This window comes from Alicycliphilus denitrificans K601, from assembly GCF_000204645.1.
Taxonomy (GTDB): Bacteria; Pseudomonadota; Gammaproteobacteria; order Burkholderiales; family Burkholderiaceae_C; genus Alicycliphilus; species Alicycliphilus denitrificans.
In genome coordinates this window covers 4111989-4223628 of the sequence record NC_015422.1, presented here as the reverse complement: position 1 = coordinate 4223628, position 111640 = coordinate 4111989, and the positions used below count along the sequence as shown (strand labels likewise).

Annotated in this window: 109 protein-coding genes, 2 tRNA genes, 1 pseudogene and 1 riboswitch (2 of these 113 only partly in view); of the genes and pseudogenes, 57 read left to right on the top strand and 55 right to left on the bottom strand. The window is 68.7% G+C overall.

Annotated features, from left to right (window positions below):
* The 6 genes from ALIDE2_RS20090 to ALIDE2_RS20065 form a co-directional block, all read right to left on the bottom strand.
* Window positions 1-119 carry the 5' portion of an acyl-CoA dehydrogenase family protein gene (locus tag ALIDE2_RS20090; protein ID WP_013722999.1) on the bottom strand. It extends 1081 nt beyond the left edge of the window, so 119 of the gene's 1200 nt are visible here — the first part of the coding sequence; it begins with the start codon at window positions 117-119; its stop codon lies beyond the left edge, outside the window.
* Window positions 120-122: 3 nt separating this feature from the next.
* Entirely contained in the window at window positions 123-1085 is a 963-nt protein-coding gene (locus ALIDE2_RS20085) for a tripartite tricarboxylate transporter substrate binding protein (RefSeq protein ID WP_013722998.1), read from the bottom strand.
* A 16-nt stretch (window positions 1086-1101) separates the two neighbouring features.
* Window positions 1102-2307, bottom strand: coding sequence for an ABC transporter substrate-binding protein (locus ALIDE2_RS20080; protein WP_013520493.1), 1206 nt, complete (start codon window positions 2305-2307; stop codon window positions 1102-1104).
* 73 nt (window positions 2308-2380) lie between these two features.
* A complete protein-coding gene (locus ALIDE2_RS20075; RefSeq protein WP_013520492.1) occupies window positions 2381-3124 on the bottom strand; it encodes an SDR family oxidoreductase in 744 nt (247 codons plus the stop codon).
* The gene (locus tag ALIDE2_RS20070; RefSeq protein WP_013722997.1) at window positions 3121-4839 is read right to left on the bottom strand and encodes an AMP-binding protein; all 1719 of its coding nucleotides are present in this window, start codon (window positions 4837-4839) and stop codon (window positions 3121-3123) included. The genes ALIDE2_RS20075 and ALIDE2_RS20070 overlap by 4 nt, the downstream gene beginning before the upstream one ends.
* Window positions 4840-4850: 11 nt before the next feature.
* Entirely contained in the window at window positions 4851-5933 is a 1083-nt protein-coding gene (locus ALIDE2_RS20065; RefSeq protein ID WP_013520490.1) for a cyclase family protein, read from the bottom strand.
* Between the two features lie 89 nt (window positions 5934-6022).
* Here ALIDE2_RS20065 and ALIDE2_RS20060 point away from each other — a divergent pair, with 89 nt between their 5' ends.
* From ALIDE2_RS20060 to thiC, 4 genes are all read left to right on the top strand, one after another.
* Window positions 6023-6787: an IclR family transcriptional regulator gene (locus tag ALIDE2_RS20060; RefSeq protein WP_013520489.1), complete on the top strand. Its 765-nt coding sequence runs from the start codon at window positions 6023-6025 to the stop codon at window positions 6785-6787.
* A gap of 39 nt (window positions 6788-6826) precedes the next feature.
* Window positions 6827-7750, top strand: a complete 924-nt coding sequence (gene lpxC, locus ALIDE2_RS20055; protein WP_013520488.1) for a UDP-3-O-acyl-N-acetylglucosamine deacetylase — start codon at window positions 6827-6829, stop codon at window positions 7748-7750.
* A 9-nt stretch (window positions 7751-7759) separates the two neighbouring features.
* The gene (locus ALIDE2_RS25310; protein ID WP_013520487.1) at window positions 7760-7936 is read left to right on the top strand and encodes a hypothetical protein; all 177 of its coding nucleotides are present in this window, start codon (window positions 7760-7762) and stop codon (window positions 7934-7936) included.
* A gap of 39 nt (window positions 7937-7975) precedes the next feature.
* Window positions 7976-8086: riboswitch (TPP riboswitch) on the top strand.
* Between the two features lie 86 nt (window positions 8087-8172).
* Window positions 8173-10020 carry a phosphomethylpyrimidine synthase ThiC gene (thiC, locus tag ALIDE2_RS20050; RefSeq protein ID WP_013520486.1) on the top strand — a complete coding sequence of 616 codons (1848 nt, stop codon included), beginning with the start codon at window positions 8173-8175 and terminating at the stop codon, window positions 10018-10020.
* 11 nt (window positions 10021-10031) lie between these two features.
* On the opposite strand, the gene ALIDE2_RS20045 is transcribed toward thiC, so the two are convergent.
* The 3 genes from ALIDE2_RS20045 to ALIDE2_RS20035 form a co-directional block, all read right to left on the bottom strand.
* Window positions 10032-10853, bottom strand: a complete 822-nt coding sequence (locus ALIDE2_RS20045; RefSeq protein ID WP_013520485.1) for a class I SAM-dependent methyltransferase — start codon at window positions 10851-10853, stop codon at window positions 10032-10034.
* Between the two features lie 296 nt (window positions 10854-11149).
* The gene (gene xerD, locus ALIDE2_RS20040; protein ID WP_013722996.1) at window positions 11150-12049 is read right to left on the bottom strand and encodes a site-specific tyrosine recombinase XerD; all 900 of its coding nucleotides are present in this window, start codon (window positions 12047-12049) and stop codon (window positions 11150-11152) included.
* Window positions 12050-12096: 47 nt separating this feature from the next.
* Window positions 12097-13062 carry a tripartite tricarboxylate transporter substrate binding protein BugE gene (locus tag ALIDE2_RS20035; protein ID WP_013517962.1) on the bottom strand — a complete coding sequence of 322 codons (966 nt, stop codon included), beginning with the start codon at window positions 13060-13062 and terminating at the stop codon, window positions 12097-12099.
* A 192-nt stretch (window positions 13063-13254) separates the two neighbouring features.
* Here ALIDE2_RS20035 and ALIDE2_RS20030 point away from each other — a divergent pair, with 192 nt between their 5' ends.
* Complete coding sequence (locus tag ALIDE2_RS20030; protein WP_013517961.1) at window positions 13255-14172, top strand: AEC family transporter; 918 nt, start codon at window positions 13255-13257, stop codon at window positions 14170-14172.
* A 58-nt stretch (window positions 14173-14230) separates the two neighbouring features.
* Here the strand turns inward: ALIDE2_RS20030 and queG are convergent, their stop codons facing one another.
* On the bottom strand, window positions 14231-15313 hold the full coding sequence (gene queG / locus ALIDE2_RS20025; RefSeq protein WP_041701117.1) for a tRNA epoxyqueuosine(34) reductase QueG: 1083 nt from the start codon (window positions 15311-15313) through the stop codon (window positions 14231-14233).
* On the opposite strand from queG, the gene tsaE reads away from it, so the two are divergent.
* The 8 genes from tsaE to guaD all read left to right on the top strand — a co-directional run bounded on the left by tsaE (window position 15296) and on the right by guaD (window position 25465).
* Window positions 15296-15805: a tRNA (adenosine(37)-N6)-threonylcarbamoyltransferase complex ATPase subunit type 1 TsaE gene (tsaE, locus tag ALIDE2_RS20020; RefSeq protein WP_013517960.1), complete on the top strand. Its 510-nt coding sequence runs from the start codon at window positions 15296-15298 to the stop codon at window positions 15803-15805. The two genes, queG and tsaE, sit on opposite strands and share 18 nt — an antisense overlap.
* Window positions 15802-17208 (top strand): N-acetylmuramoyl-L-alanine amidase, encoded by a 1407-nt coding sequence (locus tag ALIDE2_RS20015; RefSeq protein ID WP_013517959.1) that lies wholly within the window; start codon window positions 15802-15804, stop codon window positions 17206-17208. The genes tsaE and ALIDE2_RS20015 overlap by 4 nt, the downstream gene beginning before the upstream one ends.
* Before the next feature lie 24 nt (window positions 17209-17232).
* A complete protein-coding gene (locus ALIDE2_RS20010) occupies window positions 17233-17568 on the top strand; it encodes a cupin domain-containing protein (protein ID WP_013517958.1) in 336 nt (111 codons plus the stop codon).
* A gap of 209 nt (window positions 17569-17777) precedes the next feature.
* The gene (gene xdhA / locus ALIDE2_RS20005) at window positions 17778-19337 is read left to right on the top strand and encodes a xanthine dehydrogenase small subunit (protein WP_013722994.1); all 1560 of its coding nucleotides are present in this window, start codon (window positions 17778-17780) and stop codon (window positions 19335-19337) included.
* A 9-nt stretch (window positions 19338-19346) separates the two neighbouring features.
* Complete coding sequence (xdhB, locus tag ALIDE2_RS20000) at window positions 19347-21776, top strand: xanthine dehydrogenase molybdopterin binding subunit (RefSeq protein WP_013722993.1); 2430 nt, start codon at window positions 19347-19349, stop codon at window positions 21774-21776.
* Entirely contained in the window at window positions 21773-22828 is a 1056-nt protein-coding gene (locus ALIDE2_RS19995; protein ID WP_013722992.1) for a LysR family transcriptional regulator, read from the top strand. Before xdhB ends, ALIDE2_RS19995 begins: the two co-directional genes overlap by 4 nt.
* Window positions 22829-22926: 98 nt before the next feature.
* A complete protein-coding gene (locus tag ALIDE2_RS19990; protein WP_049787117.1) occupies window positions 22927-24180 on the top strand; it encodes an NCS2 family permease in 1254 nt (417 codons plus the stop codon).
* Window positions 24181-24184: 4 nt separating this feature from the next.
* Window positions 24185-25465: a guanine deaminase gene (guaD, locus tag ALIDE2_RS19985; RefSeq protein ID WP_013722990.1), complete on the top strand. Its 1281-nt coding sequence runs from the start codon at window positions 24185-24187 to the stop codon at window positions 25463-25465.
* 3 nt (window positions 25466-25468) lie between these two features.
* Here the strand turns inward: guaD and ALIDE2_RS19980 are convergent, their stop codons facing one another.
* Complete coding sequence (locus ALIDE2_RS19980; RefSeq protein WP_013517952.1) at window positions 25469-26116, bottom strand: DedA family protein; 648 nt, start codon at window positions 26114-26116, stop codon at window positions 25469-25471.
* A gap of 213 nt (window positions 26117-26329) precedes the next feature.
* Here ALIDE2_RS19980 and ALIDE2_RS19975 point away from each other — a divergent pair, with 213 nt between their 5' ends.
* The 4 genes from ALIDE2_RS19975 (at window position 26330) to ALIDE2_RS19960 (ending at window position 30619) form a co-directional block, all read left to right on the top strand.
* Window positions 26330-26584 carry a glycine zipper 2TM domain-containing protein gene (locus tag ALIDE2_RS19975; RefSeq protein WP_013517951.1) on the top strand — a complete coding sequence of 85 codons (255 nt, stop codon included), beginning with the start codon at window positions 26330-26332 and terminating at the stop codon, window positions 26582-26584.
* Window positions 26585-26591: 7 nt separating this feature from the next.
* Complete coding sequence (gene mutL, locus ALIDE2_RS19970; RefSeq protein WP_013722989.1) at window positions 26592-28556, top strand: DNA mismatch repair endonuclease MutL; 1965 nt, start codon at window positions 26592-26594, stop codon at window positions 28554-28556.
* A gap of 307 nt (window positions 28557-28863) precedes the next feature.
* On the top strand, window positions 28864-30207 hold the full coding sequence (gene gdhA, locus ALIDE2_RS19965; protein WP_041701678.1) for an NADP-specific glutamate dehydrogenase: 1344 nt from the start codon (window positions 28864-28866) through the stop codon (window positions 30205-30207).
* A 22-nt stretch (window positions 30208-30229) separates the two neighbouring features.
* Window positions 30230-30619, top strand: coding sequence for a hypothetical protein (locus ALIDE2_RS19960; protein WP_373279464.1), 390 nt, complete (start codon window positions 30230-30232; stop codon window positions 30617-30619).
* Between the two features lie 6 nt (window positions 30620-30625).
* Here the strand turns inward: ALIDE2_RS19960 and ALIDE2_RS19955 are convergent, their stop codons facing one another.
* From ALIDE2_RS19955 to rpsO, 22 genes are all read right to left on the bottom strand, one after another.
* Window positions 30626-31090: a DUF1178 family protein gene (locus tag ALIDE2_RS19955; RefSeq protein ID WP_013517947.1), complete on the bottom strand. Its 465-nt coding sequence runs from the start codon at window positions 31088-31090 to the stop codon at window positions 30626-30628.
* A gap of 10 nt (window positions 31091-31100) precedes the next feature.
* On the bottom strand, window positions 31101-31418 hold the full coding sequence (locus ALIDE2_RS19950) for a DUF2818 family protein (protein ID WP_013517946.1): 318 nt from the start codon (window positions 31416-31418) through the stop codon (window positions 31101-31103).
* Between the two features lie 19 nt (window positions 31419-31437).
* Window positions 31438-32931 carry an NADH-quinone oxidoreductase subunit NuoN gene (gene nuoN, locus ALIDE2_RS19945; protein WP_041701673.1) on the bottom strand — a complete coding sequence of 498 codons (1494 nt, stop codon included), beginning with the start codon at window positions 32929-32931 and terminating at the stop codon, window positions 31438-31440.
* A 24-nt stretch (window positions 32932-32955) separates the two neighbouring features.
* Window positions 32956-34431, bottom strand: a complete 1476-nt coding sequence (locus ALIDE2_RS19940; RefSeq protein WP_013517944.1) for an NADH-quinone oxidoreductase subunit M — start codon at window positions 34429-34431, stop codon at window positions 32956-32958.
* A gap of 13 nt (window positions 34432-34444) precedes the next feature.
* The gene (gene nuoL / locus ALIDE2_RS19935) at window positions 34445-36478 is read right to left on the bottom strand and encodes an NADH-quinone oxidoreductase subunit L (RefSeq protein WP_193353130.1); all 2034 of its coding nucleotides are present in this window, start codon (window positions 36476-36478) and stop codon (window positions 34445-34447) included.
* A gap of 32 nt (window positions 36479-36510) precedes the next feature.
* Window positions 36511-36819: an NADH-quinone oxidoreductase subunit NuoK gene (gene nuoK / locus ALIDE2_RS19930; protein WP_013517942.1), complete on the bottom strand. Its 309-nt coding sequence runs from the start codon at window positions 36817-36819 to the stop codon at window positions 36511-36513.
* Window positions 36816-37484, bottom strand: coding sequence for an NADH-quinone oxidoreductase subunit J (locus tag ALIDE2_RS19925; protein ID WP_013517941.1), 669 nt, complete (start codon window positions 37482-37484; stop codon window positions 36816-36818). The genes nuoK and ALIDE2_RS19925 overlap by 4 nt, the downstream gene beginning before the upstream one ends.
* A 41-nt stretch (window positions 37485-37525) precedes the next feature.
* On the bottom strand, window positions 37526-38038 hold the full coding sequence (gene nuoI, locus ALIDE2_RS19920; RefSeq protein ID WP_013517940.1) for an NADH-quinone oxidoreductase subunit NuoI: 513 nt from the start codon (window positions 38036-38038) through the stop codon (window positions 37526-37528).
* Window positions 38039-38054: 16 nt separating this feature from the next.
* A complete protein-coding gene (nuoH, locus tag ALIDE2_RS19915) occupies window positions 38055-39131 on the bottom strand; it encodes an NADH-quinone oxidoreductase subunit NuoH (protein WP_013517939.1) in 1077 nt (358 codons plus the stop codon).
* Window positions 39128-41248: an NADH-quinone oxidoreductase subunit NuoG gene (gene nuoG / locus ALIDE2_RS19910; protein WP_013517938.1), complete on the bottom strand. Its 2121-nt coding sequence runs from the start codon at window positions 41246-41248 to the stop codon at window positions 39128-39130. Before nuoG ends, nuoH begins: the two co-directional genes overlap by 4 nt.
* Window positions 41249-41263: 15 nt before the next feature.
* Entirely contained in the window at window positions 41264-42613 is a 1350-nt protein-coding gene (nuoF, locus tag ALIDE2_RS19905) for an NADH-quinone oxidoreductase subunit NuoF (protein ID WP_013722986.1), read from the bottom strand.
* On the bottom strand, window positions 42610-43101 hold the full coding sequence (gene nuoE / locus ALIDE2_RS19900) for an NADH-quinone oxidoreductase subunit NuoE (RefSeq protein ID WP_013517936.1): 492 nt from the start codon (window positions 43099-43101) through the stop codon (window positions 42610-42612). The genes nuoF and nuoE overlap by 4 nt, the downstream gene beginning before the upstream one ends.
* Window positions 43098-44351, bottom strand: a complete 1254-nt coding sequence (locus ALIDE2_RS19895) for an NADH-quinone oxidoreductase subunit D (protein ID WP_013517935.1) — start codon at window positions 44349-44351, stop codon at window positions 43098-43100. Before ALIDE2_RS19895 ends, nuoE begins: the two co-directional genes overlap by 4 nt.
* A 27-nt stretch (window positions 44352-44378) precedes the next feature.
* Entirely contained in the window at window positions 44379-44987 is a 609-nt protein-coding gene (locus tag ALIDE2_RS19890; protein WP_013517934.1) for an NADH-quinone oxidoreductase subunit C, read from the bottom strand.
* A gap of 9 nt (window positions 44988-44996) precedes the next feature.
* Window positions 44997-45476, bottom strand: coding sequence for a NuoB/complex I 20 kDa subunit family protein (locus ALIDE2_RS19885; RefSeq protein WP_013517933.1), 480 nt, complete (start codon window positions 45474-45476; stop codon window positions 44997-44999).
* A gap of 36 nt (window positions 45477-45512) precedes the next feature.
* A complete protein-coding gene (locus tag ALIDE2_RS19880; RefSeq protein WP_041701668.1) occupies window positions 45513-45872 on the bottom strand; it encodes an NADH-quinone oxidoreductase subunit A in 360 nt (119 codons plus the stop codon).
* Between the two features lie 74 nt (window positions 45873-45946).
* Window positions 45947-46031 (bottom strand) — tRNA-Leu (locus tag ALIDE2_RS19875).
* A 129-nt stretch (window positions 46032-46160) separates the two neighbouring features.
* On the bottom strand, window positions 46161-46526 hold the full coding sequence (gene secG, locus ALIDE2_RS19870) for a preprotein translocase subunit SecG (protein WP_013722985.1): 366 nt from the start codon (window positions 46524-46526) through the stop codon (window positions 46161-46163).
* Complete coding sequence (gene tpiA, locus ALIDE2_RS19865; protein ID WP_013517930.1) at window positions 46523-47326, bottom strand: triose-phosphate isomerase; 804 nt, start codon at window positions 47324-47326, stop codon at window positions 46523-46525. The genes secG and tpiA overlap by 4 nt, the downstream gene beginning before the upstream one ends.
* Window positions 47314-48306: an NAD(P)H-quinone oxidoreductase gene (locus tag ALIDE2_RS19860; RefSeq protein WP_238530058.1), complete on the bottom strand. Its 993-nt coding sequence runs from the start codon at window positions 48304-48306 to the stop codon at window positions 47314-47316. The genes tpiA and ALIDE2_RS19860 overlap by 13 nt, the downstream gene beginning before the upstream one ends.
* 122 nt (window positions 48307-48428) lie before the next feature.
* On the bottom strand, window positions 48429-50624 hold the full coding sequence (gene pnp, locus ALIDE2_RS19855) for a polyribonucleotide nucleotidyltransferase (protein ID WP_013517928.1): 2196 nt from the start codon (window positions 50622-50624) through the stop codon (window positions 48429-48431).
* 230 nt (window positions 50625-50854) lie between these two features.
* Window positions 50855-51121, bottom strand: coding sequence for a 30S ribosomal protein S15 (gene rpsO, locus ALIDE2_RS19850; RefSeq protein WP_041701110.1), 267 nt, complete (start codon window positions 51119-51121; stop codon window positions 50855-50857).
* A 214-nt stretch (window positions 51122-51335) separates the two neighbouring features.
* On the opposite strand from rpsO, the gene ALIDE2_RS19845 reads away from it, so the two are divergent.
* From ALIDE2_RS19845 to greB, 3 genes are all read left to right on the top strand, one after another.
* On the top strand, window positions 51336-51614 hold the full coding sequence (locus tag ALIDE2_RS19845; RefSeq protein WP_013517926.1) for a hypothetical protein: 279 nt from the start codon (window positions 51336-51338) through the stop codon (window positions 51612-51614).
* Window positions 51615-51767: 153 nt separating this feature from the next.
* Window positions 51768-51844, top strand: a tRNA-Arg gene (locus ALIDE2_RS19840).
* Window positions 51845-51942: 98 nt separating this feature from the next.
* Entirely contained in the window at window positions 51943-52509 is a 567-nt protein-coding gene (greB, locus tag ALIDE2_RS19835) for a transcription elongation factor GreB (RefSeq protein WP_013722984.1), read from the top strand.
* 6 nt (window positions 52510-52515) lie between these two features.
* Here the strand turns inward: greB and ALIDE2_RS19830 are convergent, their stop codons facing one another.
* The 3 genes from ALIDE2_RS19830 to gmk form a co-directional block, all read right to left on the bottom strand.
* Entirely contained in the window at window positions 52516-54780 is a 2265-nt protein-coding gene (locus ALIDE2_RS19830) for a RelA/SpoT family protein (protein ID WP_013517924.1), read from the bottom strand.
* A 100-nt stretch (window positions 54781-54880) separates the two neighbouring features.
* Window positions 54881-55084, bottom strand: a complete 204-nt coding sequence (gene rpoZ, locus ALIDE2_RS19825) for a DNA-directed RNA polymerase subunit omega (RefSeq protein WP_011804389.1) — start codon at window positions 55082-55084, stop codon at window positions 54881-54883.
* Between the two features lie 19 nt (window positions 55085-55103).
* On the bottom strand, window positions 55104-55724 hold the full coding sequence (gene gmk / locus ALIDE2_RS19820; protein WP_013517923.1) for a guanylate kinase: 621 nt from the start codon (window positions 55722-55724) through the stop codon (window positions 55104-55106).
* Window positions 55725-56115: 391 nt separating this feature from the next.
* On the opposite strand from gmk, the gene ALIDE2_RS19815 reads away from it, so the two are divergent.
* From ALIDE2_RS19815 to ALIDE2_RS19730, 19 genes are all read left to right on the top strand, one after another.
* A complete protein-coding gene (locus tag ALIDE2_RS19815) occupies window positions 56116-58008 on the top strand; it encodes a phage tail sheath subtilisin-like domain-containing protein (RefSeq protein WP_013517922.1) in 1893 nt (630 codons plus the stop codon).
* 15 nt (window positions 58009-58023) lie between these two features.
* Window positions 58024-58548, top strand: a complete 525-nt coding sequence (locus ALIDE2_RS19810) for a phage tail protein (protein WP_013517921.1) — start codon at window positions 58024-58026, stop codon at window positions 58546-58548.
* A gap of 16 nt (window positions 58549-58564) precedes the next feature.
* Entirely contained in the window at window positions 58565-59284 is a 720-nt protein-coding gene (locus ALIDE2_RS19805; protein ID WP_013517920.1) for a hypothetical protein, read from the top strand.
* Window positions 59281-60021 (top strand): hypothetical protein, encoded by a 741-nt coding sequence (locus ALIDE2_RS24700; protein WP_013722983.1) that lies wholly within the window; start codon window positions 59281-59283, stop codon window positions 60019-60021. Before ALIDE2_RS19805 ends, ALIDE2_RS24700 begins: the two co-directional genes overlap by 4 nt.
* A complete protein-coding gene (locus ALIDE2_RS19800; protein ID WP_013517918.1) occupies window positions 60018-61355 on the top strand; it encodes a Pvc16 family protein in 1338 nt (445 codons plus the stop codon). Before ALIDE2_RS24700 ends, ALIDE2_RS19800 begins: the two co-directional genes overlap by 4 nt.
* Entirely contained in the window at window positions 61352-63292 is a 1941-nt protein-coding gene (locus tag ALIDE2_RS19795) for an AAA family ATPase (RefSeq protein WP_013722982.1), read from the top strand. The genes ALIDE2_RS19800 and ALIDE2_RS19795 overlap by 4 nt, the downstream gene beginning before the upstream one ends.
* Window positions 63289-65826, top strand: a complete 2538-nt coding sequence (locus ALIDE2_RS19790) for an eCIS core domain-containing protein (protein WP_013722981.1) — start codon at window positions 63289-63291, stop codon at window positions 65824-65826. The genes ALIDE2_RS19795 and ALIDE2_RS19790 overlap by 4 nt, the downstream gene beginning before the upstream one ends.
* Window positions 65823-66089: a hypothetical protein gene (locus ALIDE2_RS19785; protein ID WP_013517915.1), complete on the top strand. Its 267-nt coding sequence runs from the start codon at window positions 65823-65825 to the stop codon at window positions 66087-66089. Before ALIDE2_RS19790 ends, ALIDE2_RS19785 begins: the two co-directional genes overlap by 4 nt.
* Window positions 66090-66264: 175 nt before the next feature.
* Window positions 66265-67620: an eCIS core domain-containing protein gene (locus tag ALIDE2_RS19780; RefSeq protein WP_013722980.1), complete on the top strand. Its 1356-nt coding sequence runs from the start codon at window positions 66265-66267 to the stop codon at window positions 67618-67620.
* Window positions 67621-67636: 16 nt separating this feature from the next.
* Entirely contained in the window at window positions 67637-68293 is a 657-nt protein-coding gene (locus ALIDE2_RS19775; RefSeq protein ID WP_013517913.1) for a hypothetical protein, read from the top strand.
* Window positions 68294-68295: 2 nt separating this feature from the next.
* Window positions 68296-68658, top strand: a complete 363-nt coding sequence (locus ALIDE2_RS19770; RefSeq protein WP_013517912.1) for a LysM peptidoglycan-binding domain-containing protein — start codon at window positions 68296-68298, stop codon at window positions 68656-68658.
* A 2-nt stretch (window positions 68659-68660) separates the two neighbouring features.
* Entirely contained in the window at window positions 68661-69803 is a 1143-nt protein-coding gene (locus ALIDE2_RS19765) for a hypothetical protein (RefSeq protein WP_013722979.1), read from the top strand.
* An 11-nt stretch (window positions 69804-69814) separates the two neighbouring features.
* Window positions 69815-70324 (top strand): phage baseplate assembly protein V, encoded by a 510-nt coding sequence (locus ALIDE2_RS19760; RefSeq protein ID WP_013517910.1) that lies wholly within the window; start codon window positions 69815-69817, stop codon window positions 70322-70324.
* 10 nt (window positions 70325-70334) lie between these two features.
* A complete protein-coding gene (locus ALIDE2_RS19755; protein ID WP_013517909.1) occupies window positions 70335-70655 on the top strand; it encodes a hypothetical protein in 321 nt (106 codons plus the stop codon).
* A 3-nt stretch (window positions 70656-70658) separates the two neighbouring features.
* On the top strand, window positions 70659-71027 hold the full coding sequence (locus tag ALIDE2_RS19750) for a GPW/gp25 family protein (RefSeq protein WP_013517908.1): 369 nt from the start codon (window positions 70659-70661) through the stop codon (window positions 71025-71027).
* Window positions 71024-73507: a putative baseplate assembly protein gene (locus tag ALIDE2_RS19745; RefSeq protein ID WP_013722978.1), complete on the top strand. Its 2484-nt coding sequence runs from the start codon at window positions 71024-71026 to the stop codon at window positions 73505-73507. Before ALIDE2_RS19750 ends, ALIDE2_RS19745 begins: the two co-directional genes overlap by 4 nt.
* A complete protein-coding gene (locus ALIDE2_RS19740) occupies window positions 73504-76419 on the top strand; it encodes a baseplate J/gp47 family protein (protein ID WP_013722977.1) in 2916 nt (971 codons plus the stop codon). Before ALIDE2_RS19745 ends, ALIDE2_RS19740 begins: the two co-directional genes overlap by 4 nt.
* On the top strand, window positions 76416-78713 hold the full coding sequence (locus ALIDE2_RS19735) for a hypothetical protein (protein WP_013517905.1): 2298 nt from the start codon (window positions 76416-76418) through the stop codon (window positions 78711-78713). The genes ALIDE2_RS19740 and ALIDE2_RS19735 overlap by 4 nt, the downstream gene beginning before the upstream one ends.
* 20 nt (window positions 78714-78733) lie before the next feature.
* Window positions 78734-82171, top strand: a complete 3438-nt coding sequence (locus ALIDE2_RS19730; RefSeq protein WP_013722976.1) for a DUF6519 domain-containing protein — start codon at window positions 78734-78736, stop codon at window positions 82169-82171.
* A 31-nt stretch (window positions 82172-82202) separates the two neighbouring features.
* Here the strand turns inward: ALIDE2_RS19730 and ALIDE2_RS19725 are convergent, their stop codons facing one another.
* Window positions 82203-83111 (bottom strand): YicC/YloC family endoribonuclease, encoded by a 909-nt coding sequence (locus tag ALIDE2_RS19725; RefSeq protein ID WP_174764497.1) that lies wholly within the window; start codon window positions 83109-83111, stop codon window positions 82203-82205.
* A gap of 80 nt (window positions 83112-83191) precedes the next feature.
* On the opposite strand from ALIDE2_RS19725, the gene ALIDE2_RS19720 reads away from it, so the two are divergent.
* The 5 genes from ALIDE2_RS19720 (at window position 83192) to hemW (ending at window position 87899) form a co-directional block, all read left to right on the top strand.
* Window positions 83192-84208 carry a serine/threonine protein kinase gene (locus ALIDE2_RS19720; RefSeq protein ID WP_013517902.1) on the top strand — a complete coding sequence of 339 codons (1017 nt, stop codon included), beginning with the start codon at window positions 83192-83194 and terminating at the stop codon, window positions 84206-84208.
* Window positions 84205-85107 (top strand): PP2C family protein-serine/threonine phosphatase, encoded by a 903-nt coding sequence (locus ALIDE2_RS19715; RefSeq protein WP_013517901.1) that lies wholly within the window; start codon window positions 84205-84207, stop codon window positions 85105-85107. Before ALIDE2_RS19720 ends, ALIDE2_RS19715 begins: the two co-directional genes overlap by 4 nt.
* A 67-nt stretch (window positions 85108-85174) precedes the next feature.
* A complete protein-coding gene (rph, locus tag ALIDE2_RS19710; protein ID WP_013722974.1) occupies window positions 85175-85912 on the top strand; it encodes a ribonuclease PH in 738 nt (245 codons plus the stop codon).
* A gap of 45 nt (window positions 85913-85957) precedes the next feature.
* A complete protein-coding gene (gene rdgB, locus ALIDE2_RS19705) occupies window positions 85958-86575 on the top strand; it encodes an RdgB/HAM1 family non-canonical purine NTP pyrophosphatase (protein ID WP_013722973.1) in 618 nt (205 codons plus the stop codon).
* Window positions 86576-86666: 91 nt separating this feature from the next.
* Window positions 86667-87899, top strand: a complete 1233-nt coding sequence (hemW, locus tag ALIDE2_RS19700) for a radical SAM family heme chaperone HemW (protein WP_013722972.1) — start codon at window positions 86667-86669, stop codon at window positions 87897-87899.
* A gap of 9 nt (window positions 87900-87908) precedes the next feature.
* Here the strand turns inward: hemW and ALIDE2_RS19695 are convergent, their stop codons facing one another.
* Both ALIDE2_RS19695 and ALIDE2_RS19690 read right to left on the bottom strand, forming a co-directional pair.
* Window positions 87909-88241 carry an I78 family peptidase inhibitor gene (locus ALIDE2_RS19695; RefSeq protein WP_013722971.1) on the bottom strand — a complete coding sequence of 111 codons (333 nt, stop codon included), beginning with the start codon at window positions 88239-88241 and terminating at the stop codon, window positions 87909-87911.
* Window positions 88242-88314: 73 nt separating this feature from the next.
* Complete coding sequence (locus ALIDE2_RS19690; RefSeq protein WP_238530057.1) at window positions 88315-89397, bottom strand: SPOR domain-containing protein; 1083 nt, start codon at window positions 89395-89397, stop codon at window positions 88315-88317.
* Between the two features lie 65 nt (window positions 89398-89462).
* Here ALIDE2_RS19690 and ALIDE2_RS19685 point away from each other — a divergent pair, with 65 nt between their 5' ends.
* Window positions 89463-89660, top strand: coding sequence for a site-specific integrase (locus ALIDE2_RS19685; protein ID WP_049791360.1), 198 nt, complete (start codon window positions 89463-89465; stop codon window positions 89658-89660).
* On the opposite strand, the gene ALIDE2_RS24695 is transcribed toward ALIDE2_RS19685, so the two are convergent.
* Window positions 89649-89813 (bottom strand): integrase core domain-containing protein, encoded by a 165-nt coding sequence (locus ALIDE2_RS24695; RefSeq protein ID WP_238530162.1) that lies wholly within the window; start codon window positions 89811-89813, stop codon window positions 89649-89651. The two genes, ALIDE2_RS19685 and ALIDE2_RS24695, sit on opposite strands and share 12 nt — an antisense overlap.
* Between ALIDE2_RS24695 and ALIDE2_RS25520 the strand changes: the two genes are divergently transcribed.
* The 7 genes and pseudogenes from ALIDE2_RS25520 (at window position 89754) to ALIDE2_RS19650 (ending at window position 95889) form a co-directional block, all read left to right on the top strand.
* Window positions 89754-89891 carry a hypothetical protein gene (locus ALIDE2_RS25520; protein ID WP_238530172.1) on the top strand — a complete coding sequence of 46 codons (138 nt, stop codon included), beginning with the start codon at window positions 89754-89756 and terminating at the stop codon, window positions 89889-89891. The two genes, ALIDE2_RS24695 and ALIDE2_RS25520, sit on opposite strands and share 60 nt — an antisense overlap.
* Window positions 89892-89956: 65 nt before the next feature.
* A pseudogene (locus ALIDE2_RS25515) lies at window positions 89957-90477 on the top strand (transposase); the annotation flags it as partial.
* 75 nt (window positions 90478-90552) lie between these two features.
* The gene (gene tnpA, locus ALIDE2_RS19670) at window positions 90553-90981 is read left to right on the top strand and encodes an IS66-like element accessory protein TnpA (RefSeq protein WP_013516301.1); all 429 of its coding nucleotides are present in this window, start codon (window positions 90553-90555) and stop codon (window positions 90979-90981) included.
* Complete coding sequence (gene tnpB / locus ALIDE2_RS19665; RefSeq protein ID WP_013516300.1) at window positions 90978-91310, top strand: IS66 family insertion sequence element accessory protein TnpB; 333 nt, start codon at window positions 90978-90980, stop codon at window positions 91308-91310. The genes tnpA and tnpB overlap by 4 nt, the downstream gene beginning before the upstream one ends.
* An 82-nt stretch (window positions 91311-91392) precedes the next feature.
* Window positions 91393-92907 carry an IS66 family transposase gene (gene tnpC, locus ALIDE2_RS19660; RefSeq protein WP_013516299.1) on the top strand — a complete coding sequence of 505 codons (1515 nt, stop codon included), beginning with the start codon at window positions 91393-91395 and terminating at the stop codon, window positions 92905-92907.
* A gap of 893 nt (window positions 92908-93800) precedes the next feature.
* Window positions 93801-94736, top strand: coding sequence for an RNA polymerase sigma factor RpoH (gene rpoH, locus ALIDE2_RS19655; protein ID WP_013520275.1), 936 nt, complete (start codon window positions 93801-93803; stop codon window positions 94734-94736).
* Between the two features lie 142 nt (window positions 94737-94878).
* Window positions 94879-95889 (top strand): Bug family tripartite tricarboxylate transporter substrate binding protein, encoded by a 1011-nt coding sequence (locus tag ALIDE2_RS19650; RefSeq protein ID WP_013520276.1) that lies wholly within the window; start codon window positions 94879-94881, stop codon window positions 95887-95889.
* 33 nt (window positions 95890-95922) lie between these two features.
* Here ALIDE2_RS19650 and ALIDE2_RS19645 read toward each other — a convergent pair whose 3' ends face one another.
* Genes ALIDE2_RS19645 through ALIDE2_RS19625 form a run of 5 tightly spaced genes read right to left on the bottom strand, consistent with a single transcriptional unit; the run spans window position 95923 to window position 100085 of the window.
* The gene (locus ALIDE2_RS19645) at window positions 95923-96486 is read right to left on the bottom strand and encodes an SCO family protein (protein ID WP_013520277.1); all 564 of its coding nucleotides are present in this window, start codon (window positions 96484-96486) and stop codon (window positions 95923-95925) included.
* Window positions 96487-96543: 57 nt separating this feature from the next.
* The gene (gene cyoE / locus ALIDE2_RS19640) at window positions 96544-97470 is read right to left on the bottom strand and encodes a heme o synthase (protein WP_013520278.1); all 927 of its coding nucleotides are present in this window, start codon (window positions 97468-97470) and stop codon (window positions 96544-96546) included.
* Entirely contained in the window at window positions 97467-98624 is a 1158-nt protein-coding gene (locus ALIDE2_RS19635) for a COX15/CtaA family protein (protein WP_013520279.1), read from the bottom strand. The genes cyoE and ALIDE2_RS19635 overlap by 4 nt, the downstream gene beginning before the upstream one ends.
* Entirely contained in the window at window positions 98621-99376 is a 756-nt protein-coding gene (locus ALIDE2_RS19630; RefSeq protein WP_013520280.1) for a hypothetical protein, read from the bottom strand. The genes ALIDE2_RS19635 and ALIDE2_RS19630 overlap by 4 nt, the downstream gene beginning before the upstream one ends.
* The gene (locus ALIDE2_RS19625; protein ID WP_013520281.1) at window positions 99318-100085 is read right to left on the bottom strand and encodes an SURF1 family protein; all 768 of its coding nucleotides are present in this window, start codon (window positions 100083-100085) and stop codon (window positions 99318-99320) included. Before ALIDE2_RS19625 ends, ALIDE2_RS19630 begins: the two co-directional genes overlap by 59 nt.
* A gap of 15 nt (window positions 100086-100100) precedes the next feature.
* Here ALIDE2_RS19625 and ALIDE2_RS19620 point away from each other — a divergent pair, with 15 nt between their 5' ends.
* Entirely contained in the window at window positions 100101-100325 is a 225-nt protein-coding gene (locus tag ALIDE2_RS19620) for a twin transmembrane helix small protein (RefSeq protein ID WP_174764525.1), read from the top strand.
* 73 nt (window positions 100326-100398) lie between these two features.
* Here ALIDE2_RS19620 and ALIDE2_RS19615 read toward each other — a convergent pair whose 3' ends face one another.
* From ALIDE2_RS19615 to ALIDE2_RS19590, 7 genes are all read right to left on the bottom strand, one after another.
* Window positions 100399-101283: a cytochrome c oxidase subunit 3 gene (locus ALIDE2_RS19615; protein ID WP_013520283.1), complete on the bottom strand. Its 885-nt coding sequence runs from the start codon at window positions 101281-101283 to the stop codon at window positions 100399-100401.
* Between the two features lie 59 nt (window positions 101284-101342).
* Window positions 101343-101555 (bottom strand): DUF2970 domain-containing protein, encoded by a 213-nt coding sequence (locus ALIDE2_RS19610; protein ID WP_013520284.1) that lies wholly within the window; start codon window positions 101553-101555, stop codon window positions 101343-101345.
* Window positions 101555-102178, bottom strand: coding sequence for a cytochrome c oxidase assembly protein (locus tag ALIDE2_RS19605; protein WP_013520285.1), 624 nt, complete (start codon window positions 102176-102178; stop codon window positions 101555-101557). Before ALIDE2_RS19605 ends, ALIDE2_RS19610 begins: the two co-directional genes overlap by 1 nt.
* Window positions 102179-102193: 15 nt before the next feature.
* Entirely contained in the window at window positions 102194-102310 is a 117-nt protein-coding gene (locus tag ALIDE2_RS25510) for a cytochrome oxidase small assembly protein (RefSeq protein ID WP_013520286.1), read from the bottom strand.
* Window positions 102311-102327: 17 nt separating this feature from the next.
* Window positions 102328-103959 (bottom strand): cytochrome c oxidase subunit I, encoded by a 1632-nt coding sequence (ctaD, locus tag ALIDE2_RS19600; protein WP_013520287.1) that lies wholly within the window; start codon window positions 103957-103959, stop codon window positions 102328-102330.
* Between the two features lie 37 nt (window positions 103960-103996).
* Window positions 103997-105160 carry a cytochrome c oxidase subunit II gene (gene coxB / locus ALIDE2_RS19595; protein ID WP_013520288.1) on the bottom strand — a complete coding sequence of 388 codons (1164 nt, stop codon included), beginning with the start codon at window positions 105158-105160 and terminating at the stop codon, window positions 103997-103999.
* A gap of 451 nt (window positions 105161-105611) precedes the next feature.
* A complete protein-coding gene (locus ALIDE2_RS19590; protein ID WP_013520289.1) occupies window positions 105612-106520 on the bottom strand; it encodes a class I SAM-dependent methyltransferase in 909 nt (302 codons plus the stop codon).
* 35 nt (window positions 106521-106555) lie between these two features.
* On the opposite strand from ALIDE2_RS19590, the gene ALIDE2_RS19585 reads away from it, so the two are divergent.
* Together ALIDE2_RS19585 and ALIDE2_RS19580 are read left to right on the top strand one after the other, a co-directional pair.
* Window positions 106556-107293: a ComF family protein gene (locus tag ALIDE2_RS19585; RefSeq protein WP_013520290.1), complete on the top strand. Its 738-nt coding sequence runs from the start codon at window positions 106556-106558 to the stop codon at window positions 107291-107293.
* A gap of 54 nt (window positions 107294-107347) precedes the next feature.
* Entirely contained in the window at window positions 107348-107824 is a 477-nt protein-coding gene (locus ALIDE2_RS19580) for a tRNA (cytidine(34)-2'-O)-methyltransferase (RefSeq protein WP_013520291.1), read from the top strand.
* Here the strand turns inward: ALIDE2_RS19580 and ALIDE2_RS19575 are convergent.
* Window positions 107821-108744 carry a LysR family transcriptional regulator gene (locus ALIDE2_RS19575; protein ID WP_013722969.1) on the bottom strand — a complete coding sequence of 308 codons (924 nt, stop codon included), beginning with the start codon at window positions 108742-108744 and terminating at the stop codon, window positions 107821-107823. The two genes, ALIDE2_RS19580 and ALIDE2_RS19575, sit on opposite strands and share 4 nt — an antisense overlap.
* Before the next feature lie 226 nt (window positions 108745-108970).
* Between ALIDE2_RS19575 and ALIDE2_RS19570 the strand changes: the two genes are divergently transcribed.
* Complete coding sequence (locus ALIDE2_RS19570) at window positions 108971-109294, top strand: DUF4148 domain-containing protein (protein ID WP_013520293.1); 324 nt, start codon at window positions 108971-108973, stop codon at window positions 109292-109294.
* 79 nt (window positions 109295-109373) lie between these two features.
* On the opposite strand, the gene ALIDE2_RS19565 is transcribed toward ALIDE2_RS19570, so the two are convergent.
* Complete coding sequence (locus ALIDE2_RS19565; RefSeq protein ID WP_013520294.1) at window positions 109374-109994, bottom strand: ParA family protein; 621 nt, start codon at window positions 109992-109994, stop codon at window positions 109374-109376.
* Window positions 109995-110073: 79 nt separating this feature from the next.
* Window positions 110074-110712 carry a LysE family transporter gene (locus ALIDE2_RS19560; RefSeq protein ID WP_013520295.1) on the bottom strand — a complete coding sequence of 213 codons (639 nt, stop codon included), beginning with the start codon at window positions 110710-110712 and terminating at the stop codon, window positions 110074-110076.
* Between the two features lie 118 nt (window positions 110713-110830).
* Between ALIDE2_RS19560 and kefC the strand changes: the two genes are divergently transcribed.
* Window positions 110831-111640: the beginning of a glutathione-regulated potassium-efflux system protein KefC gene (kefC, locus tag ALIDE2_RS19555; RefSeq protein ID WP_013520296.1), read on the top strand. 1041 nt of this gene lie beyond the right edge of the window; 810 of the gene's 1851 nt are visible here — the first part of the coding sequence; its start codon is at window positions 110831-110833; the stop codon falls past the right edge of the window.

Sequence of the window (111640 nt, the reverse complement as noted above, 5' to 3'; positions counted from 1 at the left end):
ATGTGCTGCAGGTGGTCCTGGCACCAGGCATCAAGCTCCACGGCGAGCCGGCGATGGCCATCGTCGAGAAATGGCCATTCGAGCCAGGCGGGGGAGCTCTGGGTGTGTTGGGTGGTCATCGTTCATTCCTTGCTTGCGAATTGCCTGAGCAGCGGCGTCCAGCCGGCCAGCGTGTCCTTCAGGAACGCCCCGAAGGCCGCAGAGTCCTTGAAGTCGGGCTTCAGGCCGAACTGGTCCGCGCAGCTTTGGAACTCGGCCGTCTGGATCGCCTTGTGGAAAGCGTCCTGCAGCTTCTTCACGATGGCCGCGTCCATTCTTGCGGGCCCCGCGATGCCCAGGATGCTGGGGGCGACGAGGTCGTACCCCAGCTCCTTGAGGGTCGGCGCATCGAAGCCCTTGATGCGCTCGCCGGTGAAGACCGACAGCAGGCGCAGGCGCCCGTCGCACACATACGGCACCCACTCCGCGGTCTGGGCCATGAAGTCGACGTCTCCGCGCATCAGCGCGGTGATCGCTTCCGGGCCGCTCTTGTAGGGGGCGTGGACCCACTGCGTGCCTGTCTTCTGCGCGAGCCGCTCCGTCGTCAGGTGCTGCGGCGTTCCAATGCCCGCCGTGCTGTAGGTCAGGGGCTTCTTGGCGCTCTGGGCCGCATTGATCAGATCGGCCATCGTCTTGTATGCCGAATCCGCCCGCACCAGGAGGCCGACCTGGTACTGCGCCACCATGGCGATGGGCGTGAGGTCTTTGGTGACGTCGTACTTGACGTTGGGCGAAAGCACCTGGTTGAGCACGCCCCCCGTGGAGAGCGACGCGATGCTGTAGCCGTCCGGCCGCTGCCGGGTGATGAAGCCGACCGAGAGCGACGAGCCGGCCCCGGGCTTGTTGTCCACCACCAGGGGCTGGCCCAGCTGCCTGCCGACGTCCAGTGCCAGGGCGCGGTTGCAGACGTCGGTGCCGCCGCCGGCTCCGTACCCTACGACGAGGGTGATGGGCGTCCTGGGATAGTCCTCCGCGGCGAAGGCCGGCAGAGCCAGTACGGTGGCGCACGCCAGTACGGCGGCGCGCTTGAGCATGGAGAGATGCATGGGGGCGTCTCCTGTTTCAGGGCTTCTTCGCCAGCGGGCAACTGGACTCGCTCAGCGGCACGAAGGCCTTGTCGGCAGGCACCGAGCCCATGACCTTGTAGTAGTCCCACGGGTATTTCGATTCGGCCGGCGTCTTGACCTGGAAGAGGTACATGTCGTGGACCATCATCCCGTCGGTGCGCAGCTTCCCGTTCTTGGCGAAGACGTCGTTCACGGGCAATTCACGCATCTTGGCCATGACCGCGCCGGCGTCCGTCGTGCCGGCCGCCTCGATGGCCTTGAGGTAATGCTTGACCGAGGAATAGACGCCCATCTGGCTCATGTTGGGCATGGCGTTCATCCTGGCGAAGTACTTCTTCGCGAATGCGCGCGTCTCGTCGTTCATGTCCCAGTAGAACGCTTCGGACAGCAGCATCCCTTGCGCGGTCTTCAGGCCCAGCGAGTGCACGTCGGTGATGTACATCAGCAGGCTGGCCAGCTTTTGCTTGCCGTCGGGCTTGATGCCGAACTCGCGCGCTGCCTTGATCGAGTTGACCAGGTCATTGCCGAAATTGGCGAGGCCCACGACGTCGGCCTTGCTGGACTGGGCCTGCACGACGGCGGACGAGAAGTCGGATGCGTTCAGCGGGTGCTTGGCCTCGCCGATGACCTTGCCGCCCACGGTTGCAATGGCCTGGGTCGTGGCCTTGACCACGTCCTGGCCGCCCGAGTAGTCGGCCGCGATGAAGAACCAGTTCTTGCCGAAGCGCTCGGCCGCCGCCTTGCCGACGGTGTTGGCCAGCGCATGGGAGTTGTATGCCCAATGGGCCACGGTGGGAGCGCACATGTCGCCCGTGATGCGGTCGCTGGCGGGGCCGCTCATCACCAGCACCTTGTTCTTTTCCTTGGCTACGTTGAGCACGGCCAGCGCGGCGGCGGAGCCGCTTGCCTCGTGGATGGCATCGACGCCGTTGTCGTACCACTCCCTGGCTTTCGATGCCGCCGAATCCGCCTTGCTCTGGTGGTCGAAATTCAGCAGCTCGATGGTGCGCCCGAGCACTTTGCCGCCATGCTCCTCGATCGCCATTTGCGCACCCGTGATGCTGCCCTTGCCCGTGACGGCGGAGTACACGCTGGACTGGTCCACGATGAGGCCGATGCGCACGGGCTGGCTGCCCTGCGCCTGGGCTGCCGTGCACAGCAGCGCGGCCGCGGCCGCGGCGCAATGGTGTCTGAATGACATGGTGTCGTCTCCTTCTCTCTTTGTGTGATGGATGGTTGGTTGGGGGGAAGCGATGGGCCGCTGCTGCCGGGCTTCACAGCCGGGCGGCGCTGATGGTCAGGCCGCCGTCGATGTGCAGCGTCTGCCCGGTCATGTAGCCCGCCAGCGGATGCAGCAGGAAGCCGATGGCATGGGCGATTTCCTCCGGTTCCGCTATGCGCTGCAGCGGCACCGCGGCCAGCAGGGCGCGGGTCTGCTCGGCGCCGGGCGGGCTGGCCTGCTTGAACAGCTCCGTGGCCACCGGGCCGGGCGCGATGACGTTGACGGTGATGTTGTGCGGGGCCAGCTCCAGCGCCCAGGTCCGGCTCATCCCGATCAGGGCCGCTTTGGTTGCGCTGTACGCGGTGCGATTGGGTTTGCCCAGGGCCGCGCGCGAAGAGATGTTCACCACGCGGCCCGCGCCGGCCTGCCGCATGCCGGGCATCAGGGCCTGCAGGCAGACCAGCGCGGCGTTGACGTTCAGGGCCATGGCCTCGTTCATGTCGGCGACCCGCGTGTCGGCGATGCTGGTGGTGTGGGCGATGGCGGCGTTGTTGACCAGGGCGTAGAAACCTCCCTCCCGGGCCAGGCCTTCGACGACCTGGCGCGCGGCTTCCAGGTCCGCCAGGTCGCATTGCACGAACCGCTCGTCCGGGCGCGCATCGCCAGGGGCATGGCGCGCCAGGCCGACGACCTGGTAGCCGGCATCGGCCAGATGGCGCATGGCGGCACGGCCAATGCCGCGGCTGGCGCCCGTGACGAGGACGCGCCGGGTGGTTTGCTGGGGTGTCGGACTCATTTCGATGCCTCCTGTGCGAGCAGCGATTGGGCGAGCTCACGGAGCTCGTTGCGTTTGACCTTCGTGCCGTTGGGCCCCGTGGTGCAGGGGAAGGCATCGACGGCGAAGATGCGGATCGGCACCTTGTAGCGGGCGATCTGCTGCTGCAGCAGGGCCTTGACGGCGCTTTCGTCCATGGTCTCCCCGGCGTCCGGAATCACGAAGGCGACGGGCCGGGAGCTGCCCGCCGCATTCACGGCGACGACCTGGCAGGCACTGGCGCCGCTGGCGTTGAGGACGGCCTCTTCGATCTCGGCAGGGTTGACCAGAAAACCACCGATGCGCAGCACGTCGCCCAGCCGCGACACATGGGTGAAGCCTCCGTCGCCGTTCACGTAGCCCAGGTCGCCCGAGCGCAGAAAACCATCGTCGGTGAATGCCTGTGCCGTCGCCTCCGGATTGCCCAGGTACTCCCGCATCATGTGGGGGCCGCGGAACTCCAGCTCGCCCGGCTCCATGGGCGCGGCCAGCGCCCCGGTCTCCACCAGGCGGGCGCGCACCTCGGCGCCCGCAGTGATGGGGAAGCCGCCCGCCTGGGAGCGCCGCTCCAGCGGCGCGGCCGGGTCCTGGTGGGCGAACAGCGCCAGGATTTCGCTCATGCCGAAGCAGCCCACCATGGGAATGCCCAGTTGCTGCGCCTTGGCGGGCAGATCATCGAGCCCGGGGACGAAGTTGGCGTGCCCGAAGAAGCGCAGCGCCCTGGGGCGCCAGTCCGCGGGCAGGGGCGCGATCATCTTGTCCACCATGTCGTTGGTACCGAACATGTGGGTGATGGCCTGCTGCCGCAGCGCGTCGGCGGCCTGCGCGGGATGGAAGGCCTCGTGCATCGCCAGCCTGGCCCCGGCCGCGAGCGTCGCCATGGTCGCGCAGTAGCCGAACGCGCCGCACATGGGCAGCGCCAGCAAGGTGGCGCTGCCGCCATCGACGGCAAAGCCGGCAGCTGCGTCCTGGGAGTGCAGCGCGACGTTGGATTGGCTGTGGACGATCAGCTTGGGCATGCTGGTCGTTCCCGACGAAGACAGGATGATGCAGGCGCTGCGGGCCAGCGTGGCTGGGTCGCCGTCCGAGGCCATGGGCGCCGCGGCCAGGGCTTCCCACCGGATCCAGCCGGGCGCGCGATGAGGGGCCGTCGGCATCTGCTGCGCCAGCGCAGGCCAGCCGGGGGCATCGGCATCCCCCGCATGCACCGACGCATCGATGATCAGCTGCAGGGAGCCGGCATGCTGCTGCCATACCCGGGCAAGGCTGTTGCCCTCCGGAAAGCCGGCGCCGTCGCCCGGCGGGGCGTTGCCGGCCAGCGCGTGGGCGTTGGCGATGCCGCGGTCGAATGCCAGGGCCTTGCATTTCGACCGGTCGATGAAACTGACCAGTTCCTTGACCCCCAGCTTGAGGTTGAGGCTCAGGGTCGCCACTCCCAGCGAGGCGCAGGCCAGATGCAGGATGAGCCAGCGCGGCGTGTTGGGCAGCCAGATGCCCAGCACGTCTCCCGCCCGCAGCCCCTGCCCGTGCAGGCCGCCGGCCATGTGCGCCACCTGTTCGCGCAGCTGGGCGTAGGTGAGCGTCTGGTGTTCGAAGGTCAGGGCGATCGCGTCGGCAGGAGCGAGCGCGAGCATGCCGCCCAGGGTGGCGGGGCGCGCGGCGGCGGTTTCTTGCGCACCCGGAATCATGGAGGCCATGGGGTCGGCCCTCACACCGTGGCAACCGGCGTCACCGGGGACCCTACCGCGCCGGGGAGCCGCAAGGCAGGGGCCGTCAGCATGAAGCGGTAGCGGCCGGCCTGCTCCAGCCATTGCGCCAGTTCGTGCAGGTACCACAGCTCGCCGAACGGCATGCCGAGCTTGAACAGGCACAGCTCATGCAGCGGCAGGAAGGCGCAGGAGCCGTCCACGGGGCGGCCCGGAACGGACTCGATGCCGTAGTTGTCCGCCACCAGGCTGGCGATGTGGCTGTCGATGATCCACTGCTGCAGTTCCGGGTCGCGTCCGTCGAGCACCGCGCAGACGGTCTCCGCCATGTCGGCGCGGGGCTGCCCGTTGCACCCGATGAGGGCGTCGGAAAAGCCGGTGTACAGCGCGACGATGTCGCCCTTTTCCACCTCGATGCCGTCCTGCTCCAGCACGCGCTTGAGCATGCTGCCGGACACGAGGGTGTGGCCGTCACCGAAATGCTTGCGCAGATTGACCAATACGCCCCGGCCCTGGATGGCCTGCTCGGCCAGGCGCTCCACGCCCAGTGCCTTGGCGCGCGACTGGCCATCCATGCCGGGCAGGTCCTTGGGGGCCAGGATGTCTATGCCCGCCTGGAAGCCGTTGTAGTAGACCAGTTCGTCGATGCCGTCGCCATTGACGTCGAAATGGCTGCCGACATGCGACAGGGCGTCCCACTGGGTCGAGTACTGCAGGTAGATTTGCGCGTAGTCGTCGCTGATCACGTCGGTGTAGTTCGGGTTCTCCTGGGAGAGCGCAAAATTCATCCCGGGGCCTTGCGGGCGCGTGGATGGCTTGATGACGGGAGGATGGCGGCGTGGGTTGAGGGCGTTGCCGCCGGGGAGGTTCAGCGGCAGGCTCAGGCAGAACCGCTGCCCGGTCTGGATTTCCAGCGCGGCTTGTTTCACCTTTTCGGCGTCCAGGTAGTTCAGGCGACCGTATTGGTCGTCCGGGCCGAAGTCTCCCCAGTTCGATTGGGGCGGGCGCCGTGTCCAGCGGGGCGTCCTTCCATCCCCGACGACGGGCGGTATGTGGGGTGCGTGTACGGGCCGGTAAGTGCTCATCTCATGTTCCTGTGGAAGCGGGCTGACGGGCGCACTATGGGCCGGGGGGGAGAGGGATGGCAAAGTTGGATGGGCAGGATGTTCACGATATGAACTCGGGGTTTCCCGGAGCGCAGAGTCCTGCCCGTCTGGTGGCCGTGCTGCGGTTGATCGCCGGCCACCATGTACAGGGCCTGGCCATCAACGAGCTGGCGCAGCTGGCCGGGCTCAACAGGACGACGGCACGGCGGCTGCTGATGGTGCTCACGCAATCGGGGTTTGCCGCGAAGGACGAGAGCAGCGGCCGCTACCGGCTGGGCGTGGAGGCCATGTTCACGGGCATGTCCGCCATGACGAAACCCCCCATCTTCGAGGCCTGCCGTCCCGTCATGGAGCGCATTGCCCGCCGCACCGGCCATTCGGTATTCCTCATCGTGCGCATTGGCGACTTTGCGCATTGCTTGCACGTGGAGGCGGGCGATCACCCGCTGCATGCACACAGCCTGATGACGGGCCAGATTCGCTTGCTGGGCCAGGGCACGGCCAGCCTGGCCCTTGCGGCCACCTTGCGCGACAGGGAGCTGAAGCAGATTTACGAGCGCCGCTGCCTCGACTACGAGGCCGCGGGCATCACGCAGGACCGCCTGTGGCAGATGGTGGCGTTCACGCGCAAGCTACAGCATTCGGAGAGCGAGAACCTTTTGACGACGGGCGCCGTGGGCATCGGCGTCGCCATCCGGGTCCAGGCCGACCACGTCGCCGCCATCAGCGTAGCGACCCATGCGTCGAGAATGACGGACGGGCACAAGGAAGCCGTCTTCCGGGTTCTGGAGGAAGAGCTGCAGACGCCGGCGATACGCTTATTCAGATACTGAGCAGCAGGCGTAGGACCTGCCAACTAAAATCTCTCTTCTATGCTCCAGCAACGCACCATCAAGACCCTGACCCGCGCCGTTGGCGTGGGGCTGCACAGCGGCCAGCGGGTCGAGTTGACGCTGCGCCCGGCCCAGCCGGACACGGGTATCGTGTTCCGCCGCGTGGACCTGCCCGAGCCGGTGGACATCCCCATCACCGCGACGGCCGTGGTCGATACGCGCATGGCCTCCACCATCGGCGCGGGCGGTGCCAAGGTGCACACGGTGGAGCACCTCATGTCGGCCTGCGCCGGCCTGGGGCTGGACAACCTGTATATCGACATCACGGCCGAGGAAGTGCCCATCCTTGACGGCTCCTCGGCGTCCTTCGTGTTCCTGCTGCAGAGCGCGGGCGTCGAGCTGCAGAACGTCCCCAAGCGCTTCATCCGCGTCACGCGCCCCGTCGAGGTGCGCGAGGGCGAAGGGCACAACCTCAAGTGGGCGCGCCTGGAGCCCTACCACGGCTTCAAGCTGCGCTTCGAGATCGACTTCGCTCACCCCGCCGTCGATTCCACGGGGCAGAGCGTGGAGTTCGACCTTGGGAGCGGCAACTACGCGCGCGACATCGCCCGCGCGCGTACCTTCGGCTTCACCAAGGACGTGGAGATGCTGCGCACCAGTGGCCTGGCGCTGGGCGGAGGGCTGGACAACGCCATCGTCATGGACGACTACAAGGTGCTCAACGCCGACGGCCTGCGCTACGACGACGAGTTTGCCAAGCACAAGATCCTGGACGCCATGGGCGACCTGTACCTCGTGGGCAAGCCGCTGCTGGCGGCCTACAGCGCCTTCCGCTCGGGCCACGGCATGAACAACCAGCTGCTGCGCGCGTTGCTGGCCCAGCCTGACGCCTGGGAGGTCGTGAGCTTCGACAACGAGCGCCAGGCGCCCACGGGCTTCGCCCAGCCGGCGCGCGCCTGGTAGCGGGCCGCCATGCTGCTCTTTCGCTGGGCCGTCATGCTGCTGCTGCTCGTGGCGGCCGTGTCGTTCGCCTTCTTCGCGGCCACGGGCCAGCAGCGCTACAAGCGCTTCGGGCTCGTGACCGTCAAGTGGACCGTCATCGCGGCGGCCATGTTCTTCCTGGTGCTGATCCTCGAACGCGTGCTCTAGGGCCTGATTGCCGCAGATCAAGTCAAGTCGCCTATACTTTGCCCTGCTCCGGGGTGCACGTAATGGCGTGCTGAGATGGCGGACCACGACCGCCAGAACCGCGAACTTGATCTGGTTAGTACCAGCGTAAGAAGAGCTGCAGTGGGATGGGGGGTCGCGCGTGCCGTGGTGCATGCGCGCCGGCCGTCCTGCCGATTGCGGAGCATTCCATCCAGAACCTTTGAGGAATGCCCGCCATGAACGCCCCCGATTCGTTTTCCCAGCTGCTGGCCCGCACGCGCGAGCCTTTTCCCGCCTCGGCCAAGTCCTTCATCACCGGCAGCCGCCCTGACCTGCGCGTGCCGGTGCGCGACATTCGCCTGACCAACGGCGAGGTGGTGAGCGTCTACGACACCTCGGGCCCCTACACCGATCCCGCCGCCACGATCGACGTGCGGCGCGGCCTGCAGAGCGTGCGCGGCGCCTGGATCGAGGAGCGCGGCGACAGCGAGGTTTACGAAGGCCGCAAGCCGGTGGCGCTCGACGATGGGCAAAGGAGCGAGGACGCCGCCCGACTGGCGGCCCTGCGCCTGGAGGCCGCCGCCCTGCAGCGCCAGCCGCGCCGCGCCAAGGCCGGGGCCAACGTCACGCAGATGCACTACGCGCGCCGCGGCATCGTCACGCCCGAGATGGAGTACGTGGCGCTGCGCGAGAATGGCAGGCGCGAGTGGATGGCGCAATACCTGCAGGACGCCGCCCGCGAGAAGCGCCTGGCCGGCAACCCGCTGGGCGCCAGCATCCCCCAGGTCATCACCCCCGAGTTCGTGCGCGACGAGGTGGCGCGCGGCCGCGCCATCATCCCGGCCAACATCAACCACCCCGAGGTGGAGCCCATGGCCATCGGGCGCAACTTCCTCGTGAAGATCAACGCCAACATCGGCAACTCGGCCGTCACCTCCAGCATCGAGGAAGAGGTGGAAAAGCTCGTCTGGGCCATCCGCTGGGGCGCCGACAACGTGATGGACCTGTCCACCGGCAAGAACATCCACACCACGCGCGACTGGATCGTGCGCAACTCGCCCGTGCCCATCGGCACCGTGCCGATCTACCAGGCGCTGGAAAAAGTGGGCGGCATCGCCGAGGACCTCACCTGGGAAATCTTCCGCGACACCCTGGTCGAGCAGGCCGAGCAGGGCGTGGACTACTTCACCATCCACGCGGGCGTGCGCCTGGCCTACATCCACCTCACGGCGGCGCGGCGCACCGGCATCGTCTCGCGCGGCGGCTCCATCATGGCCAAGTGGTGTATGGCGCACCACAAGGAGAGCTTCCTCTACGAGCACTTCGAGGACATCTGCGACATCATGAAGCAGTACGACGTGGCCTTCAGCCTGGGCGACGGCCTGCGCCCCGGCTGCGCGTCCGATGCCAACGACGAGGCCCAGTTCGCCGAGCTGCACACGCTGGGCGAACTGACCCAGGTGGCCTGGAAGCACGACGTGCAGACCATGATCGAAGGCCCCGGCCACGTGCCCATGCACATGATCCAGGCCAACATGACCGAGCAGCTCAAGACCTGCCACGAGGCGCCGTTCTACACCCTCGGCCCCCTGACCATCGACATCGCGCCCGGCTACGACCACATCGCCTCGGCCATCGGCGCCGCCATGATCGGCTGGATGGGCACGGCCATGCTGTGCTACGTGACGCCCAAGGAGCACCTGGGCCTGCCCGACCGCGACGATGTGAAGCAAGGCATCATCGCCTACAAGATCGCCGCGCACGCCGCCGACGTCGCCAAGGGCCACCCGGGCGCGCGCGCGCGCGACGACGCGCTCAGCCAGGCGCGCTTCGACTTCCGCTGGCAGGACCAGTTCAACCTGGGCCTGGACCCCGAGACCGCGCAGGAGTACCACGACGAGACCCTGCCCAAGGACGCGGCCAAGGTGGCGCATTTCTGCTCCATGTGCGGGCCGAAGTTCTGCTCCATGAAGATCACGCAGGAGGTGCGCGAATTCGCCCAGCAGGGCCTGCAGGAAAAAGCCGCGGAGTTCAACCGCGCGGGTGGCGAGCTCTACGTGCCCATCCATCCGGTCCGGGGCTGACATGACGGCGCTCAGGCGCCGCGCGTGATCACCACTTCCAGGTAGGCGCCGGGCACCAGCAGCGCCCGTGCGCTGCCGCGGTTGAAGCGCTCCAGCAGCGCGAGGATGTCGCGCGCCAGCAGTTCCTGCCGGTCCGGCGCCAGCGCCGTGAATGCGCGGTGCACCGGCCCGTAGCAGGCGCGGAACACCTCCAGCCAGTGGCGCGGCGACTCGTAGCGGAACATGAAGTCGCGCGGCGTGGCCCGCACCTGCTGGCCCGGGAACAGCTCGCGCAACCCCTGCGGCGTGCCCCAGCGCACCGGCGGCCGCAGGCCGGCCGGCGGCGGCATGTGCTGGCCGACGGTCTTCAGCAGCAGCCCGACGAAGCCGTCGGGCGTCCAGTTGGCCAGCCCTATGCGCCCGCCGGGGCGCACCACGCGGACCAGTTCGGCGGCGGCGCGCTCCTGGTCGGGCGCGAACATCACGCCGAAAGTGGACAGGGCGGCGTCGAAGCTGGCGTCGGCAAACGGCAGGGCCTCGGCGTCGGCCGCGCGGAACTCGATCGCAAGGCGCTCGGCGGCGGCGCGCTCGCGCCCGCGTTCGAGCAGGGCGGGAACGTAGTCGGTCGAGGTGACCCGCGCGAAGCGCCGGGCGGCGGCGAGCGTGGCGTTGCCATTGCCGGCGGCCACGTCCAGCACGGCGCTGCCGGCGCGCAGGTCCGCGGCCTCGCACAGGTTCTCGCCGACGATCTGCAGGGTGGCGCCGATGACGGCGTAGTCGCCCGAGGACCAGACGGCCTGCTGGCGCTGCTTGATGGCCGCATAGTCGATGGCGGGTGCTTCGAGAATGGTCATGAGAGTCTCCGGTAGTTGCCCTAGGGCGAATCGACATTCAAACACCCCCGTCGTTGCCCATAGCGGCCCGCCAGGCCAGGCGCGAGGAGGACGCTGGTGGCACCAGCAACCGAGGAGCAACGACGCATGGCGGGCCGCTATGGGCAACCCTTCGGGCCAAGGCCCTGGGCAGCCTCCGGCGTCGTTGCTCGCCGCTGGTGTATCCCGATACACGGCGCGTCTCGCGCCTAGCCGTTGGCTGCCCAGGACCTTGGCGACGGGGGTGTTTGAATGTCGATTCGCCCTAGCGCGCCGGTTCACCCGCGCGGGTGGTGCTGCGCATGCAGCTGCTTCAGGCGCTCGCGCGCCACGTGGGTATAGATGGTGGTGGTGGAGATGTCGGCATGCCCCAGCAGCAACTGCACCACGCGCAGGTCCGCCCCATGGTTGAGCAGGTGCGTGGCGAACGCATGGCGCAGCGTGTGCGGCGACAGCGGCGCGGTGATGCCCGCGAGCTGCGCGCATTTCTTGACGATGACCCAGAACATGACGCGCGACATGGCGCTGCCGCGCTGGGTGACGAACAGGTCGTCGGTCTGCCGGCCCGCCAGGATGGCGCCGCGCCCCTCGGCCAGGTAACGCTCCAGCCAGCGCCGCGCCTCCTCGCCGAAGGGCACGAGCCGCTCCTTGCCGCCCTTGCCGGTGATGCGCAGCACGCCCTCGGCCAGCCCCAGTTGGAAGGTCTTGAGCGTGACCAGCTCGCTCACGCGCAGGCCGCTGGCGTACATCAGTTCGAGCATGGTGCGGTCGCGCAGGCCCAGGGCGGTAGCCGTGTCCGGGGCGTGCAGCAGCGCCTCCACCTGCGCCTGCGTCAGCGTCTTGGGCACGCGCAGCGGCTGGCGCGCGGCCAGCAGGCGCACCGTGGGATCCTGCGCGATGCGCCGCTCGCGCAGCGCCCAGTGGAAGTAGCGGCGCAGCACCGTCAGGCGCCGGTTGGCGGAGGTGGCACGCGTCTGGGCATGGCGCGCGGCGAAGTAACCGCTCAGATGGTGCTCTGCCGTGGCGTCCAGCGCCAGAGGCGGCTGCTGCGCCGCCAGCCAGCCGGCATACAGCGAGAGGTCGCGGCGGTAGGCGGCCAGGGTGTTGCGCGACAGGCCATCCTCCAGCCACAGGGCGTCTAGGAACGAGTCGATGGCGTTCTGGCTTTCGGGCAGCATGTGAAAAAGCCGCCCGAGAGCGGCCTTGATCCATAGAAAGGAGCAGCTTACTCCAGCGTGAGTTTCTGCTTTTGCACCACCTGCTTGTAGATCTCGAACTCGGCCTTGATCTGCTCGGCGAACTGCTCGGGCGTGTTGGCGACGATGATGGAGTCGGTGTCCTCGATGCGCTTGCGCACGGCGGGGTCTTCCAGGGCCTTCTTGGTGCCGGCGCTGATCTTGTCCACCACGTCCTTGGGCAGGCCCTTGGGGCCCAGGATGCCGTAGTAGGCCATGCGATTGACGGGCTCCAGGCCCACCTCCTTGAAGGTGGGCACGTTGGGCAGGGCCGCCACGCGCTGCGGCGCGGACACCACGATGGGCACGAGCTTACCGCTCTTGATGAACGGCAGCGCCGAGGGCAGGTTGTCGAAGATGATGGGCACCTGGCCGGCCACCGTGTCGTTGAGGGCCGGGCCCGCGCCGCGGTAGGGGATGTGCGTGACGAAGGTGTTGGAGAGGCTCTTGTAGAGCTCCATCAGCAGGTGGCCGATGCCGCCCGTGCCCGACGAGGCGTACGAATACTTGCCCGGGTTCTTCTGGAGTTCCGCCAGGAAGGACTTGTAGTCCTTGGCCGGGAAGCTCGGATGCACCGCGATGATGTTGGGCGTGGCCGCGATGTTGATGATGGGGGTGAAGTCCGTCAGCGGGTTGTACGGCACCTTGGTGTTGATGGCCGGGTTGGCGGCCGTGGTGGACACGGTGGCGATGCCCAGGTTGTAGCCGTCGGGCGTGGCGCGCGCGGTTTCCTGCGCGCCGATGATGCCGCCGCCGCCGCCGCGGTTCTCGACCACTACCGACTGCCCCAGCGCGCGCGACAGCGGGTCGGCGATGACCCGCGCGATGATGTCCGTCGTGCCGCCGGCGGCAAACGGCACCAGCAGCTTGACGGGCTTGTTGGGGTAGGCCTGCGCGAAGGCCGTGCCGGCCGTCGCCGCCAGCAGGGCCAGGGCCAGGCAGTTGCGTCGTTGCATGTGAGATCTCCTCATCCCAATCGTGTTGGGTAAAAAATGCCAGAAAGGGGTAGGCGGCGATCCTAAGGCACCCGGGCGCCCGAGTGGGCCCTTCCGGCACCCCGATCTGCCAGTGATTTCCCGCGTTTTTCCGCCCGGACGCCCCATGGCCGCGTGCCGCCGCGTCGCCTGCGCGACACGCGTCGTCACGGTATGCTGCGCGCCGTGAATTACGCGCAGCTCCTTTTCCCCGACTTCTCCCTGATCCTGTGCGGCTACCTGATCTGCCGCTACACGCCCCTGAACCGCAGCGTCTGGCAGCCGGTGGAAAGCCTGGTGTACTACCTGCTGTTCCCAGTGCTGCTATTCCAGTCCATCGTCAAGAGCCCCATCGACGTGGGCGAGGCCGCGAGCCTGGTCGCCGCGGGCCTGGGCACCGGCCTGTGCGGCGTGGCGCTGGCCTACAGCCTGCCGCACCTGCCCTGGCTGGGCCGGCACATCGACCGGCGCGACCACGCGGCGGCGGCCCAGGTGGCGTTCCGCTTCAACTCCTTCATCGTGCTGGCCCTGGCCGACCGCCTGGCCGGCGCCCAGGGCCTGCTGATGGTGGCCGTGCTCATCGGCGTGTGCGTACCCGTGCTGAACGTGGCGGCCGTGTGGCCCATGGCGCGCGGCAGCCAGCAGGGCTTCGTGCGCGAGCTGCTGCGCAACCCGCTGATCATCGCCACGGTCACGGGCCTGGTGGCCAATCTGCTGGGCTTTCGCATACCGCCGTGGCTGGAGCCCTCGGTCAGCCGCATAGGCGCCGCCTCGCTGGCCCTGGGGCTCATGGCCGCGGGCGCGGGCATGCAGTTCGGCCTGCTCACGCGCAGCAAGCTGCTGTCGGCGTCGGTGCTGTTCATACGCCACCTGGCCCAGCCCCTGATCGCCTGGGCCTTTGCGCGGCTGCTGCGGCTCGACGCCACGCAGACCACCGTGCTGATGGCCTTTTGCGCCGTCTCCACGGCCTCCAGCTGCTACGTGCTGGCGGCGCGCATGGGCTACAACGGCGCCTACGTGGCGGGGCTGGTGACGCTGTCCACCGTGCTGGGGGTGGCGAGCCTGACGTTCGCGCTCGGCATGCTGCGCTGATGCTACCCTATTGATAGCTGCTTACGCCTGATACACGGGCGCTAGAGCCAATTTTCTTTCAAATTCCTTGCGCCAGCGCCCAGGCCACGTGCTCGCGCACCAGGGCGCTCGCGTCGTTGGCGCGCGTTGCCAGCGCGGCGCGCAGGGCACCGGCCTCGCCGGCATCGCGCGTGGCGCGCAGCGCATTGCCCAGCGCTACGGCGATGTTGCGCAGCCAGCGCTCGTGCCCTATGCGGCGTATGGGCCCGCCCTCGGTCATGCGCAGGAACATGGCCTCGTCCCATGCGAACAGCTGCGCCAGCTGCTGCCCCTCCAGGGGAGCGCGCGCGTCGAAGTCGGGCAGGCTGCTGGGCTGGGCGAACTTGTTCCAGGGGCAGATCAGCTGGCAGTCGTCGCAGCCATAGATGCGGTTGCCCATGAGGGGGCGCAGCGCCGGGGGGATGGGCCCCGCGTGCTCGATGGTCAGGTAGGAGATACAGCGGCGCGCGTCCACGCGGTGCGGCGCCACGATGGCCTGCGTGGGGCACACGTCCATGCAGGCCTGGCAGCTGCCGCAGTGCGCGGTGACGGGCTCCGTGGGCGCGAGCGCCATGTCCAGGTAGATCTCGCCGAGGAAGAACATGGAGCCCGCCTCGCGCGAGAGCACCAGCGTGTGCTTGCCGCGCCAGCCCTGGCCGCTGCGGCGCGCCAGCTCGGCCTCCAGCACGGGGGCCGAGTCGGTGAACACGCGGTGACCGAACGGGCCCACGGCCTCGGCGATGCGGTCGCTGAGCTTCTGCAGGCGCGCGCGCAGCACCTTGTGGTAATCGCGCCCCCGGGCATAGACGGAGACGATGGCCTCCTGCGGGCGCCGCAGCCGCTCGAACTCCACGGCCTGCCAGCCTTCGGGCGTGGTGCGCGGCAGGTAGTCCATGCGCGCGGTGATCACGCTCACCGTGCCCGGCACCAGCTCGGCCGGGCGCGCGCGCCTGAGGCCATGGGCGGCCATGTAATGCATCTCGCCATGGAAACCTTCGGCAAGCCATTGCATCAATCCAGGCTCGGCGGCGGACAGGTCCACGCCGGCCACGCCGATTTGGGAGAATCCCAGCTCGCGCGCCCAGCCCTGGATCCGAGGAACGAGTTGACTGCTGCACACCATCAACACCCGATTGTAGAAACGCCCCGCCGCCTGTCGCTGCGCTGGCAGGACGAGGACGACACGGCGCGCTTCGCCGCGCGGCTGGCCGCGCAGCCGGGCCTGGCCAACGCCTTCATTGCCCTGCACGGCGACCTGGGTGCGGGCAAGACCACCCTGGTGCGCCACCTGCTGCGCGCCCTGGGCGTGGCCGGGCGCATCAAAAGCCCGACCTATGCCGTGGTCGAACCGCACCAGGCGCCAGGGCTGTTCATATGGCATTTCGACTTCTACCGCTTCCACGACCCGCGCGAGTGGGAGGACGCCGGCTTTCGCGACATCTTCGCCAGCCCCGGCCTGAAGTTGGCCGAATGGCCGGACAATGCCGGTTCCCTTGCTCCGCCAGCGGATATTGCTCTTTACATTGAAGCAGAGGATGATCTGGCCCGGCATGTGACTCTGCAGGCGCACACGCCCCTGGGCAGCGCCATACTGCAAGGACTCGACACCCCATGAGCGACGCGCCCCTCCCCCACCCGCTCCACACCCGCCGCACGCTGCTGCAGGCGGGCAGCCTGGTACTGCTGCTGGGCCGGCAGCAGATCGCACGCGGCGCCACCATCGTGGCTGTGCGCGTGTGGCCCGCGCCCGAGTATTCGCGCGTGACCATCGAATCCGACCGCCAGCTCGTCGCCAAGCAGTTCTTCGTGCCCACGCCGCCGCGCCTGGCGGTGGACATCGAGGGACTGGACCTTGACCCCTCGCTGCGCGAACTGGTGGCCAAGGTGCGGCCCGACGACCCCAACATCGCCGGCATCCGCGTGGGCCAGTACGCGCCCGGCGTGGTGCGCCTGGTGGTGGATCTCAAGCAGGCGGCGCGTCCCCAGGTGTTCACGCTGCAGCCCGTCGCCGCCTACCAGCACCGGCTGGTGTTCGACCTCTACCCCGCAGTGCCGCCCGATCCGCTGGAGGCCCTGATCGCCGAGCGCCTGCGCGACGCCGGATCTTCCGCCGGCGCCCCGCAGCCGGCCGCGCCGGACATTGCCAAGGCGCCCGCCCCGGACCCGCTGGACGAGCTGATCGCGCAGCACAGCCTCAAGCCGGGCATGCCAACGCCGCCCGCGCCGGGGAACGCGCCTGCGCCGGCCGCGCCGCCCCGCACGCGCGGCGCGGCGCCCGCCACGGCGCGCGCCACCGACCGCCTCATCATCGTCGCCCTGGACCCCGGCCATGGCGGCGAGGACCCCGGCGCCATAGGCCCCGGCGGCACGCGCGAGAAGGACGTGGTGCTCAAGGTGGCGCACCAGCTGCGCGACCGCATCAACGCCACCCAGGTGGGCGGCAACCCCATGCGCGCCTTCCTCACGCGCGACGGCGACTACTTCGTGCCGCTGGGCACGCGCGTGGAGAAGGCGCGGCGCGTGCAGGCCGACCTATTCGTTTCCATCCATGCCGATGCCTTCACCACCCCGTCGGCGCGCGGCGCCAGCGTGTTCGCGCTGAGCCAGAGCGGGGCGTCGAGCTCCGCCGCGCGATGGCTCGCCAACAAGGAGAACGAGGCCGACCTGATCGGCGGCGTGAACGTGGGCAGCCAGGACCGGCACGTGCAGCGCGCGCTGCTGGACATGAGCACCACGGCGCAGATCAACGATAGCCTCAAGCTCGGCAGCGTGCTGCTGGGCGAGATCGGCGGCATGGCCCGGCTGCACAAGCCGCGCGTGGAGCAAGCCGGCTTCGCGGTCCTGAAGGCGCCGGACATCCCCAGCGTGCTGGTGGAGACGGCCTTCATCAGCAACCCCGAGGAGGAGGCCAAGCTGCGCTCGGCCGCCTATCAGGAGCAGCTGGCCGACGCGCTGATGCGCGGCATCATCCGCTACTTCGCCAAGAACCCGCCGCTGGCACGCAGCCGGTCGGTCTAGGCATGGGGCTCAGGAGGACTCGCCATGGCACTGCCCCACGTCGCCCCGGGAGAAATCACCCGCCTGGAGCCGCTCGGCGAGCGGCTGACCGACACCGTCTCCACCGCCCTGTTCAAGGCCGCCCAGCTGGAGGTGGTGCGCCTAGTGCTGCCGCGCGGCCACACCATGCGCGAGCATCGCGTACAGTGCGAGATTACGCTGCAATGCATGGAGGGCGCGCTTGACCTCACCGTCGATGGCCGCACCCAGCGTATGCAGGCCGGCGACTTGGTGTACCTGGCCGCGGGCCAGCCCCATGCGCTTGCCGCCGTGCAGGACACCTCCCTGCTGCTGACGATCTGCCTGCTGCCCGCCGCATAGGTCCGGCGGCAGCGCCCGGCGGCCCTTGGATGGCGGCCGCCCGCTCCGCGGCGCCCCGTTCCGGGGCGTTTTCATGCGGGTTAACCCAGGTCTTATAAGACTCATTGCATATCGAATATTGCGCGGCGGGAATGCTCGGGGGCGCCGCCTGCGTGCACCATAGAAGCAATGACCGCGCACTGCGCCCCGCTGCACGCCTGGACCGTCCCATGACACACGCCACACCTTCCTCCGCCGACGCCCGCCCCATCCGCTTCTACCACCGCGGCGCGGTGGTCAGCATCCAGGGGATGCACACCACGCGCACGGTGCTGGACTGGCTGCGCGAGGACGTCCGCTGCACGGGCACCAAGGAGGGCTGCAACGAGGGCGACTGCGGCGCCTGCACCGTGGTGCTGGGCGAGCTGGACGCGAATGGCCAGCTGCAGCTCGCCAGCGTCAACGCCTGCATACAGTTCCTGCCCACGCTCGACGGCAAGGCCCTGTTCACGGTAGAGGACCTGCAAGCCATGACCCCCGCACAGTCCTGCTGCGGCGGCGCGGCCCAGCCCCTGCACCCGGTGCAGCAAGCCCTGGTGGAGTGCCACGGCTCGCAGTGCGGCTTCTGCACGCCGGGCTTCGCGATGTCGCTGTGGAACACCTACGAGCAGCACCGGCAGGCAGGTACCCGGCCCACGCGCCAGCAGCTCGCGGACGACCTCTCGGGCAACCTGTGCCGTTGCACGGGCTACCGCCCCATCCTGGACGCGGGCCAGCGCATGTTCGACCTGCCCGCGGCCGCGTTCGACCGCGCCGCCGTGGCCAGGGCGCTGCAAGCCCTGGCGCAGGAACCCGCCCTGGCCTACGGCGCCGCCCACCACACGATCAGCGAGCGCACTGACCACTTCCACGCCCCGCGCACGCTGGAGGACCTGGCGCGGCTGCGCCTGGAGCAGCCCCAGGCGCGGCTGCTGGCGGGCTCCACCGACATCGGCCTGTGGGTGAACAAGCAGTTTCGCGACGTGGGCGACCTGATCTACCTGGGCGGCGTGCGGGAGCTGCGCGCCGTGGAGGAGCGAGACGGCGCGCTCTGGATAGGCGCTGGCGCCACGCTGGAGCAGGCCTGGGCCGCGCTCGCCGCGCGCGCCCCGGCGCTGACCGACGTATGGCTGCGCTTCGCCTCCACGCCCATACGCCACGCCGGCACCATGGGCGGCAACGTGGCCAACGGCTCGCCCATCGGCGACTCGGCCCCCATCCTGATGGCGCTGGACGCGCAGGTCGAGCTGCGCCGCGGAGCCGCCGTGCGCCGCCTGCCGCTGCCCGACTTCTACCTGGACTACATGAAGAACGCGCTGCAGGAGGGCGAGTTCGTGCAGGCCATCGTCGTGCCGCTCGCGGCCTTTGCGCGCCAGGTGCGCGGCTACAAGATCAGCAAGCGCTTCGACTGCGACATCTCGGCACTGTGCGCGGGCATGGCCATCGCGCTGGATGGCGAGACCGTCGCCAGCGTACGCCTGGCCTATGGCGGCATGGCGGCCACCGTGCAGCGCGCGGCCCGCGCCGAGTCCGCGCTGCTCGGCCAGCCCTGGACCGAGGACAGCGTGCGCGCCGCGCAGCAGGCGCTGGCGCAGGACTTCCAGCCCCTGACCGACATGCGCGCCAGCAGCGCCTACCGCCTGCAGGTGGCGCAGAACCTGCTGCAGCGCCTGTGGCTGGAAACGCGCCCCCAGGGGCCGCTGGACGCGGGCCGTACCAGCGTGTTCAGCGTGCTGCCGCACGGCGTGTAAGGAGCCATCATGAACAAACCCGTCCCCGGCCATGTGCTGAACCACCCCGCCGCCTTCGCGCCCTACCAGGACAACCAGCGGCTACGCCTGGACCCCGGCGCCGAGGCGCGCGCGCACCAGGCGGGCGCGCGCGTGGGCATCAGCCAGGCGCACGAATCGGCGGTGCTGCACGTCTCCGGCAGCGCCACCTATACCGACGACATTCCCGAGCTCGCCGGCACGCTGCACTGCGCGCTGGGCCTGGCGCCGGTGGCCGCGGGCCGGCTGCTGGGCATGGATCTGGATACCGTGCGCGCCATGCCCGGCGTGGTGCGCGTGTTCACGGCGGCGGACATCCCCGGCGCCAACGACTGGGGCTCCATCGTGCACGACGACCCCATCCTGTGCGACGGCGAGATCCGCTACCTGGGCCAGCCGGTGTTCGCCGTGGTCGCCCGCACGCGCGAGCAGGCGCGCCGCGCCGCCGCCCTGGCCAGGCAGGCGCTGCGCGTGGAAGCCGCGCCGCCCGTGCTCACACCCCGGGAGGCGCACGCGCGCGGCCAGTACGTGGTGCCGCCCATGCACCTGGTGCGCAGCAGCAGCGGCCTGGACGAAGCCGGCATACGCGCGCGCATCGCCGCGGCGCCGCACCGCCTGCAAGGCAGCCTGGACGTGGGCGGGCAGGAGCAGTTCTACCTGGAGGGCCAGATCAGCTACGCCATCCCGAAGGAGGGCAACGCCATCCACGTCCACTGCTCCACCCAGCACCCGAGCGAGATGCAGCACCTGGTGGCGCACGCCCTGGGCGTGCACGCGCACGCGGTGCAGGTGGAATGCCGGCGCATGGGCGGGGGCTTTGGCGGCAAGGAGTCGCAGTCGGCCCTGTTCGCCTGCATGGCCAGCGTGGCCGCGCGGCTGCTGGCGCGCCCGGTGAAGCTGCGCGTGGACCGCGACGACGACTTCCTCATCACCGGCCGGCGCCACTGCTTCTGGTACGAGTACGACGTAGGCTACGACGACGCGGGCCGCATCCTGGGCGCCGCCGTCACCATGGTCTCGCGCGCCGGGCATTCGGCCGACCTGTCGGCCCCGGTGATGACGCGCGCGCTGTGCCACTTCGACAACGCCTACTGGCTGCCCGAGGTGGCCATGCACGGCTTCTGCGGCAAGACCAACACGCAGAGCAACACGGCGTTCCGCGGCTTCGGCGGGCCGCAGGGGGCGATCGCCATCGAATACATCCTCGACGGCATCGCGCGCGCGCTCGGGCACGACCCGCTGGCCGTTCGCCGCGCCAACTTCTACGGGCGCGGCGAGCGCAACGTCACGCCCTACCTGCAGACAGTGCGCGACAACGTGATCCACGAACTGGTCGACCAACTGGAGGAGCGCAGCGGCTACCAGGCGCGCCGCACCGCCGTGGCCGCGTTCAACGCCACGAGCCCCGTGCTCAAGCGCGGGCTGGCGCTCACGCCGGTGAAGTTCGGCATCAGCTTCAACGTCAAGCACTTCAACCAGGCCGGGGCGCTGGTGCACGTCTACACCGACGGCTCCATCCTCGTGAACCATGGCGGCACCGAGATGGGCCAGGGCCTGAACACCAAGGTGGCGCAGGTCGTGGCGCACGAGCTGGGCGTGGCCTTCGAGCGCGTGCGCGTCACGGCCACGGACACCAGCAAGGTGGCCAACACCTCGGCCACCGCCGCGTCCACGGGCACGGACCTGAACGGCAAGGCCGCGCAGGACGCGGCGCGCCAGATCCGCGCGCGCCTGGCCGCCTGCGCCGCAGCGCGCCATGGCGGGAGCGCCGAGGACGTGCGCTTCGCCAACGACCAGGTGTGGGTGGGCGGCAGGCAGCTTGCCTTCGACGCCCTGGTGGGCGAGGCCTACCTGGACCGCGTGCAGCTGTGGTCCGACGGCTTCTACGCCACGCCGGGGCTGTCGTGGGACAAGGAGCGCATGCAGGGCCACCCGTTCTACTACTTCGCCTACGGCGCCGCCTGCTCCGAGGTGGTGGTGGACACGCTCACGGGCGAGTGGAAGCTGCTGCGCGCCGACGTGCTGCACGACGTGGGCCGCTCGCTAAACCCGGCGGTGGACATCGGCCAGGTCGAGGGTGCGTTCATCCAGGGCATGGGCTGGCTGACCATGGAGGAGCTGGTCTGGCACCCCACGAGCGGCCTGCTGCTGACGCACGCGCCCAGCACCTACAAGATCCCCACGGCCAACGACTGCCCGCCGGAATTCAACGTGCAGCTGTTCGAGGGCGAGAACGCCGAGGACTCCATCCACCGCAGCAAGGCCGTGGGCGAGCCGCCGCTGCTGCTGCCGTTCTCGGTGTTCTTCGCCATCCGCGATGCCGTGGCCGCCGCGGGCGCGCGCCGCAAGCTGCCGCCGCTGCAGGCGCCCGCGACCAGCGAGGCCATCTTGCGCGCCATCACGGCGGTGCAGGCGCCATGAAGCCGCACGCTGCGCCGCCCCACATCCCCGCCGACGCGCCCGCGGCGGCGGGGGCGGGGGCACCGTCCGAGCGCAACCTGTTCGACCGCATCGACCTGCACCTGATCCGCGTGCTGCACCAGGTGCTCAGCGAACGCAGCGTGTCGCGCGCGGCGCTGCGCCTGGGCATGCACCAGCCAGCGGTGTCCACGGCGCTCAAGCGCCTGCGCGAGCTCGCGGGCGATCCGCTGCTGGTCAGGAGCGGCGCCCACATGGTGCCCACCGAGGCCGGCGAGCGCATGCTGGAGCCCGCGGCCAGCGTGCTGCGCGCGGCCGAGACGCTGTTCACCGAGGCGCGCAGCTTCGACGCGCGCACCAGCTGCCAGACCTTCCGCATCGCGGCGAGCGACTACCTCGACCCGCTGTTCCTGCCGCGCCTGGTGGCCGACGTCAAGCGCCAGGCGCCGCTGGCCAGCGTGGAGATCCACGCCCTGACGCGCGAGGCCGACTACCGCGCCCAGCTGGCCCTGGGCGAGATCGACCTGGTCATAGGCAACTGGCTGCAGCCGCCCCAGGAGCTGCACATGGCGCGCCTGTTCAGCGACGAGGTGGTGTCGCTCGTCAGCCGCCACCACCCCGCCGTGCGCCGCGGCTGGGACGCGGCCGCCTGGCTCGCCGCCGAGCACATCGCCCCCATGCCCACGCACCCGGGCGCGCGCGGCATCATCGACCAGATGCTCGACGGCCTGGACCTGCGCCGCCGCATCGCCGTGCGCAGCGCGTATTTCGGCCTCATCCCGGACATGGTCGCCAACACCCAGCTGGTGCTGACCACCGGGCGCCGCTACTGCGAACGCGTGGCCGCCGGCCTGCCGGTGGTGATCCTGCCCTGCCCGATCACCCTGCCGCCGCTGCAGTACTACCAGCTGTGGCATGCGCGCAGCCAGCATTCCAGCGCCGCGCGCTGGCTGCGCGAGCGCACGCGCGAGGCCATCGCGGGCCTGCAGCAGCAGGCGGCAGCCTCCCCATCGCCCCGACCCCCGACCACGACCAACCAGGAGACAAGCACATGAGCGCAAAAGACCTTTCGGGCGTGCCGGCCACGCCGCCGCAGGCCGCATCCACGGGCCTGGCGGAGCGCCTGTTCCAGCTGCGTGCGCACGGCACCACCATGCGCACGGAGCTGATCGCGGGCCTGACGACCTTTCTGACGATGGCCTACATCATCTTCGTCAACCCCTCCATCCTGGGCGACGCTGGCATGCCCAAGGACGCGGTGTTCGTCGCCACCTGCCTCATCGCGGCGCTGGGCTCGGCCATCATGGGCCTGTACGCCAACTACCCCATCGCCATGGCCCCGGGCATGGGGCTGAACGCCTACTTCGCCTACGCCGTGGTGCTGCACATGGGCTTCACCTGGCAGGCCGCGCTGGGCGCGGTGTTCATCTCGGGCTGCCTGTTCCTGGTCGTCACGCTGTTCGGCCTGCGCGGGCTCATCATCAAGGGCATCCCGCAGTCGCTGCGCAACGCGATCACCGTGGGCATAGGCCTGTTCCTGGCGCTGATCGCGCTCAAGAGCGCGGGCATCGTCGTGGGCGACAAGGCCACGCTGGTGACGCTGGGCGACCTGCACTCGGCCCCCGTCATCCTCGCCGTGCTCGGCTTCATCGCCATCGTGGCGCTGGACAAGGCGCGCGTGCCGGGCGCCATCCTGATCGGCATCGTCGGCGTCACCGTCGCCTCTTTCTTCTTCGGCGGCAACCAGTTCCGCGGCCTGTTCTCGGCGCCGCCCTCGATCGCCCCGACCTTCCTGCAGCTGGACATCCACACCGCGCTCACCAAGGGCTTCCTCAACGTGGTGCTGGTGTTCTTCCTGGTCGAGCTGTTCGACGCCACCGGCACGCTGATGGGCGTGGCCAAGCGCGCCGGCCTGCTGGTGCCCGGGCGCATGGAGCGCCTGAACAAGTCGCTGCTGGCCGACAGCAGCGCGATCTTCGCCGGCGCCCTGCTGGGCACGTCCAGCACCACCGCCTATGTGGAGAGCGCCGCCGGCGTGCAGGCCGGCGGGCGCACCGGCATGACGGCGCTCACCGTCTCGGTGCTGTTCCTGGCCTGCCTGTTCATCGCCCCGCTGGCCGGCGTGGTTCCCGCCTACGCCACGGCGCCCGCGCTGTTCTTCGTCGCCTGCCTGATGCTGCGCGAGCTCACCGAGCTCGACTGGGACGACTCGACCGAGATCGTCCCCGCCGCGGTCACCGCGCTGATGATGCCATTCACCTACTCCATCGCCAACGGCCTGGCCTTCGGCTTCATCACCTACGCCGCGGTGAAGCTGTTCACCGGCCGCGTGCGCGAGGTGCACCCCATGGTGTGGATCATCGCCGGCGTGTTCCTGTTCAAGTTCTTCTATATCGGCGGACACTGACACCATGACCCTGCAAGCCTACCGCGCGCAACTGCTGCGCTTCGACGCCGACGGCCAACCCTTGTACGACAGCGACGGCCTGCTGGTGACCGGGCCGGGCGCCGACGGCGTGCGCCGCGTCGTGGACGCGGGCGCCCACGGCGCGGTGGCCGCGCACCATCCGGGTGTGCCGGTGGAGCGCCTGCCCGGCCGGCTGATCGCCCCGGGCTTCATCGACATGCACGTGCACTACCCGCAGACGGACATCATCGGCTCGCCCGCAGAGGGCCTGCTGCCCTGGCTGGAGAACTACACCTTTCCCGCCGAGGCGCGCTTTGCCGACCCGGCGCATGCGGCCGAAGTGGCGCGCTTCTTCTTCGACGAGCTCGCGCGCAACGGCGTGACCACGGCGCTGGCCTTCGCCACCTCGCACCCGGCCTCGGTGGATGCGTTCTTCAGCCAGGCTCGGCAGCGCGGCCTGCGCATGATCGGCGGCAAGGTGCTGCAGGACCGCCATTCGCCCGACGGCGTGCGCGACCAGACGGAGCAAAGCCTGCTCAACACCGAGGCGCTGATCACCCGCTGGCATGGCAAGGGCAGGCTGGGCTACGCCATCACGCCGCGCTTCGCCCCCTCGTGCTCCGACGCCCAGCTGCGCGGCGCGGGCGAGCTCGCGCGCCGCCACCCCGGCACCTGGATCCAGTCGCACGTGGCCGAGAACAAGGACGAGGTGCGCTGGGTGCGAGAGCTCTACCCGCAGGCGCGCTCCTACCTGGACGTGTACCGGCGCTTCGGCCTGCTGCGCAGCCGCGCCGTGTACGCCCACTGCATCTACCTGGACGACACCGACCGCGCGCTGATGCGCGAGACGGGGACCGCCGCCGCCGTCAGCCCCACGAGCAACCTGTTCCTGGGCAGCGGCTTCTTCGATTACGGCAGCGCCGCGCGCACCGGCATGCTGCACGGCCTGGCGAGCGACGTGGGCGGCGGCACCAGCTTCTGCCCGTTCCACACCATGCTCGCGGCCTACTACGTGGGCCGCGAGGGCCAGAGCAAGCCGGGCCTGAGCCTGGCGCCCTCGCAGCTGTGGTGGCGACACACCGGAGGCGCGGCGCGCGCGCTGGGGCTGGACGGGGTGATCGGCACGCTGCAGCCCGGCACCGAGGCGGACTTCGTCGTGCTCGACCCGCGGGCCACGCCGCTGCTGGCGCGCAAGATCGCGCAGGCCAATGGCCTGGAGGAGCTGCTGTTCGCCCTCATCGTGCTGGGCGACGACCGCGTGGTGGAGCGGACCGTCACGGCATGAGGATCACGCGGCCTGCTGCTTGCGCCCCGCGCGCCAGGCGCCGAAGATGGCGATGAGCCCGGGCACCAGGATCAGGCCCCAGATGATTTTCTCCAGGTGCTGGCGCACCCAGGGCAGGTTGCCGAAGAAGTAGCCCGCGGTGGCGATGCCCAGCACCCAGATCAGGGCCCCCGCCACGTTGTAGGCCGTGAACTTGGCCCGTCCCATGGCCGCCACGCCGGCCACGAAGGGCGCGAAGGTGCGGATGAAGGGCATGAAGCGCGCCAGCACGATGGTGATGCCGCCGTAGCGCTCGTAGAACGCGTGGGCCTGGTCGAAGGCCTTCTTGTTGAACCAGCGCGAGCCCTCCCACTGGAAGACCTTGGGGCCGAAGTAGCGCCCGATCTGGTAGTTGCACTGGTCGCCCAGCACGGCCGCCGCCAGCAGCAGCGCGCAGGCCAGCGGAAAGTTCAAGAGCCCCGCGCCGCAAAGCGCGCCGACGATGAACAGCAGCGAGTCGCCGGGCAGGAACGGCATGACCACCACGCCGGTCTCCACGAACACGATGATGAACAGCAGCGCGTACACCCAGGCGCCGTAGCTGGCGACGAAGGCCTCCAGGTGCTTGTCCACATGCAGGATGAAATCGATCAGAAACGCAATGATGTCCACGGGCCGGGCCTCTTCGTTGTCGGGTTGCGGCGCGTACTGTACCCGCGTACATGCCCGCGTGCCGCCCGCGGCGGGCACTGGCAATTGCTCACACTTGCTCGCAATCGGCAACCCAAACGCCACGCACACTTCACACCTTGCCGGCACAGTGCAGACATGCGCTCGTGCATCCTGCGCATATCACCGACCACTACATACGAAGGAAACCGTCTCATGACCCCGCAACGCACCCCAACCCTCCGTGCCCTGACCGTCGCCACCGCGCTGGCAGGCGCGCTGGCCCTGGGCGGCTGCGCACATCGCCCCACCAATGCCCAGGTCGGCACGGGCGTGGGCGCCGTGGCCGGCGGCCTGGTGGGCAACGCCGTGTTCGGCTCCACGCTGGGCACCGTGGGCGGCGCAGCCGCCGGCGCCCTGATCGGCAACGAAGTGGGCAAGAACAACGACCGCGGCTACCGCCGGCGCTGATCGAAAGATGGGCGGCACCTACAATCGCCGCGTGACCGCCCCGCCCCCCGACTCCGCCACGCCGTCCGTCCCCGCCCCGCGCCGCCCGATACGCGACCTGCCCGATGAGCTGATCAGCCAAATCGCCGCGGGCGAAGTGGTGGAGCGCCCCGCCTCCGCCGTGCGCGAGCTGGTGGACAACGCGCTGGACGCGGGCGCCACCCAGGTGACGGTGCGCCTGCTGGCCGGCGGCGTGCGCCTGATCGCCGTGGAGGACGACGGCATGGGCATCCCCCGGGACGAGCTGCCCATCGCGCTGCGCCGCCACGCCACCAGCAAGATCGGCAACCTGCACGACCTGGAATCGGTCGCCACCATGGGCTTTCGCGGCGAGGCGCTGGCGGCGATCGCCTCGGTGTCCGAGATGGCGCTGCTCTCGCGCACCGCGCAGCAGGCCAGCGCCTTCATGCTGGACGCGCGCAGCGGCGAGCTGCGCCCCGCGGCGCGCAGCCAGGGCACGACGGTGGAGGTCAAGGAGCTGTTCTTCTCCACCCCCGCGCGGCGCAAGTTCCTCAAGACCGACGCCACCGAGCTCGCCCACTGCGTGGAGGCCGTGCGCCGCCACGCGCTGGCCCGGCCCGACGTGGGCTTCGCCATCTGGCACGAGGGCAAGCTCGTCGAGCAGTGGCGCGCCACGCTCGCGCACGGCGAGCCGGCCGATGCACAGGCGCTGGAGCGGCGTCTCGCCGACGTGCTCGGCGAGGACTTCATCCGCGAATCCGTGCCCGTGCACCTGCGTTCCGGCGCCATCACCGTCACGGGCCGCGCCGGCCTGCCGGACGCCGCCCGCTCGCGCGCCGACCAGCAGTTCTGCTACGTCAACGGCCGCTTCGTGCGCGACAAGGTTCTCACGCACGCCGCGCGCAGCGCCTACGAGGACGTGCTGCACGGCCAGAAGCAGCCCGTGTACGCGCTGTACGTGCAGATGGACCCGCAGCGCGTGGACGTGAACGTGCACCCGACGAAGATCGAGGTGCGCTTCCGCGACAGCCGCGAAGTGCACCAGGCCGTGCGCCACGCCGTGGAGAACGCGCTGGCCGCGCCGCGCGCGCAGGCGCTTGCTTCGGTTCCTGTAGCTGCTGCCGCAGCACCTGCAAGCGATTCAGGTAGAAAACAGTTTCAACTACCCATCTGGCAAGCACAAGCAGCTATCAGGTTTGAAGAACGCGCAGGGCACAAGGTCTCCGACCTGCAGGCGCTGTGGGGCACGCCCGCGGCAGCGCCGCAACCCGCCATGCCGGCGGCCGCCACGCCGCCCGCGGCGATCGAAGCCCCGCCCCTCCCCGCCGCCGCCGCCGCCGCCGCCGCCGCCGCCGCCAGCGTGCCCGCAGCGCCCACCGAAAGCGCCTGGCCGCTGGGCCGCGCCGTGGCGCAGATCCATGGCGTGTACATCCTGGCCGAGAGCGCACAGGGCCTGGTGGTGGTGGACATGCACGCGGCGCACGAGCGCATCGTCTACGAGCGGCTCAAGGCGCAGGTGGACCAGGGCGCGCGCCTGGCCAGCCAGCCCCTGCTGATCCCCGCCACCTTCGCCGCCACCCCCGAAGAGGTGGCCACGGCCGAGTCCCATGCCGACACGCTGGCCCTGCTGGGGCTGGAGATCGTGCCGTTCTCGCCGCGCACCCTGGCCGTGCGCGCCGTGCCCAACACGCTGGCCCAGGGCAACCCCGTGGAGCTGGCGCGCAGCGTGCTGGCCGAGCTGGGCCAGCACGACGCCAGCACCGTGGTGCAGCGCGCGCGCAATGAGATCCTGGCCACCATGGCCTGCCACGGCGCGGTGCGGGCCAACCGCAAGCTCACCATCGACGAGATGAACGCCCTGCTGCGCCAGATGGAAGTCACGGAGCGCAGCGACCAGTGCAACCACGGCCGCCCGACCTGGCGCCAGCTCACGGTGAAGGAACTGGACGCGCTCTTCCTGCGCGGCAGGTAGAAGTACGACCGCCCCGCCCGGCGCCAGCCCGCGATGCAGGCGCTGGACGCGCCGCTGCGGGATGCATCCCCCGAATCCCGGCGCCTGCGCCACGCTGCAGGCCGGTGCCGGAACGCACCACGAACGCCCTCTGCACGTCCCATTCATGGGCATGAACCACCCTTTTCTGGTGCATGCGGCACCAGAACGTGGCAAACATGCCGCATTCCTCACCAGAACGGTGCAACTGGTTATGCATGAGGGCATACGCTTTTGGCATAATCTCTTGCTGCACTGCCACATAACTTTTTCCATCGAAAGCTTTTTTATGAAGTACGCGTCCGTAGGCCAATTCCTCGAATACGTTGCACAGCGCAACCCCGGCCAGCCCGAATTCCTGCAAGCCGTGACCGAGGTCATGGAAAGCCTGTGGCCCTTCATCGAAAAGCATCCCAAGTACGCCGAGAACAGCCTGCTGGAGCGCCTGGTCGAGCCCGAGCGCATCATCCAGTTCCGCGTGAGCTGGCAGGACGACCACGGCACCGTGCACGTCAACCGGGGCTTCCGCATCCAGCACAGCATGGCCATCGGCCCGTACAAGGGCGGGCTGCGCTTCCACCCCTCGGTCAATCTCTCGGTGCTGAAGTTCTTGGCATTCGAGCAGACCTTCAAGAACGCGCTGACCACACTGCCCATGGGCGGCGGCAAGGGCGGCTCTGACTTCGACCCCAAGGGAAAGAGCCCTTCCGAAGTCATGCGCTTCTGCCAGGCCTTCGTGACCGAACTGTTCCGCCACGTGGGCCCCGACACCGACGTGCCCGCCGGCGACATCGGCGTGGGCGGCCGCGAGGTCGGCTTCATGGCCGGCATGTACAAGAAGCTGGCCAACAACTCGGGCAGCGTGTTCACGGGTAAGGGTCTGAGCTTCGGCGGCTCGCTGATCCGCCCCGAGGCCACGGGCTATGGCTGCGTCTACTTCGCCCAGGAAATGCTCAAGACCCGCGGCCGCTCGTTCGACGGGCTGCGCGTCTCGGTGTCCGGCTCGGGCAACGTCGCGCAGTACTCGGTGGAGAAGGCCATGGAGCTGGGCGCCAAGGTCATCACCGTCTCCGACTCCAGCGGCACCATCATCGACGAGGAAGGCTTCACCCCTGAGAAGCTCGCCATCCTGATGGACGTCAAGAACCACCACTACGGCCGCGTCAGCGACTATGCCGAGCGCACCGGCGTCAAGTTCCAGGCCGGCATGCGCCCCTGGCATGTGCCGGTGGACGTCGCCCTGCCCAGCGCCACCCAGAATGAGCTGGATGAGAATGACGCCCGCACGCTGATCAAGAACGGCGTGCTCTGCGTGGCCGAGGGCGCCAACATGCCCTCGACCATCGAGGCCGCCAAGGCGTTCGAAGAAGCCGGCGTGCTCTACGCCCCCGGCAAGGCCAGCAACGCCGGCGGCGTGGCCACCTCTGGCCTGGAGATGAGCCAGAACGCCATCCGCCTGTCGTGGTCGCGCGACGAGGTCGATGCCCGCCTGCTCATGATCATGCAGGGCATCCACGCCGCCTGCGTCGAGTACGGCAAGCGCGCCGACGGCAGCGTCAGCTACATCAACGGCGCCAACGTGGCCGGTTTCGTCAAGGTCGCCGACGCCATGCTGGCGCAAGGCGTGATCTAACGACGACCACGCATACGGGCCCATGCCGCCATCCGGAAACAGCATGGGCCTGCACTTCCTGAGTTTCGACTACAGCGAAGACAGCGAGGGCACGGCCACCTGGGATGCCGTCGCCAGCGTGCCCACGGCCCGGCTGCCGGAACTGCAGCGCGAGATCGTCGCCCTGCTGGCCTGGGCCCATTCGGAGTTCGGTGCCGTGCGGGGGCCGGTCGAAGACGGCGGGCTGTGGGACTACGATCTGCAGTTCGAGCGCGATAGGCACCCTCTGCAAGCCCTGGGCTATGACGTCGATGCGCGGCAATTACAGCCAGCGCCGCATGCCCTGCCCGGCGAGCGCGTGACCCTGACCCTTTCGCTCAGCGGCGGCCTAAGCTTCGGCGAGGCCTTTGCCGCACGCTTCGGCGACCCATAGCCCGGCCTACTGCAGCGTCTCTTTGGCAGCCTCGGGGATCGGCAATGGGAGCACGACAATGCCTTCGTCCAGCAGTTCGGCCGTCTCCTGCGGCGTGGCCTGTCCGCGGATGGCGCGCTCCTCTATCTCACCGTAATGCATGCGCCGCGCCTCGGCGGCGAAGCGGCCGCCGACGTCCTCCGTGCGCGCCATGATCTGCCTTGCCGCATGCAGCCAGACTGTCTGCAGGGCTTGGAGCGCGTCCTCCCTGCTGGCGGGCGCAGGCCGTGCGGCGACCTGGGCGGGCGCAGGCGCGTCTGGAGACGCGCGCAGATTCAGGCGCGGGGCACTCAGGCCCTTGCGTATGTCGGTGCTGCCGCACATGGGGCATTGCACCAGTCCGCGTGACTGTTGCTGCTGGAAATCTTCCTCGCTCGCAAACCAGCCCTCGAAGACATGCTGATGGACGCAAAAGAGGTCAAGAACCTTCACGACGCCCCCTTCAGTGCCCCCGTCGCCCGCCGCGCCGCATGAGGTAGCGGTATACAAAGCCCGGGAATGCCAGGGTGATGAACAAGGCGGCGGTGACGGCGTAGAACTCCCAGCCCTGCGGCGCGGCCTGCCCCGCACGCTGCTCGATCAACCGCGCCAGCGCACCCACCGCGAAATAGAGCAGCAGCAGCTCCAGCGCCCGCGCCAGAAACGGCTTGCCGCCGGGCGCCTGCTTCCCGACGATCAGCCAACGGTCGTTGACGAAAGGCAGATTGGCCGCCACGAGGGCAGCCACGATCACGAGCCAAATGGCCGCTGTCTGGGTCATGGGGATGGCAGCCGGCCCATCAGGTGGCCAGCGCGCGCACGATGGCATCGGCGCACAAGGCCATCAGGCCTCCGGGCACCAGGCCCAGGATCAGCACCAGCGCCCCGTTGACGGTGAGCACGACACGGGCATCCAGCGGTGCGGACACGGTGGTCGCCGTCAGCGGCGTGTCGAAATACATCACCTTCACCACGCGCAGGTAGTAGAACGCGCCGATCAACGACATGAGAACGGCAAACACCGCCAGCGCGACATGCAGGCCATGGCCCGAAGCGACCAGCGCCTGCAGCACGGACAGCTTGGCATAGAAGCCCACCAGCGGCGGAATGCCGGCCAGCGAGAACATGCACACGGCCATCACGCCTGCGTACAGCGGGCTGCGCTGGTTCAGGCCGGCCAGGTCGGCGATCTCCTCGCTCTCGAAGCCCTCGCGTGCCAGCATCGCGATCAGGCCGAAGGCCGGCAGCACGGTCAGCACATAGGTGACGATGTAGAACATCGCGGAGCTGTAGGCGGCTTCCGCCGCGTTGGAGTCCACCGTGCCGTTGACCACGCCGGAGAGCAGGCCCAGGAACAGGAAGCCCATGTGCGAAATGGTCGAGTAGGCCAGCATGCGCTTCAGGTTGGTCTGCAGCACACCGGCGACGTTGCCCACGAGCAGCGACGCAATAGCCAGCACCGCCAGCATCTGCTGCCAATCGATCGCCAGGGGCAGCAGGCCATCGACCAGCAGGCGGATGGCCATGCCGAAAGCCGCGAACTTGGGCGCGCTGCCGATGATCAGCGTCACCACGGTGGGTGCACCCTGGTACACGTCGGGGATCCACATGTGGAAAGGCACGGCGCCGAACTTGAACGCCAGGCCGGCGACGATGAAGACCACGCCGAACACCAGCACCTGGTGGCGGATCTGGCCAGTGTTGATGGCCTTGAAGACCTGGCCGATGTCAAGCGAACCGGTGGCGCCATAGACCATCGACAGGCCGTAGAGCAGGAAGCCGCTGGCCATGGCGCCGAGCACGAAATACTTCATGGCCGCCTCGGTCGTCGTCGTATGGTCGCGGCGCAGCGCAACCAGCGCATAGCTCGACAGCGTGAGCAGTTCCAGGCCCAGGTAGATCACCAGGAAGTTGTTGGCCGAGATCAGCACGCAAATGCCCAGCAGGGCCAGCATGGTCAGCGTGAACAGTTCGCCGCCGCGCAGCATGTCGCGGTCGGCTGCATAGGGCCGGCCATAGACCAGCGTGACCATCAGGGACACGGTGGCGAAGCACTTGAGCCAGTTGCCCATGGCGTCGCTGACGACCATGTTGCTCCAGCCGTAGAAGGTGTTGCCGCTGCTCGCATACATGGCCTGCAGGATGGCCACCACGGCCAGCGTAAGCATGGTCAGGACATAGGTACCGGTGCGCCGCGCGCTGCTCACGCCCAGATCGACCAGGGCGATCACGCAGGCCATGACCAGCAGCACGATCTCGGGATAGATGGCCAGCCAGCTGATGTTGTCAATCATCATGTATCTCTCGGTTCAGTCTGGTCAGTTCAGCTTGGATTGCGCCACATGCCTGAGCAGTTCGGTCACGGACGCATCCATCACATCGGTAAACGGCTTGGGATAGATGCCCATGTACAGCACGGCGATCGCCAGCACGCCCAGCACCAGGAACTCGCGCGCGTTGATGTCGCTCATGCCGCGCACGTTGTCGTTGACCACGGGCCCCAGGTAGACGCGCTTGTACATCCACAGCGAATAGCTGGCGCCCAGAATCAGGGCCAGGGCGGCACCCAGGCCGATCCAGAAATTGAAACGCACCGAGGCGATGATCACCATCCACTCACCGATGAAGCCGGCCGTCGCGGGCAGGCCGCAGTTGGCCATGGAGAACAGCAACGCGAACGCTGCAAACTTGGGCATGGTGTTGACCACCCCGCCGTAGTCCGCGATCTGGCGCGAGTGCACGCGGTCATAGAGCACGCCGATGCACAGGAACATGGCGCCCGACACGAAACCGTGCGCGATCATCTGCGCCAGGCCGCCCGAGACACCCAGATCGTTGAAGATGAAGAAGCCCAGGGTCACGAAGCCCATGTGAGCCACCGACGAGTAGGCCACGAGCTTCTTCATGTCCTTCTGCACGATGGCGACTAGGCCCACGTAGATCACGGCGATCAGCGAGAGAGTGATCATCAGCCAAGCCCACTCGTGCGCGGCATCGGGAGCGATGGGCAGCGAGAAGCGCAGGAAGCCGTAGGCGCCCAGCTTGAGCATGATGGCGGCCAGCACGGCGGAACCGCCGGTCGGCGCCTCGACGTGCACGTCCGGCAGCCAGGTGTGCACCGGCCACATCGGCACCTTGACCGCGAAGGCGGCGAACAGCGCGAAGAACAGCAGTGTCTGCGCCGTGGAGCCCAGCGGCAGCCTGTGCCAGGCGGCGATGTCGAAGCTACCGCCCGACTGGTTGTAGAGATAGATGAAGGCGACCAGCGTCAGCAGCGAGCCCAGCAGCGTGTACAGGAAGAACTTGAACGCCGCGTAGATCTTGTTCGGTCCGCCCCACATGCCGATGATCAGGTACATCGGAATCAGCGTGGCTTCGAAGAACACGTAGAACAGCATGCCGTCCAGCGCCGAGAACACGCCGATCATCAGGCCCGACAGGATCAGGAACGCGGCCATGTACTGGTAGACGCGCTCGGTGATGGACTCCCAGGAGGCGATCACCACGATCACGGTGATGAAGGCCGTCAGCGGCACGAACCACATCGAGATGCCGTCCACGCCCAGGTGGTAATACATGTTGAAGCGTGCGACCCAGGGCGCCTTCTCGACGAATTGCATGGCCGCCGTACCGGTGTCGAAGCCGCCGATCAGCGGAATGGTCACGGCCAGGCCCAGCAAGGCTCCAATCAGCGCCAGCCAGCGCACGGCACCCGCGTGCCTATCGCTGCCGAACGCCAGAAGCAGGACGCCAAAAACGATGGGCGTCCAAATGGCAAGACTCAACAAACCCATTTGTTATTCGCTCCTATTTGTTGAGCCATACGAAATACGTCATGAGTGCAAACACACCCAGGATCATGAACAGCGCATAGTGGTACAGGAAACCGGACTGCACGCGCCGCACCACGGCCGAGATGCGCGCCACCAGCTTCCACGAGCCATTGACGATAGCGCCATCGATCACGCCCTGGTCGCCGCCCTTCCACAGCGCGACGCCCAGGCAGCGCGTGCCGGCGGCGATGATGTTCTCGTTGATCCAGTCCATGTAGTACTTGTTTTCGAGCAGGGCGTAGATGGGCTGCAGGCCGCGCTTGATCGCCGCCGGCAGCGCCGGATTGACGATGTACATGTAGTACGACAGCGCGACGCCCGCCAGCGCCAGCCAGAACGGTGCCGTCTGCAGCGCATGCACGGCCATGGCCACGGGGCCGTGGAATTCATGCGCCAGCTCCGCCATCGCGCCATGCCTGGCGACGTCGACGAAGATCACGTCCTTGAAGAAGTCGCCGAACAGCATCGGCTGGATGTACATGAAGCCGATCACCACCGAGGGAATGGCCAGCAACACCAGCGGCACCGTCACCACCCAGGGCGACTCGTGGGGCTTGGAATGATCGGCATGGTGGTGATGCGGATCAGGTTCATCGTGTTCGTCATGGTGCGTATCGGGGTTCTGGTCGTAGCGCTCCTTGCCGTGGAAGACGAGGAAGTACATACGGAACGAATAGAACGCCGTGACGAAAACGCCCGCCAGCACGGCGAAATGGGCGAAGCCCGCGGCCGGCAGCTGGCTGAAGCGCGCGGCCTCGATGATGTTTTCCTTGGAGTAGAAGCCCGAGAACAGCGGCGTGCCGATCAGCGCCAGGGAGCCCAGCAGCGAGGTGATCCAGGTGATGGGCATGTACTTGCGCAGGCCGCCCATCCAGCGGATGTCCTGGTTGTGGTGCACGCCCATGATGACCGATCCGGCGCCCAGGAACAGTAGCGCCTTGAAGAAGGCGTGTGTCATCAGGTGGAACACGGCAACCGAGTAGGCCGACACGCCCAGCGCCACCGTCATGTAGCCAAGCTGGGACAGCGTCGAGTACGCGATGACGCGCTTGATGTCGTTCTGGATGATGCCGAGGAAGCCCATGAACAGCGCGGTGATGGCGCCGATGACCAGCACGAAGTTCAGCGCCGTGTCGGACATCTCGAACAGCGGCGACATGCGCGAGACCATGAAAATGCCTGCCGTCACCATGGTGGCGGCGTGGATCAGCGCGGAAATAGGCGTCGGGCCTTCCATGGAGTCGGGCAGCCAGACATGCAGCGGCACTTGCGCGCTCTTGCCCATCGCGCCGATGAACAGGCAGATGCAGGCCACGGTGATCAGCTGCCAGTCGGTGCCGGGCAGCAGCAGGCCGCCCAGTTCCTGCCTCTTGGCGAAGATCTCGCCATAGTTGAAGCTGCCGGCATAGGCGGCGATTAGCCCGATGCCGAGAATGAAGCCGAAGTCGCCCACCCGGTTGACCAGGAAGGCCTTCAGGTTGGCGAAGATGGCCGACTGCTTGTTGAACCAGAAGCCGATCAGCAGATAGGACACCAGGCCCACCGCTTCCCAGCCGAAGAACAGCTGCAACATGTTGTTGCTCATGACCAGCATGAGCATGGAGAAGGTGAACAGCGAGATGTAGGAGAAGAAACGGTTGTAACCGTCGTCCTCCTCCATGTAGCCGATGGTGTAGATGTGCACCATCAGTGACACGAAGGTCACCACGCACATCATCATCGCCGTGAGGCTGTCGATCAGGAAGCCGACCTCCATCCTGAGGCCGCCCACCACCATCCAGGTGTAGATGGTTTCGTTGAAGCGTGCGCCGTCCAGCACCACGCTGCTGAGCGTCAACGCCGACAGCACGAAGGACACCAGCACGCCCAGAATTGTCAGCGAATGCGAGGCGCGCCGGCCCAACCAGTTGCCGCCGAACGCCGTGCCGAATATGCCGGCCAGCGCGGAACCCGCCAGTGGCGCCAGCGGCACCGCCAGCAGCATCGAAGCAGAAAGGGTTTGACTCATTCTTGAGAACCTTGCAAGTACCGGTTAGCCCGTCACCCCTTGAGGGTGTTGAGATCTTCCGCATTGATGCTGGTCTTGTTACGGAACAGCAGCACCAAGATGGCCAAGCCAATGGCTGCCTCGGCAGCCGCCACGGTAAGGATGAAGAACACGAACACCTGGCCGTGCATGTCGCCCAGGTAGTACGAGAACGCGACGAAGTTGATGTTGACGGCGAGCAACATCAGTTCGATCGCCATCAGCAGCACGATCAGGTTCTTGCGGTTGAGGAAGATACCCACCACCGCCAAGGCAAACAGCATCGCCCCCAGCGACAGGAAATGGCCCAGGGTCAACGTCATGCTTTCTTCTCCTGTGCGCCGGCATCGTCGTCGGCCGGGGGTTGGGGCGCTTGCGTGGTGGGCATCTTCAGCACCACCAGGCGGTCGCTGGCCCGCGCGCGAAGCTGCGCCGTGGCATCGCCGGCCTTGACGTCCTTGCGCTGGCGCAGCGTCAGGGCGATCGCCGAGATCATGGCCACCAGCAGGATCACCGCAGCGATCTCCACGGGGTACAGGTACTCGGTGTACATCAGCCTGCCCAGAGCCTGGGTGTTGGAGTACGGCAGGACCTGGCCCGCGGCGTTGACCAGGGCCGGCACGGCCTTGGGCTCTTCGACGCCACGGAAACCCGTCATCAGCACTGCGGCCATTTCGAACGCCACCAGGGCGCCGATGAAGGCCGCCAGAGGGAAATGCTTCCAGAAGCCCCGGCGCACGGTGTCGAAGCGGATGTCAAGCATCATCACCACGAACAGGAACAGCACCATCACCGCTCCCAGGTACACCAGCACCAGGGTAATGGCCAGGAACTCCGCCTTGAGCAGCAGCCACACGCCGGCAGCCTGGCTGAAGGCCAGAATCAGATGCAATACGGCATGCACGGGATTGCGCGCCGTGATCACCCGGAAGGCTGCGTAAAGCAGCACTACCGAGAACAGGTAGAAGAATCCGGTTTTGACGTCCATGAATCGGGTCTTTTCAAAAGTTCAGGTGATGCGGCACCCGATCAACGGTATTTGGCGTCCGCCGCCTTGGCGGCAGCGATCTCGGGCTCGTAACGGTCGCCCACGGCCAGCAGCATCTCCTTGGTGAAGTACAGGTCGCCGCGCTTTTCCCCGTGGTATTCGAGGATCTGCGTCTCCACGATCGAGTCCACCGGGCAGCTTTCCTCGCAGAAGCCACAGAAGATGCACTTGGTCAGGTCGATGTCGTAGCGCGTGGTACGGCGCGTACCGTCGGAACGCACGTCGGACTCGATGGTGATGGCCATCGCAGGGCACACGGCCTCGCACAGCTTGCAGGCGATGCAGCGCTCTTCGCCGTTGTCGTAACGGCGCAGCGCATGCAGGCCGCGAAAACGCGGCGACAGAGGTGTCTTCTCTTCGGGAAACTGAACCGTGACCTTGCCACGGAAGGCGTAGCGGCCAGTGAGCACCATGCCCTTGGCCAGTTCCCAGAGCATGAAGCTCTTGAAAAAATCCTTGATCGAAAAGGATGCAGGAGCAGCAACAGCAGCCATGAATGGAGGTCCCCGCTTATTTCCAAATATTCCAGGGCGACAACAGCCATGCGCCCACAACCAGCAACCACACCAGGGTCACCGGGATGAAGATCTTCCAGCCCAGACGCATGATCTGGTCGTAGCGGTAACGCGGGAAGGTGGCACGGATCCAGATGAACATGGATACGACCACGAAGGTCTTGATGCCCAGCCAGATCCAACCCGGAATGAAGCCCAACGCCTCGACCGGCGGCAGCCAGCCCCCGAGGAACATCAGCACCGCCAGGATGGACACCAGCCACATGGCCGCGTATTCGGCCAGGAAGAAGATGGCAAAGCCCATACCGGAGTACTCCACCATGTGCCCCGCCACGATTTCGGCTTCGCCTTCGACCACGTCAAACGGATGGCGGTTGGTTTCCGCCACGCCGGAAATCAGATACACGAGGAACACCGGCAGCAGGGGCAGCCAGTTCCAGGACAGGAAGTTGAGGCCCATGCCCGCCATGGCACCACGGGCCTGCCCCAGAACGATGTCGGTCAGGTTCATGCTGCCGGTCACCATGATCACGACCACGAAGCAGAAGCCCATGGCGATTTCATAGCTGACCATCTGCGCGGAAGCGCGCAGTGCCCCCAGAAGAGCGTATTTGGAGTTGGATGCCCAGCCGGCGATGATCACCCCATAGACCTCGATCGAGGCGATGGCCATGACCAGCAGCAGGCCCGCGTTGATGTTCGCCAGGGCCGTTTCGGGTGCAAATGGCACCACCACCCAGGCCGCGAGCGCCGGCATGATGGCCATGATGGGCCCCAGGATGAACAGGCCCTTGCTGGCAGCGGTGGGCTGGATCACTTCCTTGGTCAGGAGCTTGAGGCCGTCGGCCAGCGGCTGCAGCAGACCCAGGGGGCCGACGCGATTGGGCCCGAGGCGCACCTGCATGAAGCCCAGCAGCTTGCGTTCCCACAAGGTCAGATAGGCCACGGCGCCCATCAGCGGAGCCAGCACGCAAACGATCTTGATCAGGTTCCAGATCACCGGCCATGCCAAGCCGGTCCACCAGCTTGCCGCGACCAGATTCAGGCCGCCGTTGTAGATGGCGTCGATCATGCGGCGGCCCCTTCTTCACGTGCCCTGCGGGCATCGGCGGTCTGCTGCAGCGCGGGCGCGCGGCGCACCAAGCCGTCGAGTTGGTAAATACTGGCAACGACGGGAGCGGCAGCCGGCCCCCGGGCGACGGTGATCGCAGCCCCGGTGGCGTTGCTCAGCTGCTCCGCGCCGAGCTGGGTTGCACTGCCCACGACATGGGTCAAGACGTCCTGCGAGGAGTTGAAGTCCACGCCCTCGAGGCCCATGATGTTGGCCAGTACGCGCAGCACCTTCCAGGCGGGGCGCGTCTCGCCCAGCGGACGCACAACGGCGTGGAAGCTCTGCACCCTGCCTTCGGCGTTGACGAAGCTGCCCGAGGTCTCGGTGAACGGTGCGATCGGCAGCAGCACGTCGCTGAATTCCATGTTGGTCTTGAAGGGGCTCAAGGTCACCACCATGTCCACGTCGGCCAGGCCCTGGGCGACCTTGGCGCCGGCGACGGAGTCGAACGCAGGCTCGGTGTTCAGCAGGAACAGTGCCTTGACCTGCCCCTCCAGCATTTGCGCGGCGTTCAGCCCGCCCTGGCGCGGCTGGGCTCCCACGAACTGGGCGCCCACGGTGTTGGCGGCCTCGGTCAGATAGCCGAATGCCGCGCCGGTCTGACCCGCGATCCACTGGGCCAGCGCCAGCAGGATGGATGCCTGGGTATGGTGGGCGGCCGCATTGCCCAGCAGGATGGCCTTGCTGTCGCCCGAGAGCAGCGCACGAGCAATGGCGACGGCCTCTTCACTGGCCTGGCCTTGCGCGGGTGCGGCAACGCCTTTTTCCTGCGCCACGGCGGCAGCCACGTCGGCCAGGGCCTGCGCCCAGTCAGCGTGGGAAACCACGGAATGCGTCGCAGGCAGAGCCCAGTCGTAAGCCTGGGCGTTGATCGCGTGCACCGTGCAGCCCTTGCGCGCCGCCTGGCGGATGCGCTGGGCGAACAGGGGATGGTCCTTGCGCAGGTTAGAGCCCAGCACCAGCACCGATTGCAGCCCGGACAGCGCGGCGATGGGCATGCCCAGCCAGCGCACGCCCTCGGGCGCGGCAAACTCGGCATGGCGCAGGCGGTGGTCGATGTTGTCGCTGCCCAGGCCGCGCACCAGGGCGCCAGCCAGGTACAGCTCTTCCAGCGTGCTGTGCGGGCTGACCAGGGCGCCGATGGCCGAGGCGCCATGCTTGTCGCGCACGCACTTGAGGCCGTTGGCCACGTATTCGAGGGCCGTCTGCCAATCGACTTCCTGCCACTGGCCACCCTGCTTGAGCATGGGGCGGGTCAGGCGGTCTTCGCCATTCAGGGCCTCGTAGGAGAAGCGGTCGCGATCGGCGATCCAGCATTCGTTGACGGCCTCGTTCTCCAGCGGCACGACGCGCATCACCCTGTGGTTCTTGACCTGCACGATGAGGTTGGCGCCGGTGGAGTCGTGCGGGGAGATCGACTTGCGCCGCGACAGCTCCCAGGTACGGGCGCTGTAGCGGAAGGGCCTGCTGGTCAGCGCACCCACGGGGCAGATGTCGATCATGTTGCCCGAGAGCTCGGAATCGACGGTGTCACCCTTGACCGTGGTGATCTCGGAGTGCTCGCCCCGGTTGACCATGCCCAGTTCCATGTCGCCGCCGATTTCCTGGCCAAAGCGTACGCAGCGCGTGCAGTGGATGCAGCGCGTCATCTCTTCGGTGGAGATCAGCGGGCCGATGTCCTTGCGCAGCACCACGCGCTTTTCCTCGCCGTAGCGCGAGGCCGACGCGCCGTAGCCGACGGCCAGGTCCTGCAGCTGGCATTCGCCGCCCTGGTCGCAGATCGGGCAGTCGAGCGGGTGGTTGATGAGCAGGAACTCCATCACCGACTGCTGCGCCTTGAGAGCCTTGTCGCTCTTGGTGCGCACGATCATGCCCTGCGTCACCGGCGTGGCGCAGGCAGGCATGGGCTTGGGCGCCTTCTCCACGTCCACCAGGCACATGCGGCAGTTGGCCGCGATGGAAAGCTTCTTGTGGTAGCAGAAGTGAGGGATGTAGACGTTGGCCTTCTCGGCGGCATGCATGACCATGCTGCCCTCGGCGACCTCCACCTTCTGACCGTCCAGTTCAATTTCAACCATATGCTTTTCTCGCGATCAGGCAGCGGATGCCTTGGCTGCAGCCTCGATCTTGGCCACGAACTCGTGGCGGAAATGCTTGATCATGGCGCGCACGGGCATCGCGGCGGCGTCGCCCAGCGCACAAATCGTGCGGCCCATGATGTTGAAGGCCACCGAATCCAGGACCTCGATATCCTCGACACGGCCCTGGCCATGCTGGATGCGGTGCACCACGCGCCAGAGCCAGCCCGTGCCCTCCCGGCAGGGGGTGCACTGGCCGCAGGACTCGTGCATGTAGAAGTAGGACAGGCGCATCAGCGATTCCACCATGTCGCGCGAGTCGTCCATCACAATGACGGCACCCGAGCCCAGCATGGAGCCGGCCTTGGCGATGGAGTCGTAGTCCATCGTGCATTCCATCATGATGGAAGCGGGCAGCACGGGTGCAGACGAGCCGCCCGGGATCACGGCCTTGAGCTGGCGGCCCTTGCGCACGCCGCCCGCGAGTTCGAGCAACTTGGCGAACGGCGTCCCCAGCGGGATCTCGTAGTTGCCGGGACGCTCCACGTCGCCCGAGACCGAGAATATTTTGGTCCCGCCGTTGTTGGGCTTGCCGCATTCGAGGTAGGCCTGGCCGCCGTTGCGGATGATCCAGGGCACGGCCGCGAAGGTCTCGGTGTTGTTGATGGTCGTGGGCTTGCCGTACAGGCCGAAGCTGGCCGGGAACGGCGGCTTGAAGCGCGGCTGGCCTTTCTTGCCTTCCAGCGATTCGAGCAGCGCGGTCTCCTCGCCGCAGATGTAGGCGCCAAAGCCATGGTGGGCGTGCAGCTGGAAGCTGAAGTCGCTGTCCATGATGTTGCTGCCCAGGTAGCCCGCCGCGCGCGCCTCTTCCAGCGCCGCCTCGAAACGTTCGTAGACCTGGAAGATCTCGCCATGGATGTAGTTGTAGCCCAGCGAGATGCCCATCGCGTACGCGGCAATGATCATGCCTTCGATCACGATGTGCGGGTTGTACATCAGGATGTCGCGGTCTTTGCAGGTACCGGGCTCGCCCTCGTCGGAGTTGCACACCAGGTGCTTCTGCCCCGGGAACTGGCGCGGCATGAAGCTCCACTTCAGGCCCGTGGGGAAGCCTGCGCCGCCGCGGCCGCGCAGGCCCGACTCCTTGACGGTAGCGATCACCTGGTCCTGCGTGAGGCCCTCGCCGCCATCCTTGCCCAGGATCTTGCGCAGCGCCGCATAGCCGCCGCGCGCCTCGTAGTCCTTGATGCTCCAGTTGCTGCCATTGAGGCCCGCATAGATCTGCGGGTTGATGTGGCGGTCATGGAAACAGGTCTGTACGCCCGTGGCCTGGAACTGCGACAGGACTTGTGCGGCCGTGGTCATTGCTTACCCTCCGCAGCGCGCAGGCCATCGACCAGTTGATCGAGCTTGTCGTTTTCCATGAAGCTGCACATGTGACGATCGTTGACCAGCATGGTCGGCGCATCGGCGCAGGCGCCCAGGCACTCGCATTGCTGCAGGGTGAACAGGCCATCCTGCGTGGTCTCGCCCATCGTGATGCCCAGCTTGGCCTCCAGATGGTGCAGCGCCTGGTTGCCGCCGCGCAGCTGGCAAGGCAGGTTGGTGCAGACGGCCAGCTTGTACTTGCCCACCGGCTGTTGGTTGTACATGTTGTAGAAGGTCGTGACCTCGTGCACGGCTATCTGGGGCATGCCCAGGTACTCGGCAATCGCTGCCTCGCTTTCCTGGCTGATCCAGCCCTGCTCCTGCTGCACGATGGACAGGCAGGCCATCACGGCGGACTGCTTCTGCTCAGGCGGGTACTTGGCCACTTCGCGCGCAAAGCGCTCCTTGGTCGCTTCGGTAATCATCGGTCAATCTCTCCGAACACGATATCCATGGTGCCGATGACGGCGACAGCGTCGGCGATCATGTGGCCGCGCGTCAATTCGTCGTACGCCGCCAGATGGGCAAAGCCCGGGGCGCGAATCTTCAGGCGATAGGGCTTGTTGGCGCCGTCACTCACGAGGTAGATGCCGAACTCGCCCTTCGGATGCTCGACGGCGGCATAGGCTTCGCCCTCGGGCACGCGGAAGCCCTCGGAGAACAGCTTGAAGTGGTGGATCAGGTCTTCCATCCCCGTCTTCATGCGCTCGCGCGGCGGCGGCGCAATCTTGTAATTGTCGACGATGACGGGGCCGGGATTGGCACGCAGCCAGTCCACGCACTGCTTGATGATGCGGTTGGACTGCCGCATTTCCTCGACGCGCACCAAGTAGCGGTCGTAGCAGTCGCCGTTCTTGCCCACGGGAATGTCGAACTCGACGCGGTCGTAGGCGTCGTAGGGCTGCTTCTTGCGCAAGTCCCAGGCCACTCCCGAGCCGCGCAGCATCACACCCGACATGCTGAGATTCAGGGCACGCTCGGCCGAGACGACGCCGATGCCCACGGTGCGCTGCTTCCAGATGCGGTTGTCGGTCAGCAGGGTCTCGTACTCGTCCACGTAACCGGGGAACTTGGCGCAGAAGTCGTCGATGAAGTCCAGCAGGCCGCCCTGGCGGTTGCGGTTGAACTCCTCCAGGGCCTTAGCGTTGCGCACTTTGCTCGGCTTGAGCTGCGCCATGGTGTCAGGCAGGTCGCGGTACACGCCGCCGGGACGGAAGTAGGCCGCATGCATGCGCGCGCCGGAGACCGCCTCGTACATGTCGAACAGGGTCTCACGCTCGCGGAAGGTGTACATCAGCACCGTAGATGCGCCCAGGTCCATGCCATTGGAGCCCAGCCACATCAGGTGGTTGAGCAGGCGGGTGATCTCGCCGAACATGGTACGGATGTACTTGGCGCGCAGGGGCACCTCGACGCCCAGCATCTTCTCGATCGCCAGACAGTAGGCCTGCTCGTTGCACATCATGGACACGTAGTCCAGGCGGTCCATGTAGGGCAGCGACTGGATGTAGGTCTTGTACTCGGCCAGCTTTTCCGTGGCGCGGTGCAGCAGGCCCACGTGGGGGTCGGCGCGCTGCACCACCTCGCCGTCGAGTTCCAGCACCAGGCGCAGGACGCCGTGCGCGGCGGGGTGCTGCGGTCCGAAGTTCAGGGAATAGTTCTTGATTTCAGCCATGATCGAACACCTTGGCGGACAACCGCCTCAGTGCAGGCCTCCGTAGTTGTCTTCTCGGATGATGCGTGGCGTGATCTCACGCGGCTCGATGGTCACGGGCTCGTAAACGACGCGGCGCTGCTCGGCGTCGTAGCGCATCTCCACATGGCCCGAAAGCGGGAAGTCCTTGCGGAAGGGGTGGCCGATGAAGCCGTAGTCCGTCAGGATGCGGCGCAGGTCGTTGTGGCCGTCGAACACGATGCCATAGAGGTCGAACGCCTCGCGCTCGAACCAGTTGGCGCCATTCCAGATTCCGGTGACGGAAGGAATGACCGGGAAGTCATCGTCCGGACAGAACACCTTGACGCGCAGCCGCTGGTTCAGCGACAACGACAGCAGGTGCGTCACCACGGCGTAGCGGGGCCCGTCCGTCCCCACCTCGCCATAGGTCGAATAGTCCACGCCGCACAGGTCGATCAGCTGCTCGAAACGGCATTGCGGCGCATCGCGCAGGATCTCCATGGCCGCCAGGTAGTCCTCCGCGGCGACCACCACGGTGACCTCGCCGAGCGCCAGCCGGATCTCGCGCAGCTTGTCGCCCAAGGCACCGGCCACGGCGTCGCGCAGCTTCTCAGGGTGAATGGCAATGTCGGTCATCGAATCCCCTCAAACGCGCGCAATGGTGTGGGTGCGGCGGATCTTCTGCTGCAGCTGGATGATGCCGTAGATCAGCGCCTCGGCCGTCGGCGGGCAGCCCGGCACGTACACATCCACCGGCACCACGCGGTCGCAGCCGCGCACCACCGAGTAGCTGTAGTGGTAATAGCCGCCGCCATTGGCGCACGACCCCATGGAGATCACCCAGCGCGGCTCCGCCATCTGGTCGTAGACCTTGCGCAGAGCGGGGGCCATCTTGTTGCACAGCGTTCCGGCCACGATCATCAGGTCGGACTGGCGCGGGCTGGCACGAAACACCTCGGCGCCGAAGCGCGCCAAGTCATAGCGCGCCGCGGCGGCGTGCATCATCTCCACCGCACAGCAGGCCAGACCGAAGGTCACAGGCCAAAGGGATCCGGTCTTGGCCCAGTTCACCACGGCGTCATAGCTCGTGGTGACGAAGCCCTCCTTCATCACACCTTCAATCATCGTGTCATTCCTTGTATGGCGCCTGCATGGCGCCGCTCATTCCCAATCCAGGGCGCCTTTTTTCCACTCGTAGGCAAAGCCTATGACCAGGATGGAGAGGAAAATCACGACGGCTACGAAGCCCGTCGCCCCCACGTCCTGCAATGCCACGGCCCAGGGAAAGAGGAAGGCGATTTCCAGATCGAACAGGATGAACAGGATGGCCACGAGGTAGTAGCGCACGTCGAACTTCATGCGCGCATCGTCGAAGGCCTCGAAGCCACATTCGTAAGGGGAATTCTTTGCCGGATCCGGGCGGTTGGGCCCCAGTACATAGCCCAGCAGGAGCGGCACGACGCCAACACCGATGCCGACCAGAATGAACAAAAGGACTGGGAGGTATTGATCGAGGTTCATCTGGAGGATGTACTCATCGCTGGAGACCACCTCGCATGCCCCGCTTTGCGGGCCAGGAGGTGGCCTCTTGTGATTGGTGCCGTCGGCGAGACTCGAACTCGCACAGCTTTCGCCACTACCCCCTCAAGATAGCGTGTCTACCAATTTCACCACGACGGCTGCTGTATGCATCTGGATGGCATGAGGACCGGAAAAACGGTTTTGGCTTTCCAGACAGACTAAGATTCTACCCCGGAAAAACCCTGTCACAAAGCGGAGAAGCGGTTTTTTATGACGCCCCTCGTCCACTCACTTCGTGGGGATTTGCGCGGCGCCCGATGCAGGCTCCGCGGCAGGCGCGGGCACCGCCGTGGAGGCGCCGGCGGCAGGTACGGCGGCGGCCGGCGTTTCCAGCACGCTGCCGCTGCTCGCGGGGCGTTGATTGCCGAAATAGGCCAGGGCCAGCGTGGCCACGAAAAAGATCGTCGCCAGGACGGCCGTGGTGCGCGACAGGAAGTTGGCGCTGCCGCTGGCGCCGAACAGGCTGCCGGAGCTGCCGCTGCCGAAGGCGGCACCCATGTCGGCGCCCTTGCCATGCTGGATCAGGATCAATCCGATCATGCCCAGCGCCGCCAGCATCTGGATCGCCAGGATTATGTTCACGACTGCATTCATGCTTTTTCAGCTCCTAATTCCGTAGCTGCTTGCGCTTGTATAGCATGCGCTGCAGCAATAATTTGCAGAAAATCTGCGGCCTTGAGCGAGGCCCCGCCCACCAGGCCGCCGTCGATGTCGGGCTGCGCCAGCAGCTGCGCCGCGTTGGCGGCATTCATGCTGCCACCGTACAGCAGGGACACGCGGTCGGCGCGCTCGGTCGCCGCCGCCAGCTGGGCGCGCAGCACGGCGTGCACCTGCTGGGCCTGCTCGGGGGTCGCCGTGCGGCCCGTGCCGATGGCCCAGACGGGCTCGTAGGCGACCACGATTTCGCTGATGCACTGGCCATTGGACTGCACCACCGCCGCCAGCTGACGCTTGACCACGGCCTCCGTCTGCCCCGCCTCGCGCTCCGCCAGAGTCTCGCCCACGCACACGATGGGCGTGATGCCAGCCGCCAGCGCGCGCTGCGCCTTGGCCGCCACCACGGCATCTGTCTCGCCGTGGTACTGGCGGCGTTCGGAGTGCCCCACGAGCACGTAGCGCGTGCCGAAGTCGCGCAGCATGGCCGCGGAGACCTCTCCCGTGAACGCGCCCGACTCATGCTGCGACACGTCCTGGGCGGCAAGCGCGATCGCCGAGCCGGCGACCAGCCCCTGCACCTGCGCCAGGTACGGCGCCGGGACGGCCACGGCCACGGCGCAGGCGGCCTCGCCGAGCCCGTCGCGCAGCGCCTGCAGCAGGGCCGCGTTGGCCTGCAGGCTGCCGTTCATCTTCCAGTTGCCGGCAATGAGTTTCTTTTTCTGAGTCATGTCGTCCATGTCAAAACAATCTTGCCCACATGTTGGTTGGACTCCATCAGCGCGTGCGCCTGGGCCGCATCGGCCGCAGCGAACGTGCTGTGGATGACCGGCTTCACCGCGCCCGACGCCAGCAGCGGCCAGACCTGCTCGCGCAGGGCCTTGGCGATCGCCGCCTTGAAGGCCACGGGGCGGGGGCGCAGCGTGGAGCCCGTGATGGTCAGGCGCTTGCGCAGCACCAGGGCGGCGTTGAATTCGGCCTTCACCCCACCCTGCACGGCGATGATGACCACGCGCCCGTCCTCGGCCAGGCATTCCACCTCGCGCGCCACGTACGGGCCCGCCACCATGTCGAGCACCACGTCCACGCCCCGCCCTTCGGTGATGCGCTGCGCTTCGGCCACGAAGTCCTGCGATTTGTAGTTAATGGCGTGGTGCGCGCCCAGCGCCAGGCAGGCTGCGCATTTCTCGTCCGTGCCCGCGGTGACGATGACCGTGGCGCCGCGCGCGCGCGCCAGCTGGATGGCCGTGACGCCGATGCCGCTGCTGCCGCCCTGCACCAGCAGGGTCTCGCCCGCCTGCAGGCGCGCGCGGTCGAACACGTTGCTCCACACGGTGAAAAACGTCTCGGGCAGCGAGGCCGCCTCCACATCGCTCAGCCCCTCGGGCACCGGCAGGCATTGCGCCACGGGGGCCACGCAGTACGCGGCGTAGCCGCCGCCGGCGACCAGTGCGCAGACGCGATCGCCCACGCGGATGCCCGCCTGCGCCATGGCGGCGGCATCGCCGGACTCCACCACGCCGGCCACCTCCAGGCCCGGCAGGTCGGACACGCCCGGCGGCGGTGCGTAATGCCCCTTGCGCTGCAGCACGTCGGGACGGTTCACGCCACTGGCCGCGACGCGGATCAGCAGCTCGCCCGCACCGGGCTGCGGCAGCGGGCGTTCGGCAAGGCACAGCCCTTCGGGCGGGCCGAACGCTGAGATTTCTACCGCTTGCATCACATTCTTCATTGCAATATTGGAATGTTTCAAGGCTCCAGCACTTATGGAGTAAGCGCCAGGAGCTCTTATTTCAATAGCAACACCATGCGCCGGCCCCGGGGCGCGGCGCGGCCTTACGGTTACTGCTGCTCCGGCGCGCCATTGTCCCGGCGCTCACGGCGTTCGCCACGGGGCTCACGCGGTTCACGGGGCTCGCGCGGCTCGCGTTCCGGCAGGCCCGCGGGGCGCTCGGCGAGCGCCTTCATGGACAACTTGACGCGGCCCTTGTCGTCGGTCTCCAGCACCTTGACCTTGACGATCTGGCCTTCCTGCAGGTAATCGCCGACCCTCTCCACGCGCTCGTGGGCGATCTGGCTGATGTGCAGCAGGCCGTCCTTGCCAGGCAGCAGGTTGATCAGCGCACCGAAGTCCAGGACCTTGGTGACCGGGCCTTCGTAGACCTTGCCGATCTCGACCTCGGCCGTGATCTCCTCGATGCGGCGCTTGGCCTCGTCGGCCTTGGCAGCCTCGGTAGCGGCGATGGTGATGGTGCCGTCTTCCTCGATGTTGATCTGGCAGCCGGTCTCGTCGGTGAGCGCACGGATGGTGGCGCCGCCCTTGCCGATCACGTCGCGGATCTTCTCGGGGTTGATCTTCATCGTGAAGAGCTTGGGCGCGAAGCTGCTGATCTCGGTCTTGGCCTCGCCCATGGCTTCCTGCATCTTCCCGAGGATGTGCATGCGCGCTTCCTTGGCCTGGGCCAGCGCGACCTGCATGATTTCCTTGGTGATGCCCTGGATCTTGATGTCCATCTGCAGGGCGGTGATGCCGGCCGTGGTACCGGCCACCTTGAAGTCCATGTCACCCAGGTGGTCCTCGTCGCCCAGGATGTCGGTGAGCACGGCGAACTTGTTGTCTTCCTTGATCAGGCCCATGGCGATGCCGGCCACGTGCGCCTTCATGGGCACGCCCGCATCCATCATCGACAGGCAGCCGCCGCAGACGGAGGCCATGGACGAGGAGCCGTTGGATTCGGTGATCTCGGACACCACGCGGATGGTGTAGGGGAACTCTTCCTTGCTCGGCAGGCAGGCCACCAGGGCGCGCTTGGCCAGGCGGCCATGGCCGACCTCGCGGCGCTTGGTCGAGCCCATGCGGCCCACTTCGCCGGTGGCGAACGGAGGCATGTTGTAGTGGAACAGGAAGCGGTCCTCGAACTCGCCGGCCAGCGCGTCGATGCGCTGCGCGTCGCGCTCTGTGCCCAGGGTGGAGACGACCAGGGCCTGGGTCTCGCCACGCGTGAACAGGGCCGAGCCATGGGTGCGCGGCAGCACCGAGGTGCGGATCTCGATGGGGCGCACGGTGCGCGTGTCGCGGCCATCGATGCGCGGCTCGCCCGCGAGGATCTGCGAGCGCACGATGCGCGCCTCGATGTCGAACAACATGTTGTCGACCTTGACGGCGTCGAACTCCACGCCCTGCTCCGTCAGGCCAGCCTTCACGGCGGCATAGGCCTCGCGGCAGGCCTGCGTGCGCAATTGCTTGTTGCGGTTCTGGTAGGCGGCGCGCAGCGTGCCTTCGCCCAGCTCGGCCACCTTGGCGATCAGGGCCTCGTCCTTGGCCTCAGGCTGCCAGTCCCACACAGGCTTGCCCGCGTCGCGCACCAGTTCGTGGATGGCGTCGATGGCGATCTTGCCCTGCTCGTGGCCATAGACCACGGCGCCGAGCATCACGTCCTCGGGTAGTTGCAGGGCCTCGGACTCGACCATCAGCACGGCGGTCTCGGTGCCGGCGACGACCAAGTCCATCTGGCTGTTCTTGCGCGCCGTCTGGCCGGGGTTGAGCACGTACTCACCATTGATGTAGCCCACGCGCGCGGCGCCGATGGGGCCGTTGAACGGAATGCCCGACACCGACAGGGCGGCGCTCGTGGCGATCATCGCGGCGATGTCGGCGTCCACCTCGGGGTTGAGCGAGATGGTGTGGATGACCACATGGACTTCGTTGTAGAAGCCTTCGGGGAACAGCGGGCGGATCGGGCGGTCGATCAGGCGGCTGGTCAGCGTCTCCAGCTCGCTGGGCTTGGCCTCGCGCTTGAAGAAGCTGCCGGGGATCTTGCCGGCGGCGTAGGTCTTCTCGATGTAGTCCACGGTCAGCGGGAAGAAGTCCTGGCCCGGCTTGGCGTTCTTGGACGCCACCACGGTAGCCAGCACCACGGTGTCGTCGATATTGACCAGCACGGCGCCGGATGCCTGGCGGGCGATCTCGCCCGTCTCCATGGTGACCGTATGCTGGCCCCACTGGAAGGTCTTGGTGACTTTGTTGAACATCGTCATGCGTTTACTCCTGAAAAAATAGCTACTGGCGCGCCAATAGCATAGGTTTGGAGGTAAAACAGATCGCGATGCCATTCCAGACAAGCGCTAGTAGCTATTTAATCAATAGCAAACCGAACGCCAACGCCGGCGTGGAATGACACAGCTTCGCTCTGTTTCTCTCCGAAAGAAAAAAGTAAAAAACGCCTGAGCTAGCGAGCTAACTCAGGCGTTTCGATCTTGCACCGTGCTTACTTGCGCAGGCCCAGCTTGGCGATCAGGGCCGTATAGCGGTCGGCGTCCTTGGCCTTGAGGTAGTCCAGCAGCTTGCGGCGGCGGCTCACCATGCGCAGCAGGCCGCGGCGGCCGTGGTGGTCCTTGGCGTGTTGCTTGAAGTGGGGTGTCAGCTCGTTGATGCGGGCCGTCAGCAGGGCCACTTGCACTTCGGGGCTGCCGGTGTCGTTTTCGGCACGTTGGTTGGCCTTGACGACTTCGGCCTTGATGGAGGCAGCGATCATGTGAATTTCCTTGTAGGCAGGCGGCGCGCGGCCGCCCTGGGTTACTTGCGCCGTGGGCTGGAAGGGCCTGCGGCGTGCGTCTTGCACCATGCAAAACCTGTCGATTATATCTCGCACCGGCTTCGGCGCCCACCCGGGCGGCCCCGGATGCCCAGGAGCGCGCCATCGATCCCATGATGCGAAGGCACGAACAACACACCCAGGGAGGCGCACCATGAGAGCTTCACACACGCCCGGGCGCACTGCCGCATGGGCCATCGCCCTGTGCATCTTCGGCCTGTGCTCGGCCACCTGCAGCCACGCAGCCACCGCCAGGCCGCACCAGGAAGCAGGCGCCGCCGCGCATGCGCCCGCCAAGAAGTCCCGGTCGACCAAGGTCAAGCACCAGCAAAACCATTCCGGCGAAAGCACCGCGGAACGCGACCGGCGGCTCTACCGCGAATGCCGGGGCCTGCCCAACGCAGGAGCCTGCCTGGGCTACACGCGCCGCTGACGCCCGGGCGCCCCTTTTCCTGAAATCGGGGCAAAACTCGGCTATAATCCGCTCTTCGCCACGAGGCTGAACAGCAGATTCCCGATCTGCTCTTTCAGAAAAGCGGCGATTTTTGAAGAAGCATGAAAATTTCATGCTAGAATTCAAAGCTTAGCGGCTGTAGCTCAGCTGGATAGAGTACTTGGCTACGAACCAAGGGGTCGTGGGTTCGATTCCTGCCAGCCGCACCAAACGGTAAGCCCTGGAACTGCAAGGTTCCGGGGCTTTTTCGTTTCTGCCGCATTGACGAGTCCGTGAACCGGACGCCGCATTCAGGCACCATAAACGCATGAGCAAGGCTTTCACCAAGGAAACCGATGCCGGCGACGACGAGCCGGCCCTGCCGGCCGTCATTCCCGCCGGCGGCAAGAACTACATCACGCCTCAGGGCTATGCGCGGCTGCGCGCCGAATTGCTGTCGCTGATCGACGAGGAGCGCCCCAAGGTGGTCGACATCGTCCACTGGGCCGCGAGCAATGGCGACCGCTCGGAGAACGGCGACTACCTGTACGGCAAGAAAAGGCTGCGCGAGATCGACCGGCGCATCCGCTTCCTCACCAAGAGGTTGGAGATCGCCGAGGTCGTGGACCCGTCCGTGCACGCCGGCAGCGATCAGATCTTTTTCGGCGCCACCGTCACCTACGTCGATGACGAGGGCGTGGAGCGCACGGTGACCATCCTCGGCGTGGACGAGGCGGACAACGGCCTGCAGCAGATCAGCTGGATCTCACCCGTCGCACGCGCCTTGCTCAAAGCCCGCGAGGGCGATGAGGTCTCGCTGCAGACGCCTGCGGGCACGCGCACGCTGGAAATCCTATCCGTGCACTACCCCGATCCGCAGCGCGGGGAAGGCTGACGCGTTTCAGAGCGGCTGCGGCAACACGCGGAACGCGCGCAGCACGGAGTGCGTGCGGCGCAGGTTGCGCAGCACCGCCTCGACGTGGGCGAGGTCGCGCACGGCAACGACGAAGCGCAGGTCGGTGGTGCCCATGGCATCGTCCATGTCCACGCGCACGATGTCCGCCTCGCAGTCCGCCAGTTCCGACGCGACCCGTGCCAGGACGCCCTTGCCATTGGTCACGGTGACGGTGATGCCCGTCTCGAACGTGCGCGTGGGCTCCTCCGCCCAATCGACGGCGATGAAGCGTTCGCCGTCCTTGTGCTGCAGCTTCTTGGCCACTCCGCACTGCGCGTGGTGCACGACCAGTCCCTCGCCGCGCCCCAGATAGCCCACGATGGCGTCACCGGGAACGGGGCGGCAGCAGCTCGCGTACTGGACCGATGCGTTCTCGCTGCCATCGAGCGTGATGCTGCCCTGCGACACCTTCTCGTGGGCGCTGTAGCGCTCGCGCGTGAGCAGGAGGGCGTCGGGCCGCTGCCCGCCCTCGGACAGCAGCAACACCAGCCGCTTGGCCACGATGCTGGCGATGCGCTTGCCCAGCCCCACGTCGGTCATGAGCTCCACGCGGGTCCGGTTGCCCGTGAAACGCAGCAGTTTTTCCCAGATCGCCGCATGCGCCTGTGCGTCGGGCAACTGCTCCATACCCTCGGCGCGCAGCGCCTGGGTCAGCAGCTTTTCACCCAGGCCCGCGGACTCGTTCTGCGCCAGGGTCTTGAGGTAATGGCGTATCTTGGAACGCGCGCGGCCCGTGCGCACGAAGGCCAGCCAGGCTGGGTTCGGGTGGGCGCCCGCCGTGGTGATGACCTCCACCACGTCGCCATTCTTGAGCTCCGTGCGCAGGGGCACCTGCTCGTCGTTGATCCTGACCGCGGTCGTCCTGTCGCCCACGTCGCTGTGGATGGCGTAGGCGAAGTCCACCGCCGTCGCCCCCCGAGGCAATGCCAGGATCTGGCTCCTGGGCGTGAACACGTAAACCGCGTCGGGGAAAAGGTCCACCTTCACGTGATCCCAGAACTCGGCGGCGTCGCGGGTCTCGTTCTGGATGTCGAGCAGGGACTGCAGCCACTTCGTGCCCAGGCGCTCGGCCGCGGCGCCTTCCGCGTTCTGGGCCTTGTAGAGCCAATGCGCCGCCACGCCGGCCTCGGCCACGATGTGCATTTCCTCGGTGCGGATCTGGAACTCGATGTTCAGGCCCGCCGGCCCCACGAGCGTCGTATGCAGTGACTGATAGCCGTTGAGCTTGGCAATCGCGATATGGTCCTTGAACTTGCCCGGCACCGGCTTGTACATCTGGTGCAGCACGCCCAGCGCCGTGTAGCAGTCGGTCACCGAATGCACGATGACGCGGAAGCCGTAGAGATCGGTCACCTGGGCAAAGCTCAGGTGCTTGAGGTTCATCTTCTGGTAGATGGCGAACAGCGTCTTCTCGCGCCCCGCCAGGCGCACAGCCATGCCCAGGCGGGAGAAGGCGGCGTCCACGTCGGTCTGCACCTTCTGCACGATGTCGCGGCGGCGGTTGCGCGACTTGGTGACCGCCTTGGACAGGGTGGCGTAGCGCCAGGGATGCAGATGGCGGAAGGCCAGGTCCTGCAGTTCGCGGTAGGTCTGGTTCAGCCCCAGGCGGTGCGCGATCGGAGCGTAGATCTCCAGCGTCTCGGACGAAATGCGCCCCCACTTGCTGCGCGGCATGTCGGAGAGCGTGCGCATGTTGTGCGTGCGGTCCGCCAGCTTGATGAGGATGACGCGCACATCGCGCGCCATGGCCAGCAGCATCTTGCGAAACGATTCGGCCTGGTTCTCCTCGCGCGTGTTGAACTGCAGCTTGTCGAGCTTGGTCAGGCCATCGACCAGGTCCGCCACCTGGGGGCCGAAACGGTCGATGAGGTCCGCCTTGGTGATGCCGCAGTCCTCCATGGCGTCGTGCAGCAATGCGGCCATGAGCGCCTGGACATCCAGCTTCCAGCTGGCACACAGGGCCGCCACGGCGATCGGGTGCGTGATGTAGGGCTCGCCGCTGTTGCGCAACTGCCCCAGGTGTGCTGCGTCGGCGTAGCGATAGGCCTGGCGCACCTGTTCAATGCCAGCGCTGTCGAGGTAATCGAGTTTCTCCATGAGCGCGGCAAAGCTCGCTGCCGCAGCATTGGCTGCCGCCGCGGAAGGGTTGGCCGGCGCCGCAGGTTGCACCTGCGCGCTGGCGACAGTTGCTTTGTTCGACCCAAGGTTCATGGCTCAAATGTAACTTGCTCGGCCGATCATGTTGCGGGCGCAAAAAAAGCACCGACAAGCGGTGCTTCTTTGGCGTTGCGGGCCAGGTGACGCCAAGCGGTCAGCCAGGCACCTTCTTGAGCATCTCCAGCCCCACCTTGCCTGCTGCGATCTCGCGCAGGGCGGTCACCGCCGGTTTGTTGCGGCTCTCGATCTTGGGGGCATGGCCCTGGCTGAGCATGCGGGCGCGGTAGGTGGCGGCGAGCACCAGCTGAAAACGGTTGGGAATTTGCTCGAGGCAATCTTCCACGGTAATGCGGGCCATGGGGGTCTCTCCAGGGGAATCAGGGGATGTTGAGCGATTCAAAGGTGTCGGCCCGGGCGCGGCGCTGGGCGGCGTACTTGAGACGCTGGGCGTGAACAATGGTTTTCAGATCGAAAAGCGCTCGTTCAAACACCTCGTTGATTATAACGAAGTCGAATTTGCCGGCCTGCGCCATCTCCTCCTCAGCGTTCTTCAGCCGCAGATCGATCACGTCGGCGGCATCCTCGCCGCGCCGCTCCAGGCGCGAGCGCAACTCCTCCCAGCTGGGCGGCAGGATGAAGATCAGCACCGCGTTGACGAAGGCCTGCTTGATCTGCAGCGCACCCTGGTAGTCGATCTCCAGCACCACGTCCGCGCCCAGGGCCACGCGCTCCTCGATGGCCTTGCGCGAGGTGCCGTAGCGCCGCCCGTGCACGTTCGCCCACTCCACGAAGCCGTTGGCCGCCACCATGGCGTCGAACTCCTGCTCGGAGACGAAGAAATACTCGCGCCCGTGCTTTTCCTGGCCACGGGGCGCACGCGTGGTGTGCGACACCGAGGGCTGCACGTGCGAGTCCAGCTCCAGAAGCGCCTTCACCAGGCTCGACTTGCCCGCCCCGCTGGGAGCAGAGACTACGAACAAATTTCCGGGGTAATCCATATGGGGCGTGCGTTAATCGCTATCAAAACCGGATTATCGACTGGATGCGGCGGCAGGCATGGGTCCGGCGGGAAGAAGTCTATCAGCCAGCCCGCCGGCCAAAGCCGCACGCGCGGCCCGGTGGCCTGCGCAACCCACCCCGCGCCAGCCACAAGGCAGCCGGCAAATTCAAATTGTTAAGCACTGCCAATCGATGTTAGTAAATGCAAACTTCCGTTGATTGGGCCTTGAAACCACTACAGAATCAAAGCCACTGTTTCAAGCCGCTGCTGCGGCGCCGACGGTTGCCTCACATGGCAACAAAACGCAAAGCACGCGACACAGAACGAGCACCAGGGGGGATGAGCGAGCCACACGGCTCTCGATCGTCGACTGACCGATTGGAGGTTGTATGCCCAGTACCCTGAGTTATCCGGGTGTCTACGTCGAGGAAATATCCAGCGGCGTGCGCACGATCACCGGTGTGGCGACTTCAGTGACCGCGTTCGTGGGCTATACGCGCATGGGCGTGCCCGACAAGGCCGTGCCCATCACCAGCTTCAGCGATTTCGAGCGCGCCTACGGCGGGCTGGACCGGGACAGCCCCGTCTCGTATGCGGTCCGGCAGTTCTTCGCCAACGGTGGCAGCCAGGCCATCGTCGTGCGCGTGGCCACGGGCTACGCATCGGCCGCCTGGACACTGCAGGACAGCACCCCCGCGGCAGTACTGGACGTGGCGGCGGCAACGCCCGGCGCGTGGGGCAACGGCCTGCGCATCACCGTGGACCATGCCGGCGCGCGCAACCCCGACGCCCAGTTCAACCTCGTCGTCTCGCAGCTCCAGGCCGACGGCGTGACGCTCAGGCCCCTCGAGACGCACCGCAACCTGGACATGAACTCCGCCTCGCCGCGCTATGTGGAGTCGGTGGTGAACAACGCATCCGCGCTCGTTACCGCCAAGCGCAAGGGCGGCCTCGTCTTCAACAGGGCGGGCTACGCGGTGAGCACCGCGGTGACGTTCCCGCTCACGGCCACGGATCTGGTCATCGCCGGCGTGGTCAACGGCGCCACGGCATTCAAGCTCACGCTGGCCGGGCCGGCGCCCGGCAACATGGCCGACCTAGCGAGCGCGGTGAACACGGCCATAGGCACGGCGGGATTGACCGCGGCGCTGCAGGCGTCTGAATCGGGCGCCGACGGCGGCGCCGGCACCGGCTGCCTCAAGCTCGCATCCCTGGCCAGCGGCGAATCGTCGAGCGTGGTGATTTCCGGTGGCGCCTTTGGAGGCCTGTCGGGCAGCATCCAGCTGGGCCTGGCCAATGGCGGGCGCGAGTTCACGGGCAATGCCCAGCACCGCCCGGCCGACGCATCGAACCTGGTGCCCCCCGTCAAGGGCGTCGATGGCGCGCGCGCCGGCGCGACGGAGATCGTCGGCACGCCGGGCAGCAAGACCGGCATGTATGCGCTGATGGACGCGGACCTGTTCAACATCCTCAGCATCCCCGAGACCTTCGACATGACGGACCTCCAGGCCGCGGCCGTCATCCCGGCGGCGGTGGACTTGTGCGAGAAGCGCCGCGCCTTCTACATCGTCGATGCGCCCTCGGGCAAGAACCTGTCCAACATCGCCACCTGGGCCAACGGCGTCACGCAGTCGCGCAACGCAGCGGTGTACTTCCCCGCCGTGAGCCTGGTGGATCCCCTGGACGAGCTGCGCCCGCGCGCCATGGCCCCCTCGGGCTCGCTCGCCGGCGTCTATGCGCGCACCGACGCGAACCGCGGCGTATGGAAGGCGCCCGCGGGAACGGACGCCACGCTCAACGGCGTGCTCGACCTCGCCTCTCCCCTCAACGATCTAGAAAACGGCCAGATCAACCCCAAAGGCGTGAACGCCCTGCGCAACTTCCCGGCCTACGGCCGGGTGGTCTGGGGAGCGCGCACGCTCAAGGGCTCGGATGCACAAGCCGACGAATACAAGTACATACCGGTGCGCCGCCTGGCACTGTTCCTGGAAGAAAGCCTGTACCGCGGCACGCAGTGGGTGGTGTTCGAGCCCAATGACGAGCCGCTGTGGGCGCAGGTGCGGCTGAACATCGGCGCGTTCCTTCAGGGCCTGTTCCGCCAGGGCGCCTTCCAGGGCCGCTCGCCGCGCGAGGCCTATTTCGTCAAGTGCGACAGCGAGACCACCACGCAGAACGACATCAACCTCGGCGTGCTGAACGTGATCGTGGGCTTTGCGCCGCTCAAGCCGGCCGAGTTCGTGGTCATACAGATCCAGCAGATGGCGGGCCAGATCCAGGCCTGACGAAGGAGATCCGAAATGGCACAGTTCAGCGTCAACGCCACCCGGTTCGACCCGTACAAGAACTTCAAATTCCGCGTCAAATGGGACGGCAAGTACGTGGCCGGCATCTCCAAGGTCGGCGCCCTGAAGCGCAGCACCGAGCCGGTGGAGCATCGCGAGGGCGGCGACCCATCGACCTCGCGCAAGTCGCCCGGGCGCACCAAGTACGAGGCGATCACGCTGGAGCGCGGCGTCACGCACGACACCGAGTTCGAGAAATGGGCCAACAAGGTCTGGAACTACGGGTCGGGCCTCGGCGCCGAGGTCTCGCTCAAGGACTTCCGCAAGGACCTCATCATCGAGGTCTACAACGAGGCCGGCCAACTCGCGCTGGCCTACAAGGTGTTCCGCTGCTGGGTGTCGGAGTACCAGGCGCTGCCGGACCTGGACGCCAACGCCAACGCGGTGGCCATCCAGCACATCAAGCTCGAGAACGAAGGCTGGGAGCGCGACTACGACGTGGGCGAACCCTCGGAACCCAGCTATACGGAACCGGCGTGACTGCGGAGATCCGGTCATGCGCGTGCTGGACGCCGCCGAACTGCTGTCGCTGTGGGAACGCGGCACGCCGCGCCACGCGCTGGACCGCGCCGCGCTGCTGGCCGCCGCCGCGCGCCCGGACTGGCCTGCCGACGCAATCGCCGACCTGCCGCTGGGCGCCATAGGCGCAAGCCTGCTGCACCTGCGCGCCGCGAACTTCGGCCCGCACATAGACGCACATGCCGACTGCCGCCACTGCGGCCAGCGGCTGGCCTTCGCGCTGGACGTGGCCGAGCTGCTGCGCGATGCGCCGCCCGAAGAAGCCGACGGACGCCCGATGCCCATGGCCGAGGCTGCCGGCCTGCGCATACGCGCCCCCAGCCTGCGCGACCTGGCCGCAGTCGCCGGCCTGGCGTCCGAAGACGCAGCCGATGCGCTGCTAGCGCGCTGCACGCTCGCGGGCCAGCCGGACGCCATCGACGCGGCCACACGCGCGCAGGTCGATGAGGCGCTGGAGGCGCTGGACCCGCAGGCCGATCTGGCGTTCGCCCTGACCTGCGTGGGCTGCGGCCGGCAGGACATGGCCCAGCTCGACACCGCCGCGCTGCTGTGGGACGAAATCTCCATACGCGCAGGCGCCTTGCTGCAGGAGGTGCACCGGCTTGCGAGCAGCTACGGCTGGAGCGAGGAACAGATCCTGGCATTGTCCGCCACGCGGCGCGCGCACTACCTGGCCCTGGTGGAGGGCGAATCATGAACGGCCTGCTGCAGCGCCTGGCCGCACGCGCCACCGGCAGCGCCTGGACGGTGCGCAGCGATGCGCGCCTGCCATTCGCCGGCGCGCTAAGCATCGTGCAGGCGCAGGCCGTCGAACCATCCGAACCAGCAGCCGCTCCACGCCCTGTGCAGGCGAGTGAGAGCCGTGCCGCCATTGAGCAGCAGGCCGTCCCCTCCGCCGCCGAACCGGCGCACAGCGCACGCCCCCCGGCTGCACGCACACGGCAAATGGCCACGGCGCAGGACAGCGCCACCACTGCGCCCCGGCCTGAGCAGAAGCCCGCCTCGGCGCCCCATGCCGAAGCCGATCCCGCCGGACCGACCGGACTGGATGACATGGCGCATACCACCGAAACCGTCGCCGCACCCACGACCGCGAGACACGTATCCCCGGCACATGCCCAGAGCCCCGCAGCCTATGCCGATCCGGCACCTCTACTACCCACGGGCAAGGCTCCCGAGGCCATCGCCACGCCTCACGTGCGCGCCGCGGCGGCGCATCCCGACACACTCCGCGCGCCCCATGTGCTCCCACCGCCGTGGACGCCTTCACCAACGCAAGCGGCCCCGGCGGAGCCAGCTGAAGTGCACGTGCACATTGGCCGCATCGAGGTCACCGCCATTGCGCAGCCGCGACCTCCCAGGCATGCAGCGCGCGAGCGCGCACAACCGCTGTCGCTGGATGCCTACCTCGCCCGGCGCAAGGAGCCATCATGAGCACGGCCCTGGCCATTGCCGGCGTGACCGCGGTGCTGCGCGACCTGCTCAACGACGGGCTGATCAACCACGACATCAGCAGCGTGCTGGGCTCCAGCGTCACAGTGAGCGTGCAGGCGCCGGACCGCGTGGTGGCGGCCAACGCAGCTGAGGCCTCGCAGCTCAACCTGTTCATGTACCTGGTCACGCCCAACCCGGGCTGGCGCAACGAGGGCCTGCCCGGGCGCGACGGCAGCGGCCGTACGCGTTTGTCGAACCCGCCGCTCGCGCTGGATCTTCACTATCTGCTGTCGGCCTACAGCGGCGCCGACCTGCATGCCGAAATCCTGCTCGGCTACGCCATGCAACTGCTGCACGAGACACCGGTGCTCACGCGCGCCGCCATCCGCGCTGCCCTGGTCCCCTCGCCCCCCGTGGGCAACACGCTGCCGCCGGCGCTGCGCGCGCTCGCCGATGCGGGCCTGGCCGAGCAACTGGAGCTGATCAAGATCACGCCCGTGATGCAGACGAACGAGGAGCTCTCCAAATTCTGGACCGCCACCCAGAGCCACCTGCGGCCCAGCGCCGCCTACACCGCCTCCGTGGTGCTGATCCAGGCGCAACAGCCCGCACGCAGCGCACTGCCCGTGCTCGCGCGCGGCCCGCGCGACGCCCAGGGCCGCGAGACCGGCATCGCGGTGCAGCCCGGCCTGGAGGCGCGCCTGCCGCTGCTGACCCGCGCAGAGCCGCCGGCCGGCCAGACCGTGGCCGGCATCGGCGACCTCGTCGCGCTGCACGGGCAGGCGTTGGACGGCGCGGACCGCCGCGTGCGGCTGGAGAGCGACGTGTGGCAGGTGGCGCTGGAGATCGCCGCCGAGCCCGCGCAGCCGCCGGACCGGCCCGTCGCGACCACGGCGGCGTTCTCGCTCGCCGGCCTGGCCGCGGCCCTGCCGGTGGGCATCTACCGGGTCACGCTCGACGCCACCCGGCCCGACATGCTGAACCAGCCCAGGCGCATGAGCAGCAACCGGCTGGCCCTGACGCTGGCGCCGCGCATCACCAACCTGCCGCAGACCGTGGCGCGCGCCGGCGACGGCTCGGCCACCATCACCCTGCAATTCACGCCCGAGCTGCGCAGCGGCCAGCACGCCACTCTGGTGCTGGGCAGCAATGAGGTGGCTCCGCTGGCGACCGGCGCCACACCCAGCTCGCTGCAGTTCCGCATCCCGGGCGCGGCACCCGGCAGCTACCTCGCGCGCCTGCGCGTGGATGGCATCGAGAGCCCCATCGTCGACATGGATCTCTCGCCCGGCGATACGCCTCATTTCCTGAACCTCGCGGTGAGCATCACATGAACGCCCCCGACCGCGTGACCGACTGGAGCACAGCCAACCAGCAGCTGCTGGTGGCCGAGTTCGCCCGGCTGCGCGCACTGCTGGGCGAGGAGGCGCCGCAAGGCGCCGCCTCCGCCGATGCGCAGATCGCCCTGGCACGCTCGCGCATGCCCGCGCCGGCGGCCATCGACACCCTGGCCGCGCTGTTCCAGCTGAGCCCGTTCGAGCGCGACCTGCTGCTGCTCGCCGCCGGCGTGGAGATGGACGCGCGCCTGGCCGCGCTGTGCGCACAGGCCGGCGCCGCGCAGCGGCCCTGGGCCAGCTTCGGCATCGCCCTGGCAGTGCTGCCCGACGCCCACTGGAGCGCCCTCTCGCCCGACGCGCCACTGCGCCGCTGGCGGCTGCTGGAGCCCGACGAAGGCGCCGGCCTGGTCAATGCACGCCTGAAGATCGACGAACGCGTGCTGCACTACCTGGCAGGCCTGAACCGCCTGGACCAGCGGCTGCAGGCCCTGCTGTACCCGGTGCCACACGATGCGCCGCCGCTGTCCGCCACCCAGAGTGCCGGCGTGCAGCAGCTGCTTTCCCTGTGGCAGGCCGTGCCGCAGACCATCGTGCTCGAGGGCGACGATGCCACCGGCCAGCGTGATCTGGCCTGCGCGCTGGCCGAGGGCCTGGGCGCGGGGCTGTACCAGCTCAATGGCATGGACATGCCCGCCGATGCCGCCGAACAGGCCGCATTCGCCGCGCTCTGGGGACGCGAGGCAGCACTGCTCGGCGCCGGCCTGCTGGTGCAGTGCGACGGCGCCGGCCCCGAACGGCAGGCCGCGGCGCTGCGCCTGGCCCGGCACCTGCCCGGCCTGGTGCTGCTGGCCGCGAACGCATGGCCGGCAAGCGATCTGCCCTGCCACCGCCTGCGGCTTGACCCGCCCGAGGCGCCCGAACGCCGCGCGCTCTGGCTGGCCGCGCTCGAGGAACTGGGCACGCCCATCGCCGCGCCGGCGCTGGACACGCTGGCTAGCCAATACCGCCTGGGCGCGCGCCGCATCGCCGAGATCACCCGGCAGGCGCACGCACGGAACCCGCGCGGCGATGCCGCCGCGCTGCACCACATCGCGCGCGAGGAGGCAGGCCGCCACGCCGCGCTGCCGGCCCTGACGCAGACCATCAAGCCGCATGCCAGCTGGGCCGACCTGGTGCTGCCTGCCGCCCAGCAGCAGCTGCTGCGCCAGATCGTGGCGCATGCGCGCCACCGGCTGACGGTGCACCACGCCTGGGGCTTTGCCAACCAGGACGCGCGCGGCCTGGGCCTGGCCACGCTGTTCTGGGGCGACAGCGGAACGGGCAAGACCCTGGCAGCCGAGGTCATGGCCAGCGAACTGGGCCTGAACCTGGTACGCGTGGACCTGTCGGCCGTGGTCAGCAAATACATAGGCGAGACCGAAAAGAACCTGCGCCGCGTGTTCGACTCCGCCGAACAGGCCGGCGCGCTGCTGCTGTTCGACGAGGCCGACGCACTGTTCGGCAAGCGCACCGAGGTCAAGGACAGCCACGACCGCTACGCCAACATCGAGGTCAGCTACCTGCTGCAGCGCATGGAGTCCTACTGCGGCCTGGCCATACTCACCAGCAACCACAAGGCCGCGCTGGATCCGGCGTTCCAGCGCCGGCTGCGCTTCGTGGTGCACTTCCCGTTCCCGGACCAGGAGCAGCGCGAAGGCATCTGGCGCGCCGTGTTCCCGCAGGCGGCCCCCCTGGCCGCCGACGTGGACTTCGCGCGCCTGGCGCGGCTGGACGCCACGGGCGGCAGCATCCGCAACATGGCCCTGGCGGCGGCCTTCCTCGCCGCGGAGGCCGGCACGGCCATAGGCATGGTGCAGCTGATGCAGGCAGCCCGCACGGAGGGCGCCAAGCGCGAGCGGCCGTTTTCCGAGGCGGAACTGAGGAGCTGGGCATGATCGCCGCCTACGCCGCCGCCAAGCCGGTACTGCAGCGCAAATGCGCCTGCGGCGGCAAGTCGCGCTGTCCGGCCTGCGAAGCCCGAAAGCGCCTCGGCACCGACCTGGGCCTGCAGCCGCGCAGCGCGCCCGCGCAGGACGGCGCCGCCACCGCCGAGGCCGCACAGAGCCTGGTGCAGGGCACGCTGCGCGGCCCCGGCCAGCCGCTGGACCGCGCCACCCGCCTGGCCATGGAGCCGCTGTTCGGCCACGACTTCGGCCGCGTGCGCGTGCATGCCGACGCGCAGGCCCAGGCCTCGGCCCAGGCCGTCGGCGCGCTGGCCTACACGGTGGGCCAGCACATCGTGTTCGGCCCCGGCCAGCGACCCGCCGCCGGCCCGCTGCTGGCGCACGAGCTGGCCCACACCGTGCAGCAGCAGGGCACGACGGGTAGCCTGCAGCGCCTGGCGATCGACGGCGCCGACAGCGCCATGGAGCACGAGGCCGAGGCCGCCGCGCAGCGCGTGGCAGCCGGCCGGCCGGCGCAGGTGCGGCTGCGCGCCGGCAGCAGCCGCCTGCACCGCGTTCCCGTCAGCAACGAAGCGGCGGGCGGCTGCGGCATCTGCTACGACACGGCCTACCCCGGCCAGGGGCCGGCCAACGCCGGCCGCGTGGCGCACACCGTGGTGCAGGCCGCGTTCCTGGGCCTGGGCACGGGCATGGCCGCCGCGCGCCTGGACGAGATGCCGTTCAGCGCGCCCGGCGACGAGAACGGCCGTCTCGATCTGGTGCAGGCCACCCCCACGGGGCTGGCCATCGGCGAGATCAAGCCTTCCACGCCGGCCGGGCTGGCCCAGGGCGTCAAGGACCTCGCGTACTACATGGAGCAGGTGCAGGCCGTCTATCCAGACCGCACCATCACGCCGCTGGTGGCGGCCATCCGGGTCGGCAACGGCCTGACCATGCCGGACCCGCTGGCCCAGGCCGCCGGCTGCGCGCAGCAGAAGCTCGGCGTGCACCTGATGGAGCCCGGCATCTTCGGCTACTTCTGCACGCCGCCGTATAGCCAGGCGCGCAGCCGCTGTCCCTGCCGCAAGCAGCCGCCCCCGCCCGTGCCGGTGCCGGTTGAGAAGGACGTCAAGGTCAAGGAAAGGAAGCCCGCGCGCAAGGACAGCCAGGAGCGCGCACCCGGCGGCAGCCTGGTGCCCGCCTTCGCCGCCGCGCTGGCGGCCACGGCCACGCTGGCCACCCTGGCCTCCAAGCTCAAGGGGCTGGCCAAGAGCCGCCTGCTGGCCGCGGCCTCGGCGGTGGCCATCGTGGCGCTGCTGGCCAAGGGCGCGGAAGCCAGCATCGGCCCGGGCGAGGACCCGATCGAAACGCTGATCAAGTCCGGCGACGCCACCGGCCAGCCCATCCCCGACGACATCAAGGAAGCCCTGCGCAAGGACGACCGCCTGCGCAAGCTGCTGACCGAGGCGGCCCGCACCGGCAACTACGATGCCGCCCGGCGCGAGGCGGCCGAGCAGCTGACGCGCGTGGTGGCGCAGAACCTGGACGCCTTCAGCGACGAGGAGCTGCAGGCGCTGCTGCAGGCCACCGACGGCGTGAAGGGCCAAATGCCGCAGGGCGAGGTGACGGTCGAGCAGATCCGCCAGCGCATCGCGGCACGCCAGCGCGGCGGCGGTGCGGGCAGCGGCGCCGGCCCCGCCGCGCCGGCCGGCGACAGCGGTAGTGGCAGTGGCAGTGGCAGTGGCAGTGGCAGCGCCGCCACGCACGAGGAGCCGGCCGCACCGGAAACTGCCCCCGATGCGGCGCCACCAGCCCGTCCGCAGCCCGCCCAGGCACCGGCCGAACGGCTGGTCGAGGGCATGGCACGCCCGGCCGCCGGCGGTCCGCGCTTCACCGAATCGGCCCGCAACAAGCTGCTGGAGGCGGCCCGCGCCATGCAGCCGCCGCTGACCGATGCCGAGGTCGACGAACTGCTGCGCCGCATGGGTCCGGCCACCGGCAAGACCGAGGACCAGGTCGTCGAATCGCTGCGCCAGGGCATGGCCGCGCTGCGGGCCGGCAAGGCGGCGCAGGACAGTCCGGCCGCCGATCCGGCCCCGGCCAGCCCGGACGCCACGCCCCCGCCGGCGGCCGACCAGGACAGCCTGGGCGATCCGCAGGTGGTGCCTGCCGACCCCGCCAAGCCGCCCACGCGCACCGACAAGGACGTGATCCCGATCTACGACGAGGTGCTCGCCAAGCTCGAATGGATCCAGCCCGGCAACAGCTACCTGCTGATGAACAAGCCGCCCTACCTGAGCCGCCACAGCTACCCGATGACGCACTTCGGCCGCGACAGCCAGGGCCGGCTGTTCGTCGGCTCGGTCATGGTGCGCATCGACAAGCAGGCCGGCAACCAGTGGACCGTCACGCTGCAGGCCGGCGCGCCGCTGTACACCACCGGCCGCCGCTACGGCACCACGCGCACGCGCTCGGCCACCGTCACGGCGCCGGCCGCAGCCCTGGGCACGGGTCCCGCCAAGCCGGCCAAGGGGGCGAAGCCATGAACCGCATCGTGCTGCACATCGACCGGCTGGTGTTGCGCGGCATCGATCCCGCCGACACCCCGGCGCTGGCGGCGGCGCTGCACGACGCGCTGGCGCAGCAGCTGGCCGCGCCGGGCGCGGCCGCCGTTCTGCCGAGCCTGCCGGCGGCGGCGCGGCTGCGGGCCGGCCGCGTCACGCTGGCCGCCGATGGCGACGCCGGCGCCCACGGCCAGGCGCTCGGCCAGGCCGTGGCACGCCTGCTCATGCCAGGAGTCGGCACATGAATCAACAGCGTCAGCGTGGAGCGGCAAGGAATCTCCGGCCGATGTGGACATGGGGCGCCGGAAATCATGAACACCGCCCACAGGCTTCGCTTTTCCCTCAAAGGGCACCACGAATGATCCGCCGGTGCCATGGTGCATGGCCGGGTACGGTTCCTTCCCGACGCGAGGCCCCGGCATGACTCATGAGCGCGATCACAAGCCAGCCGCCGACGCGGCCGTGCCGCGCAGGGACAGCCGGCCCGCGCGCGGGGAGGAGGCGGCCAACCGGCTGGTTGGCAAGCCGGGCGACGAACTGCCGGCTTCGGTGCGCCAGCCGATGCAGGCGCGTTTCGACGTCGATTTCGCCAACGTGCGCGTGCACAGCGACCGCGCCGCCGCCGAGGCCGCCAGCGCCCTGGGCTCGCGGGCCTTCACGATCGGCCGGCACATCGCCTTCAACCATGGCGAATACAAGCCTGCCTCGCCGGCCGGCCAGCGCCTGCTCGCGCACGAGCTCGCGCACGTGGCGCAGCAGCGCGATGCGGACTCCGGCCGCGCCACGCTCAGGCGCGATGCGCACGACGAGCACGAGGCCAACACCGCCGCCGACCGCGCGGTGAAGGGCCTCCCGGCCAAGGTCGGCGGCGCGCCACGCGCCGGCTCCCCGCACATCCAGGCCGACGACGGCAAGGGCGCGGTGGCCCAGGACAAGGCCGACGACAAACCGGCCGGCCAGGCGCCCGCAGGCACGCGCATCACCTTCGTCATGCGCGCCCCCGACGACGCTTACACGCAGGACGTGACCGACTACGTGCAGAACACGCTCGGCGAAAAAGTGGTCGTCGTGGACAACATCCAGGAAGCCGCCGAATACGCGGCCAAGTACGCCAAGGACAACAAGACCAAGGTCGGCGAAATCCGCATCATCGGCCATGGCAGCACCACGGGCGGCATCAAGATGACACCCAAGGGCGAGGCCGACCGCCGCTTCGTCACCGCCCAGGAGCTGAGCGACATGGCGGCCGACCAGAAGGTCGCCTCCATTGCCAAGGACGCCATGGCTCCCGGTGCGACCGTGGAGTTCTACGGCTGCTATGTCGGCCGGTCCGAGGAAACCGGCAAGGCCGTGGGCACGATCTTCGGCGGGGCGCAATTCAAGGCCATCGACTCCACGCTGCGCACGAGCAACGAGCGCTTCGCACGGCGGGCAGACAAGGACGAGGACGGCGAAGAGGTGAACACCCGGCACGGCAAGGAAAGGGTCGTCGAGGTCAAGTCCAGCCAGGAGATCGACGACCGCGTCGCCAAGGGCGACAAGGCACTCGGGAAAACCTTCGACAAGTGGCTGCTCGACCGGGCCAGGCAGATGGAAGCCGACGGCGACCTGCCCCCGCAAAAGGACGACGCCGCGCGCATCGCTGCGATGCGCGAGGTGTTCGACCGCTCCGGGGGAAAGATCAAGCGGCTCGAAATCCACACCGACAAGGAAACGCTCCACAAGAGCGACAAGCGGAAGTGGGTCCGCAAGTGGAAGACGACAAAGGTGAACTAGCCGAGAAGGCCTTGTCATGACGATCAGCTCCTCACCCAAACTCACCAAGGGCGGCATCGTGCTCATCGACCCCGAGACCGCCCAGGTGCAACGCGTGATCGCACTGCAGTACAACGCCGAATCGCTCAAGCGCGAGCTCAAGTCGCAGGAAAGCGGCGGCGATGCCGGCGCCGACCGCGCCGAGCCCACGCGCTTCAAAGGACCGGCGGTGGAGACCATCAGCTTCGAGGCCGACCTGGACGCGACCGACCAGCTGGAGTTTCCCGACCAGAACGCCGCCGCCGTGGCCTACGGCATCGCGCCGCAGATCGCACTGCTGGAATCACTCTCGCAGCCCAGCAGCGCACAGCTGGGCAAGGTCAACAGCCAGGCCAGCTCGGGCACGCTGGAGATCGCGCCCATGCTGGCGCCGCTGCTGCTGCTCGTGTGGGGCGCGGGGCGCGTCATCCCAGTCAAGCTGACCAGCTTCTCGGTGACCGAAGAGGCCTTCGACCCGGCGCTGAACCCCATCCATGCCAAGGCCTCGCTCAGCCTGCGCGTGCTGACGGTGGACGACCTGGGCTTCGCGTCCAAGGGCGGCTCGCTGTTCATGACCTATCTGCAAAACCGCGAGCAGCTGGCCGCCAAGGCCCAACCGGCCTCGCTTTCCACGCTGGGCGTGACGGGAGTCTGACCATGGCCGACCCCATCGCCGCCTTCCTGCAGGCCAACGGCCTGGCCCAGCCGGCATTCGCGCCCGATAGCCGGTACCACGGCCTGCCCACGGCGCAGGCCCGGCTGCCCGACGGCCGCACCGTGGCCTATGTCACGCGCCGCTTCCTGCCGCCGCCCGAGAGCTTCGCCACCGTGCAGACCGTGACGCTGGCCGCCGGCCAGCGCGCCGACCAGCTGGCGGCGCAGTACCTGGGCTCGGCCGAGCAATGGTGGCGCCTGGCCGATGCCAACGGCGCCATGCTGCCCGAGGCCATGGTGGCACGGCCCGGCAGCGTGCTGCGCATCACCCTGCCCGAGGGCGTGCCGCCCCCCGCCGAGAGCTGACCATGTTCGCCCAAGGCATTCAGCTCACACTGCTCGTCGGCCCCATCGTGCCGCTGCCGGTGCCGCGCGCGGTGCTGGACGCGCTGCAGAGCGTGGAGGTGCGCACGGCGGCGGGCAATGCCTCGGGCTTTCAGCTCACGTTCACGATCACCGCGCGCTCGGAGCTCAACACCATCTTCCTGCTCGCGGCCGGCACCAACACCGGCATGGCCACGCCGCCGCTGCGCGTGCTGCTGGTGCTCACGATGAACGGCAGCGCCCAGCCGCTGTTCGACGGCGTGATGACGCACGTCGAGGTGCAGCCCGGCGGGCGCGGCCAGGCAGGCACGCTCACGGTGACCGGCGAGGACGTGACCAAGGCCATGGACATGCAAGACTGGAGCGGCCTGCCGTTTCCGGCCGTGCCCGTGGAGGGGCGCGTGGCGCTGCTGTGCGCCAAGTACGCGCCCTTCGGCCTGATACCGATGGTGATCCCGGTGCTGTTTCCCGACGTGCAGATTCCCATCGACAAGATTCCGGCCCAGCAGGGCACGGACCTGGCCTACATCCAGGAGCTGGCGCGCCAGGTCGGCTATGTGTTCTACGTGGAGCCGGGGCCGGCGGCGGGCACCAACATCGCCTACTTCGGACCCGAGATCAAGGTCGGCGTGCCGCAGCCGGCGCTGAACCTGGACATGGACGCGCTGACCAACGTGGAGTCCCTGTCGTTCTCGTTCGATGCGACCAAGGGCGTGCTGCCCGTGGTCTTCATCCAGAACCAGTTCACGCGCGCGCCCATCCCGGTTCCCATCCCCAACCTGAATCCGCTGCAGCCGCCGCTGGCTGCGCTGCCAACGCCGATCGCCAACCTCAAGCCGCTCAAGGACACGGCCAAGATGAGCCCGATGCGCGCCATCTCGGCCGGCTTGGCCGAGGCCGCCACTTCGCAGGACGCCGTGAGCGGCACCGGCAGCCTGGACGTGCTGCGCTACGGCCGCGTGCTCAAGGCGCGCGGCCTGGTCGGCGTGCGCGGCGCGGGCGTGGTCTACGACGGCCTGTACTACGTCAAGAGCGTGACCAGCAAGATCAAGCGCGGCGAGTTCAAGCAAAGCTTCGAGCTCACGCGCAACGGCCTGGTCTCGATCACGCCCACGGTGCCGGTCTGAAGGAGGAGAAGATGAACGACAAGTTCTACGGCAAGTACCGCGGCATGGTGCTCAACAACATCGACCCCATGCAGATCGGCCGGCTGCAGGTGCAGGTGCCCGACGTGACGGGCCTGGTGCCGGGCACCTGGGCCATGCCCTGCGTGCCGGTGGCCGGCATGCAGAACGGCATGTTCGCGCTGCCCATGATCGGCTCGGGCGTGTGGATCGAGTACGAGCAGGGCGACCCCGACCACCCCATCTGGGTCGGGTGCTTCTGGGGCAGCGCGGCCGAAGTGCCGGCCCTGGCGCGCGCCACGCCGCCCGGCGTGCAGGCGTTCACGCTGCAGACCACGCTGCAGAACGGCCTGACCATCAGCGACCTGCCCGGCCCCACGGGCGGCATCATGCTCAAGAGCGCCACCGGCGCCACGCTGGTCGTCAACGACACCGGCATCTACATCCAGAACGGCAAGGGCGCCTCGCTGGTCATGACGGGCCCCACCGTGAACATCAACGCCGGCGCGCTGACGGTGGTCTGAGGAGCATGCCATGCCTGGCCCCCTGCTCCACCTAGGCGCCACCGTGCTGTGCGCACATGGCGGCCAGGCCACGCCCAGCGCGCCCGTGGTCCGCGTGCTGGTCTCGGGCCAGCCCGTGGCCACGCAGGCCGCACCCTGGCTGGTGGCCGGCTGCGCGTTCTCGCCGCCGCAGGGCAACGGCCCCTGCATCACGGCGCAATGGGTGGTGGCGGCCACGCGCGTGTTCGCCGCCGGCCAGCCCGTGCTCTTGATGAGCGGCCAAGGGATCTGCACGCCCACCGGCACGCCGCTCATTCCGGTCGCCGCGCAGACCCGTGTCTTGGGGGTGTGAACCATGAATACCTACGTCGCCTTCCCCTACCACACCGATGGGCGCGGCCGCACCGGCGAAGCCACGCGCACTGCCTGGCTGCATGGCCTCATCGAGCAGCTCCTGTTCACCGTGCCCGGCGAGCGCGTGAACCGGCCCGACTTCGGCTGCGGCCTGATGCAGCTCGTGTTCGCGCCCAACAGCCCGGAGCTGGCCGTGACGGTGCAGGCGCTGGTCCAGGCCTCGCTGCAGCAGTGGCTGGGGCATCTGCTGCGCATCGACGCGGTCGCCGCCAGCAGCGAGGACGCCACCCTCACGGTGGCCGTGCGCTACACCGTGCTGGAGACGCAGCAAGCCGGCGAGGCCAGCTTCACCAGGAGCCTCTCGTCATGACCACGCAGCAATACCTCTGCAAGAACCCGCGCCGCATCGCCGCCCTGCGCGCCGCGGCGCTGGAGACGCCCCCGCGCTGGTTCAACGGCATCGAGTACCTGGAGGTGATGCACGGCGAGCCGCGCCTGGTGCTGCACTTCGCGCACGACCTGTCCCAGGCGCCCGCCGTTCCATTGGCGGCCTCCAACGTCGAGGTGCGCGGCGGCCAGCGCGTGCGCGACCCGCGCGTGCTGAACGTGGCGGCCAGCGGCCGCCAGCTCGCGGTGGAGCTGGACGGCACCGGTGATTTCTCGCGCTACACCCTGCGCCTGGTGGCCTCGGCCGGATCGGACGCGCCCCCCGACGGCATAGACCCGGCGCTCGCGCAGATCGCGTTCGGCTTCAAGGTCGATTGCCCCAGCGACTTCGACTGCCGTGCAGCCGGCTCCTGCGCCCCAGAAATCCCGCACGTGCCCGACATCGACTACCTGGCGCGCGACTACCAGAGCTTTCGCCGCTTGGCGCTGGACCGGCTGTCGGTGCTGATGCCCGGCTGGCGCGAACGCAACCCGGCCGACCTGCTGGTCACGCTCGCGGAAGCGCTGGCCTACCGCGCCGACGAGATCGCCTACTTCCAGGACGCCGTGGCCACCGAGGCCTACCTGGGCACGGCGCGCCAGCGCGTCTCGGTCAAGCGCCATGCGCGGCTGCTCGACTATGCGGTGCACGAGGGCTGCAACGCGCGCGCCTGGGTCGCGTTCGAGGTCGATGCCACGGCCGACGGCCGGCAGCTCGCGGCCTGCGATGCCGCCACCGGCCTGGACGGCACCTTGCTGCTGACCCAGGCAGCCGGCGCAGGCAGGCGCCTGCTATCGCGCGCCCAGGCGCGCGACCTGGTGCGCTCCGGCGCCCAGCCCTTCGAGCTACTCACGCCGCTTACGCTCTACAGCGCGCACAACGACCTGCGTTTCTACACCTGGAGCGACGAGGCCTGCTGCCTGCCGCGCGGCGCCACGCGCGCCTTCCTGCGCGACGACACGGCCCATCGCCTGCGCCTACGCGCCGGCGACCTGCTGCTGCTGGAGGCACGCACCGGCACCACCAACGGCCTGGCGCAGGACGCCGCCCCTCTGCAGCGCCACGTGGTGCGGCTCACCCGCGTCGATCCCGAAGCCGGCGCCGACCGTACGCCCGCGCCCACGCCGCGGCACGATCCCGTGACCGGGCAGCCGCTGGTGGAAGTGCTATGGGCGGCAGGCGATGCGCTGCCGTTCGACCTGTGCCTGTCCAAGGTCATAGGCGGCACGCTGGTGCAGGACATGGCCGGCGCCTGCGCCAACATCGCGCTGGCCGACCACGGCATGAGCCCCGAGCACAGCCAGCCCTTGCTGCCCGTGCCCGGCGGCCGCGTGCCGCGCATGCGGCCGGCAGATGGCAGCCTGTTGCCGGCCACGCGCCAGGGCCTGGTGCGCGATGCGCTCGGGCAGTTGACGCTGGTCGACGCCGCCGCGCCGGCCACCGCAGCACTCGGGCGCGAGCCGGCCGACACGCGCGAGGCCATGCAGGTCACCAGCGACGGCGACGGCCGCACCTGGTCCGCACGGCGCGACCTGCTGGGCAGTGATGCGCAAGCGGCCGACTTCGTGGTCGAGACCGGCGACGACGGCGGCGTGCTGCTGCGCTTTGGCGACGGCGTCAACGGCAGGCGCCCCGGCGCGCTGGAGCGCCTGTCGCTGCGCATGCGCGAGGGTAGCGGCAGCGCCGGCAACGTCGGCGCCGGCACGATCGCCCATGTGCTCTGCGGCTTCGACGGCATCACGCGCGTGCGCAACCCGCTTGCCGCCAGCGGCGGCGCCGCGCCGCTGGCACTGGCGCGCGCGCGCATGGACGCGCCCCAGGCCTTCCGCCGCCAGGAGCGCGCGGTCACGCCCGAGGACTACGCCACCGTTGCCATGCGCGACCCGCGCGTGCAGCGCGCCGTGGCCACGCGGCGCTGGACGGGCAGCTGGCACACCATGTTCGTCACCGTGGACCGGCGCGGCGGGGAGGGCGTGGACCCAGCCTTCGAGGACAGCATCAACGCCTTCATCGACCGCTTCCGCCTGGCCGGCCACGACGTGGAGATCGACGCACCGGCCTATGTGGCGCTGGACATCGCGCTGCATATCTGCGCCAGGCCGGGCTACTTCGCGGCCGACGTCGAACAGCGGCTGCTGCAGCGGTTCGGCACGGCGCCCGGCGGATTCTTCGACCCCGACCGGTACAGCTTCGGCGAGCCGGTCTACCTGAGCGCCGTGGTCGCCGCCGCCATGGCCGTGCCGGGTGTCGCGTTCGTAAAGCCGCTGCGCTTTCGGCGCCTGGGCCACGCGGACGCGGGCGAGATCGGCGCCGGCCGGATCACCATGGCGCGGCTGGAGATCGCACGGCTCGACAACGACCCGAATGCGCCGCAGAACGGAAAGATCGCGTTCCAGGTGCATGCAATGGGAGGCACGCCATGAGCGACGACACCCTGGCCGGCTGCCACTGCTGCGAGGGCCAGCAGCCGCGCGAGCCCATATACAACGCCCCCGGCCTGCCGGCGCTCGCCTGGCGCGTGGACACCCAGCCCGGCTTCCACCAGCGCATGCTGGCCGGACTGCCGCTATGGCACCCGGGCGAACCCGACCCCAGCGCGCCACGGCCGCTGGCGGCACTGGGCACGCGCGAGACCGACGACGCCACGGTGGCCCTGGTGGACGCCGCCGCCTGCATGGCCGACGTGCTGAGCTTCTACCAGGAGCGCATCGCCAATGAAGGCTTTCTGCGCACCGCGACCGAACGCCGCTCGGTGCTGGAGCTGGCGCGGGCCGTGGGCTACGAGCTCAGGCCCGGCGTGGCCGCCGGCGTGCACCTGGTCTTCACCGTGGAGGACGCGCCGGGCGCGCCGGGCGTGTGCACCATCGCCGCCGGCACCCCCATCCAGAGCGTGCCGCCACAGGACAAGCTGCCGCAGGTATTCGAGACTTCCGAGGAGCTGCTGGCGCGCGCCGAATGGAACGCCCTGCGCCCGCGCCTGGCCAGGCCGGCCGACATGGCCTTGCTGGACGTCGCCGGCGACTCCAGGCGGCTGGTGCTGCTGCTGCCGCAAGGCAGCATGCCCTCCGGCACCGACGGCCTGCACCCCGGCCTCGCCAGCGGCGACCTGTACCGCCTGGACCCGGGTCTGCCGGTGGACGCGACGGTCGATGCGCTGGAGGTCGCCCGCGTCTACCTAGGCGCGGACGCCAACACCATCCAGGCGGGCGATCTGCTGCTGTTCGTGGGCAAGAACGGCGCCGCCTTGCGCCAGATGGTGTTGCGCGCAACCGAGGTCGAGGATGAGAAGGCGCTGCAGCGCGTGCGCATCGGGCTGGAACCCCTGCCCGACCCGGTCGCGCCGGCCGCGCCGCCGCGGCTGCAGTGGCATGTGCCGGTGGGCGTGCTCTCTTTCGGCAACTTCGCGCAGGCGCAGCTGGAAAGCGTCTCCTTCACCAGCGGCAACATCGCCAACACCATCAGCGGCCATGCCTGGCAGGAGAGCGAACTGCAGGCCATGGTCACCATCCAGGGCTGGAGCAGCCTGCAGTTGGTGCAGGCGGTCGCCGCCAGCCTGCATCCGCCGGCCACGCCGGTCGCGCCCGAGGCCGGCGCCTTCAGCTTCGGCGCGCGGCTGGGCTTCTTCGGCAACAACGCACCGCAGTGGAATTCCCTGCCCGCCAGCAACACCAAAGGCAGCGCGGCCTACTACCCGACCAACTGGGACAGCACCAACCCGAGCGTCTGGACCGACTCGCAGGGCGCCGCGCTCACGCCCCAGCATGCCTACCTGGAGCGGCCGGTGCCCGGGCTCGTCCCGGGCAGTTGGGTGGTGCTCGACTCGCCCTCCGTCAATGCCGGCACCTATGCCCTGTACGACGCCCGCGAAGCGGCGCGCGCGGACTACGGCCTGTCCGGCCGTGCGATGGCGTTGCGCATGGCCGGCAGCGACGGCAAGCCCCTTCCCGCGCCTCCCGCGGAAGCCTTCAAGTTCCGCGACACCACGGCCCATGTGGCCAGCCGGCGCCAGCCGCTGGTGGACCTGCCGATCGAGGCGCCCGTGGCGGCCGGCACCGTGCGCGTGGAGCTCTCGACCATGGTGCTGGGCCTTGCGCGCGGCAAGCCGCTCGCCTTCGTCGGCCCGCGCAGCGACATTCCCGGCGTGGACGCGGCGGAGATCGCGGTGCTCGACGACGTGGTGCACGCCAACGGCCGCAGCACGCTAGTGCTCAAGGACAAGAACGGCCTGCAGTTCAGCTATGTGCGCGAGGGCCTGCGCATCCACGCCAACGTGGTCGCCGCCACACATGGCGAGAGCGTGCAGGAGGTGCTGGGCAACGGCAATGCGGCCCAGGCCTTCCAGCAGTTCACGCTGCGCCGCCCGCCCACCACCCATCTGTCGGCCGCCAGCGCCGCCGGCGCGCAGAGCACGCTGGCGCTGCGCGTCAACGGCCTGCTGTGGAGCGAGCGCCCTTCGCTGTACGGCGCCGGCCCCGACGAGCACGTGTTTGCCACGCGCATTGACAACGAGGCGCGCATGAGCCTGCTGTTCGGCGACGGCCGCCAGGGCGCGCGCCTGCCCACCGGGCAGATGAACCTGCGCGCCAGCTACCGCACCGGCCTCGGGCGCGACGGCGAGGTAGCGGCCGGCACCCTGACCATGCCGCGCGCCATGCCTCTGGGCCTGCGCAGCGTGACCAACCCGCTGCCGGCCGGTGGTGCCCAAGACCCGGAAAAGCTCGAAGACGCGCGCCGCAATGCGCCCCTGACGCTGCTGGCCTTCGAGCGCGTGGTCTCCCTGCCCGACTACCAGGACTACGCGCGTGCCTTTCCCGGCATAGGCAAGGCGCGCGCCGACCTGGTGAGCGCGGGCGGTGCCCTGCGCGTGCTGGTTTCGGTGCTGGGAGCGACCGGCGGCGCCCCCGATGGCGAGGTGCTCGGCAACCTGCGCAAGGCGATCGCCGACCAGTCCGACCCTTCGCAGCAGTTCGAGCTCGCCGCCGCGGCGCTGCGCTACTTCCGCTGCTCGGCCAGCCTGGTGATAGACCCGCAGTACGAAACCGACGCCGTGCTCGCCGATGGCCGCGCGCAGCTGCTGCAGGCCTATGGCTTCGATGCGCGCGACCTGGCGCAGCCCGTCACCGCCGCTGCCGTGCAAGCGCTGCTGCACCAGGTGCCGGGCGTGGTGGCCGTGGAGCTGCAGATGCTGCAGCCCTATGGCGAAGGCGCGGCCAGCGACGGCGCGCTGCAGGTGCTGCCGGCCTTCGGCGCACGCTGGGATGCCGGCGCCATGCAGCCGGCCGAACTGTTGCTGATCAACCCCGCCGCCGTTCAATTATTGGAGGCCAAGCCATGAGCCTGCTCACCCCCGAACGGCTGTACCAGCTGCTGCCGGCCATCCACCGCCTGCGCGACGCCGAGCAGGGCCAGCCGCTGCGCGCCCTGCTGGCCGTGATCGAGCAGGAGCTCACGGCGCTCGAGACCGACACCGCGCGCCTGTACGACAACTGGTTCATAGAGACCTGCGACGAATGGACCGTGCCCTATATCGGCGACCTGGTCGGTGCGCGGCCCATCCGCCCCGTCCCCTCGGCGGGCGTCAGCGCGCGCGCCTGGGTGGCCAACACCCTGGCCTACCGGCGCCGCAAGGGCACGGCCCTGGTGCTGGAGCAGCTGGCGCGCGACGTGACCGGCTGGCCGGCCTCCGCCGTGGAGTTCTTCCAGCGCCTGGCGACCACGCAGCACATGAACCACGTGCGCCTCGCATCCGCGGCCACCGCCTCGGTACGCGACGCCGCGCGGGCCGACCTGGCGCGCGCCAGCGCCGGCGCATTCGACCCCTTCGCGCACCTGCTGGAGGTGCGCAATGCCGACACCGCCGGCGGGCGCTTCAACATTCCCAACGTAGGCATCTTCCTATGGCGGCTGCGCGCCCAGCCGCTGGGCCGGGGCGCGCCCGGCGATGCAGACGCCGATTTCATCAGCGCGCGCCGCAACGCCGCGGGCTGGTGGCACATGCACCCGGCCGGCGTGGACGCGCCGCTGTTCAACCTGCCGCGCACCGAGACCGGCGGCGCCGTGACCCAGGCCGCGCGCGAGGAGAACGCGGGCGCGCCGCTGCGCCCGCTGGCCCTGCATGCGGAGCTCGAACGGCTGCGCGCCGGCGATGCCGGTACCACCCCCGTCTTCATGACCGGGCACGACCCCGTATTGCGCGTGTTCGTCCGGCTCGCGGGCGAGGCGCTGCCCGTGGAGATCGCGCGCGAGGGCCTGTGGATCTGCGACATCCCAGACGCGGTGACGCTGCCCGTCCCGCCACGCGTGGCCGCCATCGACGTGCAGCGCGGCCGCATGGCCTTTCCCGCGGCGCTCGACGTGCAGCAGGTCTGGCTGCATGCCGCGCATGGCAGCGCGGCCGACATCGGCGGCGGCCCCTACGACCGCGGCGACGCCTTGCGCGCGGCCAGCGCCAGCCTGTCCGAAGGCACGGCGGCGCAGGGCGATGCGGGCGGCTTCTTCGACCCCGCGGTCTGGCAGGTGGGCGTGACGCACCTGCTGCCGCTGGGCGCCACGGGCACGCTGTTCGCCACGCTGCGCGACGCGGTCCAGGCCTGGAACGCGCTGCCCGCCGGCCGCACCGGCGTGATCGTGCTGATGGACAGCCTGACGGAGAGCGATGCCGCGCCGCTGGCCGTCAACATCGCCGAGGGCTCGCGGCTCATGATCGTCTCGGGCCAATGGCCGCCCACGCCCGTCGCCAATGCGCTGCCGGGCACCATGGCACGCCAGCCGGGCCGCTTCGAGGCGCGCCAGACGCGCGCCCACTGGCAGGGCCGCCTGCAGGTACTCGGCACGGCCGCGGCCGATGCGCTCGACCCCGGCGCGCTGTTCCTCAACGGCCTGCTGCTGCAGGGGCCGCTGGACATCTCCGGCCCCCTGGGCCAGGTGGAGCTGGCGCACTGCACCGTGCTGCCCGGCGGCACCCACATCACGGTCGGCAGCGACAGCCCGCGCCTGGCGCTGCGCGTGCTGTCCAGCCTGGCCGCGCCGATAACCGTCGCCGGCCCGGTCGGCAGCGTGGCCGTGGCGGACAGCATCGTTGGCCTGCAGGACGCGGGCGCCGCCGCGCTTTCGGCGCCCCAGGCCCCGCTGGACCTGCTGCGCGCGAGCTTCCTCGGCGCCGTCCATGGGCTCACGATCTCGGCCAGCGACTGCATCTTCGACGCGCCGGCCGTGGCCGAGCGGCGCCAGACCGGCTGCGTGCGCTTTTGCTACGTGCCGCCCGCGTCGGCCGTGCCGCGCCGCTATCGCTGCCAGCCGCAGCTGGAGACCGATGCGCGCATTGCCGCGCTGCGCGCGGCGGCGCTGGCCGCCGGCCTGCCGCCGCCCACGGCGGCCGAGGAAGACGCCGTGCGCGCAGAGGTCGAGGCCACGGTGCGGCCGCTGTTCACCTCGCGCCGCTATGGCGCCCCGGGGCTTGTGCAGCTCGACCTGCGCTGCGCCGCGCAGATCCGCACCGGCGCCGAGAGCGGCGCCGAAATGGGCGCCTACGAGCGGCTGCGCCAACCCCAGCGCGAGGCCAACCTGCGCGACGCGCTCGCCGAATACCTGCGCCTGGGCCTGACGGCCGGGGTGTATTTCGCCAACTGACGAGGCAAAGAGGTACCACCATGCAAGGCGATCTCTCCCGCGAGACCTTCGACCCACGCAGCCATTACACGGCGGTGCGCCTGCAGCAGGGCCGCGTGCTCACCGACGCGGACTTCAACGAACAGGGCGACATCACGCGCCACCGCCACGAACGCCTGGCCCGGGACGTGATAGGTGCCAGCGGCGGCCCGGCCGAGGGCGCGGGCTTCGCGCTCACGGGCGGCATGCGCGCGCTGGCCGTGCACGCGCTGGATGCGAACAATGTCTGGATCGCGGGCGAGGACGGCGTGCTGCTGGTCAGCAGCAACGGCGGCGGCGCCTGGACCGTCGCCGACACGGGCAGCACGCGCCACCTGCGCGCCATCGCACGCGCCGCCGCCACCGGCTGGGCCGTGGGCGACGGTGGCACCATAGCGCGCACCACCGACGCCGGCGCCACCTGGGCGGCGCAAGGCAGCGGCACGCTGCAGACGCTGCGCGGCGTGGCCGCGTTCGATGCCCAGCGCGCCTGGGCCGTGGGCGACGGCGGCCTGGCGCTGGCCACCACGGACGGCGGCGCCACCTGGACGCAGCACGCCACCGGCGTGGCGCGGCTGTACGCCGTGGCCTTCACCAGCGCGCAGAACGGCCTGGCCGTGGGCCAGGGCGGCGCCATCGTGCGCAGCAGCGACGGCGGCCAGAGCTGGGCGCGCGTGGACGGCGGCACCACGGCCACGCTGCGCGCCGTGATGCTCAACGGCGCCCAGGCCCTGGCGGCGGGCGACGGCGGCACGCTGCTGGTCAGCAACGATGGCGGCGCCACCTGGAGCGCCGCAACCAGCGGCAGCACCGCTCGGCTGCGCGCGCTACGCATGCGCAATGCGACGACCGGCTGGGCGGCGGGCGACGGCGGCACGCTGCTGGCGACCAATAACGGCGGCACGACCTGGACCGCGCAGCCCGTGGCTGGCGGCCCCATGCTGACGGGCCTGTCGGTGGCGGGCAGCGCCGATGCCTGGCTGGTCGGCGCCGGCCAGGTCTGGCGCGTGGCGGCCGGTGGCGCTGGCGCACCCGCCACGCTGCCCGCGGCCAGCCTGCTGATAGGCCCCGGCTGCTACTACGTGCAAGGCCAGCACTGCGTGTGGGAGCAAGGCGCGTCGCTGGCCAACCAGCCCGACGGCGGCGTGGCCCAGCGCCTGGCGCCGGGCACCTACCTCATCTACCTGCGCGCCTGGCAGCGCCACATCGGCGCGCTGGAAGACCCGGCCATGCGCGAGGTGGCCCTTGGCGGGCCGGACACGGCCACGCGCGCGCGCCAGGTCGCCCAGGTGCGCGCCCTGGCGCTGCCGGCGCCGCCCAACAACACGCCCTGGACCTGCGGCGCAGCGATCGCGGGCTGGGACGCCCTCGCCGCGCCACCCGGCGCGCGCCTGGCCGCGCGCGCCACGCCACAGCTCGCCGCCACGGGCGTGTGCGACATAGCGGCCAGCGCGGGCTACCGCCGTCTCGAAAACCAGCTGTACCGCGTGGAGATCCACAGCGTGGACGCGAACACGGGGGCCGCCACCTTCAAGTGGTCGCGCGAAAACGGCTCGGTGGCCTACGCCGTGCAGTCCATCGCCGTGGACACCGTGGCCCAGCTCACCACCGTGCGCGTGGCCGCGCGCGGGCGCGACGCCAACCTGGACCTGGCGCCGCACGACCGCGTGGAACTGGTGGACGACGCGGCGGCACTGCAACAGCGCGCGGGCCAATTGTTCGAATACCTGAACGACGGCGACGATGCGCTGGAACTGGTGCTGGCCGGCGTGCCCACGGGCAGCCTGGGGCAGGACACCGGCCTGCACCCCCTGCTGCGGCGCTGGGACCAGCGGCCCACGGCGGCCGGCCAGAACGCGCTTGCCGTGGTGGAAGGCAGCTGGATCCCGCTCGAGGACGGTGTCGAGGTGCGCTTTGCGCCGGGCGGCAGCTACCGCGTGGGCGACTACTGGCAGATACCGGCGCGCACCGCCACGGCGGACGTCGAATGGCCGCTCGATGACGATGGCGCGCCGCTGGTACGGCCGCCCGCCGGCGTGCAGGACGGCTGGGCACGGCTGGGCCTGGTGACGGTGAACGCCGCAGGCCTGATCGGCGCCGTGACCGACTGCCGCGAATGGTTTCCCCAGCTCACCCGGCTGACCCAGCTGCTTTACGTGGGCGGAGACGGCCAGGAGGCCATCCCCGGCGCCGCCGTTGCCGAGCCGCTGCGCGTGCGCGTGGTGCGCGGTGCCCTGCCCGTGGAAGGCGCGCGCGTGCGCTTCACGGTCGAAGCCGGCGGTGGCACCGTGGGCAGCCCCGCCGCCGGCGTGACCGATGCCACCACCGATGCCGCGGGCCAGGCCGCATGCCCCTGGACGCTCGGCGCGGCGGGCCCGCAGCGCGTGCGCGCCCATCTGCTGGGCAGCGACGGCGACCCCGTGGCCGGACAGACCCTGGTGTTCGCCGCCATGGCACAGGCGAACGTGCAGGCCGGCGGCGGCTGTGCGGTCACCATAGGCAAGGGCGGCAACTTCGAGCAACTGAGCACCGAGCTGCTGCAAAAACTGCTCAAGGAACGCGGCGGCCAGCTGTGCATCTGCTTCCTGCCGGGTCAGCATGCGCTGGACGGCCTCTCCATCAAGCAGAGCGACGCCCCCATGCGGCTGTCGCTGCACGGCTGCGGGCCCACCGCCGTGGTGGACGTGGCCGGGCCGATCGCGCTGGGCGGCTTCGCCGCGCTGGAGCTGCGCGACCTGCAGCTGGCCATGGCGCCGAAAGCCATGCTGCAGCTCACGAACAACGCGCAGCTGGGCCTGCATGGGCTGCGCATCGACGGCAAGCAGGAAGCACCCCAGCCCTGGGTCGTCGTGGACGGCACGGCGGAGCTGCGCATGCACCAATGCGAAGTGGCCGCCGCGGCGCCGGCCTCGGTGGTGGTGCAGAACGCCCAGGGCCTGTGCGAGATCATGCACAGCCAGATCGCCGGCGACCTCGCCTTCTACGGCATGCCCGGCACCGACGCGGCCGGCGCGGCCCCTCCCGCAGCGGCGCTGGTGAACGCCCTGAACAACGGCGACTTCCAGGTACCCGCCGGCCGCGGCCAGCTGGTGGTGGCGCACAACCAGCTGGCGCGCCTGAACCTGGGCCAGGACATGGTGAAGCAACTCATCGCCAGGAAATTCGACGGCCTGTTCCACACCGTGGTGCTGCAGGGCAACAGCCTCGGCGCGGCCCCCAGCCTGTGCGCGGGCGTGTTCATGAGCGTGACCGGCAATCACTTCACGGCCACCAAGTCGACAGGCAACCTCTATGGCGCGATGGTGGGCAGGCGCGCGGCCGCCAGCGGCAACGTGGGCGAACTGGTCGGCGACACGGCAACCCTGTACTTCCTGGTGACGAAGGGCCAGTTCCGCGGCGCGGCCAACATGGTTTTCACGCTGCCGCAATCGACGGCCTGACGGAGCAGCGGCGCGGCCGGTGCTGCCGCGCCTATTCGATGTTCTGCACCTGCTCGCGCATCTGCTCGATCAGCACCTTCATGTCCACGCTGATGCGCGTGAGGTCCATCGCGGCGGACTTGGAGCCCAGGGTGTTGGCCTCGCGGTGCAGTTCCTGGATCAGGAAGTCCAGGCGCTTGCCGACCTCGCCGCCCTTCTTGAGCAGGCGCTCGATTTCGTCCAGGTGCGACTGCAGGCGCGTGATTTCCTCGGCCACGTCGATGCGTATGGCGAAGGCCGTGGCCTCGCTGAGGGCGCGGTCCTGCGCTGCCTCGGGCACGGCGGTGCCCTCGGCCAGCTGCATGGCCTCGCGCCAGCGCTCCATGAAGCGCTGGCGCTGCTGCTCCACCAGCTGCGGCACCAGCGGGGCCGCCTGCCGGGCCAGAGCGCGCAGCTGCGCCAGGCGGTCTTGCAGCATGGCGGCCAGGCGCTCGCCCTCGCGCTCGCGCGCGGCCACCATGTCGTCGAGCGCCCTCTGCGCCAGCTCCAGCATGGGCGCGCTCCAGTCCTGCGCGGGCGCTCCCGCGTTCGCGCACAGGCGCAGGGCCTCCGCGACGGTCAGGGGCGCCGCATCGGGCAGCCATGAGCGCACGGCATCCTGCACGGCACCCAGGCGCTGCAGCAGCCGGGGCGTGGGCTCGGCCAGGGCGGCGGATTCGTCGGTGTCCACGAAGGCCCGCACTTCGACCTTGCCGCGCTTGAGCTGCTGCGTGAGCAGGGCGCGCAGCGCAGGCTCCTGGGCGCGCAGTTCGTCGGACAGGCGCAGCGAAAGGTCCAGGAAGCGGCTGTTGACGGAACGTATTTCCAGGCCCAGGCGGCGCGCGCTGCCGGCCCTGCCCTCGGCCTCGGGGGCCATGGCGAGCTGCACGCTCGCATATCCGGTCATGCTGTAAACTGGCATTGGACTTTTCGGTGGTTGGTAGCTTGCAATCCGGCGATTATCCGGGCTCCCTCCCGCGCCCGCGTCCGCACCTGCTGTCTATGTCAAAAGTCAAACCGGCCCCCCTGCTCCCCGATACCGTCATTGGCGGCTACCGCGTGGTGCGCAAGCTGGCGGCGGGCGGTTTCGGCGTGGTGTACCTCGCGATGGACGCCGAGGGCCAGCAGGTGGCCATCAAGGAATACCTGCCCGCCTCCCTGGTCACGCGCGAGCCCGGCGAGCTGCTGCCCAAGGTTCCGCCCGAGAAGCTGTCGCTGTACCGCCTGGGTCTCAAGAGCTTTTTCGAGGAGGGGCGCTCGCTGGCGCAGATCTCGCACCCGTCCGTCGTGAGCGTGCTCAACTTCTTCCGCGAGAACGAGACCGTCTACATGGTGATGAACTATCTGGAGGGCGCGTCCCTGCAGGATTTCATCATCACCGCGCGCGACCTCAAGACGCAGAAGGTGTTCCGCGAGTCCACCATCCGCTCGCTGTTCGACGAGGTGCTGCGCGGCCTGCGCATCGTGCACCAGCACAAGATGCTGCACCTGGACATCAAGCCGGCCAACATCTTCATCACCGACGACAACCGGGCCGTGATGATCGACTTCGGCGCCGCGCGCGAGGTGCTGTCCAAGGAGGGCAACTTCATCCGCCCCATGTACACGCCGGGCTTCGCCGCCCCCGAGATGTACCGCCGCGACGCGCAGATGGGCCCGTGGACCGACATCTACGCCATCGGCGCCTGCATCTATGCCTGCATGCAGGGCTTTCCGCCCAACGAGGCGCCGCAGCGCCAGGACAAGGACCGCCTGACGCTGGCGCTGCACAAGCTGCGCGGCATCTATTCGGACAACCTCATCGAGGTGGTGGAGTGGTGCATGGCGCTCGATCCGCTGTCGCGCCCGCAATCAGTGTTCGCGCTGCAGAAGGAGCTCTCGCGTGAAGGCGAGCGCCGCTACACCAAGCTGACGGTAGCCGAGAAGATGCGCATGCAGTTCGATTCCCTGGTGGCGGACACGCGCAAGAGCCTGCAGAAGACCGGCGAAGCCACCCACCCCGGCGCGCGCTCCAAATGAAGTTCTCCGTCTTCCAGCTCAGTCGCCGCGGCGGGCGCGAGAAGAACGAGGACCGCATGGGCTACTGCTACACGCGGGCGTCGGCGCTCTTCGTGCTGGCCGATGGCATGGGGGGCCACCCCAGGGGCGAGGTGGCCGCGCAGATCGCCATCCAGACCGTGTCCGCCATGTTCCAGCACGAGGCCAGGCCGGTGCTGCATGACGTGCCCGAATTCCTCTCGGCCGCGCTGCTGGCGGCGCACCACCAGATCCTGAGCTACGCCAACCACAAGGGCATGCTGGACACGCCCCGCACCACTCTGGTCGCGGCCGTGACGCAGGGCGGCTGCGCCCACTGGATCCACTGCGGCGACTCGCGCCTGTACCTGGTGCGCGGCGGCGAACTGCTCATGCGCACGCGCGACCATTCCTACCAGGAGCTGCGCAGCGCCGCCATGGCCGGCCTGGGGCATGCCAACCGCAACGTGCTGTTCACCTGCCTGGGCTCGCCCACCAAGCCGCTGTTCGACACCGCCGGCCCCGTGCCGCTGCAGGAGGGCGACCGCCTGCTGCTGTGCTCCGACGGCCTGTGGAGCCAGCTGGACGACGCCGCCATCGCGCGCCAGATCACGCGCCAGGCCGTCTCCCACGCCGTGCCCGACCTGGTCGAGGACGCCCTGCGCCGGGGCGGCGACGCGAGCGACAACGTCACCGTGGTAGCCATGGAGTGGGAGACGCCCAACACCTGCGAGCCCGCGCAGGCCGTGACCACCGACAGCATCAGCGACGAGGTGTTCGCCTCCACCATCCAGGCCGGCCCGCTCGAAGGCTTCACGGACGACCTGGACGACGCGGCCATCGAGCGCTCGATCGCCGAGATCAACGAAGCCATCAGGCGCACCGCCGCGCGCAAGGCGTAGGCGGCGCGCGCTTGGCCGGCACGCATCCTGCCGCAGCGGCAGCCCATTTCCGACTGGACCCGACCCCATGGACCCCACCACCCCCTTCGCCCGCAGCGGCGGCCGCGCCCCCGACGAGCTGCGCCCCGTCCGCATCACGCGCCGCTACACCATGCACGCCGAAGGCTCGGTGCTCATCGAGTTCGGCAACACCCGCGTGCTGTGCACCGCCTCGGTCGAGGAGAAGGTGCCCCCGCACAAGCGCGGCTCTGGCTCCGGCTGGGTGACGGCCGAATACGGCATGCTGCCGCGCTCCACCCACACCCGCAGCGACCGCGAGGCCGCGCGCGGCAAGCAGAGCGGGCGCACGCAGGAGATCCAGCGCCTCATAGGCCGCAGCCTGCGCGCGGTGTTCGATCTCAAGGCCCTGGGAGAGCGCACCCTGCAGATCGACTGCGACGTGATCCAGGCCGACGGCGGCACGCGCACGGCCGCCATCACCGGCGCCTGGGTGGCGGCGCACGACGCCGTGGGCACGCTGCTGGCCGCCGGCAAGGTCGCCGCATCGCCCATCACGGGCGCGGTGGCGGCCGTGTCGGTGGGCATCGTGCAGGGCCAACCGCTGCTGGACCTGGAATACGTGGAGGACGTGGCCTGCGACACCGACATGAACGTCGTCATGACCGGCACCGGCCACTACGTGGAGGTGCAGGGCACGGCCGAGGGCGCCGCCTTCTCGCGCCGCGAAATGGACCAGCTGCTGGCCCTGGCCGAGAAGGGCATCGCCGAACTGATGCTGCTGCAACAGGAATCGCTGCGCAATTGATAGCTATTGACGCTTGATACACAAGCGCTGGAAGCCATTTTTACCATGAAACTCGTTCTCGCATCCAACAACCGCGGCAAGCTCGCCGAGCTGCAGGCCATGCTGGCGCCGCTGGGCGTCGAACTCGTCGCCCAGGCCGAGCTGGGCGTGGGCGAAGCCGAGGAGCCCTTCCACACCTTCGTCGAGAACGCCCTGGCCAAGGCGCGCTTCGCCAGCGCCCACACGGGCCTGCCCGCGCTGGCCGACGACGCCGGCCTGTGCGTCGAGGCCTTCGGCGGCCAGCCCGGCGTGCAGACGGCCTACTACGCCACGCAGTTCGGTTACGACAAGGGCGACGCCAACAACGTGCGCGCGCTGCTGGAACAGATGGAGGACATCAAGGACCGCCGCGCCGCCATGGTCAGCACCCTGGTGGCCGTGCGCAGCCCGCAGGACCCCGAGCCGCTGATCGCCGTGGGCCGCGTGGCCGGCGAGATCGCGCGCGCGCCGCGCGGCGCGGGCGGCTTCGGGTTCGATCCGGTGATGTACATCCCCGCCTTCGAAAAGACCTTTGCCGAACTGCCCGCCGAGGTCAAGAACGCCCACAGCCACCGCGGCCGCGCGGCGCAGCAGATGCTGGCGCTGATGCGCGAGCACTGGTTTCCAGACGCATCAAAAAGATGAGCGCCTTGCGCTTTCTGCACAAGGATTTCAAACAGTTTTCAGCTGAAACCCTTATGCAGCAAGCGCTAGCAGCTATGTTTTCCATACCGCCATGAGCATCCCCATCACCCCCGCCGCACAGCCGGGCTCCGCCCTGCACGACGTGCAGCACTACATGCGCCCCGGCCTGCTGCAGCTCACCAGCCTGCCGCCGCTGTCGCTGTACGTGCACCTGCCCTGGTGCCTGCGCAAATGCCCGTACTGCGATTTCAACTCGCACCACGCGCCCGGCGGCGAACCCCTGCCCGAGGCGCGCTACACGGCCGCGCTGGTGGCCGACCTGGAGGCCGCCCTGCCCCTGGTCTGGGGCCGCACGGTGCAAACCATCTTCATCGGCGGCGGCACGCCGAGCCTGTTTGCGCCGCAGTCCATAGACCGGCTGCTGAGCGACATACGCGCGCGCCTGCGGCTGGAGGCGGACTGCGAGGTCACGCTGGAGGCCAACCCCGGTACCTTCGAGAAAGAACGCTTTCGCGCCTACCGCGACGCGGGCGTGACGCGCCTGTCCATCGGCGTGCAAAGCTTCAACGACCGGCACCTGCAGGCCCTGGGCCGCGTGCACGACCGCGCCCAGGCCCTGGCCGCCGTGGAAGAGGCCGCGCAGGCGTTCGAGACCTTCAACCTCGACATCATGTACGCCCTGCCCGGCCAGACGCCGGCCGAGCAGGAGCAGGACATGCGCCAGGCCCTGGCATTGGCGCCGCCCCACATCTCCATCTACCACCTGACGATCGAGCCCAACACCTACTTCGCCAAATACCCGCCGCGCCTGCCCGAGGACGACCAGGCCTACGCCATGCTCGACCGCATCACCGAGCTGACCGCGGCCGCGGGCCTGTCGCGCTACGAAGTCTCGGCCTACGCGCGCGAGGGCCACCAGTGCCTGCACAACCGCAACTACTGGCAGTTCGGCGACTATCTCGGCATAGGCGCGGGCGCGCACAGCAAGCTCAGCTTCGCGCACCGCATCGTGCGCCAGGTGCGCCTGCGCGACCCGCAGCTCTACATGGCCGGCGCCCTGTCCGGCCGCGCCATCGCGCAGGACGAGGACGTGCGCCGCGCCGACCTGCCGTTCGAATTCATGCTCAATGCGCTGCGCCTGCGCGAAGGCTTCGCGCTGCAGGACTTCACGGAGCGCACCGGCCAGCCGCTCACGGCTATCGCCCAGGGCCTGCAGCAGGCCGAGGCCCGGGGCCTGATCGCGCGCGACATGGGACACGTGCGCCCCACCGAGCGCGGGTTCGACTTCCTCAGCGACCTGCAGGCCCTGTTCCTCGCGGATTGAGGTCCAGCCTCAGCCGCAGCGCGCGGCGGTCACCTTGCCGCCGCCGTCCACCTCCAGGCTCAGGCGCTGGGCGTCGAACACCTGAGTGACCGGCTGCCCCTGGCGCACCACGCGCGCCATGCGCGCCCCGGCGCGCACGCGCGCCTCCTCCACCACCCTGGCCGTGCCGCTCTTGCCGATGGCCCACTGCGCGCCCTGGGCATCGCAGGTGCCGCCCACTGGCGCCGTGCTCGCGCCGATCGGCTGCGCGGGGCCAGCCCCCGGCCCCAGCGCCGAACACCCCGCCAGCAGCGCCAGCGCCGCCATGCCTGCCACACCACCCGCGCGCGAGAAATACCGCATGTCCATCCCTCCACGAAAGCCGGCACCATAACGCGGCCCGCGCGCCACCGCCGTCACCATCGGTAACCGCCCGTCACTGCGCCGCGGCCACCGCCTCCAGCCCCATCGCGCGCACCTTGGTCGCAGCCGCATTGGCCTGCGCCGCCGAGCTGAACGGCCCCACGCGCACGCGCTGCAGGCGTCGGCCGTCGGAACGCACCAGTGGCTCCACAGCGCACGGCAGGCCCGCCTGCCGCAGGCGTGCCTGCGTGCGGCGCGCATTCTCGGGGTCTGCGAACAGGCCCACGTTGATGTACAGCCTGCGCTGTGCGGCCTTTTGCGGCGGCCGCGCCGGCGCGGGGTCTTTCGCCTGGGGCGGCTCCTCGGCCTGCGCCTGCGCCACCTCAGGCTCCGATTCGGCCTCGGGTGCCTGCAGCAGAGGCTGGGCCGATGCCTGGTCAGTGGAGAGCGATTCGGTGGCCGCCGGCGATGGATCGGCGGCTGGCGCAACAGGCCGCTCGCCACCCACGACTGGCAGCCGCGGCGCGGGCTCGGGCGCCGACAGTGCGACGGGCGCGGGCTCGCCGGCATCCGGCAGCCGCCGATCCCCCATCGCACTGGCGAAGGCCAGCCACGCCGCGGCAGCCGCCAGCGCCGCGCTCGCCACCGCCACCCACAGCAGCCGGCGCCGGCTGCTGGCCTGGCGCTGCAGCAGCCCCATGGCCTCGCGCATGGTGGAGGCGGCCGACACCGCGCCGTCGATGCGCCGCCGCACGTCGGCATGCACCAGCGCATCGCCATACAGGCCCAGCCCGCCACACAACACCGTCAGCCCGGCCAACGCCAGGCCGGTCAGCATAGGCCACGGCAAGGCCAGCCACCGGTGCCCCACGGCCCACAGCAACAGCGCACCCGACGCCAGCGCCGCAAACGCCAGCAGCGCCTGCCGCCACAGCCGCCGGAACGCAAGCCACCCCAGCGGGCACAAGGCCGCCGCCAGGTTCCACCCGGGCAGCACGCGCCCCGTCGCGTCCAGCCGCTCGAATGCGGCCAGGTAGTGCTCCAGGTTCACGGGCCCCAGCGCCGCCCGGTACAGCGCCGGCGCGACGCTGGTGTACTGCGCAGCCGCGCCGGGCTGATCCGCGGCATGCGCCGCATGGGCGGTGTAGGTTGGCATGCGCGCCATTCTGGCATGCGGCCCCGCACGCTCCCACGGGCGGCAGAAACGGCGCGCTGTGGATCGTGCAGAACAAGACCGGCGCGCGCCTAGGCATCGAGGTCACGGGCGAACTGGCGACCGTCATCGACAGGATCAACCAGCGGCCCCGAAAGGCGATCAGCGCATTCCTGATCCAGGACCAGAACGGCCAGCCCTTGAGCCAGTTCGCGTTGCGCTCACGTGTATTGACCCAGCAGAACCTGCACAGGTCAGGCCGCTAATGCAAATGCCTCAGCGGGTGTCCGCATGTTCAGCGCCTGGTGCGGGCGCCGATGGTTGTAGAAATGGATCCAGTCCCCGATCAGGCGACTGGCATGATGCAGCGATTCGAAGCGGTGCCGATGCACGCATTGCTCCTTGAGCGTACGGATCACCCGCTCGACCAGACCGTTCTGTTCAGGGCTGTGTGGCGTGATGAATTCCTGGCGCAGCCCATAGCTTCTGACCAGTGACCTGCCCCCCACCAGCCGTACCACAGTAAACGAGAGAAGCCCGTCAACCCAGGAGAATGACGGACATGAAGAAGAGCAGGTTCGGCGACGAACAAATCATTGGCTTCTTGCGACAGGCCGAAGCCGGCATGGGCATCCCCGAGTTGTGCCGCAGCGGCGGCTTCAGCCAGGCCACGTTTTACAAATGGCGTGCCAAGTTCGGCGGCATGCAGGTCTCAGAGGCCCAGCGCCTGCGCGAGCTTGAGAGCGAGAACGCAAAGCTCAAGAAACTGCTGGCCGAAGCCCACCTGGACATCCACGCCCTCAAGAGCGTCTTCGGGGTAAAGCGCTAGCCCCACAGGCGCGCCGCGATGCCATCCGGCAGATGATTGAGCAGCATCACCTCTCGGAGCGGCACGCCTGCCGCCTTGTGGGGCTATCCCGAGACAGCTACCGCCACCCACCGCAGCCCAGCGAGCTCAACGCCACCCTGGGTGAACAGATTCGGCAAACGGCCTTGGTGCGCCGCCGATTCGGCTACCGGCGCATCCACGACATGCTGCGCCAGCAGTTTCCGGGGGTGAACCACAAGCGCATCTATCGTATGCGGCTGGCGAACCCATCTTGAATGAGGTGGTAAGGCTGAGCAAGATCGTGTGCACGCAACATTGGCGTGGACACGATGCTCAAAGACCCTCAGACCCCGCGCTATGCGCAGCGGCGCACGCACCGCACCTACACCCCGCAATTCAAGGCCGAGCTGGTGGCTGCCTGCCGACAGCCAGGCGCATCGGTCGCGGCGGTGGCCCTGCAACATGGCATGAACGCCAACGTGCTACACCGCTGGCTCAAGGAATGGGCGCAGGGATTTCACCGTCTTGAAGCTGGCGTCAGCACTGCAGTCGTTGCTTCCCCACCCCCGGCCTTTATCCCCATCGACCTGAGCGCAGTACCGCCGGCGTCTGCTGGTGAGCTGCCATCCGCGTCCTTGCCAACGCCAGCGGACGGCATCCGCATCGAATGCCAGCGCCCCGGCATGTCCGTGACCGTGCACTGGCCCTTGTCTGGCGCCGCCGAGTGCGCCCAGATGCTGCGGGAGTTGTTGCGGTGATCCGTATCGATGAGGCCTGGCTGGCCACCACCCCGCTGGACATGCGCGCGGGCACGGACACGGCCCTGGCGCGGGTGATCGCCACCTTCGGCGCGGCCCACCCGCACCATGCCTACGTCTTCGCCAACCAGAGAGCCAATCGCCTGAAGGTCCTGGTACATGACGGTGTGGGGCTGTGGCTGGCCGCGCGCCGGCTGCACCAGGGCAAGTTTGTCTGGGCACCTGCGGGCAGTCCGAACGTGGCGTTGGAACACGCCCAGCTCAACGCCCTGGTGCTGGGCCTGCCCTGGCAGCGTGTGGGCTCGCAAGGTGCCATCAGCGTGGTCTGAATCGTCGGCGCAAGGGCGTGGCCGTGGCAATCGGGAGATGCGTCAATGGCTGGACCCAGGGTGAGCGGGCACACTGCCAGCCATGGTGATCGACGAGCAAGCCCTGAGCGAACTGGACGCAGAGCAACTGCGCGAAGTGACCCAGCGCCTGCTGGCCGAACTGCGTCACCAGCGCGCGCTCAACGAGAAGCTCACCTATGAGTGCGCGCTGCTCAAGCGGCTGAAGTTCGCCGCCCAATCCGAGCGGCACAGCGCCGATCAGAAGAGCCTGCTGGAAGACGAGATCGATGCCGACCTGGCGGCGGTCGCTGTCGAGATTGAGCAACTCCAGCCGCCTGCGGCTGCGCCCGAAGCCAAGCAACAGCCCAAACGCCAGCCGCTGCCGGCCCACCTGCCGCGCCGCGAAATCCGCCACGAGCCTGAGTCGACCACCTGCGCCTGTGGCTGCCGGATGCAGCGCATCGGCGAAGACGTGGCCGAGAAGCTGGACTACGTGCCCGGCGTGTTTACCGTGGAGCGCTACATCCGTGGCAAGTGGGCGTGCACCCAGTGCGAAACTATCACCCAGGCGCCGGTCGAGGCCCATGTGATCGATAAAGGCATCCCGACTGCCGGCCTGCTGGCCCAAGTGCTGGTGGCCAAGTACCAGGATCACCAGCCCTTGTACCGGCAGGAGAACATCTTTGGTCGCGCCGGCCTGGCGATTCCAAGATCCACCCTGGCGCAGTGGGTAGGCACCTGCGGTGCGCGGCTGCAACCGCTGGTCGATGCCCTGAAGGCCGAGGTGCTCGGCCACCGGGTGTTGCACGGTGATGAGACCCCGGTGGCCATGCTCAAGCCGGGCAGCGGTAAAACGCACCGGGCCTACCTGTGGGCCTATGCCCCGGGAGCGTTTGAAGCCACGCGGGCCGTGGTCTATGACTTCTGCGAGTCCCGCGCCGGAGAACACGCCCGCGCCTTTCTGGGGGACTGGCGCGGCAGCCTGATCTGTGACGACTATGCCGGCTACAAGGCCAGCTTTAGCCAGGGCGTGACCGAAGCCGGTTGCCTGGCACACGCCCGGCGCAAGTTCTTCGACCTGCACGCAGCGGGCAAGAGCCAGATCGCCGAATTGGCCCTGATGCAGTTCGCCCGGGTCTATGAGATCGAACGGCAAGTTCAGCCCCTGGCGGCACCAGAGCGGTTGCAGGTGCGCCAGCAGCACAGTCGGCCCATTCTGGACGCGTTGCACCAGTGGATGGTGCTGCAACGCCAGCAGGTGGCGGGCAACTCGGCGACGGCCAAGGCGCTGGACTACAGCCTCAAGCGCTGGGCAGCGCTCACGCGCTTCGTCGATGACCCGCAGCTGCCGCCGGACAACAATTGGATCGAAAACCAGATCAGGCCTGTGGCCCTGGGGCGCTCGAACTGGTTGTTCGCCGGCAGCTTGCGCGCGGGCCAGCGGGCGGCCGCCGTGATGAGCCTGATCCAGTCAGCGCGCATGAACGGGCACGACCCATATGCCTATCTCAAGGATGTGCTGACCCGGCTGCCCACGCACAAGGCCAGCCGGATTGAAGAACTGCTGCCGCATCGCTGGCAACCCATCGATATCTGATCATCAGCCATGGCCGCCAGCGGCGGTCAACATGGGTTTGCCGTGCGCTTACCAGATTTCAACGTGAACGCGTCCCGAAATGGCCCAGATTTGGAAATGAATCAACAGAGAGTTGCTACAAGCGGCTGCTTGACGGTTGCCGGCAACGGTTGAGCTCGGCGAGGGAAATCACGAAGGCGAGCAACGACTAAGTTCGCTTGGCGGTACTCATCGACGCGTAAAACGTGAGCTCGATGATGGTGCAGGAGATAGTTGAGACAGTAGTGTCAAGCCGAATGACTGGTGTCGATGGATCAGCCGCCGCTCAAGGCTATAGACGCCGAGTGTTAGGTCATCACGGGAACGGTTCTTCCGTTCAGCGACCTCGAGTGATAGCTAGCAGCCTGAAGCAGCCATGCACTCGAATCCTTGGTGGTAGTGATCTGCGCACTCAGGTGCTGAGCAGCCCCCAGAACAGACTCCGGCCAGAACAGACAACCCTCTCCAGCCAAGCCCGACCCCAAAAGAACAGGCGCATGCTTCGCCTGCACCCCACCGTTCCTAGGCTTGGCTTCCTCATTCTGAAGGCTAGCCCGGTCTGACCCGCCCCCCGAGCCAAAGCGGCCAACGGAGTCTCAAGGCTAGAGGTGTTTTGAAAATTTGCTCAAAATTTAAGCAAAACACTATTCATAAAGCTGCACCGTCAAGAAAAAAACCATTGAAATTCATAGAGTTAGCGACGCCACGACACACGTCAGAAGTACAAAACTCAGTGAAAAAAGTACAAAACTCAGCGGAAATCGACAACACCATGAACGGCCGCTTCGTCCTTATCCATATCCAGGGAACTTTGGTTTTAGCACTCCCTCCAACAGAGTGCTAATATAAACCCCATGCAAGAAAGGACCACTGACATGGCATTCCAGTCTGCATCTGCCACGACGGCGCTAGCACCCGCGAACCCATGGGCGCTGGTTCCGCCATTGGGCAACCTGGATGCCTATATCTCCGCCGTCAACCGCCTGCCCCTGCTCACTCTGGAGGAGGAGCAGCGCTATGCGCAGCAGTTCAAGAAGGACAACGACCTGGAGGCCGCAGGCCGCCTGGTGCTTTCGCACCTGCGCTTGGTGGTGTCCATCTCGCGCCAGTACCTGGGCTACGGCCTGCCGCATGGCGACCTGATCCAGGAGGGCAACGTGGGCCTGATGAAGGCCGTCAAGCGCTTCGATCCCGACCAGGGCGTGCGCCTGGTGAGCTACGCCATGCACTGGATCAAGGCCGAGATCCACGAGTACATCCTGAAGAACTGGCGCATGGTCAAGGTGGCGACCACCAAGGCCCAGCGCAAGCTGTTCTTCAACCTGCGCTCCATGAAGCAGGGCTTCAAGGCCGACGCCATCGACGCCGATACGCACCGCGAGACGCTGTCCGACCATGAGATCGACATGGTGGCCGAGCAGCTCAACGTCAAGCGCGAGGAGGTCATCGAGATGGAGACGCGCCTGGCCGGCGGCGACGTGCTGCTGGACCCCGCCCCGTCGGACGACGGCGAGCAGGCCTTCGGCCCCATTGCCTATCTGGCCGACACGGCCCACGAGCCCACGGCCATGATCGAGTCGCGCCAGCGCGACGCGCTGGCCACCGACGGCATCACCTCGGCGCTCGCCAGCCTGGACGCGCGCAGCCGCCGCATCGTGGAGCAGCGCTGGCTGCAGGTGAACGACGACGGCTCGGGCGGCATGACGCTGCACGAGCTGGCCGCCGAGTACGGCGTGAGCGCCGAGCGCATACGCCAGATCGAGGTGGCTGCGATGAAGAAGATGAAGAAGGCATTGGTCGAGCACGCCTGACCCCTGCCCTGCCTGGCTTCCAGTGCGTGCGCACGGGGTGTACAGGCGGATAATCGAGGCGCGCGGCCCGGGTGGGCCGCGCGCTTTTTCATGCCGGCGGGCGCAGCGCCGCCCGCCCGCCCCCGATCAGGAGGTTCCCCCCATGTTCCGCCATTCCCCCGCCCGCCGCGGCCTGCTTGCCCTGGCCCTGGCTTCGGCCTGCGGCGCCGCCGTGGCCGACAAGAGCGCCGCGCCCGCCACGCCGGGCTGGCCCGCCAGGCCCCTGCGCATCATCGTGGGCTTTCCGCCGGGCTCCTCGCCCGACCTGACGGCGCGCACCTTCTCTGAACCGCTGGCGCAGGCCCTCGGCCAGCCGGTGATCGTGGAGAACAAGGTGGGCGCGGGCGGCAACATCGGCGCCGACGCGGTGGCCAAGGCGCAGGACGACCACACCATCGGCCTGTTCATCAACGGGAACCTGACCATCGCCAAGCTGCTCAATCCCCAGGTGCCCTACGATCCCGCGCGGGACCTGGCTCCGCTGTCGCTGATCGGCGTTTCGCCCCTGGTACTGGCCGCGCCGGTGAACCAGCCCGGCGTGCCCGCCGGCGCCGACGCACGCGCCTTCCTGCAGGCTGCGCGCCAGGCCGGCGACCGCTGGAGCTATGGCACGCCCGGCGTGGGCACAGTGGGCCATCTGGGCACGGAGCTGCTCAAGGCGCGCACGGGCATCGCCCCCGTGCACATCCCCTACCCCGGCTACCCGCAGGTGGCGACCGCCATGCTGGGCGGCCAGCTGCAGATGGCGCTGCTGCCGCCGGCGCTGGCACAGGCCCAGGAGCGCGCGGGCAAGCTGCGCCTGATCGGCGTGACGTCGGCCGGGCGCAGCGCGCTCGTGCCCCACGTGCCCAGCCTGTCCGAGGCCGGCGTGCGCGACTTCCAGCTGGAGATCTGGAACGCCTTCGCGGCGCCCGCCTCCATGCCCGCGCCGGTGCGCGCGCGGCTGTCCGCCCTGATCGGCGAGACGGCCCGCAGCCCCGAGGTGCGCGCCAAGCTGTTCCAGCAGGGCTGGCAGGCCGTGGGCTCCTCGGCCGAGGGCCTGGCCAACCGCATGCGGGCCGACACGGCCACGATGAGCCGCGTGATCCGCGAGCAGGGCATTCGGGCCGAGTGAACTGCGCGGGGGCGCCCTGCCCCTGGAGGGCGTTCAGCGCGCCTCGTCCAGCAGCGCGCGCACGTCGGCCGCCAGGCTCTGCGCGCCGCTGCCGTAGCGGTGGTACACGCGCAGCCGGCCCGCCGTGTCGTAGACATAGCTGCCGGCGGAGTGGTCCATCGTGTAGCTCGTGGGCGTCTGGCCGTCCACGCGCTTGTAGTAGATCTTGAAGTCCTTGGCCACGGCGGCCAGCTGCTCGGGCGTGCCGCGCAGGGCCAGGAAGCCCGGGTCGAAGCTGGCCATGTAGGCCTTGAGCATCTCGGGCGTGTCGCGCTCGGGGTCCACGGTGACGAAGATGCCCTGCAGCTTGTCGCCGTCGGCGCCCAGCGCGCGCTTGACCTCGGCCAGCTCCGACATGGAGGTGGGGCACACGTCCGGGCATTGCGTGTAGCCGAAGAACACCACCACCACCTTGCCCGCGAAGTCCTTGAGGCTGCGGAGCTGGCCGTTGTGGTCGGGAAGCGGCAGGTCGCGCGCGTACTCGGCGCCGGTAAGGTCCACGCCCTGGAACTTCGGCCCCTTCGGGGTACAAGCAGAAAAAATGCCTGCAGCGCCCATCCAGAGGGCGCCAGCAGCTATCTTTTTAAGAGTTTCACGTTTAAGCATGGCCTCGCATCACAGTACGTAGTGGTCCACCAGCAGCGCCGCGAACAGCAGGCTCAGGTGGATCAGGGAAAAGCGGAAGGTCTTGCGCGCGAGCGCGTCGGAATAGCCGCGCCAGAGCCAGAAGCCGTAGAGGCAGAAGCCGGCGCCGAGCAGCACGGCGGCGGCCAGGTAGATCCACGAGCTCATGCCGTAGATGAAGGGCATGAGGCAGCCCGCGAACAGGATCAGGGTGTACAGGAAGACCTGCAGCCGCGTGTACTCGTTGCCGTGCGTGACGGGCAGCATGGGCAGGCCGGACTTGCGGTAGTCTTCCACGCGGTACAGCGCCAGGGCCCAGAAGTGCGGCGGCGTCCACAGGAAGATGATCAGGAACAGGATCAGCGCCTCGGGGCCCACGCTGTCCGTCATGGCGGACCAGCCCAGCACCGGCGGCATGGCGCCCGAGGCGCCGCCGATCACGATGTTCTGCGGCGTGAGCGGCTTGAGGATCACCGTGTAGATCACCGCGTAGCCCACGAAGGTGGCGAAGGTGAGCCACATGGTCAGGGGATTGACCCAGAAATACAGCAGCGCCGAGCCGGCCGCGCACAGCAGGGCGGAGAACAGCAGCGTCTGCGCATTGGACAGCTCGCCCCTGGCCGTGGGCCGCCAGGCGGTGCGCTTCATCCTGGCATCGATGCCCCGCTCCACCAGGCAGTTGAAGGCCGCGGCCGCGCCGGCCACGAGCCAGATGCCCGCACTGGCCACGGCCATCTGCCACCACTGCGCGCCGCTGGGCAGGCCGGGCACGGCCAGCACCATGCCTATGAAGGCGCAGAACACGATCAGTTGCACCACGCGCGGCTTGGTCAGCGCGTAGAACTGGGACACGCGCGACGGCAGCGCATGCGCCGCCGCCATGGCGGGCGCGGGGGCGGGGGCAGGAGCGGCGCTCATGCGGAAACTCTCCTGGGGATGGAAGGTGCCCGCGCGGTATCGGCCATGCTGCGGCTGGCCGCCAGCGCCCAGGTCAACACCACGATCAACGCCGCGGCGCCCCCCGTGTGCAACACGGCCGCCACCAGCGGCCAGTCCAGCACCACGTTGGACAGGCCCGTGACGAACTGGAGCAGCGACAGGCCCGCCAGCCAGCGCGCCTGGTCGCGCAGCTGGCCCGCGCGCGCCAAGCGCCACACCAGGAGCCCGAGCACCAGCAGCACCCCGTAGGCCGCGAGCCGGTGCACGTAGTGGATGGCCGTCAGGGCGGCGAAGCTGATGTGGCTACCGTCCTGCAGCACCCCCAGCGCGCGCCAGATCTGGAAGCCCTCGGCGAAAGCCATGTCGGGCCACCAGCTGCCCTGGCACTGCGGGAAGGTGGTGCAGGCCAGCACCGCGTAGTTGGTGCTGACCCAGCCGCCGAGCACGCTTTGCAGCGCCACCAGCACGGCCGCTCCGCCCAGCAGCCAACGCAGGCCACCTTGCAGCGCCACGGGCGCCGCGCCCTGGGTCATCTGCGTCTGGCGCACGGCCTGCACGCACAGCAGCACCAGCAGCACCAGCCCGCCGATGAGGTGCAGCGTGACGATGGCCGGGAACAGCTTCATGGTCACCGTGAGGGCGCCGAACGCCCCCTGCAGGCAGACCCAGACCAGGGTGGCCGTGGGCCACCACGGGCTCAGCGCGGGCGTGCGTCCGCGCTGGCGCCATGCGCCCACCGTGAGCACGATGATGAGCACGCCCACGCCGGTGGCGAGGTAGCGGTGGATCATCTCCACCCAGGCCTTGCCGTGCGTGACCGGGCCCGTGGGCATGGCCTGCTGCGCGGCGGAGATCTCGGCCACCGCCCCCACGGGGCTGGCGTTGCCGTAGCAGCCGGGCCAGTCGGGGCAGCCCAGGCCCGAGTCCGTCAGGCGCGTGAAGGCGCCGAACATGACCAGGTCGAAGGTAAGGAACAGCGTCAGCACGGTCAGCGCCTGCAGGCGCCGAACGGGCGTGCCGCCGCGCCCGCGCCACCAGACCCAAGCCAGCGGCCCGAGGGCGATCGCCGCGCCCAGCGCCATGACCTCGATGAGCGGCGCCAGGTCGTAGAGAGACTGCTGCGTGCTGGTCATGGGCGCTCCTCCTGTTCACGGCCCGCAAGATCCCACGACGACGAGGCGCGCAGCAGGCGCTCCAGGTCGCGCTTGGCGTTGGCCGCGCCCGATCGGTCCAGGTGCGCGGGGAAACGCATCATCCAGTGGCCCATGGGGTCCACCACGTACAGGTGCTCGGCCAGCGCATGGCCGGCCGCGGGCGCGAGCCAGGCATCCAGCGTGGCGCCGTCTGCGCGCAGCACCGTGGCCTGGGCGAGCGCCGGCGCGATGTCGGCGGGGGGCTCCGCGTCGTCGGAGACCAGCCATACCCAGTCCACGCGCTCCTTCTCGCGGCCCATGCTTTCGCGCAGCTGGCGCTGCAGGTAGAGGTTGTTGCGGCAGTCCGCGTCGCAGGCGCCGCCCGCCACGCTCACCAGCAGCCACTGGCCGCGCAGCGCATCGAGGCGGAGCGGCGTGCCGTCCAGCGCGTGCACCCGGGCCTGGGCCGGCATGGGGCGCTGCGGATCGATGAGCTCGCCATAGCTGCGCCGGCCTTCGGGCCGGATCACGTAGTAGGTGAAATACGAGGCGATCACGGGCGCCGCGCACACCAACAGCAGCGCCAGCATCTGCCAGCGCCCCTTGCCGCGCGTGCGCTGCATCGCGGCCATGGCGTCGCCGGCGTGCGGCAGGCTGTGCACCGTGAGGCCGAGCGGCTGCTCGGCGCCCTGCTCAGGCCCGAGGCCGGCGGTTCGGGGGGAATAAGCGTCGGACAAATTGGAACCAGACATAAAGGATTACAACCAGGCCGCAAAGCCCGAACCATTGGAATGCATAGCCGTAATGCTTGCCGACACCGCTGTCGACGGGCGCCCAGTCGCGCCGCAGCCCGTCGCCGGCGGCGCCGGTCTGCATCACGGTCAGGGGCAGCAGGTCCAGCCCGGTCTCGGCCCCATAGGCGGCCAAGTCCAGATTCTGCCGGATGCGCGAAGACCCCTGGCCTTCGCCGGACGGCTGGAACTCGTACAGCCGAGCGGGCGGGCCTGCCAGGCGCCCCTCGACCAGCACCTCGCCGGCCGGCGTGGCGATGTCCGGCAGGCGCGTGCGCTCATGGAAATCGCGCGCCGCCCAGCCTCGCTGCACCAGCACGGCGCGCTGGCTGGCGTGCAGGCGCAGCGGCGTGAGCACGAAGAAACCCGGGCGCCCCTGCATCTGGCGGTTGTCCAGGAACACCGTGGCCTCGGGCAGCCACTGCCCGCGCAGCCGCACGCTGCGGTGCAGCACCTGCGCGCCGCCGCGCTCCTGCGCCTGCAGCAGCCCGGCTCCCTCCAGCGGTGCCATCGCCTGGCGCTCGTCGATCGCTGCCTGCATCGCGCGCATCTGCGCGGCGCGCGACAGCTGCCAGCGCCCGAGCGAGCCCGTGGCCACGATGGTGGCCAGGGCGGCCAGCGTGACCAGCCAGAAGCGCAGGCCGAAGGAACGTCGTGCGGGATGGTTCACCGGATAATGGACTCCATGAAGATTCTCGTGGCCTTGGCGTTTCTCGCCATCATCGCAAGCCTGGGCTCGGCGCTATTTTTCATGATGCGCGGCAGCGGCAACGACAAGGAGCGCGGCCAGCGCATGGTGCGCGCCCTGGCGCTGCGCGTGGGGCTGTCGATCGTGCTGTTCCTGTGCCTGCTGCTGGCATGGAAGCTGGGCTACATCCAGCCCACCGGCCTGCCCGCCGGCGCGCACTGAGAGATTCTCCCCCTACCCAAGAAAAAAGCGCCTCACGGCGCTTTCTTCATGGGCTGCGCGTCGTGGCGCGGCGTCAGAGCCAGTACACCAGGACGTACAGGCCCAGCCAGACCACGTCCACGAAGTGCCAGTACCAAGCCGCCCCCTCGAAGCCGAAATGCCGCTCGGCCGTGAAGTGGCCGCTGTGCAGGCGCAGCGTGATGAAAAGCAGCATCAGCATGCCCACGAACACGTGGAAGCCGTGGAACCCGGTGAGCATGAAGAAGGTGGAGCCGAACACGCCGGAGTGGAGCGTGAGGTTCAGCTCGGTATAGAGGTGGAAGTACTCGTAGCCCTGCACGCACAGGAAGGCGATGCCCAGCAGCACGGTGGTCCACATGAAGCCGATGGCCTTGCCGCGCTGGTCCTCGCGCAGCGCATGGTGGGCGATGGTCAGGGTCACGCCCGAGCTCAGCAGCAGGGCCGTGTTGATGGTGGGCAGCCAGAACGGCCCCACGGTCTGGAACGGCTCGACGATGTTGCCCGGCGAGGCCGTGGCGCCGGCCGCAAGGCTGGGCCAGACGGCCTTGAAGTCAGGCCACAGCAGAGCGTTGTCCAGGCTGCCCAGGGCCGGCACGGAATGCGCGCGCGCCCACCACAGCGCGGTGAAGAACGCGCCGAAGAACATCACCTCGGAGAAGATGAACCAGCTCATGCTCCAGCGGAAGGAGATGTCGATCTTGCGGCCATAGAGCCCGCCCTCGCTCTCATGCGCCGCCTCGCGGAACCACTGGTAGAGCACGAACAGCCACCACACCAGGCCCAGCCCCAGCGAGTACTTGCCCCATGCGTAGCCATTGATCCACAGGGCCGCGCCGAGGATGACGAAGAACAGCCCGGCGGCCGCCAGCACGGGGTGGCTGGACGGCGCGGGGACGTAGTAGTACGGCAGCGTCGTGCCTTGGGTCGTTGTGCTCATGTCAGCTCCTCGGTCTCCTGTTTATTCATTCGATTCGTCGTCGTGCATTGGCCGGGCCGTCAGGCCACCCAGTGCACCAGCCCCATCAGCAGCAGCACCAGCAGGAAAAGCGCCACCAGTGCGATGCCCACGACCTGCAGCGGCCGCAGCAGCGTCTGGTCCTTGCGGTATTCGTCGCCATTGCGCAGGCCGATCATGGCCCAGGCCACGGCCCGCACGGCGCGCCAGAGCGACCCGCCGCCCTCCTGCGCCGGCTTGCTGCTGCCCGCCATCACGAACCGGCCTCCCTGGCCGGCGCCTGCACCGCACCCGCCGTCGATTCCGGCGCCTGCGGAATCTTGCCGCCCACCTCGAAGAAGGTGTAGGACAGCGTGATCGTCGTGACGTCCTTGGGCAGGCGCGGGTCGATCACGAACACCACGGGCCACTCCTTCTTTTCGCCCGGGTCCAGCGTGTACTGACTGAAGCAGAAGCATTCGAGCTTGTTGAAATGCGGCGCCGCCTGGCGCGGTGCGTAACTCGGGATGGCCTGCGCCGACATGCGGCGGTCCTGCACGTTCTGGAACTCGTAGAGGACGGTCGCCATCTCGCCCGGATGCACCTGCATGGTCCGCTGCGCGGGCTTGAACTGCCAGGGGCCGCGGGCATTGGCGTCGAACTCGACGGTGATGAGCCGGCTGGTGTCCACCTGGGTGTTCTTCGCCAACGCGCGCGCCTCGGCGCCCGCCACCCCGTTGCCCGGCACCTGGCGTTCGTTCAGGGACAGGATGTTGATGCCGGTGGCCTCGCAGATCGCCTTGTAGGCCGGGATCAGGAGATAGCCGAAGGCGAACATGCCGCTGGCCACGACGGCCAGCTTGCCGAGCATCCTGAGGTTTTCGCGGCGCAGCCCCATGACACCACCCGGCTTTCAGCCGCCCAGCAGCGAATATCGGAACACGACGAAGCCCGCATACAGCGCCACCACCACGGCCGCCAGGACCAGGCCCAGCCGGAGGTTGCGTCTGCGTTGTTCCTGCGTCGTCATGCCACGGCCCCGGCCATTCACCCGACGACCCGGGTTGCCGTCGCGTCCAGCTTCGGCGGGTTTTCGAAGGTATGGAACGGTGCCGGCGACGGAACCTCCCACTCCAGCCCCTCGGCCGCCTCCCAGGGGCGCTGCGGGGCCTTCTCGCCCTTGCCGCGCAGCATGGGCAGCACCACGGCGAAGAAGAAGTACAGCTGCGCCGCGCCGAAGAAGAAGGCGCCGATCGAGGCGATCATGTTGAAGTCGGCGAACTGCATCGGGTAGTCGGCATAGCGGCGCGGCATACCGGCGAGCCCCAGGAAGTGCATGGGGAAGAACGCGACGTTGAAGGAGATCATGGACCACCAGAAATGGATCCTGCCGCGCGTCTCGCTGTACATCACGCCGCTCCATTTGGGCGCCCAGTAGTAGTAAGCGCCGTAGATGGCGAACAGGGAGCCGGCCACCAGCACGTAGTGGAAGTGGGCGATGATGTAGTAGGTGTCTTGGATCTGGGTGTCGATGGGCACCACGGCCGGTATCACGCCGGTGAAGCCGCCGATGGTGAACACGAAGATGAAGCCCACGGCCCACAGCATCGGGGTCTCGAAGGTCATGGAGCCGCGCCACATGGTGGCGGTCCAGTTGAACACCTTCACCCCGGTCGGAATGGCGATCAGCATGGTGCCGTACATGAAGAACAGCTGGCCCGTGACCGGCATGCCGGTGGTGAACATGTGGTGCGCCCAGACGATCATCGACAGCGTGGCGATCGCCGCGATCGCATACACCATGGACGTGTAGCCGAACAGCCGCTTGCGCGCGAAGGTCGGCACGATCTGGCTGATCATGCCGAAGGCCGGCAGGATCATGATGTAGACCTCGGGGTGGCCGAAGAACCAGAAGATGTGCTGGTACATCACCGGGTCGCCGCCGCCGGCGGGGTTGAAGAAGCTGGTGCCGAAATGGCGGTCGGTGAGCGTCATCGTGATGGCGCCGGCGAACACCGGCATCACGGCGATCAGGAGGTAGGCGGTGATCAGCCAGCTCCAGCAGAAGATCGGCATCTTCATCAGCGTCATGCCGGGCGCGCGCATGTTCAGGATGGTGACGATGATGTTGATCGCGCCCATGATGGACGAGGCGCCCATGATGTGCAGCGCGAAGATGGCCGCGTCCAGCGACATGGGCATCTGCGCCGACAGCGGCGCGTAGAGCGTCCAGCCGCCTGCGGGCGCCCCGCCCGGCATGAAGAACGAGGCCGACAGCATGATGCCCGCGGGCACCAGCAGCCAAAAGCTGAAGTTGTTCATGCGCGCGAACGCCATGTCGGAGGCGCCGATCTGCAGCGGGATCATCCAGTTCGCAAAGCCCACGAAGGCCGGCATGATGGCGCCGAACACCATGATCAGCCCGTGCATGGTGGTGAACTGGTTGAACATCTCGGGGTTCACGATCTGCAGGCCGGGCTGGAACAGCTCGGCGCGGATCAGCATCGCCAGCAGGCCGCCGACCATCAGCATGGTGAAGGAGAACAGCAGGTACAGCGTGCCGATGTCCTTGTGGTTGGTGGCGAACAGCCAGCGCCGCCAGCCGGTGGGCTGGTGGTGGTCCGCGTGACCGGCGGCATGGCCTGCCGCGTGCCCATGGTTGTCCAGAACTGCGCTCATGGTCGAATCCTCAATACGTTGCTTTGGGCCTGGGTTCTCACTTGCCACGCTGGGCCACGATCTCGGCGGGCTGCACGAGCTGGCCGGTCTTGTTGGACCAGGCGTTCTTGGTATAGGTGACCACGGCCGCCAAGTCGGTGTCGCTCAGGGCCGCCCAGGCGGGCATGGCGCCATTGGCCGCACCCTTGAGGACCACCTGGATCTGCCGCGCATGGTCGGCATCCTTGACGATGGCCGAGCCATCGAGCGGCTTGATCGGGCCCGCGCCCTTGCCGTTGGCCTGGTGGCAGGCCGCGCAGTTGGCGGCGTAGACCTTGGCGCCGCGTGCCTCGAGGTCGGGCAGCGCCCAGACCTTATTCGGGTCATCGAGCTTGGCCGCTGCCTTCTTCTGTTCGGCAGCGACCCAGGCCGTGTACTCCGCCTGCGACAGCACCTTCACATGGATGGGCATGTAGGCATGCTCTTTGCCGCACAGCTCCACGCACTGCCCGTAGTAGTCGCCCGGCTTCTCGGCGCGGAACCAGGTGTCGCGCACGAAGCCCGGGATGGCGTCCTGCTTGACGCCGAAGGACGGCACCATCCACGAGTGGATCACGTCGTTGGCCGTGGTGATGATGCGCACCTTCTTGTTGACGGGCACCACCAGGGGGTTGTCCACCTTCAGCAGGTAGTTGTCGCCCTCGGGCGTGCCGGCGCTGGAGAGCGCGCGCTGCGAGGAGTCCAGCGTGGACAGGAAGCCGATGCCCTGCCCCTCGCCGTTGAGGTAGTCGTACCCCCACTTCCACTGGTAGCCGGTGACCTTGATGGTGAGGTCGGAGTTGGTCGTGTCCTTCTGTGCCACGATCACCTTGGTGGCCGGCGCGGCCATGGCGATCACGATCAGGAACGGGATCACCGTCCAAGTGACCTCGATGGTCGTCGATTCGTGAAAATTGGCCGCCTTGGCGCCGCGCGACTTGCGGTGGTGCCAGATGGAATAGAACATGACGCCGAACACGCCGATGAAGATGACCGTGCAGATGATCAGGAGCATCCAGTGCAGGTCGTGCTGCGCCTCGGCGATCTTGGTGACGGGCGGATGCAGGTTGAGCTGCCGCACCGCGGGGCCGCCTGGCAGGTCCTGCACCGCATGGGCGGCGGCGCTCAGCGATGCGAGCGGCGCCAGCAACAGGGAGGCCAGCTTGTTGGAAATGCTTGTCATGGTTCTCTCTTGTCTCTCAGCTCCAGTTGACCAATCCCTTGCCACATCCGCCCGGCGACAGGCAGTGCGCAAAGCCGCATGCATTCACACCCATGCCGGCCGGGGCCGGACAGCGCATGACCGCCGCTTTCCCAATCAGTCCAGACTGCTCTCCTTGGCAGCCTGTTGTCTCCACGATCCGCGACACGGACCCTCTCGATCACATTCAGCATGCCCAGCCCGAAACCTCGCTGCAATACGCGTTAGTCCCGAGGAAAGACGGCCGACAAGTGACGCAGAAGGGAGGCCCGACGGCGCCGTGGCGCCCTCAGAACTCCAGAAGTTGCGGCGGTGAAGGCCTGACAGCTGCCAGGCTTGCATGCGCCAAGAGAAGTTCCGGATCTGCAATCGCAATTCATTGTAGCCTGCATTGATAAAGATCATTGACGACGCAGATAGCGCCGCCGCAGGCTCAACGTGCCGATGTGCGCCCCGATTTCAGCATGGAGCGCATGTCCTGCAGGGACACCGCGCTGCTGCCCTCCACGCGCACGCGCGGCGCGGGCTTGAAGGCATGGCCGTAGACGATTTCGAAGGTCAGCGCCAGCTGCCCGTCATGGCGCGGGTCGGCCAGGCGCTGCGCCAAGGCCTGTTCCAGCTGCGTGCGCCAGTTGCGCCCGCGCAACGCCGCGAAGCGCCGGGGGTGCAGGTTGCGTCCCAGGCCGCGCAGCTCCTGCAGCAGGCGCTGCGGGGTGGCGAACGTGAGCGTGATGCGCTCCATGTCCATGATGGGCTCGGCGAACCCGGCCTGCACCAGCATGTCGCCCCAGTCGTGCATGTCGGTCATGGCATGGCCCGGCGCGGGCCACCCCAGGTCAGCATACAGGGCGTGCAGCTCGCGCAGCGTGTCCGGCCCCAGACAGGAGAACATCAGGTAGCCGTCCACCGCCAGCGCGCGGTGCCATCGGGCGATCAGCGCCTGCGGCTCGGTCGCCATGTGCAGGGCCATGTTGGACCAGAGCATCTGCTGGCTGCCGTCCTGCGGCAGGCCGAAGCGCGGCGCGGCCGCCGACCAGCGCGCCGGGCTCCACCAGGGCCTGGCAAGGCGCGCGCGGACCGCCGCCTCCCCCTGGGGCGAGGAGGTCTCCGCGATCTGGCTCACGGCCTGCGCGAAGCGCTCGCCCACCAGGGCATGGCCCTGCATGCCGCCGCGCAGCGGGTCCCAGTCGCACCATGCCGCGGGCGCCTTGACGATCCACTGCAGCCGCTCCTGCATGCGCCGTGCGACCTCCTCGTGCAGCCAGGGCGATTCATCGGGCACCAGGGCGTGCCAGCGCGCGGCGGCGACCGGGTCGATGGTTGGCGGGAGGGATTCAGGCATGGCGGGCCGCAAATGGCCGCGAGTATATTGAGCCCATGGCCGACACGCGCCCCGCAGGGATATCGCAGCACTGGCGCCGCGGGCTGCATGCCCTGACGGGCCTGGCAGCCGGGCTGCCCAGCCAGTGCGCCGTTTGCCACGCATGGCCCGCGCGCCGCCTGTGCGATGCCTGCCGCGCGCAATTCGCCCGGCCGGGCGCGCGCTGCAGTACCTGCGCGGCCGTGGTTCCCGACGGCGTGGCGCAGTGCGGGGAATGCCTGCGCCACCCGCCGCCGCTCGACGCCTGCCTGGCCGCCGTGAGCTACGGCTTCCCGTGGGCCCATCTCCTGGCGCAGTTCAAGTTCCAGGCCGACCCGGGCTGGGCTGCCGCGCTGGCCGAGCTCATGCGGCAGGCCCCGGGCGCGCAGACCGCCATCGCGCAGGCCGACCTGGTGCTGCCCGTGCCGCTGTCGCGCGAGCGGCTGCGCCAGCGCGGCTACAACCAGGCGCTGCTGCTGGCGCGCCGGCTGGGCAGCCCGCACATGCACCCGCATCTGCTGCTGCGCACACGCGACGCCGAGGCGCAAAGCCACCTCACGCGCGCGCAGCGCCTGCGCAACCTGCGCGGCGCGTTCATGCTCGACCCGCTGCTGGCGGCGCAAGCGTCGGGCCGGCGCGTGCTGCTGGTGGACGACGTGATGACCACGGGTGCCACGCTGCACGCGGCCGCCGCGCCCCTGCGCGAGGCCGGCGCGCGCCACGTCGCTGCCATCGTGCTGGCGCGCACGCCATGACCGGGTCGCACCGGCGGGGCGCGGGCAGGCGCCATACCGGTTGACAATAGCACGATGTTCCACATCGTCCTCGTCGAGCCCGAGATCCCGCCCAACACCGGCAACGTGATTCGCCTGGCCGCCAACACCGGCTGCATGCTGCACCTGGTAGAGCCGCTGGGCTTTTCCATGGAGGACCGGCTCATGCGGCGCGCGGGCCTGGACTACCACGAGTACGCCGAGGTGCGCCGCCACAGCGGCTGGACGGCGCTGCTGCGCGACATGCGGCCCGACCCCTCGCGCATGTTCGCGCTGACCACGCACGGCACGCGCTCGGTCTACGACGCGGGCTTCCTGCCTGGCGACTGGATGGTGTTCGGCGCCGAATCGCGCGGCCTGCCGCCCGAGCTGCGCGAGACCTTCCCGCCCGCGCAGCGCCTGCGCCTGCCGATGCTGCCCGGGCAGCGCAGCCTGAACCTGTCGAACGCGGTGGCCGTGACGGTCTACGAGGCCTGGCGGCAAAACAGCTTCCTGGCGCCCGCACCCCGCTAATCCCCGGCCTCGCCGCCCAGCGCCTCGCGGATGCGCTTGCGCGTGTGCTCCGACAGGAAGTCCAGGAAGGCCCGGGTGCGCGTCGGCATGAACTTGCGGCTGGGCAGCGCGGCGTAGAGCGTGTAGTGGCCGCAGGTCCAGGGCGCGAGCACGCGCACCAGCCGGCCGCTCTGCAGGTGCTCCGCCACCAAGTCAACGGACAGGACGGCGATGCCGGCGCCGCCGAGCGCAATCCCCATGAGCGTGTCCGAATGGTTGACCACGCACACCGGACGCACGGCCACCTCGGTCAAGCGCTCGCCATGCGCCGGATGGCTGAGCCGCACCACGCCGTGGCGCATATCCGCCATGTGGTCCGCCAGCAGGCAGTCATGCTCCGACAGTTCCTGCGGCGTACGCGGCGCGCCGCGGCGGCCCAGGTAGGCTAGCGAGGCGCACAGCACGCCCACCGTGGACGCGAAGGGCCGCGCGATCAGGTCGGCGTCGTAGTCCGAAGGCGTGCCGAGCAAGGTGATGTCGTGGTCGGCGATCGGCAGGTCGTCGCCTATCCGCACGTGGATGTCCAGCAGCACGGCCGGATGCCGCTGCCGGAACTGCGCCACCAGCGGCGCCAGGATGTGGGTGGCCAGCGCCGGGCTGGCGCACACCCGCAGCACGCCGCCCATGCCCCCGGTGTATTCCTGCGCCATGGCCCGCGCCTCGCCCACCTCGGCCAGGATCGTGCGCACGCGGGCCAAATAGGCCGCGCCCACCTCGGTCAGCGATACCCGGCGCGTGGTGCGCTGCAGCAGGCGCGCGCCCACGTCGCGCTCCAGGTCGGCGACGAAGCGCGTCACCGTGGCGGGCGCCATGTCCAGCGCGCGCGCCGCGGCCGCAAAGCCGCCCTCGTCGGCCACGGCCTGGAATACACGCATCGTCATCAGCCTGTCCATGTCCGGTCACCCCTGTCTGCAATGGCCGCGATTATTTCAATTTCATGAACCAATCGTTGCAGGAATGCGGCTTTTTCCAAGGGTTATCCCTCGATAAAGTGCACTCCATGGACGGCATTGCATTCATCTTCGAGCGCAACCGCCCACAGCCCCGGGGAGACCGGCAGCAGCCCGAGCCCGGGAAAGGACAACCCTGCCAAGGAAGGAACACACCATGAACAAGACCCTGATCGCCGCCGCGCTGGCCTTGGGCGCCATCGCCGCCGCGCATGCCGACGCCCCCGTCCAGTACGGCGAGGGCACCTACCCCGCCAACCTCATGCAGACGCAACCGAGCACGCTCACCCGCGAGGCCGTGATCGCCGACCTGGTGGCCGCGCGCGCCAACGGCACCATGCCCCGCTCCGGCGAGTGGGACGACATGGCCGCCGCCCCATTGGGCGGCACGGCGAGCGCGCGGACGCGCGCCGAGGTGCGCAATGAGGCGATCGAGGCCACCCAGGCCAGCGCCCACTCCCACGCGAGCAACTTCAACTGATCCGCTTCCACGGGCACGCCAAGCCGCTCGCCCCTTGCAGGGGGCGAGCGGCCTTTTCATGGCCGGCCGTGTTATGGAATCAAGCCTCGTCGAGCCAGGCGCAGATGCCCTGCCACTGCTCCAGGTCGCGCGCCACGCGCGAGGCGGTCACGTCGAACACCGACTGGCCCTGCGCCGCCAGCTGGATGTAGTTCTGCGTGTTGCGCAGGTAGCCGAGCACGGGCAGGCCCAGGCCGTCCACGAAGTTGCGCAGCTTTTCGGCGGCGATGGTGCGCGGGTCCACGCGCATACCGACGATGGCCACCCGCGCCAGCCCGCCCTTGCGCTGCGCGGCCAGCTCGTCCAGGTACTGGCCCGTGGCGAAGATATCGAACAGACTGGGCTGCAACGGCACGATGATCCTGTCGGCCAGTTTCAGCGCGTCCTTCAGGCGCCAGCCGCCCAGGCCCGCGGGGGTGTCGAGCACGGCGTGAGTGGCCTGCCTGGGCGGGGCGCTGATCCAGTCGGCATCCACCTCCCACACGCCTATGGGCCGCGCCGCCTGGGGGCGCTGCTGCAGCCACAGGCGCGCGGACTGCTGGCGGTCCGCGTCGCCCAGCACGACCTGGTGGCCGCGGCTGGCGAAGTAGCCCGCGATGTTGGTGGCCAGCGTGGACTTGCCCACGCCGCCCTTGGGACTGGCAACAGCGATGACCGGCATGCGACCCCTCTACAGTTTTGAATGAAAACCGGCTTCAGCGCCCATCCAGCAAGCGCTTGTAACTATTAATTCGAAAGCATCAGGCGTGCTGCGTGCCACGCTTGACGAAGAACAGCCCCGTGCCCACCAGCATCAGCAAGCCGCCGAACACGCGGTTCTGCGCGCGCATGGCGCCGGCGTTCTGCATCAGGCGGCGCAGCGCGCTGGCTCCGGCGGCATAGCCGTTCATGACGATCAGGTCCACCGTGATCAAGGTCGCGGCCATGACCAGCAGCTGGCTCCACAGCGGGCGCGCATCGCTCATGAACTGCGGCAGCACGGCCACCATGAACAGGATGCCCTTGGGGTTAGTGGCGTTGGTCAGCGCCCCGGTCAGCACGCGCCGGCGCCAGCTCGCGGGCGCGGCCACGAGGTCGCCGCCCAGCGTGCCGACGGAGCCCGCGCGCCACTGGCACAGGCCCAGGTAGATGAGGTAGCACGCGCCCAGCACCTTGACGATGCCAAAGGCGAGCTCCGATGCGATGAGCAGCGAGCCCACGCCCGCGCCCGCCACGACGAGGATGAACAGCAGGCCCAGCTCCAGCCCCAGGATGGTGGCGCCCGTCTTGCGCACGCCGTAGGACAGGCCATGGCTCATGGACAGCACGGCGCCCGAGCCCGGCGAGATGGCGATCACCCACGATGCCGCAAAAAAAGCCATCCAGGTATGCCAGTCCATGTCGCGCCGCGTAAGAAGAGAAAGGAAACGGCCGATTCTATCGACGGACGGCGCCTGCGCCGATGGACGCGGGGTGTCACAATTTCGGACCGCTTCCCGCCCCGCACCCCGTCCCACCATGGCCCACGCCCCCGTCTGGCTCACCTACGGATTCACCTACCTTGCCGCGGCCGTGATCGCGGTGCCCATCGCCCGCGCGCTGGGCCTGGGCGCCATCATCGGCTACCTGGCCGCGGGCATCGCCATCGGGCCCTGGGGCCTCTCGCTCGTCAGCAATGTACAGGACATCCTGCACTTCGCCGAGTTCGGCGTGGTGCTAATGCTGTTCCTCGTGGGGCTGGAGCTGCAGCCGGCCCGCCTGTGGAGCATGCGCCGCCCCATCTTCGGCCTGGGCTCGGCGCAGATGCTGGGCTGCGCCGCGCTGCTGTGGGCTGCGGCCTGGACCTTCGGCCTGCCCTGGCGCGTGGGGCTGGTGGGGGCGCTGGGGCTGGCGCTGTCTTCCACCGCGATCGCGCTGCAGGTCATCAACGAACGCAACCTCATGCGCACCGATGGCGGACAGAAGGCGTTCTCCATCCTGCTGTTCCAGGACGTGGCCGCCATCCCCATCCTGGCACTGCTGCCGCTGCTGGGTGTGGCGGCGGCCGATGCTGCCCACCCGCATGCGCCGCAGGACCTGATGGCCGAGGCCTTCAAGATCGTGGCCGTGGTGGGCGCCATCGTGCTCGGCGGGCGCTGGGTGCTGCGGCCGCTGCTGCGCTGGATCGCCAGGAGCAAGACGCCCGAGATCTTCACCGCCACCTCGCTGTTCCTGGTGGTGGGCATCGCCATGCTGATGCTGTCGGTGGGCCTTTCCATGGCGCTGGGTGCCTTCCTGGCCGGCGTGCTGCTGGCCGACAGCGAATACCGGCGCGAGCTGGAGACCGAC

Coding starts and splice junctions, on each gene's coding strand:
- ALIDE2_RS24700 (WP_013722983.1), top strand. CDS start 59,281: ATGAACGGCCTGCTGCAGCGCCTGGCCGCACGCGCCACCGGCAGCGCC.
- ALIDE2_RS19960 (WP_373279464.1), top strand. CDS start 30,230: ATGCCGCCATCCGGAAACAGCATGGGCCTGCACTTCCTGAGTTTCGAC.
- ALIDE2_RS20065 (WP_013520490.1), bottom strand. CDS start 5,933: ATGAGCACTTACCGGCCCGTACACGCACCCCACATACCGCCCGTCGTC.
- ALIDE2_RS20060 (WP_013520489.1), top strand. CDS start 6,023: ATGAACTCGGGGTTTCCCGGAGCGCAGAGTCCTGCCCGTCTGGTGGCC.
- ALIDE2_RS19780 (WP_013722980.1), top strand. CDS start 66,265: ATGACTCATGAGCGCGATCACAAGCCAGCCGCCGACGCGGCCGTGCCG.
- ALIDE2_RS25310 (WP_013520487.1), top strand. CDS start 7,760: ATGCTGCTCTTTCGCTGGGCCGTCATGCTGCTGCTGCTCGTGGCGGCC.
- ALIDE2_RS19635 (WP_013520279.1), bottom strand. CDS start 98,624: ATGACCAGCACGCAGCAGTCTCTCTACGACCTGGCGCCGCTCATCGAG.
- ALIDE2_RS19750 (WP_013517908.1), top strand. CDS start 70,659: ATGAATACCTACGTCGCCTTCCCCTACCACACCGATGGGCGCGGCCGC.
- ALIDE2_RS19720 (WP_013517902.1), top strand. CDS start 83,192: ATGTCAAAAGTCAAACCGGCCCCCCTGCTCCCCGATACCGTCATTGGC.
- xdhB (WP_013722993.1), top strand. CDS start 19,347: ATGAACAAACCCGTCCCCGGCCATGTGCTGAACCACCCCGCCGCCTTC.
- rpoH (WP_013520275.1), top strand. CDS start 93,801: ATGGCATTCCAGTCTGCATCTGCCACGACGGCGCTAGCACCCGCGAAC.
- ALIDE2_RS19895 (WP_013517935.1), bottom strand. CDS start 44,351: ATGGCTGAAATCAAGAACTATTCCCTGAACTTCGGACCGCAGCACCCC.
- ALIDE2_RS19940 (WP_013517944.1), bottom strand. CDS start 34,431: ATGGGTTTGTTGAGTCTTGCCATTTGGACGCCCATCGTTTTTGGCGTC.
- ALIDE2_RS19830 (WP_013517924.1), bottom strand. CDS start 54,780: ATGAACCTTGGGTCGAACAAAGCAACTGTCGCCAGCGCGCAGGTGCAA.
- ALIDE2_RS19775 (WP_013517913.1), top strand. CDS start 67,637: ATGACGATCAGCTCCTCACCCAAACTCACCAAGGGCGGCATCGTGCTC.
- ALIDE2_RS20030 (WP_013517961.1), top strand. CDS start 13,255: ATGCTGCGCGCCGTGAATTACGCGCAGCTCCTTTTCCCCGACTTCTCC.
- ALIDE2_RS19815 (WP_013517922.1), top strand. CDS start 56,116: ATGCCCAGTACCCTGAGTTATCCGGGTGTCTACGTCGAGGAAATATCC.
- ALIDE2_RS19725 (WP_174764497.1), bottom strand. CDS start 83,111: ATGCCAGTTTACAGCATGACCGGATATGCGAGCGTGCAGCTCGCCATG.
- ALIDE2_RS19770 (WP_013517912.1), top strand. CDS start 68,296: ATGGCCGACCCCATCGCCGCCTTCCTGCAGGCCAACGGCCTGGCCCAG.
- pnp (WP_013517928.1), bottom strand. CDS start 50,624: ATGACGATGTTCAACAAAGTCACCAAGACCTTCCAGTGGGGCCAGCAT.
- ALIDE2_RS19575 (WP_013722969.1), bottom strand. CDS start 108,744: ATGACGATGCGTGTATTCCAGGCCGTGGCCGACGAGGGCGGCTTTGCG.
- ALIDE2_RS19925 (WP_013517941.1), bottom strand. CDS start 37,484: ATGGACGTCAAAACCGGATTCTTCTACCTGTTCTCGGTAGTGCTGCTT.
- ALIDE2_RS19615 (WP_013520283.1), bottom strand. CDS start 101,283: ATGAGCACAACGACCCAAGGCACGACGCTGCCGTACTACTACGTCCCC.
- nuoL (WP_193353130.1), bottom strand. CDS start 36,478: ATGAGTCAAACCCTTTCTGCTTCGATGCTGCTGGCGGTGCCGCTGGCG.
- lpxC (WP_013520488.1), top strand. CDS start 6,827: ATGCTCCAGCAACGCACCATCAAGACCCTGACCCGCGCCGTTGGCGTG.
- ALIDE2_RS19950 (WP_013517946.1), bottom strand. CDS start 31,418: ATGACCCAGACAGCGGCCATTTGGCTCGTGATCGTGGCTGCCCTCGTG.
- xerD (WP_013722996.1), bottom strand. CDS start 12,049: ATGCTGCCCGAAAGCCAGAACGCCATCGACTCGTTCCTAGACGCCCTG.
- ALIDE2_RS19755 (WP_013517909.1), top strand. CDS start 70,335: ATGCCTGGCCCCCTGCTCCACCTAGGCGCCACCGTGCTGTGCGCACAT.
- thiC (WP_013520486.1), top strand. CDS start 8,173: ATGAACGCCCCCGATTCGTTTTCCCAGCTGCTGGCCCGCACGCGCGAG.
- nuoF (WP_013722986.1), bottom strand. CDS start 42,613: ATGACCACGGCCGCACAAGTCCTGTCGCAGTTCCAGGCCACGGGCGTA.
- gmk (WP_013517923.1), bottom strand. CDS start 55,724: ATGGATTACCCCGGAAATTTGTTCGTAGTCTCTGCTCCCAGCGGGGCG.
- ALIDE2_RS19560 (WP_013520295.1), bottom strand. CDS start 110,712: ATGGACTGGCATACCTGGATGGCTTTTTTTGCGGCATCGTGGGTGATC.
- ALIDE2_RS19630 (WP_013520280.1), bottom strand. CDS start 99,376: ATGTCTGGTTCCAATTTGTCCGACGCTTATTCCCCCCGAACCGCCGGC.
- nuoK (WP_013517942.1), bottom strand. CDS start 36,819: ATGACGTTGACCCTGGGCCATTTCCTGTCGCTGGGGGCGATGCTGTTT.
- secG (WP_013722985.1), bottom strand. CDS start 46,526: ATGAATGCAGTCGTGAACATAATCCTGGCGATCCAGATGCTGGCGGCG.
- ALIDE2_RS19650 (WP_013520276.1), top strand. CDS start 94,879: ATGTTCCGCCATTCCCCCGCCCGCCGCGGCCTGCTTGCCCTGGCCCTG.
- nuoG (WP_013517938.1), bottom strand. CDS start 41,248: ATGGTTGAAATTGAACTGGACGGTCAGAAGGTGGAGGTCGCCGAGGGC.
- hemW (WP_013722972.1), top strand. CDS start 86,667: ATGAGCATCCCCATCACCCCCGCCGCACAGCCGGGCTCCGCCCTGCAC.
- rpoZ (WP_011804389.1), bottom strand. CDS start 55,084: ATGGCCCGCATTACCGTGGAAGATTGCCTCGAGCAAATTCCCAACCGT.
- ALIDE2_RS19730 (WP_013722976.1), top strand. CDS start 78,734: ATGCAAGGCGATCTCTCCCGCGAGACCTTCGACCCACGCAGCCATTAC.
- rpsO (WP_041701110.1), bottom strand. CDS start 51,121: ATGATCGCTGCCTCCATCAAGGCCGAAGTCGTCAAGGCCAACCAACGT.
- queG (WP_041701117.1), bottom strand. CDS start 15,313: ATGGTGTGCAGCAGTCAACTCGTTCCTCGGATCCAGGGCTGGGCGCGC.
- ALIDE2_RS19590 (WP_013520289.1), bottom strand. CDS start 106,520: ATGCCTGAATCCCTCCCGCCAACCATCGACCCGGTCGCCGCCGCGCGC.
- ALIDE2_RS25510 (WP_013520286.1), bottom strand. CDS start 102,310: ATGACGACGCAGGAACAACGCAGACGCAACCTCCGGCTGGGCCTGGTC.
- coxB (WP_013520288.1), bottom strand. CDS start 105,160: ATGACAAGCATTTCCAACAAGCTGGCCTCCCTGTTGCTGGCGCCGCTC.
- ALIDE2_RS20080 (WP_013520493.1), bottom strand. CDS start 2,307: ATGTCATTCAGACACCATTGCGCCGCGGCCGCGGCCGCGCTGCTGTGC.
- ALIDE2_RS19890 (WP_013517934.1), bottom strand. CDS start 44,987: ATGACCGACATTGCCATTCACCCTGAGAAGCTGCGCGACGCCGTGGCC.
- ALIDE2_RS20010 (WP_013517958.1), top strand. CDS start 17,233: ATGGCACTGCCCCACGTCGCCCCGGGAGAAATCACCCGCCTGGAGCCG.
- ALIDE2_RS19975 (WP_013517951.1), top strand. CDS start 26,330: ATGACCCCGCAACGCACCCCAACCCTCCGTGCCCTGACCGTCGCCACC.
- ALIDE2_RS19745 (WP_013722978.1), top strand. CDS start 71,024: ATGACCACGCAGCAATACCTCTGCAAGAACCCGCGCCGCATCGCCGCC.
- ALIDE2_RS19990 (WP_049787117.1), top strand. CDS start 22,927: ATGCGCACGGAGCTGATCGCGGGCCTGACGACCTTTCTGACGATGGCC.
- ALIDE2_RS19795 (WP_013722982.1), top strand. CDS start 61,352: ATGAACGCCCCCGACCGCGTGACCGACTGGAGCACAGCCAACCAGCAG.
- cyoE (WP_013520278.1), bottom strand. CDS start 97,470: ATGAGCGCCGCTCCTGCCCCCGCCCCCGCGCCCGCCATGGCGGCGGCG.
- nuoN (WP_041701673.1), bottom strand. CDS start 32,931: ATGATTGACAACATCAGCTGGCTGGCCATCTATCCCGAGATCGTGCTG.
- ALIDE2_RS19785 (WP_013517915.1), top strand. CDS start 65,823: ATGAACCGCATCGTGCTGCACATCGACCGGCTGGTGTTGCGCGGCATC.
- ALIDE2_RS19620 (WP_174764525.1), top strand. CDS start 100,101: ATGAAGATTCTCGTGGCCTTGGCGTTTCTCGCCATCATCGCAAGCCTG.
- ALIDE2_RS19610 (WP_013520284.1), bottom strand. CDS start 101,555: ATGGCGGGCAGCAGCAAGCCGGCGCAGGAGGGCGGCGGGTCGCTCTGG.
- nuoE (WP_013517936.1), bottom strand. CDS start 43,101: ATGATTACCGAAGCGACCAAGGAGCGCTTTGCGCGCGAAGTGGCCAAG.
- ALIDE2_RS19885 (WP_013517933.1), bottom strand. CDS start 45,476: ATGATTGAAGGTGTGATGAAGGAGGGCTTCGTCACCACGAGCTATGAC.
- rph (WP_013722974.1), top strand. CDS start 85,175: ATGGACCCCACCACCCCCTTCGCCCGCAGCGGCGGCCGCGCCCCCGAC.
- ALIDE2_RS20045 (WP_013520485.1), bottom strand. CDS start 10,853: ATGACCATTCTCGAAGCACCCGCCATCGACTATGCGGCCATCAAGCAG.
- ALIDE2_RS19880 (WP_041701668.1), bottom strand. CDS start 45,872: ATGAACCTCGATCAATACCTCCCAGTCCTTTTGTTCATTCTGGTCGGC.
- tnpC (WP_013516299.1), top strand. CDS start 91,393: ATGGTGATCGACGAGCAAGCCCTGAGCGAACTGGACGCAGAGCAACTG.
- ALIDE2_RS19570 (WP_013520293.1), top strand. CDS start 108,971: ATGAACAAGACCCTGATCGCCGCCGCGCTGGCCTTGGGCGCCATCGCC.
- ALIDE2_RS19715 (WP_013517901.1), top strand. CDS start 84,205: ATGAAGTTCTCCGTCTTCCAGCTCAGTCGCCGCGGCGGGCGCGAGAAG.
- ALIDE2_RS19695 (WP_013722971.1), bottom strand. CDS start 88,241: ATGCGGTATTTCTCGCGCGCGGGTGGTGTGGCAGGCATGGCGGCGCTG.
- ALIDE2_RS19805 (WP_013517920.1), top strand. CDS start 58,565: ATGCGCGTGCTGGACGCCGCCGAACTGCTGTCGCTGTGGGAACGCGGC.
- gdhA (WP_041701678.1), top strand. CDS start 28,864: ATGAAGTACGCGTCCGTAGGCCAATTCCTCGAATACGTTGCACAGCGC.
- ALIDE2_RS19800 (WP_013517918.1), top strand. CDS start 60,018: ATGAGCACGGCCCTGGCCATTGCCGGCGTGACCGCGGTGCTGCGCGAC.
- tpiA (WP_013517930.1), bottom strand. CDS start 47,326: ATGGACGACATGACTCAGAAAAAGAAACTCATTGCCGGCAACTGGAAG.
- ALIDE2_RS20070 (WP_013722997.1), bottom strand. CDS start 4,839: ATGGCCTCCATGATTCCGGGTGCGCAAGAAACCGCCGCCGCGCGCCCC.
- ALIDE2_RS19760 (WP_013517910.1), top strand. CDS start 69,815: ATGAACGACAAGTTCTACGGCAAGTACCGCGGCATGGTGCTCAACAAC.
- nuoI (WP_013517940.1), bottom strand. CDS start 38,038: ATGGCTGCTGTTGCTGCTCCTGCATCCTTTTCGATCAAGGATTTTTTC.
- ALIDE2_RS20085 (WP_013722998.1), bottom strand. CDS start 1,085: ATGCATCTCTCCATGCTCAAGCGCGCCGCCGTACTGGCGTGCGCCACC.
- ALIDE2_RS19995 (WP_013722992.1), top strand. CDS start 21,773: ATGAAGCCGCACGCTGCGCCGCCCCACATCCCCGCCGACGCGCCCGCG.
- ALIDE2_RS19860 (WP_238530058.1), bottom strand. CDS start 48,306: ATGCAAGCGGTAGAAATCTCAGCGTTCGGCCCGCCCGAAGGGCTGTGC.
- xdhA (WP_013722994.1), top strand. CDS start 17,778: ATGACACACGCCACACCTTCCTCCGCCGACGCCCGCCCCATCCGCTTC.
- ALIDE2_RS20035 (WP_013517962.1), bottom strand. CDS start 13,062: ATGCAACGACGCAACTGCCTGGCCCTGGCCCTGCTGGCGGCGACGGCC.
- ctaD (WP_013520287.1), bottom strand. CDS start 103,959: ATGAGCGCAGTTCTGGACAACCATGGGCACGCGGCAGGCCATGCCGCC.
- ALIDE2_RS19645 (WP_013520277.1), bottom strand. CDS start 96,486: ATGGGCGCTGCAGGCATTTTTTCTGCTTGTACCCCGAAGGGGCCGAAG.
- ALIDE2_RS25520 (WP_238530172.1), top strand. CDS start 89,754: ATGATGCAGCGATTCGAAGCGGTGCCGATGCACGCATTGCTCCTTGAG.
- ALIDE2_RS19565 (WP_013520294.1), bottom strand. CDS start 109,994: ATGCCGGTCATCGCTGTTGCCAGTCCCAAGGGCGGCGTGGGCAAGTCC.
- ALIDE2_RS19810 (WP_013517921.1), top strand. CDS start 58,024: ATGGCACAGTTCAGCGTCAACGCCACCCGGTTCGACCCGTACAAGAAC.
- ALIDE2_RS19585 (WP_013520290.1), top strand. CDS start 106,556: ATGGCCGACACGCGCCCCGCAGGGATATCGCAGCACTGGCGCCGCGGG.
- ALIDE2_RS19735 (WP_013517905.1), top strand. CDS start 76,416: ATGAGCCTGCTCACCCCCGAACGGCTGTACCAGCTGCTGCCGGCCATC.
- ALIDE2_RS19765 (WP_013722979.1), top strand. CDS start 68,661: ATGTTCGCCCAAGGCATTCAGCTCACACTGCTCGTCGGCCCCATCGTG.
- ALIDE2_RS20015 (WP_013517959.1), top strand. CDS start 15,802: ATGAGCGACGCGCCCCTCCCCCACCCGCTCCACACCCGCCGCACGCTG.
- nuoH (WP_013517939.1), bottom strand. CDS start 39,131: ATGATCGACGCCATCTACAACGGCGGCCTGAATCTGGTCGCGGCAAGC.
- ALIDE2_RS19845 (WP_013517926.1), top strand. CDS start 51,336: ATGAGAGCTTCACACACGCCCGGGCGCACTGCCGCATGGGCCATCGCC.
- ALIDE2_RS19605 (WP_013520285.1), bottom strand. CDS start 102,178: ATGGGGCTGCGCCGCGAAAACCTCAGGATGCTCGGCAAGCTGGCCGTC.
- guaD (WP_013722990.1), top strand. CDS start 24,185: ATGACCCTGCAAGCCTACCGCGCGCAACTGCTGCGCTTCGACGCCGAC.
- tnpA (WP_013516301.1), top strand. CDS start 90,553: ATGCTCAAAGACCCTCAGACCCCGCGCTATGCGCAGCGGCGCACGCAC.
- ALIDE2_RS19580 (WP_013520291.1), top strand. CDS start 107,348: ATGTTCCACATCGTCCTCGTCGAGCCCGAGATCCCGCCCAACACCGGC.
- mutL (WP_013722989.1), top strand. CDS start 26,592: ATGGGCGGCACCTACAATCGCCGCGTGACCGCCCCGCCCCCCGACTCC.
- ALIDE2_RS19690 (WP_238530057.1), bottom strand. CDS start 89,397: ATGCCAACCTACACCGCCCATGCGGCGCATGCCGCGGATCAGCCCGGC.
- ALIDE2_RS19790 (WP_013722981.1), top strand. CDS start 63,289: ATGATCGCCGCCTACGCCGCCGCCAAGCCGGTACTGCAGCGCAAATGC.
- greB (WP_013722984.1), top strand. CDS start 51,943: ATGAGCAAGGCTTTCACCAAGGAAACCGATGCCGGCGACGACGAGCCG.
- rdgB (WP_013722973.1), top strand. CDS start 85,958: ATGAAACTCGTTCTCGCATCCAACAACCGCGGCAAGCTCGCCGAGCTG.
- ALIDE2_RS19740 (WP_013722977.1), top strand. CDS start 73,504: ATGAGCGACGACACCCTGGCCGGCTGCCACTGCTGCGAGGGCCAGCAG.
- ALIDE2_RS20075 (WP_013520492.1), bottom strand. CDS start 3,124: ATGAGTCCGACACCCCAGCAAACCACCCGGCGCGTCCTCGTCACGGGC.